This is a genomic window from Desulfovectis peckii (assembly GCF_055391705.1).
In genome coordinates, this window is record NZ_AP042409.1 from 173,014 (window position 1) to 288,356 (window position 115,343).

The following is a 115,343-nucleotide window of genomic DNA, read 5'->3' on the forward strand; positions in this document are numbered from 1 at the left end:
CAAAGGTGTTGGTTTCAATAATATCGGCCCCGGCATTTACATACATCCGATGAATATCGGTGATGGCATCATGTTGTTCAACATTTAGTAATTCCGGGCAGCCGCTGTCAAGCAAACCTTGCTCTTGCAGCAGTGTTCCCATTGCTCCGTCAAAAACCAATATTTGTTTACTGATTTTTTTTAGCAGTTTTTGCACATCCGTCACCTCTGTTTCTATAAGGGCAGTTTACAGCACTGCATTTTTCACACTTGTTTAAAATAGGGTTGTCAATTTTTTCTGCGTTAAAACCGACAATACCAATGATACTTTTTTGCGGTTCCAGCATACAGCTGCTGTTGACGGTGATACCGATTTTTGCCGCGTTTACCGCTGCCGCCAAATCATGCTGGGTTTCTAACGGCAGATCGCCGTAGCCGTTGCAAAAACGCCAAGTTAAATAGGGCAGCCCTTGCCGGCGGGCTAAAACTTGCAGCTTTTCCTGCAGTTGATCGGCTACCTTTTCCACTGCATCACTGCCTACCGCATCTAAAATAGTGGCACCGGCATATTCACCGGCTTGGAAAAGCTCAGTCACCTTTTTTTCCAGCTGCGGGCCGATTGTTGCCGCCAGCAAGCAAACTTTTCTGGAGTGCCGCAAATGGTTAACGATATCTTTTCCCGGCAACACCAAAGATGCTTCCGGTATTTTAACCGATAAATCATCAATGATTACCGTATCAAATATTCGGTAGGTAGTTTGGGGTTCCAGCAGGGTGATGCCCAGAGATATATAATAGTCAATTTTATCTGACATTTGTGGCTTTAATTTAGTTTTGTCGTTTTTGTATCCAAGGTAGCGTAAAACCTCCCGCTTGTCTACAAACATGTCCGTTCACCCTTTAAAATTGAGTAAAATTAACCTTTCCGCAAGTGGGGTGAAAAATCCTGCAATGGCCGGTGTTTTTATTTGCCATAAATAAAGATAGCCGCGACTGTTATATCAGCGGCTATCTTACCGGCAATAAATTGATGCTACTTCATACTTCCATCTGTTTCTGGCACTGATCTGCATTTTCTTTCCTCCCAAAGTATTATTGGTTATTATTTGCCAATAGGGAAAATATATGTAAATGCCGGTTATTAATCCTTATTAAGCAACTTTTAGGTAATAAAAATCAGGAGAACACAATGTCCTCCTGATAAATAAAAATTATTTGCCTGCGGCTTTTAGTACCGCCTGTTGGTGATTGGCATCAATGCTGTTAGTATTGTGGGTGCGGCTGTTTAGAAAATGGATGTCAAACATGCCGTTGAAATTGTTGCCGGGAAGGGTATCAAAGGCATGGGGCATACCGGCCATAGATGCGGCGATTTCCCGCCCGTCGCACTGTACAATGATTGGGCGTACCTGCCAACTCCACTGGCCGCCGAATAAACTCTTCATAATGGCGGTATCATTGGCGGTGAGGGGCTCACAGTCGGCGTGGTTGCCACCGCCAATGCGGTAGGCCTTAAAGGTGATGCCGGTTTCTAAGTCTTTAATTACCGCCGTACTGTGGTGGTTGAACAACCAATTGGCATATTCCCAATCTAGCAGTTCACCGTAACCCGGTTTTTTTGGCGCACTGGGCGCATTAATGTTAACCGCCTGCTTAGAATTTACCGGTATAATTAACGGTTGCCCCGGTGTAAGCATATCGGTTTTCAAACGATTGGTTTTCTTAATTGCTTCGATTGCAGAATTGTACTTTTGAGCAATCAAGCCTAATGACTCGCCGGACTGGACATAATGTAAACTTGTACCGGCGGGTAAATTCCAGCTACCTGTCCCGCTGCCGGGATTGGCATTGTTGTTTTCCTCCGCAGCTTTTTCGGTCTTAGCCGGTACTTTTAGTATTTGTCCGGGATATATATCATAGTTAGTTAAATTATTGATTTGCATTAGCTTGTCCACGGTGGTGTTATAACGCTGAGAAATGAAATACAAACTGTCACCGGGAACAACAGTGTAATTTTGATAATTACCTGCCGGTGGCATCGGTGATTGTGCTGGGATAATCAGCTGCTGCCCCACCCATATTTCGTCACCGGTAAGCTTGCTGAGAGCTTTAAGTGTACTTACCGTTGTGCCGTGGTCGCGAGCAATAAAGTACAGACTGTCCCCCGGTTTTACGGTATAGAGCGTGGTATTATTTTCATTTGTGGGAATAGTTAATATCTGCCCAATTAACAGTTGATCGGATTTTAAATTGTTGATTTCTTTTAACTGACTGATTGTCGTATTAAATTTTTGAGATAACTTCCAAAGGCTGTCACCGGGCTGAACGGTATAATTTACTGCAGCATCGCTTACCGGTGCGCCGATTGTCAAACCCGCAAAAAATAACGACACTAAAGAAATTTTTATGATGTTACGCTTTCTTGCCACGGTTACCTCCTAGATTAAGTTTTATTTGTTTTATTTTCTAGTAGAACTGTGGTTGCAAAATGTTAATGCTAACGACAAAAATACTAAATATCACCCCATTTCTGATAAATATGGTACACATTAGTATTATATACTAATAAAAGGAATAAAGGTAGAAATATATCGAAATTGGTATAATTTTCAATAAAGTGCCCGTTGGTTTTATTCCCACTTTGGATACACTATCAATACACAGCTTTGTCAGCGTGCTTTAAAGGCTGGATTAAAGGGTTTTGCAAATTTTGGATCTTAGGGAGGGAACATCAATGCAAATGGATACAGGGGAACGCTCACTTTTAGCATATTTTCCTTCAAGCAGCAAGGCTGAAGCGGCAGCAAAAGCCTTAAAAGAGCTGGGCATTTCTGAAACTCAAATTGACCGGGTATCTCGTTATGGAGTTGATACCAACGACTATATCAGAAGGCGCATGCCCACCGATTCCACAGTAAGCGATATGGTGGCCTTCTCCGGTAGTGCTGATTCATATGATCCCGATACACGTATTTTAATGATGTCAGATCCCTCTTTAAGCGGTATGGCCAATAGCCCGGGTTATGGCATGGCCGGCGGGAAAGGCTTTTTGTTAACGGTTGTTACCGATGAGGAGCATCTGGATAAAGCTACTGAAATCATTAAAGAAAACGGTGGGACAATTTAATTTTTCTTAAGGGAGTGTGAACTTTGACTGCCAAAAATAAGGATAGTTCTAGCAAATTAAATTACGTTAAACAGCAGGAAGAAGCACCGATTATGACGCCGAGACAGCTGAAAGTTTGGAACTCGGGTTATATCAATGGACTGGATGAAGCAGCAGCGTTACTGGAAATGGCTTTACATGCCGACTTTTTAAAAGATGGGAAGAGTCAATTAAAAGAGCGGTGAAATATTGGATGACACTGCTTAAACTTGTATTTTAAGGTTATTATCAGTAAAATATAATAGGATCTAAATTTAATCCCAATTGGGGGCATTCAATTTGAAAAAGATAGTCAGCGTAAGTCTAGGGTCATCTAAACGCAATCATACCGTGACGGTAGAGCTGTTAGGTGAGCAGTTTGAAATCAGCAGAATAGGAACTGACGGCGATTTTCAAAAGGCAATGGAAACATTGCGTCGTTTAGACGGAAAAGTCAATGCGATAGGTTTAGGCGGTATTGACGTTTATCTTTATGCCGGAAATAAACGTTATGCAATTAAAGACGGTATGCGTTTGCTAAAAACAGTGAAACAGACACCGGTGGTTGATGGCAGCGGCTTAAAAAATACCTTAGAAAGGGAAGCGATAAATTATTTGGCCGCAGAAGGTTATTTAAAACCCGGGGACCGGGTGCTGATGACCAGCGCGCTGGATCGGTTCGGTATGGCGCAAGCTTTAGTGGCGTTAGGTTGCGATGTAACCTTTGGAGATTTAATGTTTGCCGTGGGAGTGCCGTATCCGATTAAGTCAATTTCCCGTTTAGAGAATTTGGCCAATAAATTGCTGCCTATTTTCATTAAATTACCTTTTAAAGTACTTTACCCAACCGGAAGTAAACAAGAGCGGAACAGCAATGCCCGTAAGTATGAAAAGTATTATCAGCAGGCAAAGGTTATTGCCGGTGACTTTCATTTTATTAAAAAATATTTACCGCAGAAACTTAACGGTCAAATTATTATCACCAACACTACCACTGCGGATGATGTAAAACTTCTAGCGGCAAGGGGTATGGGTACGCTGATAACTACCACACCGGTATTTAACGGCCGCTCTTTTGGAACAAATGTCATGGAGGCTGTTTTATTGGCTATTTTAGGTAAAAGGTGGGAAGAAGTTACTCCCGAAGACTATCTAGGACTCTTGAAAAAGCTGGAATTTAAGCCGCAAATCATTCCGCTCAATCCTTTGCAATCATCATATAATGCCGAAATTAAAGCAAATTAAAGGGCTGAAACACGTTAGCCGGTGCTTCCGCCCTTTTTTTGTTTAGAGGCCGGCATCAAAGCCGGCCCACTTTATTTTAAAGTTTCATTTTTTCGTACATTTGCTTGTCTACCCGATTGTCCCAAGGCAAATTGTGATCTTTACGGTATTTGAAAATTGCTTCTTCCATTGCCGGTCCAAATATACCGTCCACTTCTTGATCATAATAGCCGTGGCGTTTTAGATATGCTTGTACCGTTGCTACGTCTGAGCCCCTTTCCCCCTTGCAGATGACCCGGTGGGTGTGTCCGGGAACGCCAAAAGGATTGCCCACGATATAAACCGGGGTATTTACCGGTACCCAAGAGTAAAGTTCTTCAACCTTGCTGTTATGCATTCTGATACAGCCATGACTGGCATAGCTGCCAATGGAACCGGGTTTATTTGTGCCATGAATACCGTACATTCCCCAGCGTACATTGAGTCCCAGCCAGCGGGTGCCAAAACCTGTTCCCCAATTCTTGGCTTTTCTTGTTATCTTCCAAGTGCCGTGGGGGCTGGGAGTTTTCGGCGCTCCTACCGCCACGTGAAATTTGTGGTAGGGTTCACCGTTTTCCAATACGGTTAATGTGCGGTTAACTGTATCGATCACAATGCTAATTTCCCCGCTGGGAGGCGGTTTAACCTCATTGGTTACGGGCAGTTCAAAATGAGAGGCCAGTTTTTCCCAAGTTTCCCTGGCAACAGAACCGGTTGCCGGCATATCTGCGGCCGCTTGAAATTCAGCTACCGCTTCAGCTGTTTTTGGGCCGTAGATGCCATCGATAATGCCTTGGTAATAACCGAGCAGTTTTAATTCCTTTTGCAGCGTTTCGACGTCAGGCCCTGTTATGTAGGGTGTGGTTAAAGTTAATTTTTCTTCATTTTGACAGTCCAGCGGGCAGTAATAAGCATTTTCCGCCTGTGCTGCCAGCGGAAAAAAACATAAACCGACGGCTAGTAGTATTAACCTGATAATCATGTGATCCCTCCAACAATCTAAATTGTTTCTAAGAAAACAGCAAATTATTCACTGAGCAATATTTTTCCATTAAATGTAATATTTTTTATGGACAGGCATATATATTTATTGGAGTTAAATATTTTGGGAGGGATAAAATGCAGATAAAAAAATTTGGCACGGTACTTTTGATATTAATGTTATGTTGTTTTACAGCCTGTGCATCCGGTGAAAAAACTTCAAATGCCGATGTATCAATATCGATTGACGGTTCAGAGGAACCGACTCTTGAGAGTGTTTCAGTGCTGAACGATATGGTGGACAAAACTACCGTTGTGCTGTATTTTGCCGATGAACAGGGAAATTTAGTCGCTCAAAAAAGGGATATTCCCAAGGTTGACGGCATTGCCCGCATGACCGTCAATGAATTAATCAAAGGGCCCGATGCCGCATCCTCATTACTTCCCACCATACCGCCGGAAACAAAATTAAAAGATATCAGTATCAGCGACGGCCTATGTACTGTAGACTTCAACAGGGCATTAAAGGAAAATCATCCCGGCGGCAGTAGCAGTGAACTGGTTACCGTTTATTCAATAGTAAACACATTAACCCAATTCTCAACGGTAGAAAAAGTGCAAATTTTATTGGACGGACAGGTAGTGGAAACGTTAGCAGGGCATGTAGAATTAACTCAACCGCTGGAGCGGAATGACGACATCATTGTAACTGCGGACGCATTAAAATAACAGACAGCCATTTTTTACACCCATTGGAATATAATTGGCGAAAATGGTAAACAAATGAAACAAAATGTTAGGGAATACCGTCTATATAGTATAATTGTGTATAGGACGGTGTTCCATGATTAGAAAGATTTTGACCAAAACAGTAAGACTGTCAATAGCGCTAGCTATTGGCTCTTTTTGTATAGCCTGGCCGCTGGAAACGCCGCTTTTTTCTGACGGGATCAAAACTGCTCAGGCGGCTTCCGGCCAAACGGCAGTAATAAGCGGCAGTTTTGTGAACTTACGGAGCGGCCCGGATACAAGTTATGCCGTTACCGGACAGGTAAAGCAAGGAGACAAGCTACCGGTCTTGGGCAAACAAGGTGACTGGCTAAAAGTGCGCACAAGTAGTGGGCAGCCGGCCTGGGTAGCGGGATGGCTGGTGAAATTAGAAAACGAACCGGCCGGTGATGCTGCAGCATTGGAGCAATATGCAGTAATTACCGCTAACCATGTTAATGTGCGCAGCGGCCCCGGTACCGGATATCAGGCTGTAGGTATGGTTAATGCCGGGGAGCGTTATCCCTTGCTGGCCACTTCCGGCCAATGGCACAAAATTAAATTATCTGATCAAGAAGTTTGGCTAGCCGGTTGGTTAACTAAGATAGAGGAGGCTGCGGCAACTAAACAACCGGCTCAAAATAGCGCCGTGGCGAAAGAACCTGTACCGGCCTGGTTGCCGAAGCTTACACCGGAACAAAATAACGCCGGTGAACAGGGCAATCAGGAAGGTATTGGTGACTCAAAAGCAGATTCTGAGCAAAACAACGGCAGCTTAATCGGACTGGACATTGAGTACATAGGGGATAAAACTGTCGTGACAGTGGATGCTGACAGTGAAATTGACTATAATACTTTTATGTTAACCAACCCCCGACGATTGGTGATTAATTTTAACGGTTTTAATTTAGGACAACTACCGGAAACAACAAAAAATGTAAATTCAGCTTCCGTTACAAACATACGCACCGGACAATTCAGCACCGATCCTCCAATCGCCAGATTAGTGCTGGATTTAAAAGGCCGGGTCAGCTATCGCACAGAAACGGCAAGAAACGGTAAAAGGCTTATTGTGGAAGTATCTGAAATAAAACACAGTGAATATGGTGAATATGTTGAAGATAAAGTAATTTTTATTGATCCCGGTCATGGCGGTAGCGACCCCGGCGCTTCGGGAAGCAGCAGGCAAGTTTGGGAAGAAGAAATTAATTTGGATATAGCCAAAAGATTGGCGGATATTTTAAACAAACAGGGGGCCACGGTGCTGATGAGCAGATTGGCTGACGAAACTGTAGATTTATATGCTCGCTCAGCAATGGCCAATCAGGCAAATGCGGATATTTTTATCAGTATTCACTGCGATGCCAACCTAGATCCCGGTGTTGGCGGGACAACTACTTATTATTATGCGCCGGCAACGAGGGCGGATTTGTTTGAGCAGCAGCCCGATCGTCTGCGTTTGGCGCAAAGTATACAAACCGAGCTGATAAATGAGTTGAATTTAGAAAATAGGGGTATTAGGCAGGCTAATTATGCTGTGTTGAGGGAAACCGGTATGCCCTCGGTTTTGGTGGAAACGGCATTTATTAGCAATCCTAATGAAGAGCAGCTTCTAAGAGACGCTAATTTCCGCCGGCGTGTAGCGGAGGCTATTGCCCGAGGAATTAATGCCTATTTTGCCGATTAACGATAAAGAGCTAAAGCACGACCTACTAGCGGTTCCCAGTGCTTTAGCTTTTTGTTTAGGGATATAAAAAAAGGGCCTGGCTTGTTTGCAGCGACAAAAGCCGATGTAAGTTTGACGGTAACTGAAGCAATAATATTGTAGGGACTGTTGCTAATTACTAAAAAATAGCTATGTTACACCCTTCTGATGGAGGAAGGTTTTTTAAAATTTTTATATAACATACTAATAACAAGTTTTGTTACCTTAGATTGACCACCTTATTATACGTTTTTGATTAATTAATTTAGTTAGTTTTATGTCTTTATTAAAGTGTATGGTATATTTAAAGTACTAACAGCTAATAAATTAAGGGTGTTTGTTTCCTATGGAGGGATAATATGGAACAGAAGAAAAAGATAACCCTGGTATTAGGAGTAATTGGCGCCGATGTACATGCTGTGGGCAATCGCATACTGGAATATGCATTTACAGAAGCAGGGTTTAATGTAGTAAATATCGGCGTAATGGCTTCCCAAGAAGAATTTATTAACGCAGCGATAGAAACTGATGCCGATGCAATTATTGTTTCATCCCTTTATGGTCACGGAGAAATTGACTGCCGGGGTTTACGTGATAAAACCATCGAGGCTGGGTTGGGTGACATCAAACTGTATGTTGGCGGCAATTTAGTTGTCGGCAAGCAAGAATGGAAAGATGTGGAGAAAAGGTTTAAAGATATGGGATTTGACCGGGTTTATCCGCCCAGCACCATGCCGGAAGATGTTATTGCCGATTTAAAAACGGATTTTGGGTTGAAATAGAGGTGAAATCTATGCAGCTAGCCCTGTTAATAGACTTTGGCAGCACCTTTACTAAAGTAACAGCCGTAGATTTAGATACTGAAACAATTGCCGCTACCGCTCGGGCCAGAACCACTGTGGAAAGCAACATTATGGACGGCTTAAACCAAGCAATGGAATACATATATCAGAAGCTGGGTACCGAAAAGCCGGAATTTAAACACAAATTAGCTTGCAGCAGCGCTGCCGGGGGGCTGCGTATAGTGGCGGTCGGTTTAGTAAGGAATTTAACGGTAGAAGCTGCTAAACAAGCGGCGTTAGGCGCGGGTGCCCGGGTTGTGGGCGTTTATGCCAATGAACTGTCAATTAAAGAAATATATGAAATTGAGACCAATAAGCCGGATATAATTTTGCTGGCCGGTGGGACAGACGGAGGCAACAAAGAGGTAATTTTGTTTAATGCCCGACAGCTGGCTGAAAGTAAAGTTGACAGCACCATTATTGTCGCCGGCAATAAATCAGCAGCTGATGAGGTTGAGCAGATACTGGTTAAGGCAGGTAAAGAGGTTTTAACTACTGAAAACGTACTGCCTGAACTGGAGAAGCTAAATGTCATTCCGGCGCGGCGTTTAATCAGAGAAGTATTTTTGAACAAAATTATTGAAGCCAAGGGTTTAAAAAAGGCAGAAGCTTTTATCCAAAGAATTTTAATGCCCACACCGGCAGCGGTTTTAAATGCCGCTCAATTACTGGCCAAGGGGTATAAAGGTGAAGCCGGTTTGGGAGATTTAATTGTCGTGGACATTGGTGGGGCGACTACCGATGTACATTCTTTGGCTGACGGTTTACCTACTAAACCGGGTGTAAATTTCCGGGGCTTGCCACAACCCTATGCCATGCGTACCGTGGAAGGTGATTTGGGCATGCGGGTAAGTGCGGCGGCACTTTATGAAGTAGCTGCTGCTACAGGGGCCTTGGAGAGATATAGCGGTTTATCAACGGAGGTAATTGAACAATATTTAGCGGCCATTGCTGAAAACCTTACTTTGTTGCCCAGTAATGAAGAGCAAATGCGTATAGAAACTGCCATGGCAAAAGTTTGTGCAGAGTTAGCAGTGGAGCGTCACGTCGGTTCGTTAGAGGTGGTTTGGACGCCCTTTGGTGCCAGTTATATTCAGCAGGGCAAGGATTTAACCGAAACAGCTAACGTCATTGGAACGGGAGGCGTAATTGTAGAGCATTCCCATCCGGAAGAAATTCTCAGTGCGGTTACTTTTAGCGAGGAAAACCCCACATTGCTTAAGCCCAAAGAACCGACTTTTTGGTTGGATAAACAATATATTTTGGCGGCCTGCGGCTTGTTAGCCGAAGTAGAGCCCATTAAGGCACTGCGCATAATGAAAAAATATATTATAAAAAACTAGGGGGAGAGAATAAGGTGCAGCTGGCAAATAAAAAGATAGATTTAGAACAATTTATGCAGGAGCGCCAAGAAACTTTGCAAGCCTGGCCAACCGGTCAACAGGTAGATTTAGGCGAAGCGCTGGACTACCATAGACAAATACCTCCTTCCAAAATATTTGCCAATATATTAAGGGAAGCAGACGAACAAGGGCGGACGCTGGCCCAACCACGGGCGGGCGTACCCTTAGTGCAAGATCATATTGATTTATTACAATACCTGCAAGATGAGGGCGAGGCTGACTGCCTGCCCACAACTATAGACAGCTATACCCGACAAAACAGATATAAGGAAGCTGAAAACGGTATTGAAGAAAGCCGCCGGCAAGGTCGTTCAATGCTCAATGGGTTTCCGGCTGTAAACTATGGCGTCAACGGCTGTCGACGGGTGGTAGAGGCAGTAAAAGTGCCGGTGCAAATTAGGCATGGTACACCGGATGCCCGACTGTTGGCTGAAATTACACTGGCCGGGGGCTTTACCAGTTTTGAAGGCGGGGGCATTTCTTATAATATTCCTTACGCGAAGGAAGTACCGCTGGAACGTTCCCTTGCCCATTGGCAGTATGTAGACCGCTTAGTTGGGTACTATCAGGAGCAGGGGATCACAATTAACCGTGAACCTTTTGGCCCCCTTACCGGTACCTTGGTGCCGCCTGCGATATCCCATAGTATCGGCATTTTGGAAGGGCTGTTAGCCGCCGAGCAGGGTGTAAAAAGTATCACACTGGGTTACGGTCAAGTCGGCAACTTAGTTCAAGATGTAGCGGCGTTAATTACCTTAAAAGAATTAGCCAAGGAATATTTAGAAAAATTTGGTTTTTGCGATGTGGAAATAACCACCGTGTTTCATCAATGGATGGGCGGTTTTCCGGCGGATGAAAGCAAAGCCTTTGGCGTAATCGCATGGGGAGCTGCAACCGCTGCCCTGGGTAAAGCAACCAAGGTGATTGTGAAAACGCCCCATGAGGCGCTTGGTGTGCCTACTAAAGAAGCCAATGCCAGGGGAATTAAAGCCACTAAACAAGTTTTAAACATGCTTAGAGATCAAAGCCTGCCGGAAAGCAAAGAACTAAACACCGAAAAGGAAATTATTACCAAAGAAGTGCGCTGCATTCTTGATCGGGTACTGGAGTTTGGTGAAAATAATACTGCTTTGGGAGTAGTGCGTGCCTTTCAGGCCGGGGTGCTGGATGTGCCCTTTGCCCCCAGTAAATTTAATTATGGCAAACTGCTGCCGGCAAGGGATAACAACGGGGCGGTCAGATTGCTGGATTTTGGCAACCTGCCTTTTACTAAAGATATTATTGAATTTCATCAGCAAAAGATTGCTGAAAGAGGGGCAAAGGAAGGCAGACAGCCCAGCTTCCAGATGGTGATTGACGATATTTACGCCATTGGAAAAGGCATGCTGGTTGGCAGGCCGAAAAAATAAAAACATCTATTCTGGCATCTAGATAAATAATTAGGTAGAAGGTGAGCGCATTGAAAATTGTTCAGGCACTGGCATCGCCGGGGCTAACAGGGTTTTATTTTGACGATCAAAAGGCAATCAAAAGGGGAGTCAGTCAAGACGGCTTTGCTTTGCTGGGTAGCCCGGAGACACCGGGATATACCGCGGTGCGTCAGCGGGGCGAGTCGATTAGCATTATGTTTGTTTTAGAAGACGGTTCGCTGGCTTATGGGGACTGTGCTGCAGTACAGTATTCCGGTGCCGGGGGACGTGACCCGCTTTTTTTAGCAGAAGAATTTATTCCGGTCATTGAGCAGGAGATATTTCCCCGCTTGCTAAATCGCGAAATAAGCAGTTTTAAAGCAATAGCCGAAGAGATTGATCAACTTAAAGACAGTAAGGGTGCAACTTATCATACGGCAATTCGTTACGGGGTTACCCAAGCCTTATTGGATGCTGTGGCCAAAAGTCAAAAAATTACCATGGCTGAGGTAGTGGCTAAGGAGTATAATGCTCCCCTTTCCTCAAAGTTTGTGCCGATTTTTGCTCAAACCGGTGATGATCGCTATACAAATGCCGATAAAGCGATCATCAAAGGGGCAGATGTACTGCCCCACGGTTTGATTAATAACGTTCAGGAAAAGCTGGGATGTGACGGGGAAAAGCTACTGGAATACGTAACTTGGCTAAAAAATCGCGTGAAAAAATTAGGCGGTGAAGATTACCGCCCGGTACTGCATATCGATGTCTATGGCACTATTGGTCAGATGTGTGATGATAATATCGATCGGATGGCTGAATATCTCGGGCGGCTGGAAAAGGCCGCTGCGCCCCTTTCCCTGCGCATTGAAGGTCCTATGGATGCCGGCGGCAAGGCAAAGCAGATTGAGGCCCTTTACAATCTGCGCCGGGCGGTAGAAAAAAGAGCTATCAACGTGGCCTTGGTAGCAGATGAATGGTGCAACACGCTGCAGGATATCCGCGAATTTGTTGATGCCGGTGCCGCCCATATGGTGCAGATAAAAACACCGGATTTAGGCGGGATCAATAACACAATTGAAGCGGTGCTTTATACTAAAGCCAGAGGGGTTGGCGCCTATCAGGGGGGAACTTGCAATGAAACAGATCGCTCCGCCCAGGTGTGTGTGCACGTTGCCATGGCCACCCGCCCCGATCAAATGCTGGCTAAACCGGGTATGTCTGTTGATGATGCCATGATGGTCGTTTATAATGAAATGAGCCGCCTGCAGGTTTTGCTTTGCGCGAAAGGTGTATTATAATAAGTGTTAAAACATTAAAGTACAGGGGTTGAATATTATGCAGCTCACTGTTTTAGGGTGTTGGGCACCATATCCGGCTGCCGGGGAGGCATGCTCCGGCTACCTTATTCAGCACGGTGAAACCAGCATTATGCTGGAGGCCGGAAACGGCAGCTTTAGCAAGCTTGGCAAACATATTGATTTTCGGCGTTTAGGGGCGGTAATTATTTCCCATTTGCATCCGGATCATTACATGGATTTGTTTTGCCTGCGCCATGCTATTGCGGGGGCAATTCGAGACGGCAAACGAACTGGGCCGTTAGCCCTTTTTCTGCCTAACCGGCCGGAAGAAGATTATCAGCGTTTGGCTGAATATACCGATGCCTTTGTTGTAAATCCGATTGAAGAACTGCCGGAAATTAATTTAACTAATGAAACTAAGGTTCGGCGAGCACACATCGGTATGCTGGATTTGGCATTTATGCCTACATACCACCCACTGCCGGGTTATGCTGTCAGTATTGACAGCGGTGAAGGGCGATTGGTGTTTTCCAGTGACACGGCAAAAATAAAAGGACTGGTTGATATCGCTAAAGACGCTGATTTGTTTCTTTGCGAGGCCAGCGGTTTAGATAAGGACGAGCAGTTTGTGGAAAAGGGGCATCTCACCGCTCGCCAGGCCGGTGAAGTTGCCAGGGAAGCCGGTGCGCGCCGTTTGGTGATTACCCACTTTTATCCGGAATATGATGTTAACGAACTTGTTGTTCAGGCATCTGAAGGATATGGTAAAACGGTTCTTCCCGCTAAAGAAGGTGCTAAGTTTGAAATTAAGCGATAAAGCTGAAAAGCGGAGGGTAAAATTATGATTGTCAGCCTGGTTCATGAATATTTAATGCAGGCAGTATATTTTGCCCCGCGGGGGCGTCACAGAATAATGGCCCTTGGTGCCAGTCTTGCTGAAAGGTATCTCAGCCCGGAAGACAGATTAATCGGCTTTATTGGAGATGCCGGGGCGGGCAAGTCGCTGTTAATTCGGGGTATGTTTCCCGGGTTAGAATTAACCAATGATGATAACGGGATCAATGTTCGGCCGCTGCCGCTTTTAGAGGATGCCGAGCGGGGCTATTTTCGTACCCATACCTATCATTTGGATATGCGTTTTGAGATGGCCTTTACGCAGCCCTTCAAATTGGCGGAAGCGGTTAGAGCCGCCATTAAGCATGATCGGCGGGTAGTGGTAGAGCACTTTGACTTGCTGTATCCTTACTTACAATATAATGCGGTCATTCTGATCGGCATTGGTGAAGAAGTTATCGTCACCAGACCAAATATGTTTGGTCCCGTACCACAAGAAATAGTGGATATAGTTTTTGAATCTTTAATTTACCGCAAAATGGCTCATAGTGCTGAGGACATAACTAACTGGGTATTACAGGGAATGGGCTTGGATGATCCGGTAGAACACGATGATTTGAAACACGGTTTTGTGTTGGAATTTAGTCAAAAGCCGGACATAGACTTAAGAGAAGTGGAACAGCGGGTAAAGCACATAATTGAGCAAAAAGTGCCTATTCAGTACTATGACGAAGAGCATATCAAAGTCGGCGATCATGTTGTCAAATGTACCGGTCCGCGCTTGCACGTGGCTAATTCAGGGGAAATAGAAAATTTCCGTTTATTAAAAGAGTTTAAATGGGATGAAATAAACAAACTATACATTATAGCCGGTTTAGTAGGAGCGGTGGAAGAAGACGATAATCCAACCAACCCCAACCGGTTTCAACTGATCACCAGGGCCAGCAAGCGTTCCAAGGGCTTAAAATTTAAGTAAAGGGGACTTATTTTGTGCAAAGAATTGATGGCAGAGAAGCAAGTGAAATTCGCCCGGTTAAATTGACCAGAAATTACATCAAACATGCTGAGGGTTCAGTGCTAATTGAAGTGGGCGATACAAAAGTAATCTGTAATGCGACAGTGGATGATAAAGTGCCGCCCTTTTTAAAAGGACAAGGCAAGGGTTGGGTTACCGCTGAATATTCTATGCTGCCTCGGGCGACCAATGTGCGCAATGTCCGCGAGTCTGCTAAAGGAAAGCTTTCCGGACGCACAATGGAAATTCAAAGACTTATTGGACGAGCACTGCGCTCAGTTGTGGATTTGGATGCGTTGGGAGAAAGAACCTTGATATTAGACTGTGATGTCATTCAAGCAGATGGGGGCACGCGCACTTCATCCATTACCGGAGCTTTTGTAGCCATGATTGATGCCCTTAACTATTTGGTAAAGCAGGGTCAGCTCGAGTGTATTCCGGTGAGAGATTTTATTGCCGCAGTCAGTGTAGGACGCCTTAACGGTGAAGTAATTCTTGATTTATGTTATGCCGAAGATTCACTGGCGGAAGTAGACATGAATGTCGTGATGACCGGTTCGGGGCAATTTGTAGAAGTTCAAGGTACCGGCGAAGAAGCTACTTTTTCCCGCCAGGACATGGAGAAGATGTTGGACTATGCTGAAGCAGGGATCAAGGAATTAATAGCTATACAAAAACAGGCCTTAGGTGAAACAGCTGCCCTAATAGGAAAGGTGGAGTCCGGTGTTTAAGCTGGTTTTAGCAAGCAACAACAGCGGCAAGCTTAAAGAGCTGCGTACATTATTATCCCCCTTAAATATTGCGGTCACATCACTTGCAGATTACCCGGGCATGCCGGAAACCGTTGAAGACGGTGATACCTTTGCGGATAATGCGGTAAAAAAAGCCAAAGAAGCGGCTCAATATACAGGGCTTATTGCCTTGGCGGATGATTCCGGATTAGAAGTAGATTATTTAAACGGCAAACCGGGTGTATTATCTGCCAGGTTTGCCGGTGAGCCCAAAGATGACGCCGCTAATAATCAAAAGCTATTAACTTTAATGCAGGGCGTACCAATGGAAAAACGCACCGCCAGGTTTCGCTGTGTGGTAGCAATCTGCACACCCCAAGGGGAAACTTATATCAGTGAAGGCAGCTGTGAGGGATACATTTTAAACGAGCTTCGTGGCACTGGCGGCTTTGGTTATGATCCGCTGTTTTACGTTGCCGAATACAAAAAAACCTTTGCGGAATTAGATCTGGCAACAAAAAACAAAATCAGTCACCGCGGAAAAGCATTAAAAGGTGCGGTGGAAATATTAAAAAAGTTGGTTAACAAATAAGGGTGGGTAAATTGCGAATCGGGATTTTAAGCGATACACACGGCGATTTAACTTTAGCCAGACTGGCTTTAACCAATATGGGGGAAATAGAGCTGTTGCTACATGCCGGTGATCACTATAATGATGCCGGTCAATTGGTAGAAAATAGCAATGTAAAACTATATGCAGTTGTTGGCAACTGTGACTGGCACCAAACCGGTCCGACGGATTTGTTAATTGATGCCGGAGGAAAGAAAATTTGGCTCACCCATGGGCATAAATATCGCGTTAAAGATTCTATGCAAGCACTGATTGAAAAGGCAAAAGAGCAAAAGGCTGATATTGTGGTATTTGGTCATACCCATATACCGACCGTTGAAACCGTTGACGGAATCTTGTTGTTTAACCCCGGCAGCATATCTTTTCCTCGCAGCCGGCAGGGTGCTACATATGGCGTCATAGAAATCAGTAATCAGGAAATAATACCGCAGATTTTTCCGCTGTAAATAAAAAACCTCTTGCTTGAACGCTTAGCTTTGATTTGTTGGTAAAAAATTTATTTGACAAGAAAGCGGATTTAAGTTAAAATAACATTTGTCAAAATTAATAAGCTGTCAGTAAGCGGGTGTAGCTCAATGGTAGAGCACCGGCCTTCCAAGCCGGGTACGTGGGTTCGATTCCCATCACCCGCTCCATTTATTAAAGCAATCATCTAAAAAGATGATTGCTTTTTTGTTTATTATCGTTTATAAAAAAAGTAGCGTTTTCAGAATCTTATGGTATATTATGTTCAGGGGTGAGTGGCATGCTTAAAACATGGTTTTTAGCTATGCGTCCTTGGTCTTTTACCGCTGCGGCGGTGCCGGTAACATTGGGTACGGTAGTGGCTTTATATCAGGGGTATTTTAATCTGTGGTTGTTTATTCTTACCCTGCTAGGGGGAGTGCTGCTACAAGCGGGGACAAACTTAACCAATACTTACGGTGATTACATATCCGGCGTAGATACCGTAGAATCTGCTAAAACCTGCCCGCAATTGGTAAAAAATATTTTAAAGCCCCAACATATGAAAATAGCCGGAATTATTGCCTTTCTTATTGTGGCGGTAATCGGTGTTTACCTGGTTTCATTAAGAGGATGGCCGATTTTAATATTGGGGATAATTGGCATTATTGGCGGCTATACATATACTCTTGGACCGGCACCCTATAAATACCTGGGGTTAGGCTCGATATTAGTTTTTGTTTTGATGGGGCCGTTGATGGTTGTGGGCGCCTATTATGTCCAAACCGGATTTTTTAGCTGGCTGGCTGTTTGGGTTTCTTTGCCGGTAGGTTTTCTTGTTTCGGCCATACTTCATGCCAATGACTTGCGGGATATTGATCATGATTATCAGGCCGGAATTAAAACATTGGCTCTAATTTTAGGCCGAAACAGCAGTTTTATATTATATTATCTGCTAAATACCGCTGCGCTTTTATCCCTGCTGGCATTAGTTATCGCCAAGGCCATACCTGTTACTGCGCTGCTGCTGCTGATACTGCTGCCGGAGATGGCAAAAATATTTAAAAATACAACGGCTTCAAGAAACGGTAACAGTGAATGTTTAGTTATGCTGGAAGCCAATGCCGCTAAATTCCATTTTCAATTTGGCTTTGTGTTTATTTGCAGTTGGCTGCTGGCTTATGTTCTCTAGGGGGTAAAAATGGTCAAGAAAATAAAAAACAATCACGCTTTTATTGCTGTTGTTTTGGCAATTATATTTTGGTACTTTTCTTTTTCCCTTCAGCTGCTGAACTTTTGGCTCTCAATGGCTATGGCGGTTATTGTGCTCAGTACTTTAGCAATACGCTGGGGTGGCTTTCCCTATAAAAGAGAGCACTTTAATAAAAGAACGCTGTTAATTGGCATAGTTTCTGCGATACTGCTGTACTTGATTTTTGTGTTGGGCAACTATTTATCCCAGCTGATGTTTAGTTTTGCCAAGCCGCAGATATCTTCTATTTACCATATCCGTACCCAGGCGGAAGCATTTATTATTGCCCTGGTATTGCTATTTGTCACCAGTCCGGGTGAAGAGATATTTTGGCGCCATTTTATCCAAAGATGGTCCATGCAAACCTTTGGCAGCTATAAAGGTTGGCTGATCGCATCTCTAATATATGCCGGTGTGCATATACCGTCCGGGAATTTTATGCTGGTAATGGCTGCTTTGGTTGCCGGATTGTTTTGGGGTTTTATTTATCTAAAGGAAAAAAACATTTTGGCCGTCACCATTTCCCATGCTTTGTGGACTACCGGAATATTCGTCTTTTTCCCCGTTATGTGATAAGCGGCAGTTAATGCTAAAGGAGCTGAAGTGTTACGGGCTAAAGGTTCGTGATACTTCAGCTCTTTAGTTTTCATGATTGTAACGTTGCTTTTGGGCGCCAAGGATTTACCTGCGCAAACACGTCCGGCCTTTAAGTACATTTTATTGGAAATATTACCTTTGAACGGCGGGGTTTTGCCCCTGCTCGTTTTCGCGAATGCAGCGTTTTTTTACAGGCCGGCACGAAGACCGGCCTTTCTTTTCGCCTATGGGAGCAGAGAAGCATGTCTGCCCGTTTCTACAGACACAGCATTTCAAATAAACAACACTTTCTTTCTTCTAGACTGTTTTATCCCACTGACATATAATATAATGAAATATAGGGCTTGCTAACAAATTGCAAACTGTTTTGAGAGCTTAATTATAACTTAAATACTGAAAAGCACATTTTAACGGCTAATTAATTAACGAAAAGGGGAATTGCGATGGCAAGTATTAATGTAACCGTTAACGGTAGAAAACTGGTATTTGACCAAGGAGTAACGTTAGAAGCTATTGCCGATTCACTTTATCAATCACACACTATAGTACTGGGTATTGTAAATAATGAATTAAGAGAACTAACTTATCAGTTAAATGAAGATGCCGAGGTAAGCTTTGTTGATTTAACTACTACTGACGGTCAAAAGTGCTACAAGCGCAGCTTATCTTTTTTATTTATTAAGGCCGCTCATGACGTCATAAGAGAGGCTAAAATTGAACTGTGCCACACGCTGAGTAAGGGGCAATACTGTATTGTGAAGAACTGCGACGATTTTAACCAACACACGGTGCAAAAAATAAAAAAGAGAATGCTGGAGCTGGTTAAAGAAGATATTCCCTTTATCAAAGAGACCTTGCCGGTAAAGGAAGCCATTAAACTATTTGAAGAAACCGAGCGGTATGACAAAATTCACCTGTTTAAAAATATTGATAAGCAGTATGTAAATATCTATTCCTTAGGTGATTACAAGGATTATTTTTATGGCTATCTGGTGCCGTCAACCGGTTATATAAAATTATTTGATGTCATTCCGGAGGATGACGGTGTAGTGTTGCTGTGCCCTAGGAAAAGTAACCCGAAGGAATTAACCCAGCATATGTACCAACCTAAGCTGCTCAAGGTTTTCCGGGAGACCAAGGAATGGGCCGGGATTATGGGTGTCAATTTGGTTGGCGATTTAAACGAAATTATCGTCAATAATCAATATCCTGAATTGATTCGCACTGTAGAGGCGCTGCACGAAAATAAAATTATTAAAATTGCTGATGAAATTACTTCTCACCCGACCAAAAACAGAGTGATACTGATTGCCGGACCTTCTTCATCAGGTAAAACAACTTTTTCTAAGCGACTGGCAATACAGTTAAGAGTCAATAAATTAAAACCGGTGACCATTTCTTTGGATGATTATTTTGTCAACCGGGAAGACACCCCTTTAGATATTAACGGTGAGTATGATTTTGAGTCTATTTACGCATTGGATTTAAAACTGTTTAATGAGCACTTACAAGCCTTATTAAGAGGAGAAGAAATTGAACTGCCCCACTATAACTTTAAAACGGGCAAGCGGGAATATCGGGGAGAAAAATTAAGAATTACCGACAAACAACCGATTATTTTAGAGGGCATCCACGGCTTAAATGATTTATTAACCTCATCCATTCCAGATAAATATAAATTTAAGATTTATATCAGTCCGTTAACGCAATTGAATTTGGATTATCACAACCGAGTTTCTACAACCGACAGTCGGCTTTTAAGAAGAATAGTTCGGGATTATAAATTTAGAGGTCATCAGGCAAAGGATACCATTAAAATGTGGCCCTCGGTACGCCGCGGAGAAGAAAAGAATATTTTCCCTTATCAAGAGCAGGCAGATGCGATGTTTAACTCTACTTTAATTTACGAACTGGCTGTATTAAAGAAATACGCCGTGCCTTTACTGCAGTCAATCAAAAAAGATGAAGAAGGTTATATTGAAGCCAAGCGATTATTGAGTTTTTTACAGTATTTCAGAGTTATTGAAGATGAATTGGATATTCCGCCAACATCTATCCTCAGAGAGTTTATCGGTGGCAGCCGAATTGTATAAAATTGCATAATAACCGGCCTTTACCTATAAGTGGTAAAGGCCGGTTTTGCTTTTTGGGAAATAATAAATGGTGTTAGCAACAAGGGGGAATGTAAATGGAATGGTTTTCTGCGGAATTTTTTACCGCGTTATTTTCCATCATAATCATTGATCTGGTACTGGCCGGTGATAACGCCATTGTTATTGGCATGGCTGCCCGGAATCTTCCTAAAGAATATCAAAAACAAGTGATCCTTTGGGGTACAGTCGGTGCAATAGGCATTCGTATTTTAGCAACACTGGCAGTGGTAGCACTTTTAAAAATTCCGGGATTAATGTTTGCCGGCGGCTTATTATTAATCTGGATAGCTTATAAGTTGCTAATCGGGGATAAAAAGCGCAATGGTATTCAAGCCGGTGATAACCGACTTGCGGCTATTAAAACAATTATCGTTGCCGATGCGATCATGGGGTTGGATAATGTTTTAGCAATAGCCGGTTCAGCCGGCGGCAACTTTTGGCTGGTAGTAATCGGGTTGCTTATCAGTATACCGCTCGTTGTTTGGGGCAGTACAATCATTATAAGATTAATTGAGCGTTATCCGGTGATTGTCTATATCGGTGCGGCAGTTATTGCCTTCACCGCCGGAAAAATGGTTACCGGTGATCCTATAGTTAAAGGCTACTTTGATTATTGGCCATTACTTAAATATGCAATTATGGCCATAATCATAGCGGGCGTGTTGCTGGCCGGGCGCAAAAAGAACTTGCAGCAGGAAGCGTTAAGTTAGTTTTCGTCAGGAGGCTTGTTCCTTCTGACCTTTTGTTTTTATTAAAGTAACCGCCAGTAATATTGTCGGCAGCAGCCATTCCAATAATAGGCCGATCATGCTAACTTGCCGGCTTAATATGCCGCTTTCTATTACCCCTTTGGGAATGACAGCGATGCAAATTACAATAATCCCCAAGGGTGGCAGCAGGTGCTTGTAGCAGTTAAGCTTAAATAATTTTTTTAAGGCATATAACACCATAAAAAGCTCAGAAGCAATGACGCTAAAAGCATTGGTAATCCAAATAGCCATAAAAGGGGCATCTATCGGATATTCGGCTACTTTAATAAGCGTATAGGTGGGCCACAGTAAACGTGTTACATTATTACAACCGAGAGTGGCAATGGCTAATGCGGTAATGACAATATAAATGACAGTGATTGTTAAAATGGCTAAAGTCACATAGCTTATTGTTTTAGATGTTGTTTTAAGGTGCGGGTAAAGAAAAGCTAAAATAATAAAGCCGGAATAGGAAAAAAAGATGTGTAAAATTCCGTCCAGCCAATTGCCTTCGCCTCTTTCCCATAAGGGCAAAAGGTTTGACAATTGGATGTCCGGGATGACTAAAAAAAATAAAAGGGCAAATCCAAGTAGCTTGATGACCAATAGAATGATATTGGTATATGCAAGTACTTTCAGGCCGTGGTAAACGGCGTAACCGCTGATCGCTACAATGATAATTACAAGCACAATGAGCGGGGTTTCTTCATAAGCGGTAGTGATTGCAATATTGGTTACACCGCGGGCTACCAAGCCGGCTACCAGGGTATAGTAAACGGCAAAAGAAATCCCAATGATACTGCCCAACGGGCGCCCCAGTATTTTTTGGTTAAGGGCAATAAAATTGATGTTAGGAAATTTTCGATAAACAAGCACAATAAGTAAGGCCTGGATCAGTGAGTAGACACCAAATGCCAAGACCAATATCCAACCACCGGGGCCGCCGATATCTACCGCTATTTGAGGCAAAGCTAACAATCCGTTGGCAATTGTGCTGCTGACAATGAGAACATATAGTTCAAAGTTAGAAATAGCAAACATTAGCCGGATACCTCCGCTATTATCTTTTCCCGATAAGGCGGAAGATACCGGCTTAATTTATATTCGCTTATAAAAAAGTAATCAGCCTGGCGGTTTGGGCCACTGCGAAACAAACTATACAGGCAACGCATAGGGGAATAAGTGCTGCCAAGACAGTCCACTTCCAACTACCCGATTCGCGTAAAATAGTCCAGAGGGTAGTGCTGCAGGGGTAGTGCAGCAGAGAGAAGAGCATCATACATAGGGCAGTTAACCAGGTCCAACCGTGTTCTACTACAAATAAGTGGTGCAATGCTGTTAAACTGTTAATTTCAATCATTGTGCTGCTGGCGGTATAACTCATAATTAATATCGGCAAAACAATTTCGTTAGCAGGCAACCCCAATACAAAGGCCATTAAAATAAACCCGTCTAATCCAAGGAGCCGGCCGAAAGGGTTTAAAAAGTTCGCAACGTGATAAAGAATGCTAAAATCCCCGATATATATGTTGGCCATCAGCCAAGTTACCGCCCCGGCGGGTACCGCCATACAAACCGCTCGGCCCAGCACAAAAACGGTGCGATCCAATATTGAACGGATAATGATGCGGCCCACTTGCGGCTTGCGATAGGGTGGCAGTTCTAAGGCAAAGGATGACGGAATGCCTTTTAACAGTGTTTTTGAAAGCAGCCAAGAAACGACTAAAGTAACGATAATGCCAAAGAGCACAATACCGACAACAATGCCGGTGGCAGCAATGGAATTGGCTAAACCGATCACCAGCAAACCGGACAGCATAATTAAAGTGGGAAAACGACCGTTGCATGGCACAAAACTGTTAGTGAGCATGGCGATCAATCTTTCCCGCGGGGACTCTATTATTCTGCAGGACACAATTCCGGCAGCATTGCATCCGAAGCCCATGGCCATGGTTAAAGCCTGCTTGCCCTGTGTACCGGCTTTTTGAAAAAACCGGTCCAGGTTAAATGCCACTCTTGGCAAGTAGCCGATATCTTCGAGCAGTGTGAAGCAGGGGAAAAAAATAGCCATTGGCGGCAGCATGACAGATACCACCCAAGCCATTGAACAATATATACCTTCCACAAAAAAGCCGTTAACCCAGCCGGGAGCATTTAACCAGGTGCATAAATCGGTAAGTTTTTGCTGTACCCAGAACAGTGCTGTCGATAATAATTGCGAAGGGTAGTTTGCCCCGATGACAGTAATCCAGAAAATTATTCCCAACAAAAACAACATTGAAGGAAAGCCAAACAGCCGGGAGGTCAAAATATCATCAAGCTTAGTGTCCCAGTCAAATTTTGGTTTGCCTTTTTGTTTTACCACCCGGTTAGCAATTTCTTCCGCTTGCTGATAAATATTGCTGACAATGGTGTCATTTACTTTTAATGAACTGTTTTTGTTTAATTCCTGTGCTTCTTTTAAAATATCATCCAAACCCGCTGATAAAGTCATGCGGCTCATGCCAATATTTCACCACCAATGCCGGTAAACTCACTGCTGCTTTTCTGCCACTTCTTGATGGCATGAATAATCGTTTCATCCTGTTCTAAAAAGCGCAGGGCCAACCAGCGGCTGTTAAACTCATTGCCAAATAGCCGTTTGATTTTTGGTTCTAAGACAGCGATCTGCCTTTCCAGCTCATCGTTATACCTAACCAAATAAGGGCTGGGGTTAATCTTTCCCAGTGCCACTTGCGTAACGGTGTTAACCAGTTTATCCAGGCCGTAGCCGTCTCTTGCCGCGGTAGCAACTACCGGCACCCCCAGTTCATCCGCTAAGGCATCAATATCGATATTGATGTGTTTTCTTTTGGCTTCATCAATTAAGTTGACACATACTACCACCTTAGAAGTTATTTCCAATATCTGTAAAACCAAGTTGAGATTTCTTTCCAAACAGGTGGCATCAACTACTGCAATTACCGCCGCGGGTTTGCCAAAACATAAATAATCTCTGGCTACTTGTTCTTCTGCCGAGTTTGCTAACAGAGAATAGGTTCCGGGAAGATCTATTAACTTAAATTTCAAACCCTGATCGATATATACTCCTTCCGCCCGTAATACTGTTTTGCCCGGCCAGTTACCGGTGTGCTGGTTTAAACCGGTTAAAGCATTAAATACCGTACTTTTACCGGTGTTGGGGTTACCGGCCAAGGCAATGACATAATTTACCTCACGTGAACATGTTTTTTGCAAACTTTCCTTCGTTGCTCCTGTACCGCAGGCCTGATAGGTTAAACCCATAATGTAATGCTCCCTTCTCTCAACTAATTTTTTAACTATATTAGATGAGGCTAACTTTTATAGTTAAACAGCCCTTGCTGTGAGCTGTTGCCCGTAAGTTTATTTGTTAGCCGAGACTAACTTTACAGTGTCGATACACTATGCTATGTCGGTAAATCATATTTTGCTATTGGAAATAAAGGGCAAGTTTTGCATCGGTTTTACCGGTGGCTAATTCGTTACTTTGTGTGGGCTGAAAAGGGTAGTTTTAGCATAGGGGTATAAAAATTTTAATTTGGCAAAGATTATTTAAAACATAATCTCAGGGAGGATAAGGCATGGCTGCGAAAAGTAATAAAATTGACACGTGCAAGGCTAAAAAGAATGCTCAAAAAAAGACTGAGAAATCCAGTCCCGAGAACAGCTTGAAAAATTACCCCGAAGTAGCCAGTGAATTGGCTCCGAAATAAAAAAAGCCGAGCCGTATACATGGCTCGGCTTTTTGATTATTTAATGTCCATGGGTTCATAAAGGTTTTGCAGCTTATTTAACCATTCTTCTTTATACAAGATGACATTAGGCTGTTCCTTATCCGCTCCTTCCCGAATGTCAATTAATTTTTTTGCTTTTAGGCGTTCTAAAGCATCATTTACTTCAAATTCAGAAAAACCTAGTTTTTTTCCCATTTCCCGAGGCGGATAGATCAACATTCCGTCAGGTGTGGAATGTTCGGCGATAAATATTAGCACGCTGCGTTCTATCTCATCAAGCTTTGAGAGCATAACAGCCTTTAGCAATATTTACACCTCCTAGGATGTTTAAATTATTATTTCCCGGTTGTTAATTAATAACACTTTTTAAAAAGCATATTATTTAGCAAAATATACTGGTCATTATTTATTGACACAAACCAATATTTTTGCTAACATGATGAATGTCAACTTATGAAGCAAATATTTGTCCCAGTAGCTCAGCTGGATAGAGCAACGGACTTCTAATCCGTAGGTCAGGGGTTCGAATCCCTTCTGGGACGCCACTTTAACCCTGTAAGGCTTGCTTACAGGGATTTTACTTTTATTACCCAGCTTAAAAACTTAATTTCGGGGATAAATTTAAGGATAAAAACTTCCGAATAATTATTCGGAGGCTTTTTTGTATTTTGCGGCTGTGCAGGTAAAGCCGGTTGTAACAATTATATAATAAGTTATAATAATTGTATCTCGTCGAATAATCTTACAAAGCGGGGTTATATCCGCTGAGCAAAAAGTGAAATTGAGGGGATGAAGAATGCAATACCGTACACTGGGCAAAACAGGGTTAGAGGTGTCATTAATTGGCTTTGGCGGCATTCCCATTCAAAGGGTGGATTTTGCAACTGCCAAAGAGATTGTAAATAAGGCCCTGGATGTAGGAATTAATTTTTTTGACACTGCCCGGGGTTACACGGACAGTGAAAGAAAACTGGGACAAGTATTGGGCAGCCGGCGCAGTGAAGCAGTGATTGCTACCAAATCAATGGGGCGCACGAAAGAATTAATGGCGGAAGACATTCAAAAAAGTCTGAATGAACTGGCAGTGGACTATATTGATTTGTACCAGCTGCATAACATCAAGACAAAAGAAGAATTAGAAAAGGTACTAGGCCCGGGTGGCGCGCTGGAGGCATTACTGGAGGCTAAAGAGGCGGGGTTGGTTAAGCATATCGGCATTACTTCCCATATTCCGGCAGTTTTAAAAGAAGCCATGGCTTATGAGCAGTTAGAAACCATTCAATTTCCCTTTAATGCCGTAGAGGTCAGTAACGGGGAAGAACTGTTCGGTTTGGCGGAATCAACCCGTAAAGGGGTCATCATTATGAAACCGCTGGCCGGCGGAGCGATCAGACGGGCTGATTTAGCCTTGCGTTTTATTATGGATTACCCGGTAAGTTCGATTATTCCGGGGATGGATTCGGTGGAACAGGTGCTGGCCAATGCCGAGCTGGCGAAAAACTATCAGGGTTTGACAATGGAAGAAAGGAACGAGCTGAAAGCAGAAACGGATAAGTTGGGAACAAGATTTTGCCGCCGCTGTGAATACTGTCAACCCTGTTTGCAGGACATTCAGATACCGCAAGTTTTTTTGCTGGAGGGATATTATAGCCGTTACAACTTAAAAGAGTGGGCCAAAGAAAGGTATAAAGCGCTGGCGGTTCAGGCAAACGAGTGCGTGGAATGCGGCCGGTGTGAAGAAAAGTGTCCTTACAACCTGCCCATTAGGCAGATGCTGAAAGACGCCCACAGTAAGTTGGCCGATTAAATGAAATCAATCGTTAACGATAAAAATTATACGTTAGGAAGGGTTGTATGCTTACCGATTACCACGTTCATATTGAAAGAGGGCAATACACCGTTGACTGGTTGCGGCAGTTTATTCATCAGGCACAAATTAAAGGAGTTAAGGATCTGGGGATATCGGAACATGCCTATAGGTTTAAAGAAACCCGCAGCATGTTTTGGAATGAATGGGTTGAAGCCAGGCAAACGCAAACTATAGAAGACTACTACCGCTTGATGTTAAAAGCGCGGGAGCAGGGAATGAATGTTAAATTCGGCATTGAAATTGATTATTTTCCGGAAAAGGAAAAAGAAATTGCCGAGTTTATTCAGTCCTATCCTTTTGACTATGTAATTGGTTCGGTGCACTGGCTGGAGGATTGGGGCATCGATCTGGTCGAAATGCAAGATGAATGGCAGCGAAGAGATTTGCAAAGTGTTTGGTGCGACTATTTTGCCCGCATCCGACAAATGGCGGAAAGCAAATTATTTGATATTGCCGCCCATCTTGACTTGGTAAAAATTTTTAACTATGTTCCCCATGATCGTGATTTTTTACAAAATCAATATGATTTGACTGCCCGCGTTCTTGCAGACAGCGGAATGTGTATAGAAATCAGTACCGCCGGTTTAAGAAAACCGGTAAAAGAGATTTATCCTCACCCACAGCTGCTTAAAACCTGCTACGATTATGGCGTGCCCATTGTCATCAGCTCCGATGCCCACCGTCCACAGGATGTGGGGGCAGATTTTGACCAAGCGGTGCAGTTGGCAATGGATATAGGTTATGAAGAAGTATGCCTATTTACGCAAAGGAAGGCCCAAAAATGCCGATTGGGCTGATGTGTTTTACCGGGCTTTAAAAGCCCGGTTTTTTAATCTATTAACTGACCTTGGGGATCAAATACTGCAAAGGGTGAAACTAATGAACGCATGCTTACAAAAGCTAAGTCTATTGAGAAAGAACTTAAGTAAATATCAACGTGCGGTAATTGCCTTTTCCGGCGGTGTGGACAGCACGCTGCTTTTGAAAGTTGCCTGTGAAGAGCTGGCAGAGGTGGTAGCGGTAACTGCGGTTTCTGAAACCTTTACGGAAGGGGAACTGGAACTGGCTAAAGCCATGGCGGCAGAACTTAATGTGGAGCATGTTGTGGTTTGCAGCAATGAAATGAATGACGGGAGATTTGTAGCTAACGACTTTGAACGTTGTTATTACTGTAAGAGGATCCGCTTTAGTCAAATTAAGCAGATAGCGGAGGCAAAAGGGATAGATTATATTTTAGACGGCTCAAATATTGACGATTTAAAAGATTTTCGCCCCGGCAGGCGGGCGTTAAAAGAACTTGGTGTGATCTGCCCGCTGGAGGAGAGCGGTCTTTCCAAAAAAGAAATCAGAGAAATCTCTTATCGTCTTGGCTTACCGACATGGAATTTACCGGCAGCCGCCTGTCTGGCGACCCGCATCCCTTACGGTGACCCGATCACTAAAGATAAATTGGCAACCATTAAAGCAGGGGAAGAGTTTTTAAAATCATTAGGTTTTAATCCCTGCCGGCTGCGCCATCATGGTAACATAGCACGCATTGAAGTACTCCCAAATATGTTTAATGCCCTGCTTCAGCAATCTAAAAAAATTAATGATTACTTGGAAAAATTAGGTTTTCATTATATTACATTGGATTTAGCCGGGCTAAATTCCGGCAGCATGAATAAGATGGCTTTTAAATTTTAAAAAGTCAAAAAAAGCTTTTTTATAAATAATTTTTACAAAATATTTTTTTAAAAAACAGGTGATAATAACTTTACAATTTGGGTATGATAAATTTTTTAGCTACCAATCCAGGATATGATAAGGAGGGAAATTCTTATGGCCGCTGACATAGTAATGAAAGAATTTGAGCCTAAGGAACTATTAAAAAAAGTAACCTCTACCGGATTGGTACCTCAAGAATTACGACCCTATGTTAAGCCGGCATTGGCGGAATTTCGCAATGAAATGGCGGCGGAATTGGGAATTTCGGATTACGACTCCATTGATAAAGGAGATTTGCCCAGCAGAGTGAACGGTCAGGTTGGCGGTGGCATGACTAAAAAAATGGTCGCCTTTGCGGAAGCGGTACTCGCCTGGTATTATCGGCACAGAATGCTAAATGCGGGTGAAACCGCGGGCAAATAATTAAGGGGGCAGACTTGATTGCAGTCTGCCCCACAGTTTATGTGGCCAGTAATTGGGTGAGCTTTTTTAAACCTTTACTTTCAATACGGGAGACATAAGAACGTGATATTCCCATCTGATTAGCTATTTTTCGCTGACAAAGGGGTTCATTTCCGTCTAAACCATAACGCTGAATGATCACTCTTCTTTCTTTGGATGGCAGTTTAGAAACGGCAGCTTTTAAGCGGGCTACTTCCTGATTGTGTTGTACTTCTTCATAAACTGCCTCGCTGTCAGTGCCCAAACAATTTTCCCAAGTAAGCTCATTTCCTTCCTTATCACAGCCAATAGGCTGTTCTAAAGAAACCAATACACTGTCTTTTTGTTTGCTTCTTAAACACATTAGAATTTCATTGTGAATACATCTGGATGCGTATGTAGAAAATTTGGCCCGGTTGATATCAAAAGTATGAATGGCTTTAATTAAACCAATGGTGCCAATAGAAATCAGATCGTCATATGTTTCTTCAGTGGTATCTTTATATTTTTTAGCTATGTGTGCCACTAAGCGCAAATTTCTTTCAACCAAAATATCAAATGCTTTTTTGTCACCTGCTTGAAATTTTTTAAAGTAGTAGATCGTTTCTTCGGCAGTGAGAGGCTTTTTAAAACTGTTGTTGACGACATAGGCAATTAAAAATGTCAAACCGTTAACTAATGATAAGCCAAACAAGATTGGGCCCAAACCACCAAACATTTAATCCCTCCCAAGCAAATACTCGGTGCTTTATTCTATGGTTTTGGTGATCAAAAGGTGACAAATTATCTAGTGAATTTTATGGAAAATATAGGCGGCGCCGGTAAAAGTCATCCGGATGACAAAGACTACTATGCAGGAAAAATTAAGTTTGCTATCGAATGACTAAAACAAAAAGGACAGGGGGAGCTGTTTTTTATGGATCGTATTTGGGCACCGTGGCGTTCCGTTTATATTGGCAAAGATCACGGTTCAAATTGTATTTTTTGTGATAAACTAAATGACAGTAAAGATGAAGAAAACTACGTTCTGTTGCGCAAAGAAAAATGCTTTGTGTTGTTAAATCTTTATCCGTATAATAACGGCCATTTGATGGTAGCGCCTAACAGGCATGTTGGCGATTTAACGGAATTAGATCCGGAGGAAACCTTGGAAATATTTCAAACGGTACAAGAAATGATTGGTTTGCTGCGCAAAGCTTTTAATCCGGAAGGTTTTAATATTGGCGTGAACTTAGGTAAGATTGCCGGCGCCGGTGTTCCCGGCCATGTTCATGTTCATATTGTTCCCAGATGGGGCGGCGACACTAATTTTATGCCGGTAATCGGTGAGGTGCGCGTGATATCGGAAGGCCTTGATTTAACCTATCGCAAATTGAAAGAAGCGATGGATAAAGAATAACCGTTAAATTCCTTAAAATATTGCTTGACTTTGATTTCGAGATTTGTTAATATTAGTTTTGCGAGTTCAAGGTATTTATTTGCGAATGTCAATCTGTGGTGGATATAGCTCAGTTGGTTAGAGCGCCAGATTGTGGCTCTGGAGGTCGTGGGTTCGAGTCCCATTATCCACCCCATAAAAATTAACCTTGTATATTGGGGCGTAGCCAAGCGGTAAGGCAGCGGTCTTTGGAACCGCCATTCGTAGGTTCGAATCCTGCCGCCCCAGCCATCTGTTTTGTGAGCCATTAGCTCAGTTGGTAGAGCACCTGACTTTTAATCAGGGTGTCGCTGGTTCGAGTCCAGCATGGCTCACCATTTTTTATATATCCGCTATTGCCGGGCGGACGTGGCGGAACTGGCAGACGCGCTGGACTTAGGATCCAGTGGGTTTCCCGTGTGGGTTCGACTCCCACCGTCCGCACCAAAAGTTTAAGAATAAATCCTTTCGTTAATTTTACGAAGGGATTTTTTTATAGCCTTGACAAATCCTTATAATTAATTCATACTATTTAGAAGTAATTTTTATGCCGGAAACTTAGCCGATAAAAGGTATTTAAGTTATTAAGTTTTAAGATATACAGTCAGTATATTAACCAGGGCTAAAAGCCCTGGTATTTTGTGTTGTGTTTAATTGGCATGGCAGGATATATGTATTAAGGCGTAGAATAAAAACTTGTTATTGCAGATGGTTTTTGGTTACAATAGATAGTAGAATGCTATCTGGTAAATTTATGAAGTAATAATTATCTAATTAAGTTAAGGGGGAGCAAGTAAGTAATGAAAGCAACTGTAGAGAAGCTGGAAAAAAACGAGGTAATGTTAGAAATACAGGTCGAAGAAGAAAAGTTTTCCAAATCAATACATAAAGCTGCTAAAAAAATCTCCAAACAAGTTAACATCCCCGGCTTTCGCAGAGGTAAAGCGCCTAAGGTAATTGTTGAACGTTATGTGGGCAAGGATGTTTTAATTCAGGAAGCGGTAGAGGATATTTTCCCCGGTGCTTATATGGAAGCACTTAAGCAAACCGAAATTTCTCCTATTACTGAGCCTACAATATCAGATATTCAGGCTGAGGAAGGCAAACCGCTGGTGCTTAAGGTTAAACTGGCTGTGAAACCGGAAGTTAAATTAGGTGAATATAAGGGCTTTGAGATTAAGAAACCTTCGACAGAAGTAACCGATGAAGATGTTCAGCGTGAATTGGAAAATATGCAAAACCGTTATGCCCAACTGGTAAGTGTTGAAGACGGTGAAGTTCAAGAAGGAGATACCGCGATTATTGATTTTACCGGTTATAAAGACGGTGAGCCCTTTGAAGGTGGGCAGGCCGAGAACTATTCTTTAGTGATTGGCTCCGGCATGTTTATTCCCGGATTTGAGGAACAATTGATTGGCATGAAGGCGGGAGAAGAAAAGGAAATTAACGTTACTTTCCCGGAAGATTATCATGCTGAAGAATTAGCCGGAAAAGAAGTTGTTTTTAAAGTTAAGGTAAATGAAATTAAACGCAAAAAACTAAGTCCGCTGGACGATGAATTTGCTAAAGATGTCAGTGAATTTGATACTCTTGAGGAATTAAAAGCCGATATTATGAATAAGTTAAAGGAAGCTAAGGAACAACAGGCTAAATCTGCAGTAAGTCGGGAAACAGTGAAAAAAGCAGTAGAAAATGCCGAGGTTGAAATTCCGGACGTAATGATTGAAAGACGTTTGGACGAAATGATTACCAATATGGAAAACAGACTGCGCACTCAAGGTATTTCCCTGGAGCAGTACCTAAAATACACTAATACTGATATAAATGAGTTGCGTGAAAAAATGAGAGACGATGCTGCTGCCGGAGTGCGTCAAGATTTAGTGCTTGAAGCTATTGCCAAAGCAGAGGGGCTGGAGGTTACTGACGAAGAAGTTGATGAAGATATTGCTGCGATGGCACCGCAATTTGGCAAAGAACCGGCAGAATTGAAACTGGCTTTGGAGTCCGTTGGTGACTTGTCTATTATTAAAGAAGATATTCTCAGAAGAAAAACGGTAAATTATCTAACTGAACAAGCTAAAATAGTTAATGAATAAAATTTGCACTATAGAGGCAGTATCAGAATATGATTGAATAGGAACTAGGAGGGGAAAAATAATTGTCATATTTAGTTCCGATTGTAGTTGAGCAAACCAGTCGCGGTGAGCGCTCTTATGACATATATTCCCGACTGCTGAAAGACAGGATTGTATTTATCGGGGGACCGATAGATGACAATGTTGCCAATCTGGTCATTGCCCAACTTCTATTTTTAGAAGCTGAAGATCCGGAAAAAGACATTCACCTCTATATTAATTCACCCGGCGGTATAGTTACTGCCGGAATGGCCATATACGATACGATGCAATATATTAAGCCGGATGTATCAACAATTTGTCTTGGTCAGGCAGCAAGTATGGGTTCATTTTTACTGTCAGCCGGCACACCGGGTAAGCGATTTGCACTGCCCTACTCGCGAATTATGATTCACCAGCCGCTGGGCGGTGTACAGGGGCAGGCTACTGATATAGACATTCATGCCAAAGAGATTCTGCGGATGAAAGATATTTTAAATCAGTTGCTGTCTAAACACACCAAACAGCCGCTGGAGAAAGTTGCCAGAGATACCGAACGTGATTTCTTCATGTCAGCAGAGGAGGCCCGAGAATATGGCCTTATTGATGAGGTGATCACTGTACGGAAGAAATAAAAAAGAGGTGAAACAATGTTTAACGATAAAGGCCAGTTAAAGTGTTCTTTCTGCGGCAAGCTGCAAGATCAGGTTAAAAAGCTTGTAGCCGGGCCAGGCGTTTATATATGTGATGAATGCATTGAGCTCTGTAATGAGATCATCGAAGAAGAGCTCAATGAAGATTTGGGTTTAGATATCGGCGAGATCCCAAAACCGAAGGAAATCAGAGCTATTTTAGAACAATATGTTATTGGCCAAGACGAAGCAAAAAAAGCTTTGGCTGTAGCCGTTTACAATCACTACAAGCGAATTAATTTAGGCGGCAAAATAGATGATGTTGAGCTGCAAAAGAGCAATATCGTGATGCTGGGGCCGACGGGCAGCGGCAAAACCTTGCTTGCGCAAACATTGGCGCGGCTGCTCAATGTCCCCTTTGCTATCGCCGATGCCACTTCACTGACTGAAGCCGGCTATGTCGGTGAGGATGTAGAAAATATTCTTTTAAAATTAATTCAAGCTGCAGATTATGATGTGGAAAAAGCGGAAAAGGGCATTGTGTACATTGATGAAATTGATAAAATTGCCCGCAAGTCGGAAAACCCTTCCATTACCAGGGATGTATCCGGCGAAGGTGTACAGCAGGCTTTGCTGAAAATTCTTGAGGGCACGGTGGCCAGTGTTCCGCCGCAAGGGGGGCGCAAGCATCCACACCAAGAATTTATTCAGCTTGATACTACTAATATTTTGTTTATCTGCGGCGGGGCATTTGACGGTATTGAAAAAATCATCCAAAATCGTATCGGCAAGAAGACCATGGGGTTTGGTGCAGATATAAAAGCCAAAGGAGAACAAAAAATTGGCGATATCCTAAAACATGTACTGCCTGAAGACCTGTTAAAGTACGGTTTGATACCGGAATTTGTCGGTCGGCTGCCGATTATTGTCACTTTGGATGCATTAGACGAAGATGCTTTAGTTAGAATACTTACCGAACCGAAAAACGCCCTTACCAAACAGTATATGAAGTTATTCGAGCTGGACGGTGTTGCCTTGGAATTCCAGCAAGATGCACTGCGGGCAATAGCAAAAGAGGCGTTAAAGCGTGATACCGGTGCCCGAGGGCTGAGAGGGATATTGGAAGACATCATGCTAGACATAATGTATGACATTCCCTCCCGAGAGGATATTTCTAAGGTAATCATAAGCAAAGAATGTATTTACAAAAAGGAGCCGCCGATTATCATTACATCTACCGATAGAAAAAAGAAAAAAGAAGAAACGGCATAGCAAAAATAAATCTTCCCGAAAAATAATTCGGGAAGATTTATTTTTACCTACTGCCATTGCCTTACTTTAAGTAACAGCTAATGGATAATTTATACAAATTAGAGTAATAATACTACCTAACATTTAATAGCAAAAAGTGCAGAAATGCTTAAATTTTAGCAAGGGGGTTATTTTTGTGCAAGAGTTTGGCTTTGGCAGTATTTTTATGTTTGTGCAGTTTTTTTTTGCTGTAGTTATTGGCTTGTACTTTTGGAATTTGTTAAAGACACAGCAAAGCAATAAAAGTGCTGTTGAACGGGAATCAAAAAAAGAAATGGAGAAGTTAAAGCAGCTAAGGGCCATTGCTTTAACGGAACCGCTGGCCGAAAAAACCCGGCCCACAAGTTTTGAGGAAATAATCGGACAGGATGAAGGTTTAAAATCGCTGCGGGCAGCCCTTTGTGGGCCCAATCCCCAACATGTTATAATTTACGGGCCTCCCGGGGTTGGCAAAACCGCTGCTGCCCGCATAGTATTAGAGGAAGCTAAAAAAAATCCTGTTTCACCCTTTAAAGAAAATGCTAAATTTGTGGAGATAGACGCCTGTACTGCCCGGTTTGATGAACGGGGAATTGCCGATCCCTTAATCGGTTCAGTGCATGATCCGATTTATCAAGGAGCGGGGCCGCTGGGCATGGCCGGCATTCCCCAGCCTAAGCCGGGGGCGGTAACCAAAGCGCATGGAGGTCTGCTTTTTATTGATGAGATTGGTGAACTGCATCCGGTACAAATGAATAAGCTATTAAAGGTGCTGGAGGATCGCAAAGTATTTTTGGAAAGTGCCTATTACAGTTCGGAGGATACTAACATTCCGCAGCACATCCATGACATATTTCAGAACGGTCTGCCGGCTGATTTCCGTTTGGTGGGAGCGACTACCCGTACACCCGATGAAATTCCGCCGGCTATCCGTTCTCGCTGCTTAGAGATATTCTTCCGGCCCCTTTCCAGCGAGGAAATAGGTATTATTTCCGCCAATGCAGCTAAAAAAATAGAAATGCCGATGCAGCAAGGTGCGTTGGAGGTTATTAAGCGGTATGCCACCAACGGCCGGGAAGCAGTAAATATAGTACAAATTGCTGCCGGTATTGCCATTACCGAAGGACGTAAAGAAATACTGGTGAGCGATATTGAATGGGTGATCCACAGCGGCCGTTATTCGCCGCGCATGGATAAAAAAGTACCGGATACTCCACAGATCGGTGTAGTCAATGGCTTGGCGGTATACGGGCCGAATCTGGGGACAATTTTAGAAGTGGAAGCCAGTGCCATTCCTGCCGCTAAAGGTCAGGGTAAGTTGACCGTCACCGGCATTGTAGAAGAAGAAGAGGTGGGCGGCAGCGGACGGACAATGCGGCGAAAAAGCATGGCTGTCGGTTCGGTAGATAATGTGCTTACTGTTCTAAGACGAACCATGAATGTTGATTGCCGCGATTATGACATTCACGTTAATTTTCCGGGAGGCGGACCGATTGACGGCCCGTCGGCCGGTGTGACGATAGCGACAGCAGTGTACTCTGCAATTAAAGGGATACCGGTGGATAACAAAGTGGCCATGACCGGTGAAGTGTCAATCCGCGGTTTGGTTAAACCGGTAGGGGGAATAGTGGCCAAAGTAAATGCCGCCCGGCAAGCGGGAGCTAGCAAGGTTTTTATCCCCAAAGAAAACAACCAAAAATTATTTTCTGAAATGAAGGACATAAAAGTTGTTCCGGTAGAGAAATTAGAAGAAGTAATCCAAGGTGCACTGCTGTATCCGGCTATTGAAGAGAAAGCGAGCCGCGTGAATAATCCCGTTGAAGTGTTAACGGCGTCATCGCTGCTCAGTGGAAAAATGATGTCTAAAACATAGATTTTAGCCTATCCCAAGCTAACTACTGCAAATATTAAAATAAATCTTTTTATTGCTTATTAGTATCAGCTATTGCTTTATTTTCTGTTTTAATAATATTTATAGTTATGGCGGGCGGTAGTTTGATATGATAGAATAACTTTACGATTGCAATTAAAAAGCACCAAGTCATTGACATTATTTGCTTAGGGAGGTGCAAGTGATGAAGACTACTGAACAGGTATTACCAATGCTGCCATTAAGGGGTATTTTGGTATTTCCTTATATGGTTATTCATCTTGATGTAGGCAGAGAGAAGTCGGTGCAGGCAATTGAAGAAGCAATGATCCAGGATCGTCTGGTGTTTTTGGCTGCCCAAAAAGATGCTCAAACCGATGAACCTACAGAAGATGATATTTACACTGTCGGCACCATTGCAGAAGTAAAACAACTGTTAAAACTTCCCGGCGGCACCATTAGGGTGTTAGTAGAAGGCATTAGCCGGGCGAAGATTTTAGAGTATTTGGCTTTTGAACCTTACCTGAAGGTAAGACTGGAGCGGTATCATGAGGATTACGAAAAAGATAACGAAATAGAAGCTTTGATGCGCAATTTAGTTTATCAATTTGAACAGTATGTCAAGCTATCAAAGCGCATACCGCCGGAAACGGTTGTTTCCGTGGTTAATATAGAAGAGCCGGGGCGCTTAGCTGATGTTGTGGCTTCTCACTTAACAATGCGTGTTGAAGATAAACAGCGGATAATAGAAGCGATCGAAATAGTACCGAGACTGGAAAAGCTGTGTGCAGTTTTGGCCAAAGAGCTGGAGATTGTGGAACTTGAGCGCAAGATTAATATCCGTGTGCGCAAGCAGATGGAAAAGAACCAAAAAGAATACTACTTGCGCGAACAAATGAAGGCCATACAAAAAGAACTGGGAGATAAAGATGATCGCGCGGCAGAAGCGGAAGAGCTGCGTGAACGCATTGGCAAACTAAAGCTGCCTAAAGAGATTGAAGAAAAGGCCCTTAAAGAGGTGGAGCGCTTAGAAAAAATGCCGCCCATGGCTGCGGAGGCAGCGGTAGTACGCAATTATGTTGAATGGCTTTTATCGCTGCCTTGGACGAAGTCTACCCGCGATCGCTTAGATATTAAGGCGGCTGAGAGGATCTTAGAAGAGGATCATTATGGATTGCGCAAACCCAAAGAAAGAATAATCGAATATTTGGCGGTTCGAAAGCTGGCCAAGAAAATGAAAGGGCCTATTTTATGCCTGGTTGGACCTCCGGGGGTGGGCAAAACTTCGCTGGGTCGCTCAGTGGCCAGGGCATTGGAGCGTAAGTTTGTGCGTCTGTCACTGGGCGGTGTGCGTGATGAAGCGGAAATTCGTGGACACCGTCGTACATATGTAGGTGCCATGCCGGGACGAATCATTCAGGGAATGAAAACTGCCGGCACCAAAAACCCGGTATTTTTACTTGATGAGATCGACAAAATGAGTCATGATTTTCGCGGTGATCCGGCATCGGCGCTTTTAGAAGTACTTGATCCCGAACAAAACAACGCATTCTCTGATCATTACATTGAAGTTCCCTTTGATCTCTCCAATGTAATGTTTATTACTACCGCCAATAATATGTACAGTATCCCCCGACCCCTTTTGGATCGGATGGAGATCATTGAAATTTCAGGTTATACGGAAGAAGAAAAGGTGCAAATTGCTATGCGGCACTTGCTGCCCAAGCAAATTAAAGAACATTCGCTGCCGGAAGGATCGGTGACTATCTCCGAAAATACCATTCGCAAGGTGATTCAAGAGTATACCAGGGAATCCGGTGTGCGCAACTTAGAACGAAACATTGCCACCCTGTGCAGAAAGGCAGCTAAGCAAATTGTAGAAGATAAAGATAAGAAAGTAAGAATTACCCCACAAAACCTGTCAAAATATTTAGGAATTCCCAGATATCGTCACAACATTGCCGAAAAGACCGATGAGGTAGGACTGGTTACCGGTTTGGCCTGGACGGAAGTGGGCGGTGAAACCCTCAACATAGAAGTGACGACTTATAAAGGCAAAGGAAAGCTAACTCTTACCGGTAAGCTTGGCGATGTGATGAAGGAATCGGCGCAAGCAGCCTTTAGTTATGTGCGCAGCCGGGCAGATGAATTGCAGATAGATCCCGCCTTCTTTGAAAATTACGATGTGCACGTGCATGTTCCTGAGGGGGCCATACCTAAAGACGGCCCTTCTGCCGGCATTGCAATGGCTACTGCCTTGGCATCGGCTATTACCGGCCGCAAGGTGAGATGTGACGTTGCAATGACCGGGGAAATTACGCTGCGGGGCAGGGTGCTGCCAATCGGCGGTGTCAAGGAGAAAGTTTTGGCAGCGAGAAGAGCGGGCATTAAAACGGTAATTTTGCCATTGGAAAACAAAAAGAATATGGAAGAAGTGCCGAACAATGTTAAAGGGAAGATGGAATTTAAATTTGTTGAACATATGGACAGCGTATTAGAAATAGCTTTGCTTCCGAAAGAAACCGAACTGCATGCCAAGCCAACTGCCGGAGATGCTTCTGAGCTGCCCTTTCCTCCCACACCGCAGGTAGAAGAAGTGCAACAGGGAGGAACAATAATACCTTCATGAAAATTGTATCTGCCAAGTTTGTAACCAGTGCGGCTAACCCCAAAGGATACCCCGATAGTAATTTGCCGGAAGTGGCTTTTGTCGGTCGCTCTAATGTAGGGAAGTCTTCTTTGATCAATATGCTGGTTAGTCGCCGTTCCCTTGCCCGAACCGGCAACACACCGGGACGCACGCAGTTAATAAACTTTTTTCTGGTTAATGAAAAGTTTTATTTAGTGGATTTGCCCGGTTACGGCTTTGCCCGGGTGCCGCAAAAGGTAAAGGAAAAATGGGGCCAAATGATTGAAGGTTACTTAGCTAAGCGGGACAATTTGCGCGGCGTGGTGATGCTGGTTGACGCCCGTCACGACCCTACCGCTTTAGATCGGCAAATGTATCAATGGCTTTGTTACTATAATCTACCGACTGTAGTGGCCGTTACCAAAACCGATAAATTATCTAAAAGTCAAAATATCCGGCAGCAGCAACGCATCAAAAAAGCATTGGCCATACAAGATCAGCACTTCCTGGTAGCAACATCGGCTAAAACCGGTGCAGCAAGGGAGGAATTGCTGCAAATAATTGAAAATTGGGTTTCGGATTAAAATGTAAAGGGCAGGGGTTTAAATATCCTGCCCTTTGTTATTTTTGCCGCGGGATGGGTGAGATTTTTCTTTAATAGAATTTTTCTGCTTAATCTGGAAAATACTAACCGAGAAATTACTCTGGGAGTGAATTTATGACTACGGTTAGTGCATTGACACTGGACGGCGGGAAAATATCACCGCGTCAGCTGCTGTTTATTCTTATCACTGTCATTATTTCCACCGCTGATATTTTTTTACCCGCCATTGTAGCTCAGCTGTCGGGACGGGATGCTTGGATTTCCGTTTTGCTTGCCACTGTTGAAGCGTTAGTAGTGGCTGCGGTGGCGGTAGCACTGTCTTTACGCTTTCCCAACAAAACCTTTGTGCAAATCAGTCAAATTGTACTTGGCAGGTGGCCGGGTTGGTTTTTGGCCCTGTTTTTTATCGCCGGGTTTTATTTTATCTTTACCGTTAACACCGTTGCTCAGTTAGGGATTATCCTAAGAGCTGCCTTTATGCCTTTTACACCGATTTTGGTTTTTAATGCGGTAATCGTTGCCGTTGCCGCTTATGCCGTTTACCATGGGATTGAAACCATTGCCCGGCTTACCGAACTGTTAATGCCCGTTGGCATCGGTGTGTTGTTATTAGTGGGTTTAATGATTTTACCGGAAGTGAATTTAGAGTATTATCTACCTATTTTGGAAAACGGCGTCAGCCCGGTATTAACCGGCTCACTGAGAATGCTGCCCTTTTTAGGGGAAGTAGTCATTATTATGATGTTGATGCCCTATGTTAACCAACCCCAAAAAGCAGCCGGTATCGTTTTTTTAGCCCTGGTTTTATTGGGATTGCTTTTTTTAGTCGGCGTTTTGGCTATTGGCGTGTTTGGCGCCAGGCAAACAACGACCCTTACCTTTCCCGCATTAGACATGGTTCGCTACATTGAAATAGGTGAATTCTTAGAGCATTTAGATGCCATCGTTATGACCGTTTGGATCAGCGGTATCTATATTAAAATAACAGTGAGCTATTACATCACTTGTATCGGTATTGCCCAGCTGGCTAATTTAAACCGCTATCAGAAGTTAATTGTGCCCATTGGAATAATCATTGCCAGCGCTTCCATTGCTTGGCTTGGAGATATGGCCACTATACTGAAGGGCATAACCTATTCTTGGCCCAGTCAAGGATTGCTCTTTGAATTGATGATACCGTTATTTATGCTGCTGCTTGCCGCAGCCCGCAAGCTAAAGGAAAACGCAGGAAGTAAAAACGCGGCCGGTATACAGAAGAAAAACTAGTGGGCAAAAAGGTATTTAATATACTGCCGGTTAAGGCCGGGCTTGGGTTTTTGTTGGTCTTCCGGTACGTAATGAACTTGCTGGATTGCTTTCCGGGCAAACCGGTCGGTTACCGCCTTGCTGTAAGAAACTTTGTTTACCAATTCACCGGCATTGTCTACTGCCCGGTAAAGGTTATCGTAACTTGCCTTGTTAACCAACGGTTTTTTCGACCACAGGTCTGTTTTTTGATACCTTTCAATTATTGAAACCAGAAGGCGGTGGTCATAATCAGGGAAAAAATTTTTCACTGCGGCCGCTATTTCTTCCGCGCTGTGATCATTCATCCACTGCTGGGCATAGTAAAGGCCGTTTACCAGTTTTTGTACTTCCTCGTGGTGGCTGTCAAGGTAGCTGCGGTCAGTAAGATAAACCGCCCCCGGCATTTCGCCCGCTGCCTTCCCCAGTGCAACTACCGCTTTTCCTAAACCTTCCCTTTCCAATTTGCTGACTTCCGGTTCTTCAACCACAATAAAGCTGCCGGTTCCGGATTTAAAGGTACCTGGGCGCAGATTAAAGGGTAAATTTTCAATGACATTGACATTCCAATTTGGAGAAATTTCATTGGCTCTTAACAGATGCTCTAATATTAAGCTGGTGTCTTCTGTGGGAAAGCCGGAGATAATAGTGCGCCCTTTAACCTCTTCCCATTGAAAGTTGTCGACCAGCTTTTGGCGGGCAAACAAAAATGCTCCGTCACGCTTGGTAATTTCCGCAATTATTGTTGGTATTGGCCCCTTTTTTGGGGGTCCGGTTAAAATTGCCTGCCCCGGACTGCAAATAACCACATCGGCCTTTTTTTCCTCTAACAGGCGGTGTGCTTCCTTACCGGGCTGAACGGCGCTTAACCTGACCTCTATGTTTTGATCGGCAAAAAATCCTAGCTGCATGGCCAGATAATGGGGAATAAACAGCGGTGTTCTCCTTTCTTCTACAATATTGATGACCGGGATTGTTTCAGCTTTTTGATTTTTGTTCAGTATGTATCCGGTGTAAGCCAACCCACTGAGTGCAACCAGCAAAACTAAAGCGAAGATTAGCTTTTTTCTCATTTTTTTGTTTCCCCCTTGCCGGAAATATCCTCATATAATTCTATTAAGTTAAAAAAATTTAATGATAAATTTTGAGGTTGTCCGCATGAATAGCTTTAAGCATGCATATTTATTTATTGATAATTTTTCCGGCAAAGGGGGTAGCACAGCCTAATGAAAAAGTTGACGGTATTAAAATGGAATCCGCCACTGGGGGGAAAAGGCGAAAAATCATTTCAACCGGGAGCGGTTTTGCTCGGTGTTTTGTGGGCAGTCAGCATCAGCATTGCGGTGCTGGTTGTTTTAGGATTATACATCATGATCAGCAGATATCCCGTTTACCATCTTTCATTGGTAATTAGTTTAATGACCCTGCTCACCGTACTGCTGGGCGGGACAGTTTGCGGGGCCACGGCCAATCGTTTCGGATTGTTGCACGGCATTTTAGTGGGCTTAATTTACTCGTCTATATATCTTGCTTTTTTATGCTGGTGGAATATATCCTTATTAAAGCTAAGTTTATTGCTAAATATACTGCCGCTTTTATTGGCCGGCGGTATAGGCGGGGTAATCGGCGTAAATCTTTCCGCCGTCAAAAGAAGAGAAACTTTGAGAATGAAACACTGACCGCCGTCTGACTGCGGTTGACATTGTTGTACAAAATCAGTAATATAATGGGTGTAAAATTATATATGGCCAGTAGCGTTGAAGGGGAGGAGTTGCGCCTTTAGGCCACAGAGAGGGAGGTTCCAGGCTGAAAAACTTCCTGCCGAAACCGCAAACTTGTAGCCCCGGAGCTGTTAGGTTGAACATTCAGTAGACTTAACCGGGTTAGCCCGATACAGCTGTTAAAGGGTCAGCGTGAAAAGTGATCACGCTGAAAGTAAGGTGGTACCGCGAAGCTCTCTTTCGTCCTTGCACACGAAAGGGGGTTTTTTTATTAACTTACCTTAACTACGGCCTGATCTGACCGCCAATATTGACCACTGACAAAAGGAGGATATCAATGTCAACCGAACTGCCAAAAGTATACAATCCCCGAGAAGTGGAAGACAAGTGGTATCAACACTGGGAAGAAAAGAAATATTTTCACGCCGAAGTAGACAAAAAGCGGCAACCTTTTTGTATTGTCATGCCTCCGCCGAACGTTACCGGGCAGCTACATATGGGACATGCCCTCGACAATACGCTGCAGGATATTTTAATTCGCTGGCGGCGGATGCAGGGTTATAATACTTTATGGCTGCCGGGGACCGACCACGCCGGCATTGCCACCCAGGCCCGAGTGGAAGAACAGCTGGCTAAAGAGGGCACGAACAAATATGAACTGGGACGGGAAAAGTTCTTAGAACGAGTATGGGAATGGAAAGAGCAGTATGGCAACCGTATTACCACCCAACTGCGCAAGCTGGGGTCTTCATGTGACTGGGATCGGGAGCGCTTCACAATGGATGAAGGCTGTTCCGATGCGGTAAAAGAAGTGTTTATCCGCCTTTATAACCAGGGATTGATTTATCGCGATTACTATATCACCAATTGGTGTCCCCATTGCAGCACCACTATTTCGGATATTGAAGTGGAGCATAAAGAAATACCCGGTCATTTATACCATATTAAATACCCCTTTAAGGACAATCCTGATGAATATATGGTCATTGCCACTACCCGTCCGGAAACAATGCTGGGAGATGTGGCGGTAGCCGTTCACCCTGAAGATGAGCGCTATCAGCATCTGGTAGGCCGCACTTTGATTTTGCCCTTAGTGGGCCGGGAAATACCGGTGATTGCAGACGCTTATGTTGATCCTGCTTTTGGTACCGGCTGCGTAAAAATTACACCCGCTCACGATCCCAATGACTTTGAAATCGGCAAGCGTCACAAGCTGCCGCAAGTGCAGGTGATTGACAAGGAAGGACGCATGAATGCTCAAGCCGGTGAAAAATATCATGGCCTGGATCGGCATGAATGCCGGAAGCAAATTGTTAAAGATTTGGAAGCAGCCGGTCTTTTATTAAAAATAGATGAACATGCTCACGCGGTAGGCCATTGTTACCGCTGCGACACGATCATTGAGCCGATGTTTTCTAAACAGTGGTTTGTCAAAATGAAGCCGCTGGCTGAGCCGGCTATTGAGGCGGTAAAAAAAGGTAATATCCGCTTTGTACCTGAAAGATTTACCAAGATTTATTTAAACTGGATGGAAAACATTCGGGATTGGTGTATTTCGCGCCAGCTGTGGTGGGGTCATCGCATTCCCGTTTATTACTGCCAGGATTGCGGTGAAATGATTGCCGCCAAAGAAAGGCCGGAAAAGTGCCCCTGCGGCGGAAAGCTGGAGCAGGATCCGGATGTGCTGGATACTTGGTTTTCATCTGCCCTCTGGCCCTTTTCAACACTTGGCTGGCCGAAAAAGACCGCTGAACTGGAGCATTTCTACCCTACTTCGGTATTGGTGACCGGCCGGGATATTATCTTTTTCTGGGTGGCCCGCATGATCTTTTCCGCACTGCATAATATGCAGGAAGTTCCTTTTAAAGAAGTATTTATTCACGGGTTGGTACTGGATGCTCAAGGCCGAAAAATGAGTAAGTCACTGGGCAACGGTGTGGATCCGCTGGAAGTAATTGAAAGCCACGGGGCGGACAGTTTGCGCTTTATGTTGGTTACCGGCAACACGCCGGGTAATGATCTGCGCTTCCACTTTGAACGTTTAGACGGGGCGAGAAACTTTGCCAACAAACTTTGGAACGCTTCCCGCTTTGCCCTGATGAATTTAGAAGACTATGACGAAAATGCGGAAGCGGACAAGCTTACCCTTGCTGATCGCTGGATATTAAGCCGCTATCAAAAAGCGGTGGAAGAAGTGACCTCTTATTTAGAACGCTATGAACTGGGAGAAGCGGCCCGGGTATTGTATGAATTCAGCTGGAGTGAACTGTGCGACTGGTACATTGAGCTGATTAAGCCTAGGCTTTATGGCAAAACCACACCGGAAGATCGAAAAGTAGCCCAACACACCTTGGTGACGGTGCTGCGCGGCACAATGGAACTTCTGCATCCCTTTATGCCCTTTATCACGGAAGAGATTTGGCAGCATTTGCCTCATCAGGGGGAAACTATTATGTTACAGCCCTGGCCGGAATACAATGCCGAGCTGCGCAACTTAGATGCGGAAAACGCTATGGCGCTGTTAATGGATACAATTACGGAAATAAGGCGGATTAGGGGAGAAATGAAAGTTCCGCCCGGTAAAACCGCAGAGGCAATTTTGATTTCCCCGGACAAAAATAACCGTAACTTGCTGATAAAAAACGCTGCTTATGTAGAAGAACTGGCCAACTGTGTAATTAAGGTTGTTGAGCAAATGCCTGATAAGCCGCAGCAAGCGGCAGTCGGCGTTGCCCGCGGTGTGGAGCTAGTGGTACCCTTAAAAGGACTGATTGATTTTGAAAAAGAAATTGCCCGTTTAAACAAAGAACTGAAAAACATTGAAAAAGAGTTAAGCCGGGTTCAGGGTAAGCTAAACAATCAAGGGTTTTTAGCAAAAGCCCCGCAAGAAGTGATTGAAAAAGAACGGGCTAAAGAAAGCGAACTTTTAGAAAAACAGGCTGCCCTGTCCGCACGCTTGAAAATGCTGCAGTAAGGGGTGAGGTAGATGGCTTTAAAGTGGCACACGGAGCTAAAAAAGGAAAGTGAAAAATTTGTGGGTTCAATTAGCATGACATTAAGTGTAGTAGTGGAGAAGGATAATGAAGAAAACCGCTATTATGCACTGACACCGGACCTGCCGGGATGTGCAACCATTGGTGCTACCCCGCAAGAGGCGTTGGAAAACATGCGGCTGACAATTCAAGAATGGCTGATGAAGGAATAACAAAGGGTTAATGATGAACTATCAACAAGCGATTGATTATCTTAAAAACCTAACCAAGTTTGGCGTCAATTTGGGTTTAGGGCGGATTACCGAGCTTCTAAGGCGGCTTGGTAATCCGCATAAGAAATTACAGGTCGTTCATGTGGGAGGCACCAACGGTAAAGGTTCTACCACGGCGATGATTGCTTCCCTTTTGCAGGCAGCCGGATATAAAGTAGGGGTATTTACCTCACCCCATCTGCATCGCTACACTGAACGCTGCCGCATTAACGGGCAGGAAATTGCCGAGGGGGACGTTGCCCATTTAATTACCTATTTGAAGCCACACTTAGACAGCATGGTGAAAGAAGGCCATGAACACCCGACCGAGTTTGAGGTTAGCACCGCAATGGCCTTATTGTATTTCTGTAAACAGCAGGTGGATTATGCCGTGCTGGAAGTGGGCCTTGGCGGAGAGATTGATTCTACCAACGTAGTCCACCCTAAGGTAGCTGTAATTACCAATGTCAGCTGGGATCATATGGAATATCTTGGCCATAGCTTAACTGATATTGCCCGGGTTAAGGCCGGCATTATCAAGCCCGGCGTGCCTGTTGTTACCGCTGCAGAACAACCGGAAGTGCTAAAGGTAATTAAAGAAGTTTGTATGAAACACTCCGCTCCGCTGACAGTGGTGGGGCAGGACGTTACTTGGCAAGATGTTAATATTGATGCCGGTGTTACCGGGCAGTATTTAACCGTTCACGGTCGATTAAATGAATATGCCCATATCCTGCTGCCGTTATTAGGAGAACATCAAAAAATTAATGCCGCAACTGCCGTGGCGGCAGTGGAATGTTTAGGAATCAATCTTACGCCGGATATTGTCCGTCAGGGTTTTAAAAAAGTTGTGTGGCCGGGAAGATTTGAAGTGCTTACCGGTCAGCCGACGATAATACTGGACGGCGCCCACAATGTTGGCGGGGCGAAGGTTTTAATGCAGTCATTAAAGCAGTATTTTCCCGACAGACGCATAGTTATGGTGTTGGGTATGCTGGCGGATAAAGAACGGGAAAAGGTGATAGATATTTTGCTGCCACTGGTGTCTGCGGCAGTGATAACCAAGCCTAACTCACCCCGTGCCGGCGATTGGCGGCAGCTTGCGCATTGGGCGGAAAAATATGCCCTTGTTTTTACCTGTGAGCAAATTGTCGATGCCGTAAAGAAGGGGTTGGAGTTAGCGGGCCCAAAGGATGTGCTTTGTATTACCGGTTCGCTGTATATGTTGGCTGAGGCAAGAGAATATTTGTTGTCTACATAAAATAAACCTCTCCTACCAATAATAAACATGGGTTATTATTTGGAGGGGTTTTTTCTTTTATGGCCAAAGAAACACTGAAAAAATTGTTGGGTCGGATGCCGAAATTTAAGAAAACACTGAGTACAAAAAAACCGGCACAAATTCCGGCTGACCCCATTGAACATACTTTTCAGGCCGCAGAGCTTGCAGATATAAACGTAAGCAGCCGACTGGACATAAACGTCGATGCCCTTCGCACCATCATGGCCGGCAACAGTGATTTTGTACTGCGCCAATTTGCTATCGGTCCGGAGGGCAAGTTGCAGGCGGCTGTTGCTTATCTGGACGGAATGACAGACAGCGATATGCTGCACAAAACGGTTTTAAAGCCGTTAATGAACAATCAAAATACAGCGGTCAACGGCCCGGACGGGAGCGTATCTTTTGATCACATAGTCAACAGCCTGTTAGTGGCGGCTGATTTGCGCATTGTTGAGGATTACAAACAGATCATGTCCGGCCTTTTGTACGGTGATGCCGTCGTACTGGTAGACGGGCACAAAAAGGCCTTGCTGGTGAGCATTAAGGGATTTAATACCAGAGCGGTTTCCGAACCGGTGTCAGAGGGTTTGGTGCGCGGGCCGCGGGAAGGTTTTACCGAAAGCCTGCGCACGAACACGGTGCTGGTGAGAAGGAGGGTGCAGTCTCCGAATTTTATTATTGAGCAAATGACCATTGGCCGGGTTGCGAATACCAACGTCGCCATCGGCTATGTGCGGGGGATAGTGGACCCTAAGTTAGTAGAAGAGGTAAAAAAGCGGCTCAGCCGCATACAAATTGACGGCGTGTTGGAAAGCGGCTACATAGAAGAGTTAATTGAGGATTCTCCCTTGTCTCCCTTTCCGCAAGTGAACAATACCGAGCGGCCGGACCGGGTGGCTCAGGCAGTAATGAGTGGGCGGGTGGCTATTTTTACCGATAATACACCTTATGTATTGATTGTACCGGCAGAGTTTGTATCTTTTATGCAATCCCCGGAGGATTATTACGGGCGTTATATCCTCGGCTGTTTTGTCCGCTGGCTGCGCTACTTTGCATTGCTGGTTTCGCTGCTGTTGCCGTCACTTTATATTGCGGTCACCACCTTCCACCAAGAGATGATTCCCACACCGCTGTTGGTGAGGATTGCCGCCAGCCGGGAAGGAGTGCCCTTTCCGGCCTTAGTGGAAGCTTTATTAATGGAAGTAACTTTTGAACTGTTGAGAGAGGCCGGTTTGCGCCTGCCCCGCCCGGTGGGGCAGGCAGTGAGCATTGTCGGGGCACTGGTAGTAGGTGAAGCCGCGGTGTCCGCCGGGGTAGTTTCCCACCTTATGGTGATTATTGTGGCTACTACCGGGATTGCCTCTTTTGTTAATCCGTCTTTCAACATGGCAATTTCTATGCGCATCCTGCGCTTTCCTTTGATGTTTTTAGCCGGCACATTGGGCTTGTTTGGCGTGATGGCCGGGCTTTTGATGATTTTGGTGCATATGTGCAGTTTGCGCAGTTTTGGCGTGCCTTATATGGCGCCGCTGGCACCCTACCATCGGTCAGGCATGAAAGATGTCTTTATCCGTGCCCCGATTTGGGCCCTGCAGAGACGACCGGCTGAGCTGGCTAAAGCTAATCCCTACCGCATGGGGCCGGATATGAAGCCCGGACCGTGGCAAAATGAGCGCGGCAAGGAGGGGGAAAGGGAAGGAAATGAAGACAGCCAAAGCAATACTGCTTGGGAAGCTGAGATGATGGACAGGGAGTTCAGCCAGCACGAGGGGGAACAGAGGCATGAGCAAGTTGATTGTTCCGGTACACAATCTGATCAACAAAGTAAGACTAAAAGAGAAGGTAAAAAAAGACGTGCCCATCGTACCCATAAAAAGAAATAGGTTGATTTGCGTTTTAATGCTGCTGATTGTTATGTGCACGCAAACTTCATGCTGGGACAAAGTAGAAATCGAACGATTGGCCATTGTAACCACGATTGCTGTAGAACGGGCGGAAGACGGCAATTATCTGGTTGCTTTACAAGTAATTAATCCCCAGGCGTTAGCCGGCGGAAACAGTGCCGGTATGGGGGGAGGTGGCGGCGGCGGGCAGGTAGAAGCTTACCGCAATATTTCCGACAGCGGCAAAACAATATTTGAAGCGGTAAGAAAAATGAATGCCGCCATTCCTCGGGAATTGTATTTTTCCCACAATCAGCTGATAATTATTTCAGATAAAGTGGCCCGGGAAGGCATTGGGAGTATCATAGACTTTTTTGATCGCAACCCGCAAATCCGCCGCAACAACTATGTGTTAATTTGTGAAGAAAGCAATGTGGAATTAAACAGACTGCTTAATATTGATAACCCATTAGAAGTTTCCCTTTCCAATCGCATTGTCGGGATAATCAAAGAACAAGACCGGATTCCGATATACGCTATCACTCAGCTCGGTGACTTTTTGGAACTTTTATCAAAACGCGGTGCAGACGCATATACTGCCGGTGTTACCATTGCTACCAACCCGGCTGCTGTTGAAAGTGTCGGGGGTGGGGGGGATTCCGGCAGATACCAGGAAAAAGGAGAGGAAATTTACCTCCGCCGTACAGCAATATTTGATGAAGACAAAATGGTGGGTTGGCTTGACGAAAATGAATCCCGGGGGCTATTGTGGGTGCGGGAAGGTTTAAACGGCGGTATTTACAATGTGGATATTGACCAGGCGGATGGTGAAATTGCTTTGGAGGTGAGAGAAAACCGCTCGCAACTAAAGCCGTATATTTCCGAGGACGGACGGATAATCATGCAGATTAATATTAAAGCGTCAGCGCGGGTGAATGAGGTACATCCTTACCTTGATTTATCGCAGCCGCAAAACATCACCAAGCTGGAAAAATCTTTGTGTAAAGCGATTAAAAGGGATGTTTTGCAGGCCATAAAAACCGCTCAGCATTATAGTTCCGATGTCTTTGGCTTTGGTGCGGCCATACATCGCCGCTATCCTGAATACTGGAGGCAAATCCACAATCAGTGGGACGAAGTTTACCCGGAAGTAGAAGTAGAAATTAATGTTGAATGTAAGGTGTATGGTACCGGTTTGGTATCAAGACCGCTTAAGCCAATGGAGTGATTAGGAGGAAGTTATGCTTGTTGTCGTGCTTGGCTTGTTTTTTGCCGTCGTAATAACCCTTCAGGTACGGGATATGATTAAGAAAGAACTTTGGCGGGAATTAATAACTTATGGTATATTAATGATATTAGCCGTAGCTCTGAGCATTGGCGTTGCCCTTGACATTAAACTGCCCAACCCGCAGTTGGCGGCGGCTGAAAAGGTGTTTATTCCGATTACCCGCTATTTAGACTCCTTATTAACTAGAATTTAACATTTTGTTAATATAATTTGCTTTTCAGAATGGGGATTTATTATTATAATAGTAAAGGATGACAAGGCTAATAGTATTTGTGAAAAATAATATATAATTATAGTTATATAAAACTAGAAAGTGAGGCCACTTAGGTGAAAGCATTAAAGATACCTGAAGCGACGGTTACCAGGCTGTCGATATATTCGAGGTTTTTAAAACGTTTGGATAAAAAAGGAGTTACCACGGTTTCCTCGGGCGAAATCGCCGAAGGCGTTGGTGTAAGCCCGGCCCAAGTACGTAAGGACTTGGCTTATTTTGGCGAATTTGGCACGAGGGGTGTAGGCTACAACGTTAAGGATTTAATTCGTTATACCGTTAAAATATTAGGATTAACCGAACCATGGAACTTAATCTTGGTTGGTGCCGGTAACATGGGTTCCGCATTGGTTACTTATCGCGAATTTAAAGATCGAGGTTTTAATATTGTTGCAGTTTTTGATAATGATTTAACCAAGATCGGTAAAAATATTGCCGGTGTGAAGGTACAGCCGTTGGAAGAAATGCCTGAGGTAATTAAGGAAAAAAACGTGCGCATAGGAATTATTGCCGTGCCGGCCCGTGCCGCCCAAGAAGTAGCGGATCTGTTTGTTAAAAACGGAATTGCCGGAATATTGAATTTTGCGCCGATAGCTTTGAATGTACCTGAAGGTATAGAAGTGCGCAATGTAGACTTGTCTGTAAAGCTGGAGATATTGACATTTAACCTGACATTGAAAGAAGATAATTAACCATTTGCGGGGTGATAAATTCACCCCGTTAATATTTTCCAAAACAATATTTGATAAAACAAGAAGGGAAAAACAATTTCTTATCTAATAATTTTTGGAGTATAAATTTGTTTTGATTTATTATAACTTGTCTGTATTTGATGGTAGTGATAAACTTACTTTATGACGGTATGCGGAGGCAACTATGGCGAAGATGTTGGGTGGAGCTAAAAGCCCGCTGGTTTTATTACTGCTTTTGCTTGCCGGCGGGGTAGCCGGCAGTGCGGTCGGGGCTGCGGTAGCTCCTACTTTTCCCTTTTTAAAAAATTTTATCGATACCGGTTTACAAACCATTGGCGTTAATTTAGGCTTTTTTAGCTTTAATTTTAGCATTTATCTACAAGTCGGGCCGGTTACTGCCTTCGGTTTGATTTTAGGTTATTTGGCTTACCGGAAACTTTAGGAGGGGGTTTTTCTTTGGCGCTGATTTTAGCTTCTTCTTCACCAAGGCGTCGGGAACTGCTGCAAAACCTTGGGCTTGATTTTGAGGTTGTGATTGAACCCGTTTCAGAAGACATTCCGCAAGGCTTAGAACCGGCCAAGGCTGTTGAGATTTTAGCTGAAAGAAAAGCCCGGGCGGTGGCCAAACAACGGAATGAAGGTTTGGTCATTGGCTCTGATACTATCGTTGTTTATCAGAATAAGATATTAGGTAAACCGCAAAATGAGGCCCATGCCAGGGAAATGCTGATTACATTGCAGGGCAAATGCCATTTTGTGTACAGTGGGTTGGCGGTAATAGACTGTCAAAGCGGTAAGTCTGCCGTTACCCATCAGTGCACAAAAGTTAAGTTTAAGCCTCTCAGTGAAGATGAAATTGATGCCTACATAGCTACCGGCGAGCCTTATGGCAAAGCCGGAGCATATGCCATTCAAGGATTGGGTGCAATTTTTGTAGCGGGTATTGATGGGTGCTACAGTAACGTGGTTGGTTTGCCTTTAGAACGCTTAGCCTACCTACTAAAAAAGTTTAATTATGACGTACTAAAAAAGAGCCGCCTGTCGTGTAGATAGTATGTGTTTGGCGAGGGATGGCGCTTTGAAGTACCTTACTTTGAAAGAATTGCCGGCGGAAATAAGACCTAGGGAGCGGCTTTTGACCAGCGGTGCCGGCTCACTGTCTAATGTTGAACTATTGGCAATTATCATCAGAACGGGAACCAAGAATGCTTCTGCTATAGATTTAGCAGAAAGATTGTTTGCCGAGTTTAAAGATCTCGCCGGTTTAATGCAGGCTTCAATTGAAGAGTTGGCTGCGGTGAAAGGAATTGGACAAGTTAAGGCCGTGCAGATAAAAGCGGCACTGGAACTGGGTAAAAGGTTAATGCTTTTGCCGCCGGCCGAAAGATTAACCATTCGCACACCGGATGATGTTGTCGGACTGGTGATGGACAATATGCGCCATCTTGATCGGGAACACTTTTGCGCCTTGTTATTGAATACCAAAAACCAAGTGCTTTCACTGGAAACAATCAGTATCGGTACACTTAGCTCATCAATGGTTCATCCGCGCGAACTTTTCAAAGCAGCCATCAAAAAGAGTGCCGCTGCTGTGATTATTATTCATAATCACCCAAGCGGCGATCCCACACCCAGTAAAGAAGATATCAGCATTACCAAACGGATTGTTGAAGGCGGCGAAATTTTGGGGATTTCAGTCTTAGATCATTTGATAATTGGAGATAATAAGTTTGTCAGCTTGAAGGCAAAGGGATTTATTTAGAAAGAATTTGACGGAAGGGGCCAAACAATGCGAATTGGTTTTTTATCCAAAGATATGGGTATTGATTTGGGTACCGCCAACTCTTTGGTATACGTAAAAGGAAAAGGTATTGTTTTAAAAGAACCGTCTGTAGTGGCCATTCAAAAAGAAACGGGCCAAATATTGGCGGTGGGCGAAGAAGCCAAACAGATGATTGGGCGTACGCCCGGTAATATTGTGGCCATAAGACCGATGAAAGACGGTGTGATCGCCGATTTCGATACTACCCAAAGCATGATTAAGTATTTTATCAACAAAGCACTGCGTAACCGGACCTTTTTAGTAAAACCGCGGGTAGTGATTAGTGTTCCTTCAGGGGTTACGGCAGTGGAAGAACGTGCTGTGCGCGAGGCGGCGCTACAAGCAGGGGCACGTGAGGCCTATTTAATTGAAGAGCCGATGGCTGCCGCCATCGGAGCCGGTTTGCCGGTGCATGAACCTACCGGCAACATGATTGTGGATATTGGCGGCGGCACCACTGAGGTAGCGGTTATTTCCCTGGGCGGTATTGTCACCAGCCGCTCGATACGGGTAGCGGGAGATGAAATGGATGAGGCAATCATTCAACATGTTAAGCGTGCCTATAACTTAATGATTGGTGAGCGTACCGCTGAGCAAATTAAAATAGAGATTGGTACCGCTTATCCGCTGCAAACAGTGGAGAGTTATGAAATTCGGGGTCGGGACTTGGTCAGCGGTCTACCCAAAACAATAACTGTTACTTCTGAAGAAATATATAAAGCATTATCGGAACCGGTAGCCAGTATTTTGGAGGCAATTAAGGTGACATTGGAAAGAACCCCGCCGGAGTTGGCAGCGGACATTATGGATCGGGGGATTATGATGGCCGGCGGCAGTTCACTGTTGTGCGGTTTAGACCGCTTGATTAGCGAACAAACCGGTATGCCTGTTCATCTGGCAGAAGAACCTTTGGTTGCCGTTGCTTACGGTGCAGGTAAGGTGTTGGAAAACATTGATGTATTAAAACGGGTATTAATACAACCCAAAAAGCTGGCATAGTGAAGGTGTGTTTTGATTGTCCCGTCCTAGAGGTTTAGATTTTAAAAAGTTGATATTGTTAGTGACACTGGTTGTGATTGTAATTTATGTAATTAAATTGACATCACTTGGGCGCGGTCAGTTGACACCGTTGGAAACGGCCATTAAAGACGGTTTGGCGCCGCTGCAAAAAGTTACCATGAGTTTCAGCCACGGCATAAAAAACGGTGTGTCTTATTTTACCTCACTAGGTAGCCTTAAAGAAGAAAATGAAGCTTTAAAAGAAGAAATCAGACAGCTTCGCAACGAGCTTAAACGGGCGGAAGAATATAAACGGCAAAATCAGCAGTTGAAACAAATGCTGAACTATCAAGAGTTTAATATTGATAATTATGAATTAATGAGCGCCTCCGTTATCGGCCGTGATCCCGGAAACTGGTTTGCTACCGTTACCGTTAACCGCGGTGAAGCAGACGGTGTGCAGCCTGACATGACGGTAGTTGTTCCCGAAGGATTGGTTGGCAGAATTGTGGCCGTATCTAAGCATACCGCTGAGGTGCTGCTCATTACCGATCCGCGCAGCGGTGTAGGTGCGATGCTGCAAGCTTCCGGAATGCCGGGCATTATAGAGGGGATTACCAATAGCAGCGGCACCCTGAGAATGGTATATTTGCCTAAAGATGCACCGGTTAGAGCCAAGCAAGTGGTTGTAACTTCAGGTATGGGGGGAATATTCCCTAAAGGACTGAGAATAGGAGAAGTGATTGATGCGGCAAATGATCCTTCCGGTTTGTTTAAAGTGGCTAATGTTAAGCCCTTTGTAGATTTTAGAACACTGGAAGAGGTTTTTATTGTCACTGCGGTATACAAGCCGGAAGTAAATCTTTCATTGGAGGGTACCGATTAATTGCGTGCTGTTTTATTGTTATTGATCTTAGGGGTGGCTTTGGTTTTACAGGCCACCGTCTTTGATTTTATCAGGATATTAGGAGCAAAGCCGGACTTAGTGATGATTATGGCCGTGTTGTATGGCTTTATTTACGGTTCCCGCGAGGGGGCTTATTTTGGCTTCTTAAGTGGCTTGCTGGTTGATTTTTCGGTTGGGCATTATATTGGCTTTAATGCACTGGCCAATATGGGTGCAGCATATGCCGGTGGTCTGGCGGAGGCCAAGTTATATAAAGAAAATTCCCTTATTGCTGCCTTTGTGGTGTTGTTAAGCACTATTGCCGGACAAACCATTTGTTACCTTTTGCTTTTAATAATCGGTATTCAAGTTTCCCCGATTAACGGTTTTTTACAGGTGATTTTTCCGGTGGCTTTGTACAACACAATTTTAACTCCGCTGGTGTATGAGTGGTTTTACCGCTCCAATACCAGAGGTCTTTTGAGAATGCGGGAGATGTAAGGGCGGTAGCTTATGGAACGCAAAACATTTCAAAAAAAATCTCAAATATTTATTGCGATTATTATTGTTGTCTTTTTGATCCTGGTTGGCAGATTGGCTTATTTGCAGGTTTTCCAAGTGGAAAAGTTTAAGACGATGGCTCAGCAAAACCATATGCGTTTAATACCGATTAAGGCGCCGCGGGGAGAAATGTTTGCCCGGGACGGCAAAACAAAGCTGGTTACCAACCAACCGGTGTATACCGTTTCCCTGATGTACCTGGGATTGGAAAATACCCCGCAGGTTGTTCAGCGCTTGGCTGATATTATGGGTATTGACTCTAAAGAAATTCAACAAAAGTTAGACGAACATAAGCTGCGTTTGTATGAGCCGATAGAAATTGCCTCTAACGTGCCGTTAGAGACAGTACTGGAAATTGAACAGCGCCGTTTAGAGCTGCCGGGAGTTATTATTGATGTGGAACCGGTAAGATTTTACCCCCAAGGCGGCTTGGCAGCTCACGTAGTAGGATATGTAGGGGAAATTAACCAAGAAGAGTTAGATAAATTAAGAGATCAGGGCTACCGTCTTGGTGATGAAATCGGCAAAGACGGTTTAGAAGTGGTTTATGAAGAATACCTGCGGGGGGAGGCAGGAGCACGCCAGGTAGAAGTAGATGCCCAGGGACGACCGGTTCGCGACTTGGGAATATCCCAGCCGATCCCGGGAGACAGTTTGGTACTGACTATTGATCATAAAGTGCAACAGGCGGCAGTAAAGGCCTTGGAGGCCCAGCTTGAGCTTTTGCAGAAGAAATATCCCGATGCGAAAGCCGCTGCGGTGGTAGCGCTCGATGTGCACACCGGTGAAATACTGGCGATGGCCAGCTATCCTACATACGACCCGACTGTTTTTACCAAGCCCCTGTCCAATGAAGAGTACAGGGCGCTAAGTGAACAGCGCGCTTTTCTCAATCGAACGGTTTTTGATTATTCCCCCGGCTCAACCATAAAAATGCTGATTGGCGCAGCCGGCTTAGCGGAAGGCATTATTGATCCCAATTATAAGTATGCAGATAAAGGGGCCTATTATATTGACAATCTGCCAATCTATGACTGGAAACCGGGCGGGCACGGTATGGTTGATATATACAAGGCCCTTAAAGAATCGGTTAATGCTTATTTTATTAAATTCGGCATTGATTTGGGGCAGAAAAAAATAGAGCAGTACGCCAGGGAATTTGGCTTTGGTGCCGTTACCGGGGTGGATTTGCCCTATGAACGCAGCGGTATCTTGCCCACACCGGAAGCAAAGTTTAATATTTGGAAAAACTACCTGCCGTTGGAAATAGAAGAAAAAATTGATCAGCTACAGGAAAAGTATGAGAAATTAATGGCTGATGCAAAAACAGAGAGTGAACGCCGCAAATTAAAGCAGCAGCTGATTGCTGAAAGATTTGCGCTGGCAGAAAACCAAACCCAAAAAACCTACATGTACGAATTAGAATGGCATACTTATGATACCGCCTATGTTTCCATCGGTCAGGGTATTGGCAGTTACACTCCGCTGCAGCTTGCCAATTACGTGGCTGCTATTGCTAACGGCGGCACACTGTATCGGCCGCACTTGGTGAAAAAAATTGTCAACCAAGACGGGGAGACGGTTAAAGAGTTTAAACCGGAAGTAATTAATAAAGTTAATATTGCGGATAAGCATCTTGCTGTCTTGCGCGAAGGAATGAGGCGGGTTGTCAACGAACCCGGCGGTACTGCCTATGGTTTATTTAATGACATACCGGTAGAGGTTGCGGCTAAAACAGGAACCGCTGAAGTGGGGGTAAAAGATAACCATGCCTTAATGGTGGCTTACGCTCCGGCAGATAACCCCAAAATTGCCGTTGCCTGTATAGTTGAACACGGTGCCAGTGGCGGTAGTGCTGCCGGACCGATTATTCACGACATTTTAGCCGCATATTTTGGCGGAGAGCTAAAAGAAGGGCAAATAGTCCATACTCTTGAATAAATTTGTCAAAAATCTCCTTGTTATTTTATATTGCATTTAGCAGGATTTGGGTTTAGTGTGTAGAAATGTATATCCAGTAAACGGTAGGAGGTTTTTCAGTTGTTCAGGGATAACAATACTAGCTCTACCGGACAATCTACTGGAACAATGCCGGATTTAGATACCCTGTTTGACGAAAATACTATCCTCGTACCACGCACGCTTCGTTCTGGGCAGAGTATAAAGTATGACGGAAACATTGTAATTTTGGGAGATGTCAATCCCGGTGCGGAAGTAATCGCTACCGGCGATGTCATTGTGATGGGGGCGTTGCGCGGTGTTGTGCATGCCGGTGCATCAGGAGATGTACGGTCCAGTGTGGTAGCTTTTTCGTTACAGCCAACTCAGCTGCGTATCGCCAATCATATTACCAGAGCTCCCGATGATGAGGTAACAACCCACTTTTTTCCGGAAGTAGCCAGTTTAAAAAATGGCGTTGTGACCATAGAAAACTTTCACCCTGAACGGCAATGGAGATAGAGATACATAAGGAGGAACAACTTATGGGAGAAGTTATTGTAGTAACCTCCGGCAAAGGAGGTGTGGGTAAAACCACTACTACAGCAAATATTGGGGCAGGCTTAGCAATGTTGGGGCATAAAGTGGCATTGGTTGACGCTGATATCGGTCTGAGAAATCTCGATGTAGTGTTGGGTTTGGAAAATCGCATTGTCTATGATATTGTTGACGTTGCCAACGGTAACTGCCGTATGCGTCAGGCGATTATTAAAGATAAACGCTTAGAAGGTCTGCATCTGTTGCCGGCAGCACAAACAAAAGACAAAACAGCGGTATCACCGGAGCAAATGAAAGAAATTTGTGCGGAGTTAAAGGAAGATTTTGAGTACGTAATTATTGATTGCCCCGCCGGAATAGAGCAGGGTTTTAAAAATGCCATTGCCGGTGCAGAAAAAGCCATTGTGGTCACCACACCGGAAGTTTCCGCCGTGCGGGATGCGGATCGCATTATCGGCCTTTTGGAAGCGGCTGAGCTTAGAGATCCGAAACTGATTATTAACCGTTTGCGGGTGCGGATGGTTAAAGCCGGAGATATGATGGGTATTGATGACATTATTGAAATACTGGCTGTTGACCTTTTAGGTGTGGTGCCGGATGATGATCAAGTAGTAATCAGTACAAACAAAGGGGAACCGGTAGTATTAGAAGAAAAATCCCTTTCCGGCCAGGCTTATCGCAACATTACCAAGCGGATAAAAGGTGAAAAGGTGCCGCTTTTGAACATGGAAGCGGAAAACGGCTTTCTTAGGGCGCTGCGTAGGCTTATTGGATTGAAGTAGAAGGGGGTGCTTAAGTTTTGTTGGATTTTTTAAACCGTGTATTTGGGAAGAACACCGGCAGCAGCAAAAAGTTGGCCAAAGAGCGATTGCGCCTGGTGTTGGTTCACGATCGGGCTAATGTATCACCCCAACTGCTTCATGCCTTGAAAAAAGATATGATTGAGGTTATTTCAAAATATATGGAAATTGATGAAAATGCACTGGAAGTAAATTTAAGCAGCAGTGATTCACAGGTTGCTTTGGTGGCTAACATTCCGGTGAAAAAAATGAAACGTTCGTTTTAGACAGGTCTTTGCCTTTCTGCAAAACAATCAGGGCATAGAACAAAATGTCCTGATTGTTTTTTGTCTTATTATGAGGTAAGATATATTTTGGCGTCTACTGCTGTAAGGAGGGTGGGCAAATGGTTGTGCGGCGAATAATTAAGAACTTGGATTATGTATTGTTGATTGCCGTATTGCTAATCATCGCCTATGGCTTAATTGCTATTGCCAGTGCCACCCATGTAACTACTCCGATCAAAGTAGCGGAAGGAAGCAAGTTACTCTTCGGTGTAATCAATGTCAATGCTTTGGAATTTGTAGTTAAGCAAATAATATGGGCACTGCTTGGATTAACTCTCATGACGGCGGTTATTTTTATTGACTATCAAGATTGGCCTAATTACACCCGAACACTGTATTTGATAAATATTATCATGCTGTTGGTGGTAATATTTCTTGGCAAAACCGCTCTCGGTGCCCAGCGTTGGATAGCAATCGGCCCCTTTGTTCTGCAACCTTCCGAATTTGCCAAGGTAATCATTATTGTTGCTTTTGCTGATTTTCTGGCTAAACGGGAGGGGCGATTGAGAAATTTGCGAGAACTGCTGCCCGCTTTTGTATTTATCGGCGTTCCCATGCTGTTGATTATGGTGCAGCCGGATTTGGGAACCTCGCTGGTATTTGTAGCGATTATGCTTGGCATGCTGTTTATGGCCGGTGCCAACCCGAAACTTTTGGGCGGACTGATTGGCAGTGGCGGTTTAATCCTTTTTGGCTGGCTTTATGCCTACTTCAAAAATCCGGATAAAGTATGGATGCCGCTACAGGATTATCAGATAAACAGACTGACTATTTTTCTTGATCCTTACAGTGACCCGTTGGGTAACGGTTATCATATCATTCAATCCCAAATTGCCATTGGTTCAGGCGGTTTGTACGGGAAGGGTCTTTTTAACGGCAGTCAAAACCAACTGAACTTTTTACCCGAACAGCATACCGACTTTATTTTTTCCGTTGTGGGGGAAGAACTGGGTTTTGTGGGTACCGTGCTGCTTTTACTTTTGTTTTTTATCGTTATTTATCGCGGTGTCTACATAGCCACACAGGCTAAAGACACCTACGGTACCTTATTGGCTACCGGTGTGGTCTCGATGATGACCTTTCATGTTTTGGTAAACGTGGGTATGACTATCGGCATTATGCCGGTAACCGGTTTGCCGCTGCCTTTATTTAGTTACGGCGGCAGCTCAATGCTGGCCAACATGATCGCCATGGGTATTTTACAAAATATTTATATCCGTAGACAGAAATTAATTTTTTAGCCTTGGAATTTCAATTCCAAGGCATTTTTATTTTTGGGGGTAAATATACTGTATTGACAAGCTGTCCAACCAGAAAATGCATTAAGTATTTAAGGAGGGAAAAGATGTGAAATTTAAGTGGCCGAAGATTAGAAAAAAAAGTTCTGCAATCAACTATCCAACTAACTATCCAACCGGCTACTCGCAGGATTGGGAATCTTATTTTTCCGCCGGTACCAGAAGAAATATCCGTAAAAAAAGTTTCTGGCAAAATTTTTACCGGGTGCTCATTGCATTTGCTATTTTTTTGGTGGCACTAACATTGCGGGAGACGGAACACCCCTTAGGTGTTCAAGCCCGGGAAAGTTTAAAATACGCTTTAACCACTGAATGGGACTATCAACCGGTGCTGGATAAAGCGGTGCAAATTGGTTTGCAAACCGTAAGCATGGAGGTGCCTTTTTTTAATGACCTTCCGGGAACCAGTCCGGTTTTGGCTCCTAAAACCGATACTTATTATGCCTTGCCGGTTTCCGGTACCGTGATAAAAGAATACGGCTGGGTAAAGGAAGGTGCTGACGGCTTAGAACGGTTTAACCCGGGAATTTATATCAGTGCGGAAGCGGGAAGCGAAGTGAAAGCTTCACGCAGCGGCAGAGTGGAGCGGGTAGGACGGGATGAGTCTCTCGGCACTTATGTTTTAATTGAACACAACGGCAATGATTATACCTTGTATGCCGGCTTAAGTGAAGTGTATGTCAGTGAAGATCAGGCCGTGGATGTACAAACAATTATCGGAACGGTGGGGGAAAACAGCGACGGCATAAGTGGCTTGCACTTTGAAATCAGAGAAGATAACAAATTGGTGGATCCGCTTTCCAAACTGGAAGGCTTAACCAATTAGAGGTGAAAACATAAATGAGAGTAGGAAGGGTATGTGGGATTGACCTGCACATTAACGGCTGGTTTTTGTTTCAGTTAAGCCTCTTTTTTATTGCCGGAATTTTGGACAAGGGTTTGATTCTTTTTGCGGCAGTGCTGCTCCATGAGATTGCCCACACCGCTGTAGCAATGCGTTTAGGGGTACGGGTAATAGATATTGAGCTGCTGCCCTTTGGCGGTGTGGCCAGATTAGGCAGTGAATTGGCTTTAAATACCAGAAAGGAAATGGCCGTTGCCGTTGCCGGGCCAATCTGCAACTTAGTAATGATTGGTTTAGCCCTGGGTTTTCGCAGTTACGGACTGTGGGATGATGAACTGGGGCCTTTTTTTTTACAATCTAATTTGATGTTGGCGATTTTTAATATGTTGCCGGCTTTACCCCTTGACGGCGGTCGCGTGCTTAGGGCATACTTGGCCAAATGGATGGGACTTAGACAGGCTACCTATGTATGCACGGCAATGGGGCAGGCCGGGGCGGTGGTGATTATATCTTTTGCTGTCCTTGGTTTGTTGTTAGGTATTACCGGCTTGGATATACTGATACTGGGGCTGTTTCTTTTCTATGGGGCAAGCCGGGAAAAGCGCAGCGCTCCCTATCTTTTTGTCCGGCAGCTAGTGCAGAAAAAAAGCGAACTGGCTGAAAACGCAGTTTTACCGGCGGAAGTGATAGTTTCGCTGGAGGATGTGCCGCTGCGGGAAGTGATTAAGCCTTTTGTACCGCGAAAATTTCATTTGGTGATTCTTTTAAATGAAAATATGCAGTTTCAACGCATCATTAGCGAAACGGAAGTAGTAGATGCTTTAGTGACTTACGGCTGGGATTACCCCCTTGGCAGGGTAGGCAAAAAATAACAGGAATTTTATAATTGTTGTTGAATTCTTTTATGTTAAGATATTTTTAATTGGTAAATAATAGCATAGTGGGGGCAGCTGAATTAACAGGGGAGGTACTATATGATTCAACAAACTTTGGAGAAAATATTGCCACAAGTACAAAAACCGGCACGTTACACCGGCGGGGAATGGAATTCCGTGACCAAGGATTGGGATTCAGTAGCAGTGCGCTTTGCTTTTGCTTTTCCTGACGTATATGAAGTAGGCATGTCCTTTCTGGGTTTGCAGATCCTTTACAGTATTGTAAATGAACGGGATGACGCCCTGATGGAACGAACTTTTGCTCCGTGGGTTGATATGGAAGAAAAAATGAAGGAACATAATCTGCCGCTGTTTACTTTAGAATCCCATCGCCCGGTGAGGGATTTTGATATCTTAGGCTTTACCTTACAGTACGAACTGACTTTTACCAATATTTTAAATATGATTGCTCTGTCCGGACTTCCCTTAAAAAGTGCCGACCGTGATGACAGTATGCCGTTAATTATTGCCGGCGGTCCTTGCGCTTTTAACCCGGAACCCCTTGCTGATTATATTGACTTGTTTGTATTGGGTGAGGGAGAGGAAGTTATTCATGAAATTATCGATGTGTATAAAATTGCCAAACAGCAGGGTTTGAGCCGAAAGCAGTTGCTGGTCAAGCTGGCCGGCATTGAAGGTATTTACGTACCGGCATTCTATGATGTTAAATACCATGAAAACGGGGCAGTTAAAGAAGTGAAGCCCATAATTCCGGAAGCGCCAGCCAAAGTACGTAAGAGATTAATTAGGGACGTGGATAATGTTCCCTTTCCCACGAAACCAATTGTGCCGTCACTGGGTACAGTGCACGATCGGGTAATGCTGGAAGTACAAAGGGGATGTACACGGGGCTGCCGGTTTTGCCAAGCCGGGGTGCTGTACCGCCCGGTGCGGGAGAAAACACCGCAAACATTGCTCAAACAAGCAGAAGAGCTTGTAAGACAAACCGGACACAATGAAATATCACTGACATCCCTTTCTACAGCGGATTATTCCAATGTTCGGCCGCTAATCATGGGTTTACTGGATGCCCATTCCGGAAAAGGGGTTAATGTTTCTTTACCTTCCCTCAGAGTAGATGCCTTTTCCATTGACTTAGCAAAAGAAGTGCAGCGGGTGCGCCGTTCCAGCTTGACCTTTGCCCCTGAGGCCGGAACTCAGCGGTTAAGAGATGTGATCAATAAAGGGGTTACCGAGGAGGATTTAATTAATGCGGTCACTGCTGCCTTTGCCGCCGGCTGGCATGCAGTTAAACTGTATTTTATGATTGGCTTACCTACGGAAACCTACGAGGATTTGGACGGTATCGCCCGCTTGGCCAAACGAGTAGTAGCGATCGGCAAAGAACAAGGGGTTTCCCGGAAACGGTTAAAAGTGACAGTCAGCGTTTCGTCTTTTGTACCGAAAGCACACACTGCCTTTCAATGGGAGCCTCAGGACCACATTGAAGAACTAAAGAAAAAGCAACTTTATTTAAAAGAAAAACTTAAGGATAAACATATTGTCTTTAATTATCACGATCCCAAAACCAGTTTTTTAGAAGCGGCCTTATCAAAGGGCGATCGGCGGATAGGAGCGGCAATTGAACGGGCCTTTCAACGGGGATGCCGATTTGACGGTTGGACAGAGTTATTTAAGTATGAAGAATGGTTAAAAGCCTTTTCAGACGTCGGACTGGATCCCAAATGGTATGCTTACCGGCCTTTAGATTATCAAGATGCACTGCCATGGGATCACATTGACGCCGGGGTAAGTAAAAGGTACTTAATGCTAGAGCATAAAAAGGCATTAAAAGAACAAGTAACCAATGACTGCCGCAATGGAAAATGTCCCGGCTGTGGGTTGTGTCCGAGTATGGATATCAATCCCGTTATTTGCAGGAGTGATGATTGTGCCCAGGTATAAAATTATGTTTTCGGTTTTAGGTTCGGCACGCTTTTTATCTCATCTTGACTTACTTAGGCTGTTTGAACGGGCGTGTCGTCGGGCCGGTTTGCCCATGGCTTATTCCCAGGGGTTTAACCCCCATCCGAAAATAAGCATTGCTTCCCCGCTGGCGGTAAGTATAGCAGGTGAGCGAGAATTTTTAGAAATTGAACTGACTGAGGAACTGAACTTAGAGGATATTATCAAAAACCTAAACAAAAATTTAGTCGGTGGGATAAAAGTTTTAGCGGTGCAGAAGATTGCAGACAGAGAAAAACCTTTAATGTCCCAAATCAGCCGGGCCACTTATTTACTGCAGTGTGACACAACAGACGATGTAGAGCAGGCTGATGTGGATAAAGTGATAAATAAACTGCTGCAACGGTCTGAGATAACAATAGAAAGAAATGTAAAAGGCAGGGTTAAAACGGTGAACATCAGACCGGGAATACTGGCCCTTAACGGAACGGTTAAAAAACGGGGAATTGAAATAGAGGCGGAACTGCGTGCCGGCAGTCAGGGGAGTGTTCGTCTTGATGAGCTGCTTCAGGAATTAAAAAAGGCCGGCCTGGCAATAGATTGTGCTAGCTGCCGCATTTATCGCACCGGCTTATACGGAGAAGAGGGAAATCAACGAAAGGAGTTATGGTAGTAGCCCGTAAATTAGGTGAGGTGCCTCTATCAGTTTAACTCTGGAGAGGATAGTATGTATAAAGAAATTATTGTCAATGTCGGAGAAGAAGAAACCCGCGTCGCAGTTTTGGAAAATAAACTGCTGGTGGAACTATATATTGAACGCTCAAGTAACCAGCGTTTGGTAGGTAATATTTATAAAGGACGGGTAGAGAACGTTCTTCCCGGTATGCAGGCGGCCTTTATCGATATTGGCTTAGAAAAAAATGCTTTTCTTTATGTTGAGGATGCTTTGCCAAGCCGCTGTGCTCACCATCATGCAGAGGCACTTAATATCGGAGATATATTAAAAGAGGGGCAAGAAATTATTGTCCAAATTATCAAAGATCCGATTGGCGGTAAAGGCCCGCGGGTCACTACCAATGTGACCCTGCCCGGTAGGTATTTGGTATTAATGCCAACCGTAGACTATATCGGTATATCCCGCAGGATAGAAGCGGAAGAAGAGCGGGAAAGGCTGAAGGAAATTGCCGAGCGCTTAAAACCTCCGGAAATGGGGTTAATAGTGCGCACGGTGGCGGAAGGAATGGAAGAAGAAGAAGTCAAAAAGGATGTCAAGTTGTTAACTCGGCTGTGGGCTAAAATTCAAAACAAATCAAATGGCGGGCCGGTGCCTAACTTACTGCACCGGGATTTGGAGCTGGTACAACGAATTTTGCGGGACGCTTTCAGTGAGGATATTGATCGCTTAATTATTGATTCCCGGTATGAATATGAAAAAGTATTGGAATTGCTGGATATCATTGATCCGAAACTGAAAGTAAAAGTGCATCATCATTACCGTGGAAATTTATTTGAAGAGCTGGGTATCGAGACGGAGTTAAAAAAGTTATTAAAGCGCCGGGTATGGTTGAAATGCGGAGCGTATTTGGTTATTGACCAAACAGAGGCGTTGACGGTGATTGATGTCAATACCGGCAAGTATGTGGGCAGCACGAATTTAGAAGATACGGTACTAAAAACCAATCTTGATGCCGCGACAGAAATTGCCCGGCAGTTAAGGCTGCGCAATATCGGAGGCATTATCATTGTTGATTTTATTGATATGCCTAAGGAAGAACATCAGCAGTATGTGCTGCAAAAATTAGAGGAGGAACTGAAAAAAGATAAAACCAAAACAAATATTTTGGGAATGACTCAACTGGGATTGCTGGAAATGACCCGCAAAAAAGTGCGCCCCAGTTTGAATGATGTATTGCAAAAGCCCTGCCCTTATTGTGAAGGCCGGGGGAAGGTGCTATCTGAAGAATCGGTAAGTATCGACTTGAAAAATAAAATTTACGAGGTAGCCAGCACCACGGCCGCCGACACTATTTTAGTGGAAGCACACCCGCTGGTAGCAGCCCGCATTATTGGCAGTGGCGGAAGGGGTTTAAAAGAAATAGAACAGCGTATTGGCAAGAACCTGTACATTCGCGGTTCCGCCAATCTCCATATTGAAGAAACCGACATTAAGCCTTTATATGGACAAGAGGAACCGGAAGTAATTTCTCCCCCGGTTAAGACCGGGGAGATCTTAGAGGTGCGAGTGGAAGAACCACATGTGACCAATAGCAATGACGGCATTGCCCGGCTCAACGGCTATATTTTGGACATCGAAGCGGCAGGAGCGTTGGTGGGTGAAAATGTACTGGTAGAAGTGGGCAAGACCTACCGCACTTATGCTAAGGCCAAACTGATTACGGCGGGTTAGATGATCATTAAAGGGATACAGAGTTGGTTTTTCCTTAAAAATACACAACTAATTCAGATGACGCTTTGTTCTTGACAATAAGTGCTTCTGTGATAAAATATTGAGGTGCAAGTGTTTTTTATCCACCGCACGGAATGGGTTGCAAACGGCTTATTTAGCCTACCTTTATCCGGCGAGTCCTGTTAAGGGGAGGTGTATTGAATGTACGCAATTATCGAAACCGGTGGTAAGCAGTTTCGGGTACAGGAAGGCGATACTTTATATGTAGAGAAGTTGCCTGTTGAGCCCGGCGAAACGGTAGCTATTGACAAAGTGCTGATGGTAAAAAAAGAGGGCGATGTTAAAATTGGCACACCGGTAGTAGAAGGGGCTAAAGTGACTTTGAAAGTAGTGCGCCATGGAAAAGGTCGCAAGATTATTGTCTTTAAGTATAAGCCGAAGAAAAACTACCGTCGTAAAAAAGGTCATCGTCAGCCTTTTTCCGAAGTAGTAGTAGAAAAGATTGAAGCATAAATTTGGTATAACCTCTACTGTAAGAAGGAGGTGGGTTTAATGGCTCATAAAAAAGGGGTAGGCAGTTCACGGAACGGCCGTGATTCCGAAGCCAAACGACTAGGTGTGAAGCGTTTCGATGGACAAAGAGTCACCGCCGGCAGTATTTTAGTTCGCCAGCGCGGTACTAAAATTCACCCGGGTGTTAACGTAGGCAAGGGTGGAGACGATACATTGTTTGCCAAAATAGACGGTATTGTTAAATTTGAGCGAAAAGGCAAAAACAAAAAACAAGTGAGCATTTATCCGGTTGACAGTGCGGCTGCTCAATAATTCGGTAAACAAACCGATCTCGCAAGGGATCGGTTTTATTTATAACTGCCTGCAGGGAATCATAACCAATAAGTTGAATGTTTTTAAAAAAGTCTTTTTTGAGAGGATGATCGCGTTGCGCCTAACCGAATTATTAGAAGTAATTCAGGTGAACAGGCACGATTTTTTAAACCACTTACAGGTAATATCCGGTTTGTTGCAATTAAATAAAATTGATCAGTTGCAGGAATATATTAATAAAACAACCCAAGATATTGGAAAATTAAGTGTCGTTACCAGGTTGAAAATCCCCGAGCTAAAGGCGGTATTGCTGATAGCGGTTAATAACGCCCATAAACATCAGGTGGAATTAATATTTGATATTAATACAAATATGGCAGGCTGCAATTTTTCAGGGGAAATTATCGCCTTGGCCGTGGAAGAATGCATTAATAAGGCGTTGGCAGAGCTTTCACCGCCCTCTGTTCAAGATCGGCGCTTGCTTTTTAGCATTGTAGAAGATGATGATAAATATAACTTTATATTTGGCTTTCCCGGCTTGTCGTTTGATACAGTGACTGATTTGGAAAGCAAATTGGCATACTGCCACAGTTTAACCGGTCAAGGGCTTCTGGTTGGGACGGCGGTAACAGACAAAGGTGCTGATATTTATTTACAACTGCCGCGTGGAGTGCGGTCTACAAGTTTGTGATTGTGTACATAATATAAAAGTATATCTTTAGGTAACGAATAAGGTGATAATTTATGTTTTACGATAAGGCAAAAATTTATGTCAAGGGTGGCGACGGCGGAAACGGATGTGTGGCCATGCGCCGTGAAAAATATGTACCGGAAGGGGGGCCGTGGGGCGGTGACGGCGGTCGTGGCGGCAATGTGATTTTTGTTGGCGATGAAGGATTAAATACACTGGTAGATTTCCGCTACAAAAGTCACTTTAAGGCTAAACGGGGCCAGCACGGTATGGGCAAAGGTATGCATGGCCGTGCCGGTGAAGATTTAATGCTTAAAGTTCCCGTGGGAACGATAGTGCGGGATGCGGAAACCGGTGAACTGATTGCTGATATAGTACGGCCGGGCCAGCAGGTAGTGGTTGCCAAGGGCGGCCGTGGCGGTCGGGGTAATATGCGTTTTGCAACGGCCCGCAACAAAGCGCCCACCATAGCGGAAAAAGGAGAGCCCGGCGAGGAAAGATGGCTGAGCTTAGAGCTAAAGCTGATTGCCGATGTGGGTCTGGTTGGTTTCCCCAATGCCGGCAAGTCGACAATTATTTCCCGGGTGTCGGCAGCCAAGCCTAAAATTGCGAATTATCCTTTTACCACTTTGGTTCCTAATTTAGGAGTGGTTAGGCTGTCTGAAGAGGAAAGTTTCGTGATGGCTGATATACCGGGCTTAATTGAAGGTGCTCATGCCGGTGTGGGTTTGGGACATGAATTCTTGCGCCATGTTGAACGCACCAGAGTGCTGGTACATGTTATTGATACGGCGGGAACGGAAGGCCGCGACCCGGTGCAGGATTTTAAAGTAATCAACAAAGAACTAAGGGAGTATAACCTCAAATTAACCCAAAGGCCGATGATAATTGCGGCTAATAAAATGGACTTGCCGGCGGCCAAAGGGAACTTGGAAAAACTGCAACAGGAATTGGGCAGCCGGTATGAAATTTTTCCGGTGTCAGCGGCAACCGGTGCCGGCTTAGATAAACTGATGTGGAGAATTAGTCAGCTACTGAAGGAAATTCCTAAAGAAACGGAACCGTATGCTACGGAAGAAGAAAAAATCATCCGCTATGAGCCGGAGCCGAGATTTACCGTGAATAAAGAAAACGGCGTTTTCACGGTAAGCGGTAAAGAGATTGAGCGGCATGTGGCGATGACTGATTTAAACAATGATCAGGCTGTAGAGAGGTTAAACAGAATTATGGATAAAATGGGTATTTATCAAGCCTTAAGAGATGCCGGCGCTACCGGCGGAGATACAGTGCGCATTAAAGATTTTGAGTTTGAATTTCTCGAATAACGCTAAAAACCAAGGCTGTCGCAACGGGCGACAGCCTTAGTTTTTAATCAAGATCTTTGCCTTGCGAAAACTTTGCTTCACTTTCATAACTAAGTTCAAAATCAACATCTTTTTCCAATGCCTCATGCAGCACGTCTGCGTGCAAATGGGAATAATAAAAACCGTAATTAACCGCCTTATCTTTAAAAGAGATGGCAAAACGGTCACCTGTTTTCCACATACGACAGGGCAGCTGAAACTTTTTTGATAATGACAGCGCTAACGGAAGCGCCCTTTCAAAATTTTCCTGATCTAAGTTAAAAGTAGGATACAAGTAGCTACGCACAAAAAATACTCCCTTCAGTTTGATTTGATACTTAACTACAATTCAACGATAATTGAACATGCCCTTTTTGTAAGTAATGGTACCCCTTAAAAAAGTTTGAACGGTATTGATTATTTTACTTGATTGGAGGATAATGTCTTTGGTTGTCTGATCAGAGTTAAGACGGTGATGCTGATGAAGTCTTTGGCAATTATGGGCGGAACTTTTGACCCTATTCATTACGGGCATTTAGTGGCAGCGGAACATGTGCGACATCAATTTCAATGTGAAAAGGTGTTGTTTGTTCCTGCGGCCAGGCCGCCCCATAAGGAAAATAAAAAAATATCACCGGTTGAACATCGACTGGCGATGACTCGTTTAGCCGTGCAATCTAACCCTTACTTTGAGGTATCAACGATTGAGATTGAACGTCCCGGATTGTCTTATACCATAGATACCGTAAAAACTTTAAAAGAAATTTACCGTCCGGAAACAATATACTTTATTACCGGTGCAGATGCCGTTTTAGAAATTATTACCTGGAAAAGTGTAGAGGAATTGCTGTCCCTTTGTTTTTTTGTGGCTGCTACTCGACCGGGTTACGATCTCACTAATTTAAAAGAAAAGCTTAAAATGCTGCCTCAAAAGTATCTGAACAAAATTTTACCTACTTATATTCCTGCATTAGCCATTTCCAGTACGGATATCCGGCGCAGAGTTGCCGAAAAGGCTCCCATTAAATACCTGCTTCCGGAATCGGTTGAACAATATATTTTTGCTCACCGCCTTTACCTGTAATTGATGGAAAATTATGCTCTGCGATGTTTGAATTACGGCATTTGATAATGCAAATAATATGCTTAACATTAAAACAAACCATTGCAGTTAAGGAAAAGAGGTGACCAAAAAGTGGTGCGCACTTTGTACGTAGGTAATTTGCCGTGGGCAGTTAGGGCTGATCGGTTAACCGAAGCATTTGAACCGTACGGTGAAGTTATTTCCAGCCGCGTAATTATGGATCGGGAAACAGGCAGATCCAAAGGGTTTGGATTTGTGGAAGTTAATGATGAGGATGCTGACAGGATGATTGCCGCCCTAAACGGCACAGAACTAGACGGTCGCATAATTACTGTAAACGAAGCCAAACCCCGGGAATAACATGGCACAGTCTCCTACCTTCGGGTAGGAGGTTTTTTTCGTTTAATGACAAAGTTATAAAAATAAACTTGTCCGTTAAGAGGAGAGGGAAGATGAAGCACATTGAAGGGATCATTGACAGGTTGAGACAAAACATGAGCACAGACCGGTTTAAACATACTCTCGGGGTGGTAAACACCGCTGTTGAATTGGCTGAACAATTCGGTGTTGATCCCAAAAAAGCCCGGCTGGCTGCGCTGCTGCATGACTGTGCCCGTGATTATTCTGAAGGGCAGCTGCTGGAAGCGGCAAACAGTTATGGCCTGGAAGTTGACTTTATCCAAAAAGAGCTGCCTTTAATGCTTCATGGGCCGGTGGGAGCGGTGCTGGCAAAAGAGGAATATAACGTAACGGATGGGCAAATTTTACGGGCCATTGAGATTCATACTACCGGCTGTAAGGAAATCAACGATTTAGATAAAGTAATAATGACAGCAGACTTTATTGAGCCGGGACGCAGGTATCCCGAGGCAAAGTACGTGCGCGAACAAATCTACCGCCAGGGGATGGACTTAAACCGGGCGGTTCTTAGCATTCTTGAATTTAAAATTAAAAGTGTGTTAAAATGCAAGTGGTTACTTCATCCGCAGTTGGTAGAATGTCGAAATCGGCTATTGCTAGAGACCGCTGGTAATCGTAAGCATTTTTAGGAACTGTTAGCAATCGGTTATAGTATAATTAAAGTAAATATATTTTATAGGGGGAATGGATTTGACTCTTAGCATCCAACAAATTGTGGATGTAGCCTGCCATGCCGCAGAAGAAAAAAAGGCCTACGACATAAAGGTGTTAAATCTTAGCGAGATATCTACTGTTTGTGATTATTTCATTATTTGCAGCGGTCGGTCCGGGCAGCAAGTAAAAGCGATTGCCGAAAACATACAGGAAAAACTGTGGGAGCGGGGAGTGCAACCTAAAGGCAGAGAAGGCTTGCGGGAAGGTAATTGGATATTATTAGATTACGAGGACGTTGTGGTGCATATCTTTAAACAAGAAGAAAGGGAATTTTATAATTTAGAGCGCCTATGGCGTGATGCCGAGGTGGTAGATGTTTCCCCGCTGCCGGAAGCAGAGCATTCATAATTTAAAAAAACAGTGTTTTTTGGCCTTGACATTTTTCGCAATGTCGTTTATAATAACACTCGTCATATCAATATCGTGATTTCAATGATGAGGAGTAGTAAATGGCGTAGCTCTGTAGAGAGCCGTTGGTTGGTGAAAAACGGTGAGCGTAACCATTGAACTCGCCTCGGAGATGTATAGGGGATATGTACTCTATACCGGTGGTGACCGTTATACACATTGAGTGGATAATACGTGGGGGTATAGCTCAGCTGGGAGAGCGCTTGAATGGCATTCAAGAGGCCAGCGGTTCGAGCCCGCTTACCTCCACCATTATTATTCCATTAGGGTGGTACCGCGGGAAGTAACTTCTCGTCCCTTGTCTGGGATGAGAAGTTTTTTATTTATACATAACACAGGATCCCATAAAAAGTTGCAGACATAACCCGGTAATCGCCAAAAAGAACGTCATGCCAAAAAAATATTACAGAATATTCTGAATAGGATGTTAGGAGGGGGAGTATGCAAAAAACTGACAAAATCACGGTGGGACGTCTTCTTCAGCAAACAGCAGAAAGGTTTCCAAACAATGACTGCTTAGTTTATGCTGATCGGGATTTACGTTACACCTATGAGGAATTTTATAAACTTTGCCGTAAAGTGGCACGGGGTTTAATGGCCATGGGCATAAAAAAGGGAGAACATATTGCCGTTTGGACAACTAATGTTCCGGAATGGCCGATGCTGCAGTTTGCCGTCGGAATGATGGGAGCGGTTTTAGTAACGGTAAACACTGACTATAAGACATTTGAATTAGAGTATCTGCTTAAGCATTCTGACAGTACAACTTTGTTTATGATTGACGGTACAAAAAGATCTAACTATATTGAAATGATTTATGAATTGTGTCCGGAGTTAAAAGATTCCGCTCCCGGTCAATTAACCAGCCAACGTCTACCCTACTTAAAAAATGTCATTTATATCGGAGATACCGAGTACCCGGGCATGTTTAGATGGCCGGATCTCTTGACCAAAGCGGAAGAAGTTAGCGAGCGGGAACTGGATGAACGGATGAACAGCCTGGATCCCGATGAAGTAACGATTATGCAATATACTTCGGGAACCACCGGCTTTCCCAAAGGGGTAATGCTTTCTCACCATAACGTGGTTGCCAATGCGCAAAGTGTGGCCCAGTGCCTGAATTTTTCCAGCAAAGATCGTTTGTGCATTCCGGTGCCCTTTTTCCACTGCTTTGGCAGTGTGTTGGGAACATTGACCTGTGTGGTAAGAGGAACGACAATGGTTATACCGGCAGAGTCTTACAATCCGTATCGGGTACTGGAAGCGGTGGAAAAGGAACGTTGTACCGCCCTGCACGGTGTTCCGACCATGTTTATTATCGAACTGGAATGTTTGGAAAAAGAAAACTATGATCTTTCTTCTTTGCGCACCGGAATTATGGCCGGTTCGCCCTGTCCCGTCGAAGTTATGCGCGCGGTTATTGACCGCATGAACATGAAGGAAATTGTGATTACCTACGGACAGACGGAAGCTTCTCCCGGTATTACGATGACCCGTACGGACGACCCTGTAGAGAAAAGAGTAAATACCGTCGGCCGGGTACTGCCGGGTGTGGAAATGAAAATTGTTGATCCGGCAACCGGTGATGAACTGCCGCCCGGAAAGCATGGGGAAATCTGTGCCCGGGGCTACAACGTAATGAAAGGTTATTACAATGACCCGCAAGCCACGGCCTTAGCCATTGATGAAGACGGTTGGCTGCATACCGGTGACATCGGTATGGTAGACGAAGACGGGTATTTGTATATCACCGGCAGGTTGAAAGACATGATTATTCGCGGTGGAGAAAATATTTATCCCCGGGAAATCGAAGAATTTTTATATACAAACCCCAAAGTTCAGGATGTACAAGTGGTTGGCGTGCCCAGTGCCAAATACGGTGAGGAAGTAATGGCTTTCGTCAAGGTAAAGGAAGGCTGCAAGTTAACCGCCGAAGAATTAAAGGAATTTTGCGAAGGTAAAATTGCCCACTACAAAATACCGCAATATTTTGTGTTTGTAGACAATTATCCCACCACTGCCAGCGGTAAAGTACAGAAATACAGACTGCGGCAAAAAGCCATTGAAATGATGGAACTGCAAGATTTAACCGATGATACCGTTGACGGCTTAGCAAAAAACGCTTAAAGTTGAGCTAAATGGCAAATTGTGATAAAATAACCACGAATTAAGCAGAAGGAATTTGCAGTTGGCGAATTCCTTTTGCTAATTATAGATATTTGATTACTTGGAAACCTTACTTTATCTAGGAGGAGAAACAGTGCAAGAACGGTATGATTTTAAGGATATCGAACCCAAGTGGCAGCAAAAGTGGGAACAGGATAAAATTTACCGGGTAGAAGATTATTCCGAACGCCCGAAATTTTATTGTTTAGAAATGTTCCCCTATCCGTCGGGGAAACTGCATATGGGACATGTGCGCAACTATTCCATTGGCGATGTCATTGCCCGCTTTAAAACAATGCAAGGATATAATGTGCTGCATCCCATGGGGTGGGATGCATTTGGCTTACCGGCGGAAAATGCGGCCATAAAAAACAACACCCATCCTGCAAAGTGGACAATTGACAACATTAACGCTATGAAAGCGCAGTTAAAACAACTGGGGCTTAGTTATGACTGGGAACGGGAAGTTGCCACCTGTTATCCGGAATATTATCGTTGGAACCAATGGATTTTCTTACAATTGTATAAACAAGGCAAATGCTATAAAAAGACAGCGTCCGTTAACTGGTGCTCATCCTGCGGCACGGTACTGGCTAACGAGCAGGTGGTTGAGGGTGCATGTGAACGATGCAGTACGCCGGTGCAGCAAAAGGAACTGGAACAATGGTTCTTTAAAATTACAGATTATGCCGAAAAATTACTGGACGACTTAAAACTGCTCCCCGGTTGGCCGGAAAAAGTTAAGACGATGCAGAAAAACTGGATTGGGCGCAGTGAAGGGGCAGAATTGACTTTTAAAGTATCAGGTATGGAGGAAGAGATCACCGTATTTACCACCCGTCCGGATACTATTTTCGGTGTTACCTATATGGTGCTGGCGCCGGAGCATCCGTTGGTGGAGAGGCTGATTGCCGGAACGGAAAGCGAAAGGGAAGTAACTGAGTTCGTGCGCCGGGTGCGCAATATGACTGTGCGTGATCGGACGGTAATGTCAGAAAAAGAAGGTGTGTTTACCGGAGCCTACTGCGTCAACCCGATCAACGGTGAGCATGTGCCGATTCTTGTTGGCAACTATGTTTTGCTGGAGTACGGTACCGGTGCGGTAATGGGGGTTCCCGCCCATGACCAAAGAGACTTTGAATTTGCTACCAAGTATAAGCTGCCGATTAAACGGGTTATTCAGCCGGAAGGCGCTAGCGGCAATGAGGAAGAATTAAAAGAAGCTTATACCGGAGACGGTGTGCTGATTAATTCCGGACAATTTAACGGTATGCCCAACCGCCGGGCAATGGTTGAGATTACAAAACTGTTAGAAGAAAGAGGTCAGGGCAAAGCTACCGTGACCTATCGACTGAGAGACTGGTTGATTTCCCGGCAGCGTTACTGGGGTACCCCAATTCCCATTATTTATTGCCCGGAATGCGGTGTTGTTCCCGTTCCGGAAGAACAACTGCCGGTGTTGCTGCCCACGGATATAGAATTTAAGTCTACGGGTAAGAACCCTTTACTTGACTGCCCGGAATTTATTAATACCACTTGCCCCAAATGCGGCGGCAATGCCAAGCGGGAAACCGATACCATGGATACCTTTGTTGATTCCAGTTGGTATTTCTTGCGCTATACCAGTCCTAAAGAAACTGCCGGGCCATGGGATAAGCAAAAAGCTAATAACTGGATGTCGGTGGATCAGTACATCGGCGGTGTTGAGCATGCCATTTTACACCTGCTGTATTCACGCTTCTTTACCAAGTTTTTTTACGACCTGGGTTTAACGGATAAAAAAGAACCCTTTGAAAACCTCCTTACTCAAGGCATGGTGCTGAAAGACGGGGCCAAAATGTCCAAATCTAAAGGCAATGTGGTCAGTCCGGAGGATATTGTGGCTAAATACGGAGCAGATACTGCGCGCCTGTTTATTTTGTTTGCCGCTCCTCCGGAACGGGATTTGGAATGGAGCGACCGCGCGGTGGAAGGCTGCCATCGTTTTCTAAATCGGGTATGGCGGCTGTACAATAGTTTGCTGGATGAAGTTAAAGATGCTGATGGGCATGCAAATACTAAACTGGTGGGTGTGCATAAGGAACTGCGCCGCATCACTCACCAATCCATTAAGAAGGTCACCGAAGATATTGAGGAGCGCTTTAACTTCAATACCGCTATCAGTGCCATCATGGAATTGACAAATGCCATTTACACCTATAAAGATAAAGTTCCCGCTGCTGAGTACAATAAGGGGGTTCTTAAAGAAGCACTGGAAACCCTGGTACTGCTGCTGGCGCCCTTTGCCCCGCATATCACGGAAGAGTTATGGCAGGGAATGGGTAAATCCGGCAGTATTCATCAACAAGCTTGGCCTCGATATGATGAGGCGGCATTGGTTGAAGATGAGATTGTTATTGTTGTACAAATAAACGGCAAGGTGCGTGAGCGGGTAACGGTAGCAGCAAACATTACAGCAGATGAAATGAAAGAATATGTGCTGGGATTGCCTAAGGTGCAGGAGTTAATTAGCGGCAAAGAGCTTGTCAAAGTGATTTCTGTGCCCGGCAAACTGGTAAATATAGTGTTAAAAAAATAATATATAGTGACCGTTTCCTTTCCCACCTTTAATGGATATAATATCGAGGGTGGGAAAGGGCTTTTTTATTTAGTATTTAGGAGGATTGGCTTTGGAAAGTGTAATTTTTGGTTATCTGTTTATATTTGTCGCCAGAGTGCTGGATATGTCGTTGGATGTACTCAGAATTTTGATGCTTACCAGAGACAAAAAATTTACGGCGGCGGTAATCGGCTTTATAGAAGTAACAATTTTTATTGTCGCGTTAAATGAAGTGATATCTAACGGGTTATCCGATCCCTATAAGGTAATTGCCTATGCCGGCGGCTTTGCCACCGGAAACTATGTGGGCGCAATTATTGAGAATTTATTGGCAGTGGGTTACTTATCTATGCAGGTTTTTCCCCCGCGGGATGAAGTTGACGAAGTAATTAACCGGCTGCGCGCCGAAGGTTTCGGGGTAACCAGTGTAGTCGGTTCCGGCAGAAACGGCCCGCGAACCGTTCTGTATCTCATTTTAAAGCGCCGCGATCTGAAAAAGGTTGTCAAACTTCTCGATGAGATAGATAAAAATATCTTTTACAATATCAGCGATGCCCGCAGCATTCGCGGCGGGGTGTTTCCCGGCAGAATGCGGACAGGAAAATAATGCCCTTATTTTTGGCAATGAAAGGAATATTTTAAAGGAAAAAACCGGTCGGCCTCGAATATCAATTTATCATGTTCCGGAAGGGGCTAATCACTGATGTTTCAAATTAGTCGCCGCGAACAGTTGATTATATTGATTTTGTTGGCCGTCCTTGTTTTTTGGTGCGGCTACCGCTACGCTGAATATAAACTTGCCGACAGCGAACAGCCGCTGCTTGTTCAGCCGGAGAATGAACCAGCCGAATCTAAAAAATTAACAGTACACGTCACCGGGGCGGTAGATAAGCCCGGCGTTTATCATCTGGAGGGAGATGCCCGGATCATTGACGCCGTCGAACTGGCGGTGCCTAAAGCCGATGCGGACTTAAACAGAATAAACCTGGCCGCTCCCCTCACTGACGGGGAGCAAATTATCGTACCGGTGAAAACCGATCAGCCCAATTTGCTGCCCCAATCGGCTGAGAATATGCAAGTTTTTTATGAAGGAAAAATTAATATTAATACAGCCGGGATAGATGAATTAGATCAACTCCCCGGTATCGGCCCGGCCTTGGCCGAGCGCATTATTGAATACCGGGAAGCGAACGGCGGTTTTAAATCGATAGAGGAGATCAAGAATGTACCCGGTATTGGCGATAAAAAATTTGCAGATATTAAGGATAAGATATCAATATATTAGTTTTTTTGCATATGCTTAATTTACAAGGTTTAATTAAGGTGGTGAAGGCATGGATCTTTCGTTGCTTGCCGATTTGTTGTCTATCCATGCTCAACAAATTAGCCTGACTGATTATCGGCGCGATCGTAACGATGGCGTCATCGACGTTTTTCCGATTATGTTTGCGCAGGTATTGGCATCGGCATCTGCATCTCAAGAAGCTAATGGAACCAATGACGGCAACAAGGAATTAAACAGCGATCTTTCTCAGTTTGCGCTGATGGCGGCAGTGATGGCCGGAGGAACACCGGGCAGAACTTACAGAGTGAATAGCCAACCTGCTGTCAGTGTCAATCAGGCTGTTGCTGCTTATAACAAATTTAAAGGGCAGCTGGGCGGCAATTATGATGCCTTAATTAACAGGTTGGCCGCTGAAGCCGGTGTAGATCCGGCATTGGTTAAAGCGGTAGTTAAATGCGAATCTAACTTTAACCCCCATGCCGTTTCCCGAGCCGGGGCAGTCGGCTTAATGCAATTAATGCCTAAAACGGCGGCCAGCTTAGGAGTTGTCAATCCCTTTGATCCGGTACAAAACTTAAGGGGCGGCATTAAATATTTAAAAAATATGTTAAACCGTTATCAAGGCAATGAGGCGCTGGCCCTGGCCGCTTATAATGCCGGCCCGGGTGCGGTAGATAAATACAAGGGCATACCGCCTTACGCTGAAACTCAAAACTATGTGAAAAGGGTTTTGGCAACACGCAAAGAATATTTAGCATAACCCGAGAAACCCTCGGGTTTTATTTTTTGGAGGGGCAGGCCAGTGTCCAGACCGCTGTTGGAATTCTGCTTGCTGTTCATTGCCGGCGTGTATTTAGGTTCATTTCTGCCTTTGCCGGTTGAGCTGCCGATTTCTTTAGCGGCCGTGCTGCTGTTATTATCGGCATGGTGTTATCTAACTGATAAATATTATACCCAGCGGGTAATGGCTTTGACTTTATTGGTCATAGGACTGGCGGCAATCGGTTTACATAATGCAAATAGCGGCACGATGCTCACGCAGTATGAGGGAGAAACGGTAATCCTTTGCGGGGAGCTGGTTGCCGAACCGGACGTCAGGCAGGATAAGGTCTTTTATCTTTTAGAGGCACGGCAAATTCAAGTCAAAGAGAAAAGCTCAGAGGCTTACGGGTTGGTACGCTTAACCCTTTACCATACCGAGAATACATATACCTATGGCGACCTAATTCAGGTCAAGGGCAAAATATCCACGGTTGATTCCCCCGGCAACCCCGGTCAGTTTGACTATCGCCGGTATTTAGAGCGTCGCGGTATCCGGGTGGTGATGCAGGTTTGGCAGGAGCAGGATATTCAAAAAATCGGTATTGGCCACCGGCCCGGGTGGAAACAACTCGCCTTTGCTGCCAAAGAACGGCTGCAGGCAGTTATTGACAGCACCCTTGCCGAAGAACAAGCGGCACTGGTAAAGGGCATGTTATTCGGCACTAGGGGGATGATTTCCCAGCAGGTAAATACAGATTTTCAAATTACCAGCTTAGTTCATGTTTTATCGGTATCCGGTTTTCATGTGGGCTTGGTTTTGGCCGGTTTTTTAGCTTTAGCGAGGCTTTTGCGCCTGCCCCTGCCTTGGGAAGCCCCGTTAGGTACTTTGGTATTGTTTTTTTATGCCGTGATGACCGGCATGGGGCCGCCGATAATCAGGGCCACTGTTATGGGGGTGATCGCCCTGTGGGCCAGACGGCTGGGCAGGGAACGGGATTGGCCTACTGCCATGGCCCTGGCGGCAGCGGTGATTTTGTTGTATGACCCATGGGCGCTGTGGGAGCCGGGCTTCCAGCTTTCCTTTGTGGTCACGGCAGCCTTGCTGCATCTTACCCCGATGGTGGAAAAAATGCTTCCGCCATGGCCGCGGGGGCTGCGCTTAACGACGGCAATTGTGCTGGTGGCGGAGTTAACGGCCGCCCCGCTGGTCTGCTATCACTATAATATGGTTTCATTGGTCGGTACACTGACCAACATTTTGGCAACCCCGCTGATTTCCGCAGTGATGTTACTGAGTGGTATGGCGGTGATTGCCGGTGTGTTCTTTTTGCCCCTGGCGGCAATTATCAATGTCAGTACCGGGGCCCTTGTTGATTTGCTGCTGTGGTTGGTACATTCCATGGCCTCTTTACCTCACGCTGCCATTTTTCTGCCCACCCCTCCCTGGCCGCTGCTTATTTGTTATTATTTGTTTTTGGCTTTACTGCCGAGAATAATTTATTCCAAGGAATTTTTAAAAGCAGCCAAGTCTAAGCTGCCGGTTGTCGCTGCCGCTTTTTTGCTTTTAATTTCATTTTGGCTTTTTGCTGACCGTCAGCCGACATTAACGGTACACTTTATTGACGTGGGCCAAGGGGATGCCGCTTTACTGCAAACACCGGGCGGAAAAAATATGCTCATTGATACCGGCGGGTGGAGCGGTGAATTTCAAAAGGGCAGCGGTGCCGGAAGCCAAGTGGTGCTTCCCTACTTGCAGCGTTTAGGGGTGAACACACTGGATGTGCTGCTGCTAAGTCATCCCCATGAAGATCATGCCGGCGGGGCGATGGCTATAATTCAAAGATTGCCGGTTAAATTGGCGGTAGTCAGTCCGCTAAAGGTAAATCACTTAAACGACAATGAACCGTTGGATGAAGGCTATTTACAAATTCTGGCCGAACTCAAAGGGCGGGGTGTGAGAACGGAAGAGGCTTATGCCGGTCAAACTTTAAAACTGGATGATCAACTGGAGATAGAAATACTTTCCCCCGCCGACTTGCCGGATAATTTAAATAACCGTTCCCTGGTGCTAAAGGTTACTTATCGTAAGTGCAGCTTTTTGTTTACCGGCGACATCGAAAAAGAACAGCAGCAGGCATTGGCGGAAAAGAAAGTAAATTTAAAATCAGAGGTGTTAAAGGTGCCTCATCACGGCAGCGGCGACTTTGCTGCCGATTTTCTAAAAGAGGTAGACCCGTCGGTGGCGGTAATTTCAGTGGGCAAAAATAATCCCTTTGGCCACCCGGCAGATACACTGATAGAATTTTTAGAACAGATGGATGTTTATATTTATCGCACCGATCTACATGGGGCGGTGATTGTGACCACCGATGGAAGGTCGGTTTGGGTTGACACCGGCAGAGAAAGTAAAAGATAATAAAATGCAGAATAAGCTATAGGAGATCAATGCGCATGCAGTATTATGAAAAATTGTTAAACAGCCTGAAAAGAGGAGTTATTTCCCCGGTATATTTATTTTTTGGCGAGGAAGTTTATTTGCGGGAACAGATGATCAAGGAATTTAAAAAAGCGCTGTTTCCGCAAGGCGGGGATTTTAATATCGATATATTGGACGGCGAAACCGTTGAGCCCGCTGAAGTGGTGCAGATGGCCGGCACACCGCCCTTTATGGCTGAACGGCGGCTGGTGCTGGTTAAAAACCCACCCTGGTTTTCCAATGTCAGGGGCAAGGGCAAGCAACCGGAAAGTAATATGAATGAGCTGTACGATTACCTTGCCGACCCCCTGACTACAACCTGTTTAATTTTTAATGTAAACAGTGCCGTTGATCGCCGTAAAAAGATTTTTAAAGCGGTGGAAAAGGCCGGCCAGGCGGTGGAGTTTAGCAAGCTAAAGCCTGCTGAACTGGGCAAATGGTTAGATATACAAGTGCGCAAACATGGCAAAAAGATTGACCGGTCTGCCCGTGAGCTGTTAATTTCCGCCAGCACCATGGGTTTAACCGGCTTGCTTCCGGAATGGCAAAAGCTAATTGCCTATGTTGGCAACAGGCGGGAGATTTCTGAAGAAGATGTAAAAAGCGTGGTGTGTCGTTCTGTAGAGTACCGCATTTTTGACCTGATGGATGCCGTGGGCAGCCGTCAATATGCTCAAGCCTTAAACGGCATTAGAGAACTGTTAGCCAATAATGAGAAACCGCCGCTGATTATTACCATGCTTGCCTGGCAATTTCGCCTGATGCTGCAGGTAAAAGAGCTGTCTAAGGGCCCGCTGACTGCAACTCAAATGGCCGGTATGATCAATGAAAAACCCTTTTCGGTGAAAAAGGCTTTGAAATTATCCCAAAACTTCAGTCGAGGGCAGTTAATTGATGTGCTAACCCAATTGGCTCAACTGGATGCCGATATAAAAACCGGTCGCCAAGAGTTTTATCCCGGCATAGAAGCATTGCTGCTAAGTTTGGCCTGCCAACAGGCAAGATAAGCTTTAACTGCAGGATTTTTTAGGTAAACAAAAAAAACACCCCTTAGGGTGTTTTCTTCTTTCTTTTATTTAAAGATAAAAGCGCTCATTAACCTGCCATGCGGTTAAAACGCTTGGTTAAGCGAGACTTTTTACGGGCTGCTTTGTTTTTATGTATCACGCCTTTGGTTACGGCCTTGTCAAGAGCTCTCAAAGCTCTGCGCAAAGCTAACCGGGCATCATCCACGTTAGCTGAAGCCACAGCCTCTTCAAACCGACGGATATAAGTACGCAATGTTGATTTGATATGTGCGTTACGCAACGTACGTTTGCGAGTAATTCTTACTCGTTTTGCCGCGGATTTAGTGTTAGGCAATCCCATTCACCTCCCCAACGTGCTCAATTTTACCACGTGGCAAAGAAAAAAGCAAGAACTTTGGGTATATCATTCCCGAATATGGTCAATTATAAGTATAGATTTTTAAGGGGGGTGACAAAGTTGCTTGGTTTGATTGTTAGGTTTGTGGTTTCGGCCTTAGTTTTAATGGCAGTAAGTTGGCTGGCACCCGGTTTTGTAGTTCGCGGAGGATTTGTCGGAGCACTTATAGCTGCTGTTGTCATTGCGGTATTGGGTTATATTGCTGAAAGTTTGCTGGGTGAAAACATATCACCTCAGCGCCGCGGTGTAGTCGGCTTTATTACTGCTGCCGTTGTCATTTACTTAGCTCAATTTATTATTCCCAACTTGTTAAGTGTCAGTATTATCGGAGCACTGATTTCCGCCCTGATTATCGGGCTGATTGATGCGGTAGTACCGACAGCGGTACGTTAGCGTTGAGGAATTTATAAGCCCCTGCTTTAATTTTGCAGGGGTTTATAATTTTCAGGCAAAAAAGCTTCATCCCGGCATATTAATTAATTTAGGACAAAGCAAAAGGCTGGGATGAAAGATGAATTATACGCGAACAGTACGCTATTATCGCCGTCAATTAATTATGAAAAAGGTGCGTGCTTATTTATACCGCATATTGGCGGTGGTTTTGCTGATTGCACTGTGTTGTCATCCCTATCGCCCGCTTATTGCCGGAAAAATTTATCAAGCTGCCGGCAAGCTTTTCCGTTATACGCTGAACCTAGTCAACCATCCGGCAGTAATAATTAATCAAGCTATGCCGGCTGTGAGCTGGACAACTTTAGAAAATGAAAAACCGGTAGATGGGGAATCATTATTTGCGGCGGCGGACAATTTAGTGGCGTGGAAAGGGAATTGGGCAAAAAAAATTTTAGCCGGGCAAATACCGCTGCTTAAAGAAATTCCGCCGTTGGCAGAAACCCCAGTAAATACCAAACCGCCGGAGAAAACAGAGAAATCTTCAACGCCGGCTACCGCTACCGTGTTAACTGGACCTCCCTTAGTGGCGATTTATAATACCCATACCGGAGAAACATATGCTTTAACGGACGGTGTAGAGCGGTTGAACGGCAAAAGGGGGGCGGTAGTTAAAGTGGCGGCGGAACTGCAAAAGCAGCTGGAACAAAAACACGGCATTAAAGTAGTGCGTTCAGATACCATCCATGATCAAAATTACAATACTTCGTATATAGAATCTGAAAAAACCGTTCAGACATTAATAAAGGAACATCAAGAATTAAAATTTATTTTTGACGTTCATCGGGATGCAGAACGGCCGCGCAAAGACTGTATTGTGGAAATTAACGGGCGCACGGCTGCCAAAGTGTTGATTGTCGTCGGTTCAGATGCGCGCATGCCTTTTCCTAATTGGCAGAAAAACTTGGCTAATGCCCGCATGCTGACAGATAAAATGGATGAAATGTATCCCGGCCTTTCGCTGGGTGTGCGGGTAAAGGAAGGCCGGTACAATCAACACTATCACACCGGCGCGCTGTTGATTGAAGTGGGGGCGGTAGCAAACAGCACTGAAGAAGCGCTGTACACCGCCAAGTTGCTGGGGGATGTAATTGCCGCCTGTATAAAAGAAAGTAGCAGCACTTCTTAACATTTCATATCCACAAAATGGTAAAAAGGCATATTATGTTTACAAAAAGCACATCCTTAATAAAGGAGGTGCTTTTTATGCTTTTCAACAGATATGTGGTTACCTTTATTGCGGCTTTGATAATTATTTTTGCCGGCGTGAATATGTCTTTGCAAAATTTTAATCAAGATATCGGCCGGGAAGCAGCAGTAAAAGCATTCTCATTAAAGAGCAATCAACCTGAAGGATGGCAAATAAATTTATTGGGCTATGAAAAAGAAATTAAGCGCAAACAACTGGAAGAAGGCTTACTGCAGCCGGTAGGCGATGTATATCGTAACACTTCCCAATTGATTGTTCAAAAAGGTAGCATGATTTTAGCCGCAGCACAACAATGGGGGCAGAAGAGGCTTGATGAAGGATGCCGTTGGGTCAGTAATAAGCTGTGTGATTTAAAGGAGAAATAATTCGTTAGCGTAAAATTACTTTGGGAAAAACCACAAAATAAAAGAAAAGAGTATCTCCTCTGTGATATCATGAATTTGCCAAGAAACACAACAACCACAGAAAAGGAGATACTCTTATGGAATCAATTATACAGGAAATAGTACAAAAAATCATTGGTAGTTTTGAAAAAGAGCTAGAAAACCTAATAAGAGAAGGAAAAGATATATCCGAGTTCATTCTCGCTATTAAGAAGACGTTGGATGAAGTTGGAGTAACCTTAGTTGCTGAAGCCTTGGAAACAGTAGATCAGGTATATAAAAACAGCAAAGAACGTAAACGGTGCTGGACAGTAAAAGAAAAAGCAGCTAAAAAGACTCTTGCTACAATATTTGGCGAAGTCAGGTATAAAAGAACATATTACAGGAACAAAAATACAGGTGAATATAGCTACTTGTCGGATGAGGCAGTGGGCATATCAGCCCATGACAAGCTAGACGCTTCGCTGAAGGCAAAACTGATAGAAGAAGCAGTATATATGCCTTACAGCAAAAGCGGAGAAAAAGTTTCTGAAGCAGTAACTCTAACATCACAGACAGTAATGAACAGTATACGTGAGCTTGGGCGTGTCGAAAATAATTTAGTAGAGATTAAACAAGCTAAAAAGACTGTAAAGGTACTCTACATAGAAGCAGATGAAGATCATGTGGCGCTTCAGAACGGAGGTTATATAGAGCCAAAGCTTGTATATGTGCATGAGGGCAGAAAAAGGATTGGTAAAGATCGCTGGAAACTATTGAATGCAAGATATTTTAGTGGTGTTTATACAAACACTGATGAATTATGGGTAGAAGTTTTAGACTATATAGATAAGGCTTATGACATGGATGCTATAGAAAAGATATACCTATCAGGGGATGGGGCACCTTGGATAAAGAATGGACTAGGCTGGATAAAGGGAAGCATCTATGTGTTGGACCGTTACCACTTATCAAAGTATGTAACACAAGCTACAGCACATATGAGCTACACCACACCAATTATGTGGGATTATATAAATGCGGGAGACAAGGATAGCGTAAAAGAGTTATTTAAGGCAATCATTTGTGCAACCGAACCGGAAACAAAGAGAAGGGCGGTGCAGGAAGCAAGAAGGTACATACTGGGCAACTGGGAAGGTATAATGCGGCAATATGATGCGGATTATGTTGGCTGCAGTGCAGAAGGCCATGTTAGCCATATTTTGTCGTCTAGGTTAAGTTCAAGGCCCTTGGCTTGGAGTAAAACAGGTGTAGACCAGATGGCCAGATTAAGAGTTTTTGTAGCAAATGGTGGTAATGTATATGAATTGTTTATAAAAAGAAAGAAAACAGCCATAAATGAAGCAAGGAAGGTAAAAATAGACCAAGAAATTATCAGAAAACGAAAGCTTGCCGGATCGCACGAAACCATCGGTAACATAACTATTTTGAATATTGGTAAAAGAACTGGTACTTCCCAGTTACTTAAGTCAATAAGTTACGCTTAAGGCTGGAAGGTAAACAGAGGAATACTTTTTTCTTTAAAAAACCCATAGTATCTTGACGCTATCAAATAATTCTGCAGCATTGAAGGCAAATAGAGATAATGCTATAATTAAAAAGTTAGCCTTAATAATTGTGCTTGATCCAGCTGAAGGAGGAAGTCTTGATGTCAGTTAGTCAAGACAATATACGCAATTTTTGTATTATAGCCCATATTGACCACGGTAAATCCACGTTAGCTGATCGCATATTAGAGTCTACCGGTTTGCTGACCGAACGGGAAATGGAAGAACAAGTGCTGGATGCCATGGAGTTGGAAAAGGAACGCGGGATTACCATTAAACTGAAGGCGGTGCGCTTGGTTTATAAAGCAAAGAACGGCCAGGAGTATATTTTTAATATTATTGATACACCGGGACACGTAGACTTTAATTACGAAGTTTCTCGCAGTTTGGCTGCCTGTGAAGGGGCCCTTTTGGTTGTCGATGCATCACAGGGAATTGAGGCCCAGACTTTGGCCAATGTTTACCTGGCATTGGAACATGATTTGGAAATCATACCGGTAATTAATAAGATTGATTTGCCCAGTGCTGAGCCGGAAAGGGTGAAACAAGAAATTGAAGAGGTTATCGGCTTGGATGCTTCCGATGCCGTGCTGGCATCTGCCAAAACCGGCTTTGGCGTAGATGAAATTTTAGAACAAATTGTCCACAAGATACCGCCCCCTTCCGGGGACAGTACTAAGCCCCTTAAGGCATTGATCTTTGACTCCCATTATGACCCTTACCGCGGTGTAATTGCTTATTTTAGGGTAGTAGAAGGTACCGTCAAAAAAGGAATGCAAATTCGCATGATGGCTACCGGTGCGGAATTTGAAGTTACGGAAGTAGGTGTTTTTCGTCCCGAACTTACTCCCATAGACCAGCTTAAAGCCGGTGAGGTAGGATATTTGGCAGCCAGCATAAAAAATGTTAAGGACTGCCAAGTCGGTGACACCATTACCGATCTCAACAACCCGGCAGATAAGCCATTACCCGGCTATCGCAAAGCCACCCCGATGGTTTACTGCGGCTTGTATCCGGTAGATACCGTAGACTACAATAACTTGCGGGACGCTTTGGATAAACTTAGTTTAAATGACGCCTCCCTTGTTTATGAGCCGGAGACTTCTGACGCGTTGGGATTTGGCTTTCGCTGCGGTTTTTTAGGCCTGCTGCATATGGAGATCATCCAAGAACGCTTAGAGCGGGAATACAAGTTAAGCATTATTACCACCGCCCCCAGCGTTGTTTACCATGTTTACACCACTGACGGTGAAATGCAGGAGATAGAAAACCCCTCAAAAATGCCGGATGCCGGAAAAATAGATCATGTAGAAGAGCCCTTTGTTAAGGCCACAATCGTGGTGCCAAAAGAATTTGTCGGTTCAGTGATGGAATTATGTATGGAACGGCGGGGTATACCCGATAACATGGAATATCTGGGTATTAACCGGGTAATGCTCACTTATAAGCTTCCCTTAGCCGAAATTATCTTTGACTTTTTTGATCAGTTAAAAACCCGTACCAGAGGTTATGCGTCGCTAGATTATGAAATGGCCGGGTATCAAGAAACGGAATTAGTAAAATTAGACATTTTGGTGAACAATGAACCTGTAGATGCCCTGTCCTGCATTATGCACAAAGACAAGGCCTATCATCGGGGACGGGCGCTGGTGGAAAAACTGCGCGGGCTCATACCGCGGCAGCAATTTGAAATACCTATCCAGGCGGCAATCGGCAACCGGATTATTGCGCGGGAAAACGTAAAAGCATTGCGCAAAGACGTGCTGGCTAAATGCTACGGCGGTGACGTTACCCGTAAGCGCAAGCTGTTGGAAAAACAAAAAGCGGGTAAAAAACGCATGAAGCAGGTGGGCAGTGTAGAAGTTCCTCAAGAAGCATTTATGGCAGTATTAAACATAGGAAAGGACAAATAATTAGAACAGCTAAATGTGCATGCGGCAGCGTGCACATTTTTGTCTGTCTGTAACAGTTGTTGTTTTGTTTTAAAATTAGTTAGAAAGGAAAAAATAACTTAAAGGGGATTTATTAAGTGGACCCTGTGGGATTATATATTCACGTGCCTTTTTGTGTGCGCAAATGCAAATACTGTGATTTTGTTTCCTACCCCTATCGGGAAGAAATGGCGGCAGACTATCTTAAGGCGCTGGAATTAGAGATGCAGCACTATGCCGGTGTGCTGTCGCCTGAACATAAGCGGTTTGCTACCGTCTATGTTGGGGGAGGAACCCCCACCGTATTAACCACGGCACAGTTAGACAGGTTACTGATGTTCACACAAAAATATTTTTGCCGCGCTAAAGATGCGGAAGTAACTGTGGAAGCAAATCCCGGTACAGTTGATCGGGAGAAGTTAAAACTACTCAAAGAAATGGGTGTAAACCGCATAAGTTTTGGGGTGCAGGCCTGCCAGCAGCGTTTGTTAAACATACTGGGGCGAGCGCACAATTTTAAGCAAGCCGTGCAGGCAGTGGAACAAGCCCGGCACGTTGGCTTTAACAATATTAATTTAGATATGATTTTTGGCATTCCCACCCAAAGGTTGGCGGAATGGACAGTTTCTTTAAATTTGTTGTTGGAAATGCAGCCTGAACACCTGTCCTGCTACAGTTTGCAGCTGGAAGAAGGCACGCCCCTGGCCAAAGATGTGGAACGGGGTGTGCTAAAGGGCTGCCCCGATGAACTGGATTTGGCCATGTATCAAAAGGCAATTAAATACTTGACACGGCATGGTTATACGCACTATGAAATATCTAACTTCGCCCGGCCCGGTTTTCAATCCCGGCATAACTTAATCTATTGGCATAACGGCAACTATCTTGGCTTAGGCCCGGCAGCCCACTCCCACTTTAACGGGGAAAGGTGGGCAAATACCGGTTCATTGGCTGAGTATGCCGGCAGCTTGGCGAAAAAAGAGTTGCCGGTAACGGAACGCTTTAAGTTGACAAAAAAAGAAGTGATGTCAGAAACGGTCTTTATGGGCTTAAGACTGCTGGACGGGTTGAATTTGAGCGAGTTTCGCCGCCGGTTTAAGCAAGATGTGCTGGATATCTGGCCGGAGCAAATAACCAAATTATGCAGTCAGGGTTTGCTTAAGTTGACCGATGGCCGCTTAAAATTAACTGATAAAGGCTTGCCGCTGGCAAACATTGTTTTTATGGAATTTGTTTAGCTTAAAAGGCGGTAGTTCATCTGCTTGACAAAACCCTACTGTAGTGCTATGTTTAATTGTAGTAACTTAGCACTCAACTGCATAGAGTGCTAACAGGAGGTGGCACCGGCATGGAAATGGATGAGCGCAAGAAGAAAGTATTGTTGGCTATCATAAAAGATTATATTTCTACTGCTGAACCGGTAGGCTCCCGAACCATTTCGCGCAAATATAATCTAGGGGTCAGTCCGGCTACCATTAGGAATGAAATGGCTGACTTGGAAGAATTGGGTTATATTGAACAGCCGCATACTTCGGCCGGACGCGTACCTTCACACTTAGGTTACCGTTATTATGTAGATTATCTGATGGAGCCCCTTGAGCTAAACAAAGAAGAACTGGAGCTGATTAATCGCAGTTACGAAAACAAGGTCAGAGAAATCGGCAAGATCATTACCAAAACCGGAAAGCTGTTATCTCGTTTGACCAACTATACCTCTATTGTGATGGCTCCTCAAATGGGTACTTCAGCAATTAGGCATATTCATTTGGTTTCAATGTCGCCGGACCAGGCAATGCTGATTGTGGTGATGAATAACGGTACAGTGCAACATCATCTCATAGATGTTGATGAAAATATTACCGCAAATGATCTGCTGCAGATTGCAACGGTGTTAAATGCTAAATTATCCGGTCTAACGGTGCCGCAAATTAGGTTGACGATATTAAAGGAACTTTACCAAGAACTGTCCAGCTACAAAGATTTATTGAATACTGCCTTTGAGCTGTTACATCATCAGATGCACGACAGCGCAGAGAGTAAAATATACTTGGGTGGGGTATATAATATCCTTAATCAGCCTGAGTTTCACAATATTGAAAAGGTAAAAACTTTATTATCACTGTTAGAGCAAGAAAAACTGCTGCACGAAATTCTCACTGATCATCAAGAATCCGGCTTAACGGTACGCATCGGTGTAGAGAACAATTGTGAAGAAATGAAGGATTGTACGATGGTGACAGCTACCTATCAATTAGATGATCAGGTGCGGGGAACTGTTGGCATACTGGGACCTACTCGCATGGAATACGCCAAAGTAATCACCATTGTGCAATACTTGGCTGAACGACTGAGTAATGCCCTGGAAAAATATAAGTAGTTGGTAAATTGCTTGAGGAGGAGCGAATAATTGAGCTTAAAACAACAAGCCAGTAAGGGTTCAGAAGTTGATGAAAGACTGGCGGCTTTGATTACCAATTCCAATGCAGTGCGAGCAATTGCTTCCGCGGTGGAAGGCACACTGGGCCCTAAAGGGCTGGATACCATGCTGGTAGACCGTTTTGGTGAAGTAGTGGTGACTAACGACGGCGTAACCATTCTCACCATGATGGAGGCTAATCACCCTGCTGCAAAAATGGTGGTAAATATAGCCAAATCACAACAAGAGGAAATCGGTGACGGAACAACAACCGCCACTATCATGGCCGGAGCGTTGGTTGCTACCGGTGTTGAGCAAGTGGCTAAAGGTGTCCCGGTGGCCAGAGTGATAGAAGGTCTGAAGATAGGACTTAAGCGGGCCCAACAAATGATTAAAGAGGCATCCAAGCCGGTTAACGGCTTGGATGATCCGCTGATTCGCCGGGTAGCGTTGGTTGCCGGGCGGGAGCATGAAGATATTGCGGATTTAGTAGTTGAAGCTGCAAGGTTAATTGGGCAGGAAAAACTGCAAGACAAAAGTTTTAAACTTTCTGACACTATTATTTCGCAAGAGGGCGCGGAAAATCAAGTGTTTATGGGCGTCATCATCAATAAAGAGCGCATGAATAAACAAATGCCTAAAGAATTGGAAAAAGTTAAGGTATTGGTGATTGATGACGCGTTGGAGCCGGAAGAAATTGAAGAAGAAGCTTTAAGCACGGAAAGCGGTTTTGCCCGTTATTTGGAGCTACAAAAGGATTTTCGTAGTAACCTACAAAAGATTATCGATTTGGGTGTTGGACTGGTGCTGGTAGACCGCGGTGTTGACGATGCTGCTGAAGAATTGCTAACCGATGCCGGCATTATTGTTGTGCAGAGGGTAGCAAACAAAGAGCTGCGCAAGGCGGCAGAACACTGCGGCGCTCGCATGATAAAACGCACCGGGCTGCGGAAAGCTCCCGATGATTTAGCTAAATATTTAGGTTATGCGGAAAAGGTTGTCAGTGAAGAAAAATTAGAGCAGCTATGGCTTGTCGGCGGCGGCGGTAAGCCGATGGCTACCGTATTGGTAGGGGCGGCAACAGAAGAAGTGGTCGGTGAGCGGGAACGGATTGCTAAAGATGCCGCTGCTGCCGTGCAAGCTGCCGTGCGCGGTGGGGTAGTCCCCGGTGGCGGTTCGCTGGAATTGGCAGTGGCCCGGGAGATAGAAAAGCTGCGGGATGAAATCAGAGGGATGGCTGCTTACGGCTTGGACTGTGTGGCCAATGCCCTTAGGCGTCCAATTTCCCAAATTGTGGCCAACGCCGGCTTTAATCCGCTGGAAAAAATTGGAGATGTAAATGCTGCTCAGGTAAAGAACAACAAATATTCACTGGCAGTGGATTGCGATACCGGTGAAGTGGCAGATATGGAACAGCTCGGCGTGGTAGATCCCACATTGGTAAAATTGTACGCGTTGAAAGCAGCCGGTGAAATAGCAGAAGCAATATTAAGGATAGATACAATTATCAAAATGCGTGATGAAAAAACATCATCACAGGAAGGTGAAGGCGATATATAAGAGGTGGGGGGATAAATTTGGCTAAGGATGATTTGCAGAAAGAACCGGAGCAAAATAAAGAGTCAGAAGCTAATGAAGAATTAAATAGGCAAGCTGCTGAAGAAGGGCGGCCGGAAGAAAAGCAGCCTGAGGAAGGGCAACAGAATGAATCGACCGATAAAATAATTGAAGAACTACAGCAAAAACTGGCTGAAAAAACCAAGGAAGCGGAAGATTATTATAACCGTCTGTTGAGAACACAGGCAGATTTTGATAATTACCGTCGACGTACTCGTCAAGAACGTGAAGAATTGATAAAATTTGCCAGTGAGGATCTAATCACTGAGCTTCTGCCGGTGCTGGATAACTTTGACCGGGCGCTGGCAGCGGCGGAAAGCACAGATAACGAGTTTGTATCCGGTGTGCAGATGATTTACCGCCAGCTCAAAGAGATTTTAGCAAAAGAAGGACTGGCGGAAATTCCGGCAGTAGGAGAAGAATTTGATCCCAATAAACACGAGGCAGTAATGCAAGTAGAAAGTGATGAACATGAGGAAAATATTATTGTAGAAGAACTGCGCAAGGGATATGCTCTAAAGGACAAAGTAATTCGCCCATCTATGGTCAAAGTAGCGAAGTAATATTTTTCACAGATACATAAATTCGGAGGTTGATATTGATATGGGAAAGGTAATCGGTATAGATTTAGGTACAACTAACTCCTGTGTTGCCGTAATGGAGGGCGGTGAACCGGTAGTTATTCCCAATGCAGAAGGAGCGCGTACTACCCCGTCGGTAGTGGCCTTTTCTAAAACCGGTGAGCGCCTGGTCGGTGAAGTAGCTAAAAGGCAGGCTATAACTAACCCTGAACGCACGGTGATTTCTATTAAACGCCATATGGGCACCAATTATAAAGTGGAAATTGATGGAAAACAATTTACGCCCCAGGAAATTTCGGCGATGATTTTGCAAAAGCTAAAAGCTGACGCCGAGGCATATTTGGGAGAAAAGGTAGAAAAAGCGGTAATTACCGTACCGGCGTATTTTACAGACTCTCAGCGTCAGGCTACCAAAGACGCGGGCAGGATTGCCGGCCTGGAGGTGCTGCGCATTATTAACGAACCTACCGCGGCTTCCCTGGCCTATGGTTTAGATAAAGAATCTGACCAAACTATTTTGGTTTTTGACCTTGGCGGCGGAACCTTTGACGTATCAATTCTGGAGTTAGGTGACGGTGTATTTGAAGTAAAGGCAACCAGCGGTAACAACCGACTGGGTGGCGATGACTTTGACCAGCGCATTATTGATTGGATGATTGCCGAGTTTAAAAATCAAACGGGTATAGATTTAAGAAATGACCGCATGGCTATGCAGCGGTTAAAAGAAGCGGCCGAAAAGGCGAAAATCGAGCTGTCCAACGTGATGACCACCAACATTAATCTGCCCTTTATCACTGCCGGTGAAGACGGCCCGAAACACTTGGATTTAACCCTCAATCGGGCGAAGTTTGAAGAACTTACTGCGGATCTGGTGGAAAAAACCATGGGTCCCACCCGGCAGGCAATGGCTGATGCCGGCTTAGAACCCAAAGATATCGACAAAGTTCTGCTGGTTGGCGGCTCTACCCGTATTCCGGCAGTACAAGAAGCAATTAAAAAATATTTGGGCAAAGAACCTTATAAAGGCATCAATCCTGATGAGTGTGTGGCTATCGGTGCGGCAATCCAAGCCGGCGTGTTGTCGGGTGAGGTAAAAGACGTGCTGTTGTTAGACGTTACCCCGCTGTCATTGGGTATTGAAACCCTCGGCGGTGTGTTCACCCGTCTAATTGAACGCAATACCACTATTCCGACTTCAAAGAGCCAAATCTTTTCCACCGCTGCGGATAACCAGACTTCCGTAGAAATTCACGTGCTGCAGGGTGAACGTCAAATGGCAGCCGACAATAAAACTTTAGGTCGGTTTACCCTTACCGGAATTCCTCCGGCACCGCGCGGAGTACCGCAAATCGAAGTTAAATTTGACATCGATGCAAACGGGATTGTTAACGTATCCGCTAAAGATTTGTCTACCGGTAAGGCCCAAAGCATTACCATTACCAATTCCGGCGGTTTGTCGGAAGAGGAAATTGAAAGAATGGTCCGGGATGCAGAAAAGTATGCCGAAGAGGACAAAAAGCGCAAAGAAATGGTTGAAGCGCGTAACAATGCTGACAGCATGATTTATCAAGCGGAAAAAACCATTAAAGAGTTTGAAGGTAAAGCGGATAAAGCAATGATTGACAAAGTGAAAAGTGCCATTGAAGATCTGCGTTCAGTGATGAACGGCGACGATGTTGAGTTGATCAAACAAAAAACCGAAGCGCTACAACAGCCGCTGCACGAATTAGCGGCAGCGATGTATCAGCAAACTGCCCAAGCAAATGGGCAGGCAGATGCCCAGTCCGGCGCTAAGCAGGATGACAATGTTGTCGATGCGGATTATGAAGTAAAAGACGATAACAAGTAAGCCAATTACCGCATATTGATGATATAATAATATCTTGATCGACACGCAGGGGAGGCCAGAATTTCCTCCCCTGCCTTTGTAATGACCTTGCCTAAAGGTGGTGACGCTATTGGCTAAGCGTGATTATTATGAAGTTCTGGGCGTTTCCAGAGATGCTTCACCGGAAGAAATAAAAAAAGCATACCGAAAACTGGCCAGAAAATATCACCCGGATGCCAACCCGGACAACAAAAAAGAAGCTGAGGAAAAATTTAAAGAAGTGGCAGAAGCCTATGCCGTATTAAGTGACCCTGAAAAGCGGGCAAAATATGATCGCTTTGGCCATGCCGGAACTGACGGTCAAGGCTTTGGTGATTTTGGCTTCGGCGGTTTTGGTGACTTTGGCGATTTTGGCAGTATCAATGATATTTTTGATATCTTCTTTGGCGGCGGTTCTTCGCGCCGCAGCACCGGGCCGCAAAAGGGTGCCGATTTAAGGCTGAATATGGAGCTTTCTTTTAAGGAAGCGGCCTTTGGCGTGGAAAGAAGTATAAAAGTGCCCCGCATGGAAGCATGTGAAACTTGCGGCGGGAACGGTGCGGCACCCGGCACATCCCCCAAAACCTGCGGTGTGTGTCACGGCACCGGACAAATGCGCCAGTCCGTTAACACGCCTTTTGGGCGCATTATGCAGTCCCGCACTTGTACTAACTGCCACGGGGAAGGCACCGTTATTGACCAGCCTTGCCCCACCTGTCATGGCAGCGGTCGGGTAAAACGCAGCCGTACCATTAATGTTAAAATACCGGCCGGTGTGGACAACGGTACCCGTATCCGCCTGAGCGGTGAAGGCGAATTGGGAACTCACGGCGGCCCGCCGGGGGATCTGTATGTATATATTTCAGTACGCCCGCACAAGATATTTAAGCGAGAAGGAAACGACGTTTATTGCGAAATACCGATTAGCTTTGCTCAGGCAGCGTTAGGGGATGAAATCACCGTTCCTACGCTAGATGGCAATGAAACCGTGAAAATACCTGAAGGAACCCAAAGCGGCGATGTGTTTCGGATTAGGGGTAAGGGAATACCCTATCTCAACGGAGCGGGCAGAGGCGATCAGCATGTGAGAGTGAAAGTTGTCACTCCGACCAAGTTAACTGAAAAACAAAAAGAACTATTACGAGAATTTGCTAGGTTATCAGGAGAAAAAATACCTAAGGGTGCCGATAAAGGCTTTTTTAAGAAAGTAAAGGATGCCTTTGTAGGTTAAGGAGGCAAGTATCTTGAAATATCAGGAGGTTGCGGTACACACCCCTTTATGGGGGGTGGAACTCATTTCCATGATATTTACGGAATTGGGTAGTGGCGGGGTAGCCATTGATGACCCCGCTCTTTTTTATAAATATGCTGAATCAGGGAAATGGGATTACTGGATAGCGCCTGTTAAGACAGATCCTGAGCAAATGCCGGTGGTTAAAGGCTATTTTCCGGCAGACAGTGCAGCGGAAAAGATTGAGCAGCTAAGAGAAAAAATCGGCAAATTGGATTTGGCCGATGAAGTAAAAATTTATATACGCGAAGTTCAGGAAGAGGATTGGGCTACCGCCTGGCAGGCTTATTACAAGCCAATAAAAGTAGGAAAGCGTTTTCTGGTTAAGCCTACTTGGGAAAATGCGGTATCCGAAACCAAGCGCATTGTGTTAGAATTAGATCCCGGAATGGCTTTTGGCTGCGGCAATCACCCCACTACTACCATGTGCTTGGAACTGATGGAAGATTTAATTTCCGGCGGTGAAGAGGTGTGTGATGTGGGTACCGGTACCGGGATATTAGCGATAGCCGCAGCTAAATTGGGGGCGGCAAAAGTTTTCGCCGTAGATTTAGATGAAGTGGCGGTAAAAACAGCTAAAAATAATGCCCGGCTTAACGGTGTGGACGATAAGCTGAATGTTGTGCACGGCAATTTGCTTGATTGCTATCAGGGCACACCGGACTTAATTACCGCCAACATTATAGCCGATGTAATCATTGATTTGGCTCCCGATGCCCAAAGGCTACTGAAACAAGGTGGGCGGTTTATCGCATCAGGAATCATTAAGGATCGGGCGGAGGAAGTACTGTCTGTGCTAAGGGCAAATAATTTTGCCTTAAAAGATACCAGAGAACAAGGGGAATGGGTAGCCTACCTATTGCGGAAAGAGTAGGAGGGTTTTTGTGTCACATTTTTTTGTCGATCCGGCGGATATCAAGAGAGGACAAGCATTGATTACCGGACCGGATGTAAAGCACATACAAAAAGTGTTGCGCTTAGGCATAGGAGATACCGTGACACTGTTTGACGGTCAGGGCAATAAATATCAGGCAAATATTGCCGACTATAGCCGGGAAGCGGTTTATTTAAAGATTATCAAAAAAGAAGTGGCCGAAGGGGAGCCACCGATTAACGTGACTGTTGTTCAGTGTTTGCCCAAAGGGGATAAAATGGATTTGGTAATTCAAAAAGGCACGGAATTAGGGGTCAGTCGATTTATTCCCTTAAAATGCAGCCGTTCGGTAGTAAAACTGGATAGCAAAAAGGGATTAGAGCGGCAAAAACGCTGGCAAAAAATAGCTTTGGCAGCGGCCAAACAATGTCGCCGCCCGATGGTGCCGGAAGTAACCGCCCCGATGGATTGGCCGGATGTGCTGGCGAATGTCCCTCCGGATGCCTTGTTGCTGATCCCCTGGGAGGGCGAAACATCAACATCTATCAGAGATGTACTGTCTCAAAAATACCAGGATGTTTATATCGTGATCGGGCCGGAGGGCGGTTTTGAACCCCACGAAATTGATGCCGCCCGCCGGTATAAAGCCAAAACGGTGTCATTGGGCCCGCGCATACTGCGTACCGAAACAACGGGCCTGGCCTTAATAAGTATTATTATGTATTTACATGGAGATTTGGGCTAGGTTGACGGTGGGTTTTTTAGGGAGGGATAGTATGTCCCAAAAGACAGTAGCCATTTATACACTGGGCTGCAAAGTTAATCAAACTGAATCCGCAGCCATTGCCGAAATGTTTAAAGGGCGCGGCTATACTATTACGGATTTTAATCAGGCGGCCGATGTTTATATCATAAATACTTGTACCGTTACTCATCTCGGCGATCGAAAAAGCCGGCAGATGATTAGAAGGGCGGCCAAAACTAACCCCAATGCCGTCATTGTCGTTACCGGTTGTTATGCCCAAACATCTCCCGGTGAGGTTTTGGAAATCCCCGGTGTAGATTTGGTTGTCGGCACGGGAGATAAAAACAGGATTGTTGAATTAGTGGAAAAAAGTGCGGAAAAGATGCCGCAACCTGTCAATGCAGTGACGGACATTTTTGCCCAACAAGAATTTAAAGAGCTGCCTACTGCGGCGGAAAACGGTAAAACCCGGGCCTTTATCAAGGTGCAGGAGGGCTGTAACAATTACTGTGCTTACTGCATCATTCCCTACGCCCGCGGTCCGCTGAGGAGCCGTCGGCCGGAAAGCATTATTGCGGAAATTAAAAAGCTGGTGGAAAGGGGTTTTAAAGAGGTTGTGCTTACCGGTATTCACACCGGAGCATATGGTTTGGACTTTAACGACGGCACGGATTTAGCGACCCTGGTGGAGAAAATTTTAACCGTTCCTGATCTTGCTCGCCTGCGCTTAAGTTCGGTAGAGCCCAATGATATTACTCCGGAGTTAATAGATATTGCCGCTAAATCTAAAGTTTTTTGCCGTCATCTGCACATTCCGCTGCAAAGCGGCGATGACACGGTATTAAAAAACATGCGCCGCCGCTATACAACCCAGCAATTTGCTCAGCTAATAAAAGATATTAGAGAGAAAATACCTGATATTGCGATCACCACTGACGTGATCGTCGGTTTTCCGGGGGAAACCGACCAAATGTTTGAAAATACATATCAATTTTGTCAAGATATTGCTTTTGCCGGCATGCACGTATTTAAATATTCCCCGCGCAAAGGTACGGCAGCGGCGGATTTCCCTAACCAAGTACCGGCGCCCAAAAAAGAAGAGCGTAGTAAAAGGTTAGTTGCCTTAGCTAAAAAAATGGCTCAAAATTATGGCCAAAAGTTTGTCGGGCAGAATGTAGAGGTATTGGTGGAACAACCGGTGGCCGACAAACCGGGTTTTTGGGAGGGGCTGACCGATACCTACTTGCGGGTTGAATTTGCTGCCGACGGTGATCTGCACGGTAAATTTGTTTTAGTGCAGTTAACGGCGTATCGGGATGAACGGCTGTGCGGCAAAATGCTTTTACAGTAGCAGGATTTAACATTTATTCGTTGAATACGTATAAGGAAATCTATAATTTTAAAAAATAGCCTAATAAACAGCTTGCTTTCGGGAGGAGGTGCAATATTGTCTGACTGCCTTTTTTGTAAGATTATTAACAAAGAAATTCCGTCTGAAGTAGTATATGAAGATGAAAAAGTTTTAGCTTTTAAAGATATTAACCCGGTAGCACCGCATCATATATTAATCATCCCGAAAAAACATATTGCCACAACATTTGACCTCCAGGCAGAAGATGCAGCCTTAATAGGGCACATGGTTATAACGGCACAAAAAATAGCCAAAGACTTAGGCTTGGGGGAAAATGGCTTTCGCTTAGTAAACAACTGCCTGAAAGATGGGGGACAAACGGTATTTCACATTCATTTTCACCTCTTGGGCGGAAGATACTTTGACTGGCCGCCGGGTTAAACCAAAGCATTGACTTAGCTTACTATAATGTAGTATAATAACCAAGTGCTTTGTAAAAAGAAGGATGATTTTTTGTGTTTAAGGTTAACTCTCTGATTCACAGCCAGTCGGAGGGAGGGAAAACAAGTGGCGGAAATTAGAGTTGGAAAAAATGAAACTCTGGACAGTGCCCTCCGGCGCTTTAAACGGTCTTGCCAAAGAGCTGGGGTGTTAGCTGAAGCACGTAAACGGGAAGTTTACGAAAAACCCAGTGTTCGGCGCAAGAAAAAATCTGAGGCTGCCCGCAGAGCTGCAGCCCGTAAACGTCGTTAATAAAATCAGGATCTCACAATGCCTGGCAGCTAAAGTGTTTTGCCGGGCATTTTTTATCTAAAAAACCAAAGGGTGATCACATGGGTTATGGGGAACTTACCTTATGGATAGCGATATTGGTCATGGTACTTGGCGTATTGCTGATGCTGTTGGAAATCTTCGTTTTTCCCGGTTTCGGCATGGCCGGTTTTGCCGGCTTAATAATGCTGGGCTATGGGATATTTTTGCTGTCTACCGATGTTTTGCAGTCCCTTCAATCCCTGCTCATGGGTTTGCTTCTCACTTTAGGCTTTTTTGCTTGGGCGGTACGACTGGGTTATAAGCGCAAAATTTGGCATCGCTTGGCCTTAAAAGAGCGGCAGAGCAGCGAAGAAGGGTATTCCGTCGCCCGTTCGGAGTTAAAAGGGCTGGTGGGCAAAAAAGGGACGGCAGTTACCAAGCTCAGACCTTCCGGTACGGTGGAAATAGACGGCATGAGAATTGATGTTGTCAGTGAAGGTGATTACATAACTGCGGGAACTGAGATAATAGTAGTAAAGGTAGACGGAACGCGGGTGATAGTAAGACCTGTTGATAATCACTAAAAGGGGGTTTTGTTTTGTTTGAGATTGTTTCGCTACTGATTTTTCTGGTTTTAATTATCACGGTAATTACCGCTATATTCAGTTTTATCCCGGTGGGATTGTGGATATCCGCACTGGCTGCCGGAGTGCGCATTGGTTTGATGACCTTAATCGGCATGCGGCTGAGAAGGGTGCCGCCGGACAAAATTATAAACCCGCTGGTAAAAGCGGACAAAGCCGGTCTTAACTTAACGGTCAATCAGCTTGAAGCTCACTACTTGGCCGGCGGTAACGTAGACAATGTAGTAAATGCCTTGATTGCCGCAGAAAGGGCGGCCATTAACCTTTCTTTTGAACAGGCTGCGGCCATTGATTTGGCCGGACGGGATGTCTTTGATGCGGTGCAGATGAGTGTTAACCCCAGGGTGTTGGAAACACCCTGGATTTCTGCCGTGGCTAAGGACGGCATTGAAGTGAAAGTAATGGCTCGGGTAACGGTGCGGGCAAACATTAGCCGTCTGGTCGGCGGTGCGGGAGAAGACACCGTGCTGGCCAGAGTGGGTGAAGGCTGTGTGAGCACGGTGGGCAGTATGGACAACCATAAAGAGGTTTTGGAAAACCCGGATGCCATTTCGCAAACGGTATTAAGTAAAGGGTTGGATGCCGGCACTGCTTTTGAGATCTTATCCATTGATATTGCCGACGTTGATGTGGGCCGCAACATCGGTGCCCAGCTGCAGACTGAGCAGGCGGAGGCAGATAAGCAAATTGCCCAGGCTAAAGCGGAAGAACGCCGGGCAATGGCGGTGGCCAAAGAGCAGGAAATGCGGGCGCAAGTGGAAGAAATGCGGGCTAAGGTGGTAGCGGCGGAAGCGGAAGTACCGCTGGCATTGGCAGAAGCGCTGCGTAGCGGTAATTTGGGCGTGATGGATTATTATAATATGCAGAACATTATTGCCGACACCGAGATGCGCGATAACTTTGCCCAATTTGGCCGGGATAAGGCAATCGGCTCCAAAAGCGACCGCGGCCCTGAACGGAAAACGGATTAATGGGAGCAAAGTTGATGAACGGCGAAAGATTTGATTGGGACATTTTGCTGGAAAAAGATCCGGAGCATCCGCCGGTAAAAAGACAGCGGCAAGAAGAAGTACCTAAAGCAGAGCAGGAACTTACGCCGCTCTTTGAGGAGCCAAGCAGGCCCTCGGCCCCGGCGGCAGTAAAAAGAAAAGCGGCTACCGTATCTGAAGAAGATGCGATGTATCAACCGGCACCGAAAAACATGGAGAAAACTAAGGAGCAGGCGTCCAAGCCCCAAAAAGAATATAAAGGGAGCAATGGCCGGCCCCAATTTTTAAATTCCCACACTTTAGTTGACGCCTTTATTCTTTCTGAATTGCTAACGCCCCGGGGGCGATGGTATCGGCGGCGGAGAAGATAAACTAAATATTAGTAATTATTACCCCTCCTTGGACATAAATTTAATCCGAGGAGGGGATTTTTTATGGCCTGGAGTGATCTGACCAAACAACTGAAACGCAAATTTTCCGACTTTCTGGAAATTCCCAGTGACGTCATGCTGGACTTGCCTAAAATTGTGCTGGTGGGAAATTTACAGGTATTTATTGAAAATCACCGGGGCATAGTGGAGTACACTTCTGATGTGGTGAGGGTTATTGTCGGTGAGGGGGAAATTGGCATTGCCGGGCAGGGCCTATCAATTAGGAATATTACCGGTGATGAAATTATCGTTGAGGGTAAAATTAAAAGTTTACAGTTTAAATAAATAATTAATCAGCGAAAGGAGGAAAAGTAAATTGTTTTTGTTTAGATTAATGGCTTACATATTTGGACATGTATCCCTGCTGGTACAGGGGGAAGCCTTGGAAAAATTTCTCAATATGGCCGCCGGCAGGGGAATTTACTTATGGGATATTACCAGAGTAGGTAAAGATAAGATGCTGGTTAAAGTCAGGCTTTCCGGGGTAAAACCCCTGCGGCATATTGCCCGCAGTACCAAAAGCAGGTTTAAAATCAAATCCCGGGAAGGAATGCCCTTTGTCGTTCAGCGGATGAAAAAGCGCAAAATGCTGGTCATTGGTGCCGTTTTGTTTCTGCTTGTGTTGTACATGCTTTCTTCTTTTATTTGGTTTATCGATATTGAAGGCAATAAAAATATCAGCGATGAAAAGATTTTATCTATTGCCCGCCAAGCAGGCCTGGCCCGGGGGGCGTTAATTTGGCAGGTAGATCCGCCGGCGGTAGAACAAGCCCTAAAGGACAAACTGCCGACGATTTCCTGGGTTTGTGTAACGATCGAGGGAACGCGGGCGAAAGTGGAAATAGTGGAGAAAAAAATGCCCGCCGGTACTGGTGAGCATGAAGCGGCCCATATTGTGGCCAAAAAAGCCGGGTTGGTTAAGGAAATATTAGTGCTGTCAGGGCAACCGGCAGTAAAAGAGGGGGATACCGTGGTACCGGGGCAAATTTTGATTTCCGGGGAAATAATTCCGGAAGTGACTGAGGAACCCCAAACAGATGACAGTTTAGGGGAGGGGCCCAAACCCATTGCCTTGCCGCGCTATGTGCATGCCAAAGGAATGGTGCGGGCAAGAGTGTGGTATGAAGGATACGGAGAATCCCAACTGGTTGAAAAAGGCAAAAGGCTTACCGGCAGAGAGCTTGAGCAGGTTCGTATGAAAATTGGCGGTAAGGAAATAATTTTAAAAGGACCGAAGGAAATAAAATTTGCCGACTACCAAGTGAAACAAGAGAGCAAAAGCCTGCCCACATGGAGGAATATTACCGTGCCTGTCGAATTGGTTAATGTGAAATACCTGGAATTAGCCAACTATACAGAAAAGCGCACCCGCGCGGAAGCCAGAGAGCTTGCTGAACAAAAGGCCTTGGCGGCGATTAAATCTCAAATGCCGGAAGATGCCAAAATAATGGAACAGCGGGTTGAACGCATTGAAACCGGACAGCAGGAAAATCTGGTAAGAGTGAAAGTATTTATAGAAACACTGGAAGAGATTGGAACAGTAAAACCGTTTCAACCATAATCATAATTAGCAGAACTGCAGTATAGGGGGATTACTTATTTTGGAACAACTTACGGAAGCCAGGATTACCCTTGACAACATCCGCTTTGCCGCTGAAATTTTCGGCCATCACGATCAAAATCTGGATCAAATTGAGAAAATGATGGATGTGAAAGTGGTTGTTCGAGGGGATGAACTGGTAATCTCCGGAGCGGAGGAATCAGTGCGGGAGGCCGAACAAGTAATTAAGCAATTAAAGGACTATTCCGCAGCGAATAATCACATAACGATGCTGGATATTAACTATGCTTTAAAGATGGTGCGCTCCGGCAGCGGGGAAACCCTTGCTGATTTGGCCCGGGATGTAGTGGTGGTGACAAATCGGGGCAAGCAAATCAAACCGAAAACCCATGGGCAAAAACAATATATAGATGCTATTAGAAAAAAAGATATTGTTTTTGGCATCGGCCCTGCCGGTACCGGTAAGACTTACCTGGCTGTGGCCCTTGCCATTGCTGCTTTAAGAAATAAAAAAGTATCAAGGCTGATATTAACTAGGCCGGCGGTGGAAGCAGGGGAGAAATTGGGCTTTTTGCCCGGGGATTTACAGGAAAAGGTTAATCCGTATTTAAGGCCGATCTATGACAGTCTATACGATATCTTAGGCGTAGATACCACGGAAAAATATTTGGAACGGCATATTATTGAAATTGCGCCCCTTGCCTATATGCGGGGCAGAACACTGGAAGATTCGTTTATTATTTTGGATGAAGCGCAAAATACCACACCGGAGCAAATGAAAATGTTTCTTACCCGGTTAGGATTTGGCTCAAAGGCAGTGGTAACCGGTGACATTACGCAAGTGGATCTGCCGCCCGGCCAAAAATCGGGATTAATTGATGCCATTAAAAAGTTAAGTGATATAGAAGGCTTGGTGTTTCACTACATGACCGGGGCGGATATTGTACGCCACCCGCTGGTAGCAGAAATCATTAAAGCTTATGACCTGGCCGAGCAGGCGAAGGCTGATAGGAAGTGAAGTGATGATTCCTTTAGGCAAAATCGGCCGTACTCTTTGGCAAGGTTTGTCTGTGCTAATTAAACATCACTGGGTACGCCGTGGAAGTGCAGCATTATTTTTTATCTTCATTTTTACTTTATTGCTTGCGATAGAATTTTTTCCCAGTAGGGTTGATTTAGAAGTTGGCGATGTTGCTCCGTATGATATTAAAGCGCCACGCACTGTTGAATATATCGATCCGATAAAAACAGCTGAACTGAGAAAACAGGCGGCAGAAGAGGTGGCTGAGGTTTATACTACCGACCCATCGGTAGCCCTGGCTGTAGAAAGGGAGATTGCTGATTTAACGGAAGAAATTAACGCCGTTCAGACTAATAATGGGCTCTCGGCGGAAGAAAAAATTCAGAAGTTAAAAGCCGTAATTCACTTTGAACTGCCGGAAAGGGTTTACGGTGACTTAGCGGTAAGTGCACCTAATGAGGTGCAGCAAGTAAGTGAAAGGGTTACTAAACTGATTGTTGACCGGCTCAATCAAGGTATTACCGAAGAACAGGTTAGTAGTGCCGTATCCCAAGTAGTAAGCGATATTACCAAACTGGGTTACAGTCAAAGTTATCAAATTTATGCCATTGGGTTGGCAGAGAACTTTACCCGGGCAAATAAGTTCTACAATCACAAGCAAACGGAAGCCAACCGCCAGGCAGCCATGGAAGCGGTAGAACCGGTAAAAGTAACAATCAAGGCCCAGCAAACGGTAGTTAAAGGCGGGGATATTGTCACCCAGCAGGACATCCAAGAACTGCAGGCTTTAGGGCTGCTGCATTCCGAAAGACAGTGGCTTAATCTGCTGGGCACGGCATTATTGGTGACCGCGCTAATGGGAGCGGTATTGTTTTATTTGCGCCAGCAAAATCCGGAAATTTACCATAACATTAAGCAGCTGTATCTGCTGGGCATCATTGCCGTCATTGTTTTAGTAGTATCTAAAACGCTGGTGGCCATTGAGGTTTCCCGCTGGCCGCAGTTTGGCGAGATGTTTGGTTATATGGCACCGGTAGCTGCTGCCGGCATGCTTACCGCGATTTTGTTGGAATCCCGTTTGGCGGTATTGGTAGTGGCAGTGGTAAGTTTGTTTGTCGGCATGTTAACGGGAAACCAGCTAAATTTCAGTGTTGTCGGCTTTTTGGGCGGCATTACCGGCGTTTTCAGTGTGTCCAAGCTTAGTCAGCGTGGCGATTTGGTGCGTACCGGCTTATATATCAGTGCGGCGGTCACCTTGTCCGTCATTGTTATCGGCATGATTGAAGATACACCGCTGCAGCTGCTGCTGCTTTCAGGATTGCTCTTAGGGTTAATTAACGGATTGCTGTCTTCAATCTTGACAAACGGGGCATTGCCGTACTTAGAATCTACTTTTGGTATTACATCATCGGTTAAACTGTTAGAGCTGTCTAACCCCAGCAACCCGCTGCTGCGCCAACTTTTAACCGATGCACCGGGCACTTATCATCACAGCATTATTACCGGTAACTTGGCGGAAGCGGCTGCTGAAGCGGTAGGGGGCAATCACCTGTTGGTACGTGTCGGTGCGCTGTATCATGATGTGGGTAAAATAAAAAGGCCCTATTTCTTTATCGAAAACCAGCTTTCTAATGAAAACCCCCATGACAAAATTGCTCCCACTCTTTCCACCTTGATTTTGACGTCGCATGTTAAAGACGGGGTTGATTTAGCAAGGGAACACAAACTGCCGCAGCAAATTATCGACATTATTGAGCAGCATCACGGAACCAGTTTGGTTAAGTTCTTTTATCACAAAGCAATGGAAGGGGAGCGGGCGGAAACCATTGATGAGGGGGAATTTCGCTACGAAGGACCTAAGCCGCAAACCAAAGAGGCGGCCATTGTCATGTTGGCTGATTCGGTAGAGGCTGCCGTGCGCTCAATGAACAACCCCACTCCCGGTCAAGTAGAAGGCTTGGTAAGAAAATTAATTAAAGAAAAATTGATGGAAGGCCAACTGGATGAGTGCGATTTAACCCTTAAAGATTTAGATGTGATTGGCAATGCTTTCTTAAGGGTGTTGTCGGGCGTGTACCACTCTCGCATTGAATACCCCGACATGGAGCAGGAGATGGAAAGGAGAAAAAAACGCCGTGCCGGTATACGTAACAAATCTCAAAAGCAATGATCCCCCTTCCCGGCAGTGGCAGGATACCATTGTTAAAGTAATTCAAAAAGCATTGGCAGTGCATGGGCGGGCAGGGGATGAAGTCAGCGTGATATTGGTGGATGATCAGTATATCCGCGAGTTAAATCGTGATTACCGCGGTGTTGACCGTCCCACCGACGTGCTTTCCTTTGCCTTGGATGAAGGGGAGGAAATGCCTGACGTGGCGGAAGAAAATCACCTGCTCGGCGATATTTATATTTCCCTTGATACCGCCAAACGGCAGGCTGAGGAATACGGTCATAGCTTGGAGCGGGAAATTGCTTTTTTGGCACTGCACGGGGTACTGCACCTTTTAGGCTACGATCACATGGAAGAAACGGAAACAAAAGCAATGCGCGAACAGGAAAAACGTATTCTGGAGGAACTAAATATAAGCAGGTAGGTTTTCATGAAATGGTTTAAAAAAAATTTTTACTGGGCGGTAAGCGGCATAATTTTCGCCTTAAAGACCCAAGCCAATATGCGCTTTCATTTAGCGGCCACAGTAGCGGTGATTGCGCTGGGCTTGTGGCTCAAGCTCACTGCCGGCCAATGGCTGGCAGTTTTATTTGCCATTTCCTTGGTTTGGCTGGCAGAACTTTTAAATACTGCCGTTGAAACGGTGGTAAACCTTGTGACCGAGGATTATCACCCCTTGGCCAAAGCGGCCAAAGATGTAGCTGCCGGGGCGGTGCTGATTGCCGCAGTTAATTCATTGCTTGTTGCCGCTATAGTTTTTCTACCCAAATTGCTGGCCCTAATACGGTGATTTTTTCGTTTAGTTAACCGATGAAGGGTTTTTCGTTACGTTTAGCGTTTATGCTGTGGGGGAATGATCAATGAATGGGAGCGGAGAAAAACTGATTGACCTGGGGGGCACGGCTATTCCCGTGCAAAAACTGATTAACGTCGCTAAGGCTGCCATGCAGCGAGCTTATGCACCTTATTCAAATTTTCCGGTGGGAGCGGCTTTAATTACCAAGGACGGCCGCATATACAGCGGTTGTAATGTAGAAAATGCTTCCTACGGTTTGACCTGCTGTGCTGAACGGGTAGCAATATTTAAAGCCGTTGCCGACGGTGTTACAGATTTTCAGGCGCTGGCCGTTATCGGTGATACCAAGACGCCCTGCAGTCCCTGTGGGGCATGCCGGCAGGTAATGGCGGAATTTGCTCCTGATATGGAAGTGTATATCGCCAATAATGCAGGTGATTATATAAAAACAAATGTGAGGGAACTTTTGCCCGCTCGCTTTGATCAGGAAATTTTGGGTGACGGGTAATCAAGGAGGGAGAACATGGCCTACAAATCAGGTTTTGTAACCGTTGTTGGCCGCACCAATGTAGGTAAATCTACGTTATTAAATAAACTGGTGGGTCAAAAAGTGGCAATTATGTCGGATAAGGCGCAGACCACCAGACACAAAATTCATTCCGTACTGACATTAAACGACGCACAAGTGGTGTTTTTGGACACACCGGGCATTCATAAACCTAAACATCGACTTGGTGAACACTTAGTTGAATTAGCCCTTGGCACATTAAAAGAAGTAGATATTGTAATTTTTCAAACGGAAGCAACCCACCCTCCGGGCCGCGGAGACCTTTACATATTGGAACAAATGCAGGGGTTAAAAACACCGGTAATTTTGGTGCTGAATAAAATTGACTTAATACCTAAAACAGAATTGCTGCCGCGGATTCAGCAGTACAGTGAAGTTTACGATTTTGCCGAAATTGTGCCCCTTTCGGCCTTAACCGGTGAAAACACCGAGCGGCTGGTAGAAGTACTGTTGAAATATCTGCCGGAAGGCCCGCAGTATTACCCGCCGGGAGTAGTTACCGACCGACCGGAAACTTTTATTATGGCGGAAATAATTCGCGAAAAGGTACTGCACCTTACCAGTGAAGAAATACCCCATTCCGTAACAGTTGTTATCGACGAACTGGAAAAAAGATCAGATAATTTGGTAGCCGTCTTTGCCAGCATTTATACTGAAAGGGAGTCACAAAAGGCGATTCTCATCGGCAAGGGCGGAGCAATGCTGAAGAAAATCGGTACACTGGCCAGAAAAGAAATTGAAAATTTACTGGGCAGTAAAGTTTACTTAGAGTTATGGGTAAAAGTAAAAAAAGACTGGCGCAACCGGCCGGATCAATTCCGCAGATTTGGCTACACTGAGGATTGATGTTTATCCAATCAGCAATTTTATATTGACATCTTTGGGTGAAGCTGTTAACCTACCCATGGAAGACTTTTTAAAAAAGCCTTTGCTTATAAAAGGCTTTTATTTTATTGCCAAAGGCGGTGTTGTGTTAATGGACGCGGACCCGTGCAGGTTCGAAAACAAATTATTACAACTAAATACGAGGCGTCTACACTTGCCGCTTAAACGCTACATAAATATGTAATTAAACTTGTTTGTCTGGCAGCAGTGTGGGCGTCTCATCAGAGAGGAGTGAGCCCACATGCGACCGGAATTTCGAGACACCAGAAAACAAGTTTTGGATTGTCTCTCTGAAAACTCTGCCGCCAAACTAAGCCGGTGCCTAGAGGGAATTCATGCGGCGGATATTGCAGAGTTTTTTCCTGAACTGCCGCTGCCCCAGCGCATAAAGGTGCTGCGGGTGCTTGAACACAGCAAGGCAGCAGAGATATTATTTAGCCTTGACCGGGAAGAATTACCCCAGTTATTAGCCGGCCTGGGCCCAAAGCGCACGGCGGAAATTTTAGGCAAAATGTTTACCGATGATGCTGCCGACCTGCTAGGCGATTTGCCGGAAGATCAAAAAAATAAGCTGTTGGGACTAATGAAAGCGGCAGAGGCGGAGGATATCCGCGATCTGTTGAGCTATGAAAAAGACACAGCCGGCGGTCTGATGGCTATCGAATATGTGGACGTGCGCAAAGACATGACCATCAATCAAGCCATTGAAAGGTTGCGCAAAATTGCTCCTGATGCGGAAACTGTCTACTATGTGTACGTGACTAATGATGACGAGCAGCTTGTTGGGGTAATTTCACTGCGGGAGTTAATTATTGCCCCACCCGATGAGCTGATTGAAAACATCATGCAAACCAACGTAACCAGTGTGAACGTCCGCACCGACCAGGAAGAGGTAGCCCGCTTGATGTCCAAATACGATTTTCTGGCCGTGCCGGTGGTAAATGACGACATGCTTTTATTGGGCATTATCACCTTTGACGACGTGATGGACGTCATTGAAGAAGAAGCAAATGAAGACGTTATGCGCTTGACGGCCAGCATGGAAGCAGAAGGCCAAGACATGGAAAGCAGCTTTTGGGTCAGGGCGGGCAGAAGGCTACCTTGGCTAATTGGCTTATTATTTGGCGAATTAATTGCCGGCAATGTGATCAACGGTTTTTCAGCGACTTTAGAACACATGACTGCGCTGGCCTTTTTTATTACTGCGATGGCCGGCGGGCCGGGCAACGCCGCTACCCAGTCATTGGCTGTGGTAGTAAGAGGTCTGGCCACCGGAGAAATTAATAAAAACAAGATTTTCAGCGTAGTGTGGAAAGAAACGCAAGTTGGCTTGCTGATTGGCTTTGTTTGCGGTTCGGTATTGTCGATGATGGCGTACTTATGGCAGTCATCACCTACCTTGGGCCTGGTTGTGGGATTGTCCATGACCCTTTCGATCATTGCTGCCACTGCTTTAGGCAGCTTGGTACCGGTGCTCATTAGCCGCATCGGGGTGGATCCGGCCCTGGCTTCCGGACCCTTTATCGCTACCCTGATGGACATTACCAGTATGGTGATTTACTTTGGCATGGCCACCTTGTTTTTGTTGTAAAAAATTGTAAAATTAACCCTGCCTTTTTGGCAGGGTTTTTTCATGGCTTTCGGGACTTAGCGGAGGATAAGTTGTTTTAACTTAAAGCAAAAGCCGGTATTTTGCTGTCAAAAAGAGGTAAATTAACAGGTAAAAACAGGATAAAAATTTTTACTTCTATTACAGGTTTTTACATAAATGTTAGCTTTTGTTTTATATAATGCTGGTAAAAAGTAAAATGTGGGAGGCAATGAAGTGCGCTTCTAATTTGGGCACCTGAAGCGCACGGAGTGAGTGGTGCAACCGACCCGTTCTGTAAAAAGAGCGGGTTTTTGTGTTTTATTGGCCATAGAAAGGGGGTGGATTATTGAGGGGTTATCGTTCTAAAGTGTTAATGACCGGGCTTGTGTTTATGGCGGTGCTTTTTTTCGGTATTTTATTGATATCTTCCAGTTTTGCCACTGACGAAAAGTTACCTACCGCAACGGCAACGATTGCCAGAGACGGTAATATTGTAGAGGGAAATATTTTTAACAGCGGCAGTTTATGGTATCCCGGATATCGGGAAGAAGGCATTTTACGGCTGATAAATAATCGTGGCGAAACAATAAAAATTGCCAAATTAGGTATGAATGCAGAACTGTCTAAAGGGGGCCAAAAACTTTCTGTCGTTGAAGGTGCCGGAAAACAATACCTAACAAGCATGGAACTGGTGATAAGCTATAACGATCCGCTAAAAGGTGTGGTAAACGGTGAACTTTTTAGCGGCACTTTTGACGACTTAATTAATGGGGCTGAACTGGCTTCACCGATTAAGCTGTCAAAAGACGGCTATGTGGACTTAAAGTATTTACCCTGATAAGATAAACCGAATAACATGCTCACTCGGGCAGAAACCTTTGCCATTATCTGCAGGTTGGCGGGCTATCATGACGAACATACCGGAGACGACGATTTAGGAGACCTAACCTATTGATAAAAATTCATACCGTAAAAAAATGTGAAAATTTGTAAACATAACAAAAAGTATTACTAATAATCTAACAAATAATTGCATTTTAACTTACAAATTTTTACACACGAAGACCCAGGTGTTGTTATATAATTAGGCAAAATACTAAACTCATATTGGTGAAGGAAACAATGAAGCGCGTTCTTTATTTGGGCACCTGGGACGTGCAGAGTTAGTGGTGCAACCGGCCTTTGTATTGAGGCCGGTTTTTTGTATTTATCAACGCTCTTAGGGCGAGGAAATAGAATTTTAATATTAATTTTTTATCGAGTAGGTTTATTGCCTGCTCTTTTTTGGTTTGCTGGGGCGTGATAGCTCAGGGGTTGAGTCCGCTTACCGACGGTACGAAAGTAGTATTTAAATAACGACTTAAAAGCACCGTGAATTACCCGGATAATTTACCGATAACTACACTTTGGCATGCTTACAGCATAAAAGGCGGCCATTAAAATTATAAACAGCAAAGATAAAATTGACTAAGCCGGCTGAAAGATAAGCTCATTTAAATTATTTAACCCTTTTAACAGCGGTTAAAGCCGGCTGTTTAAGGGGTTATTTTTATTTAAAGGTTATTATTGTCAACGGAGAAAATTATTTATAAATGTAGAATAGTAATACGCATAAAATCTTGAGGAGTGTTACTTACCATGCGTATTGCGCTAAATAAAAGTTTTAAAATACCGTTGATGTTTCTGGCGCTTGTTTTCACCGGACTAATGGCCTATTTAATATATATTCAGGTTGGGCAGCCGGTTTATCAAGAGGAGAAAGTTGCCCTCTACAATTACCAAAATGCCGGTACCGCTAACTACCAAGTGCTGCTAAAACCTAACATGCTTTACAGCCAACCAAGCATGGGGGAAGGAGAAACCTATATCACCGCCACCGTTGATCAAATCCGGGCTTCCTTTAATTATCAATTTACCGGTGAGCGGCCGGAAAACATTATAAGGAGACTATGAGATCGTGGCGGTAATGGAAGGATACACCGGCAGGCAGGAAAAGGAGCAAACAAAGACCATTTGGAAGAAGGAAACTGTTTATTTGCCGAAAACAAGCTTTAATATGCAGGGTCAAGAGTTTTCCGTCAGTAAAAATGTTTCCGTTAAACTGGAAGATTATAATAACTTTATCAGTGCATTGGCAGAAAGCACCAAGATCAATACTCAATCAAGATTGTCCGTGATCATGCGTGTGAACCTTAAGGCAGAAACCGAACACGGCGTGATTGAAGAAAAAGCGGCACCCGCAATAATCATTCCCCTGGGGACAAGCTATTTTGAAATAGCCAAAAATGAAATTAACCAGCCCGGTGCGTTGGAGAAAACGCAAAAAGTCCGGCAGCCGATAAATAAAAGCAAAGTGGCCGCTTATGGCGTTGGCTTGGCCGGAGGTATCATTGCTTTAATTTACTTAATTTTCTTTACCAATGCAACCCAAAAGGATCTCTATGCCAAGCAGCTGGATCAAATCTTTAAAAAGCACGGCAGCCGGCTGGTTGCTTTAGAAAGGGATGCCGGCATGGCACATGATGATTTCTATAAGGTTTACTCTTTTGAAGACTTAGTGAGAATTTCCGATGAGCTTGGCCAGCCGATTATGTACAAATTTAGTGAGGATTATAAAGACATCTCAAAGTTTTACGTTACCGTCGAGCAAAATACATATCTTTTTGACTTAAAAGAGTACGTTAACCGGCAGCTAAAAGAGCAAAAGCAGAAAAAAGTTAAGCCGAAGGCCAAAAACGAAGCGGTACAAGCAGCACAGCCAGCCACAACTTGGCAGTCAAATGAAGGGCAAACCAAAGATATTTAAAAGCAGGGTAACCCCCTGCTTTTATTCATGTGGTTTATGCGATTAGTTTTAATCTACTACTTTAGTACCGTTAATTATTATCCAATCGTACCGGCGGAAATGTTTCTATCGTAGCAAGTATAAAGCCCTAAAGAAGGTTAAAATTAGAATAACAAATTTACAATATATGTAAATTTAAAAGCGAGGGCTTTCCCTATGTATGTAAAAAAATGTATACAATGCGGCGGAAATTCATACAGCGCGGTAAAAGAGAACCGCTGGTTGTGTCCTTACTGCAATTCCGATCTTACCGCTGAGCCTGCACAAATTGCCGGTAAAAAACCTGAAAGCGCAAAATCACCCCCTTTCCGGCCGCCGCCAGATAACAAACATGCTAAATAAATATTACCCGTTGCTCGCCCAAGGCGGTGGGATAGGCGGGCGTATCTAACTTTGCCGTAAGCCGGGACGGAATATAACGCCACTTAAAGTGGCGTTTTGTCATGTGTGAGTACGTGCCGCGCTTTTTTTCGCGTATATCTAGCAGGATCCGGGAAGAAAATATTAAAATATGTAAATACAGAAGGGGGAATGAAATATATGGATATCATTCTTTCGCGGCGCAGTATTCGCCAATACACTTCTCAGCCGGTATCCGATGAGCTGATCAAAGAAATTTTAACAGCGGCCATGGCCGCCCCGTCTGCCGGCAATGAGCAGCCTTGGCATTTTATAGTAATTAAAGAGCGGGCAATTCTCGATGAAATACCCAAATTTCATCAATACGCTCAGATGGTAAAAAAAGCGTCAGTTGCCGTTTTGGTTTGCGGTGATCCGGGCTTGGAAAGATATAAAGGTTATTGGGTACAGGATTGTTCAGCTGCTACCGAAAATATGTTGCTGGCTGCCCATGCCAAAGGTTTGGGTGCGGTATGGTGTGGGGTTTATCCCACTGAAGAGCGGGTAATAGCTTTTCGCAGGCTGTTGGGGATACCGGAAGAAATTATCCCGTTCTCACTGGTTCCGCTGGGCTATCCGGCGGAGAAAAAAGAGCCGGCCAACCGCTATAACGAAGAACGGGTTCACTATAATAAGTGGTAATCATTAGCACCATGCTCACATAGTTAAAGAGGCGCTTTAACCGCGCCCCTTTAACTATGAAAAATAGCGTTCTAATAGGCCTTTTAATCCCCGGGCATGTCTGGCTTCATCTTTGGCCGCTTCATCAAAGAAATCATGGGCTTCATCAATATTTTCTTGTTTTGCTTTTACAGCGGATTCCCGTTTCATCTGATTGGATTTTTGTTCGCCTTTAATGGCATTTTGCAGGTTTTCTTTAGTGCTGGCGGAAATTTCTCCGTTTAGTTCGGCAAAGCGGGCGGCATGCATGGCTTCTTCCCAAGCCACTCTAATTAAATATTCACCTATTTCCGGATAACCTTCCCTTTGTGCTTGCCGGGCTGCGGCCAGATACCAGCCCACTTCCCAGTTTTCACCGTTAAAGTTCTCTTTAACGTCTTGTTCCACTGCAGTGCCTTTGGTAACACCCAACTTAATTTCCGTTGCAAAGTTTAACTCCATTGGTTATAACCTCCCGTTATTGTTTTCAATGGTATTTTTCCCGCAGGGAAAGAAATTATAATGCAAGGAAACAAATCGGTTTTGTTGAATATTTTTTATAGCATTTCAAACTTAATGAGGTGCGAAATTGAGGGCATATAAGGTAGAAGCGATTATTTTGCGGGCGAAAACAATGCGCGAGGCAGATAAGATCATTACAATTTTTTCCCGGGAGCGGGGCAAACAGCGGGTAGTGGCTCATGGGGTGAGCAAAGCAAAAAGCCGCAAGCGCGGTGCGGTACAGCCCTTGTGTCATTCTCAGCTGCTTTTATATAAAGGGAAAGAGTTGGATTCCGTTACGCAAGCGGAAAGCATCACTTATTTTGACCACTTGCGCCAAAATTTAGAGAAGCTCGCCTGGGCTTCTTATCTTTGTGAACTGGTAGATGGGTTAAATGCAGAAAACGAACCCAATGAACCCCTTTTTATTTTGCTGTTAACCGGTTTAAAGTGGCTTAATCAACCGGAAACGGATTTAGCGGCGGCCGAAATATTGGTCAGCGGGTTTGAAATAAAAATGCTGGGCTTGTTGGGTTACTTGCCGGAGCTAAACTGTTGTGTTAATTGCGGTGCGGCAATTAGCGGTAAAATAAGTT

The 115,343-nt window shown here is 44.6% G+C and carries 116 protein-coding genes, 8 tRNA genes, 2 riboswitches and 1 other annotated feature (2 of these 127 only partly in view); of the genes, 111 read left to right on the plus strand and 13 right to left on the minus strand.

Annotated elements, in window-relative coordinates:
- The 3 genes from ACZ5NG_RS00825 to ACZ5NG_RS00835 form a co-directional block, all read right to left on the minus strand.
- Positions 1 to 142: the 5' portion of a homocysteine S-methyltransferase family protein gene (locus ACZ5NG_RS00825; RefSeq protein WP_464253086.1), read on the minus strand. 2,198 nt of this gene lie to the left of the window's left edge; 142 of the gene's 2,340 nt are visible here — the first part of the coding sequence; the start codon lies at positions 140 to 142; its stop codon lies off the left edge, out of view.
- Positions 143 to 167: 25 nt separating this feature from the next.
- The gene (locus ACZ5NG_RS00830; RefSeq protein WP_464252140.1) at positions 168 to 866 is read right to left on the minus strand and encodes a hypothetical protein; all 699 of its coding nucleotides are present in this window, start codon (positions 864 to 866) and stop codon (positions 168 to 170) included.
- A gap of 324 nt (positions 867 to 1,190) precedes the next feature.
- The gene (locus ACZ5NG_RS00835) at positions 1,191 to 2,408 is read right to left on the minus strand and encodes a LysM peptidoglycan-binding domain-containing protein (protein ID WP_464252141.1); all 1,218 of its coding nucleotides are present in this window, start codon (positions 2,406 to 2,408) and stop codon (positions 1,191 to 1,193) included.
- Positions 2,409 to 2,713: 305 nt separating this feature from the next.
- Between ACZ5NG_RS00835 and ACZ5NG_RS00840 the strand changes: the two genes are divergently transcribed.
- From ACZ5NG_RS00840 to ACZ5NG_RS00850, 3 genes are all read left to right on the plus strand, one after another.
- Positions 2,714 to 3,106, plus strand: a complete 393-nt coding sequence (locus ACZ5NG_RS00840; RefSeq protein WP_464252142.1) for a hypothetical protein — start codon at positions 2,714 to 2,716, stop codon at positions 3,104 to 3,106.
- Between the two features lie 23 nt (positions 3,107 to 3,129).
- Positions 3,130 to 3,330, plus strand: coding sequence for a hypothetical protein (locus ACZ5NG_RS00845; RefSeq protein ID WP_464252143.1), 201 nt, complete (start codon positions 3,130 to 3,132; stop codon positions 3,328 to 3,330).
- A gap of 94 nt (positions 3,331 to 3,424) precedes the next feature.
- Positions 3,425 to 4,369: a quinate 5-dehydrogenase gene (locus ACZ5NG_RS00850; protein ID WP_464252144.1), complete on the plus strand. Its 945-nt coding sequence runs from the start codon at positions 3,425 to 3,427 to the stop codon at positions 4,367 to 4,369.
- 76 nt (positions 4,370 to 4,445) lie between these two features.
- On the opposite strand, the gene ACZ5NG_RS00855 is transcribed toward ACZ5NG_RS00850, so the two are convergent.
- Positions 4,446 to 5,369 (minus strand): L,D-transpeptidase family protein, encoded by a 924-nt coding sequence (locus tag ACZ5NG_RS00855; protein ID WP_464252145.1) that lies wholly within the window; start codon positions 5,367 to 5,369, stop codon positions 4,446 to 4,448.
- A gap of 137 nt (positions 5,370 to 5,506) precedes the next feature.
- Here ACZ5NG_RS00855 and ACZ5NG_RS00860 point away from each other — a divergent pair, with 137 nt between their 5' ends.
- The 16 genes from ACZ5NG_RS00860 (at position 5,507) to ACZ5NG_RS00935 (ending at position 21,160) form a co-directional block, all read left to right on the plus strand.
- Positions 5,507 to 6,097 (plus strand): GerMN domain-containing protein, encoded by a 591-nt coding sequence (locus tag ACZ5NG_RS00860; protein WP_464252146.1) that lies wholly within the window; start codon positions 5,507 to 5,509, stop codon positions 6,095 to 6,097.
- A 115-nt stretch (positions 6,098 to 6,212) separates the two neighbouring features.
- Positions 6,213 to 7,823, plus strand: coding sequence for an N-acetylmuramoyl-L-alanine amidase (locus ACZ5NG_RS00865; RefSeq protein ID WP_464252147.1), 1,611 nt, complete (start codon positions 6,213 to 6,215; stop codon positions 7,821 to 7,823).
- A gap of 377 nt (positions 7,824 to 8,200) precedes the next feature.
- Positions 8,201 to 8,623 (plus strand): methylaspartate mutase subunit S, encoded by a 423-nt coding sequence (gene glmS / locus ACZ5NG_RS00870; protein ID WP_464252148.1) that lies wholly within the window; start codon positions 8,201 to 8,203, stop codon positions 8,621 to 8,623.
- Between the two features lie 11 nt (positions 8,624 to 8,634).
- Positions 8,635 to 10,026 (plus strand): methylaspartate mutase accessory protein GlmL, encoded by a 1,392-nt coding sequence (gene glmL, locus ACZ5NG_RS00875; RefSeq protein WP_464252149.1) that lies wholly within the window; start codon positions 8,635 to 8,637, stop codon positions 10,024 to 10,026.
- A 14-nt stretch (positions 10,027 to 10,040) separates the two neighbouring features.
- On the plus strand, positions 10,041 to 11,495 hold the full coding sequence (locus ACZ5NG_RS00880) for a methylaspartate mutase subunit E (protein ID WP_464252150.1): 1,455 nt from the start codon (positions 10,041 to 10,043) through the stop codon (positions 11,493 to 11,495).
- Between the two features lie 50 nt (positions 11,496 to 11,545).
- A complete protein-coding gene (locus ACZ5NG_RS00885; protein ID WP_464252151.1) occupies positions 11,546 to 12,793 on the plus strand; it encodes a methylaspartate ammonia-lyase in 1,248 nt (415 codons plus the stop codon).
- A 37-nt stretch (positions 12,794 to 12,830) separates the two neighbouring features.
- Positions 12,831 to 13,610, plus strand: coding sequence for an MBL fold metallo-hydrolase (locus tag ACZ5NG_RS00890; protein WP_464252152.1), 780 nt, complete (start codon positions 12,831 to 12,833; stop codon positions 13,608 to 13,610).
- A gap of 24 nt (positions 13,611 to 13,634) precedes the next feature.
- A complete protein-coding gene (locus tag ACZ5NG_RS00895; protein ID WP_464252153.1) occupies positions 13,635 to 14,603 on the plus strand; it encodes an alanine-tRNA synthetase second additional domain-containing protein in 969 nt (322 codons plus the stop codon).
- Between the two features lie 14 nt (positions 14,604 to 14,617).
- Entirely contained in the window at positions 14,618 to 15,373 is a 756-nt protein-coding gene (gene rph, locus ACZ5NG_RS00900; protein WP_464252154.1) for a ribonuclease PH, read from the plus strand.
- Entirely contained in the window at positions 15,366 to 15,965 is a 600-nt protein-coding gene (locus ACZ5NG_RS00905; RefSeq protein ID WP_464252155.1) for an XTP/dITP diphosphatase, read from the plus strand. The genes rph and ACZ5NG_RS00905 overlap by 8 nt, the downstream gene beginning before the upstream one ends.
- Positions 15,966 to 15,976: 11 nt before the next feature.
- The gene (locus ACZ5NG_RS00910) at positions 15,977 to 16,450 is read left to right on the plus strand and encodes a metallophosphoesterase (protein WP_464252156.1); all 474 of its coding nucleotides are present in this window, start codon (positions 15,977 to 15,979) and stop codon (positions 16,448 to 16,450) included.
- 115 nt (positions 16,451 to 16,565) lie between these two features.
- Positions 16,566 to 16,639 (plus strand) — tRNA-Gly (locus tag ACZ5NG_RS00915).
- A 110-nt stretch (positions 16,640 to 16,749) separates the two neighbouring features.
- On the plus strand, positions 16,750 to 17,640 hold the full coding sequence (gene menA, locus ACZ5NG_RS00920; RefSeq protein ID WP_464252157.1) for a 1,4-dihydroxy-2-naphthoate octaprenyltransferase: 891 nt from the start codon (positions 16,750 to 16,752) through the stop codon (positions 17,638 to 17,640).
- A 9-nt stretch (positions 17,641 to 17,649) separates the two neighbouring features.
- Positions 17,650 to 18,273 carry a lysostaphin resistance A-like protein gene (locus tag ACZ5NG_RS00925; RefSeq protein ID WP_464252158.1) on the plus strand — a complete coding sequence of 208 codons (624 nt, stop codon included), beginning with the start codon at positions 17,650 to 17,652 and terminating at the stop codon, positions 18,271 to 18,273.
- Positions 18,274 to 18,740: 467 nt separating this feature from the next.
- The gene (locus ACZ5NG_RS00930) at positions 18,741 to 20,390 is read left to right on the plus strand and encodes a uridine kinase family protein (protein ID WP_464252159.1); all 1,650 of its coding nucleotides are present in this window, start codon (positions 18,741 to 18,743) and stop codon (positions 20,388 to 20,390) included.
- A gap of 95 nt (positions 20,391 to 20,485) precedes the next feature.
- Positions 20,486 to 21,160 (plus strand): TerC family protein, encoded by a 675-nt coding sequence (locus ACZ5NG_RS00935; RefSeq protein WP_464252160.1) that lies wholly within the window; start codon positions 20,486 to 20,488, stop codon positions 21,158 to 21,160.
- A gap of 6 nt (positions 21,161 to 21,166) precedes the next feature.
- Here ACZ5NG_RS00935 and ACZ5NG_RS00940 read toward each other — a convergent pair whose 3' ends face one another.
- The 3 genes from ACZ5NG_RS00940 to ACZ5NG_RS00950 form a co-directional block, all read right to left on the minus strand.
- Complete coding sequence (locus ACZ5NG_RS00940; protein ID WP_464252161.1) at positions 21,167 to 22,240, minus strand: GerAB/ArcD/ProY family transporter; 1,074 nt, start codon at positions 22,238 to 22,240, stop codon at positions 21,167 to 21,169.
- 67 nt (positions 22,241 to 22,307) lie between these two features.
- Positions 22,308 to 23,702 (minus strand): nucleoside recognition domain-containing protein, encoded by a 1,395-nt coding sequence (locus tag ACZ5NG_RS00945; protein WP_464252162.1) that lies wholly within the window; start codon positions 23,700 to 23,702, stop codon positions 22,308 to 22,310.
- A complete protein-coding gene (locus ACZ5NG_RS00950) occupies positions 23,699 to 24,484 on the minus strand; it encodes a FeoB small GTPase domain-containing protein (RefSeq protein ID WP_464252163.1) in 786 nt (261 codons plus the stop codon). Before ACZ5NG_RS00950 ends, ACZ5NG_RS00945 begins: the two co-directional genes overlap by 4 nt.
- A gap of 317 nt (positions 24,485 to 24,801) precedes the next feature.
- Here ACZ5NG_RS00950 and ACZ5NG_RS00955 point away from each other — a divergent pair, with 317 nt between their 5' ends.
- Complete coding sequence (locus ACZ5NG_RS00955) at positions 24,802 to 24,933, plus strand: hypothetical protein (protein WP_464252164.1); 132 nt, start codon at positions 24,802 to 24,804, stop codon at positions 24,931 to 24,933.
- 36 nt (positions 24,934 to 24,969) lie between these two features.
- Here ACZ5NG_RS00955 and ACZ5NG_RS00960 read toward each other — a convergent pair whose 3' ends face one another.
- Positions 24,970 to 25,260: a MarR family transcriptional regulator gene (locus ACZ5NG_RS00960; RefSeq protein ID WP_464252165.1), complete on the minus strand. Its 291-nt coding sequence runs from the start codon at positions 25,258 to 25,260 to the stop codon at positions 24,970 to 24,972.
- Between the two features lie 162 nt (positions 25,261 to 25,422).
- Between ACZ5NG_RS00960 and ACZ5NG_RS00965 the strand changes: the two genes are divergently transcribed.
- The 5 genes from ACZ5NG_RS00965 (at position 25,423) to ACZ5NG_RS00985 (ending at position 28,954) form a co-directional block, all read left to right on the plus strand.
- Positions 25,423 to 25,499: transfer RNA gene (locus ACZ5NG_RS00965), tRNA-Arg, on the plus strand.
- Between the two features lie 251 nt (positions 25,500 to 25,750).
- Positions 25,751 to 26,761, plus strand: coding sequence for an aldo/keto reductase (locus ACZ5NG_RS00970; RefSeq protein ID WP_464252166.1), 1,011 nt, complete (start codon positions 25,751 to 25,753; stop codon positions 26,759 to 26,761).
- A gap of 47 nt (positions 26,762 to 26,808) precedes the next feature.
- Positions 26,809 to 27,621 (plus strand): histidinol-phosphatase, encoded by an 813-nt coding sequence (locus ACZ5NG_RS00975; protein ID WP_464252167.1) that lies wholly within the window; start codon positions 26,809 to 26,811, stop codon positions 27,619 to 27,621.
- A gap of 82 nt (positions 27,622 to 27,703) precedes the next feature.
- Positions 27,704 to 28,510: an ATP-dependent sacrificial sulfur transferase LarE gene (larE, locus tag ACZ5NG_RS00980; RefSeq protein WP_464252168.1), complete on the plus strand. Its 807-nt coding sequence runs from the start codon at positions 27,704 to 27,706 to the stop codon at positions 28,508 to 28,510.
- A 135-nt stretch (positions 28,511 to 28,645) separates the two neighbouring features.
- The gene (locus ACZ5NG_RS00985) at positions 28,646 to 28,954 is read left to right on the plus strand and encodes a small, acid-soluble spore protein, alpha/beta type (RefSeq protein WP_464252169.1); all 309 of its coding nucleotides are present in this window, start codon (positions 28,646 to 28,648) and stop codon (positions 28,952 to 28,954) included.
- A 37-nt stretch (positions 28,955 to 28,991) separates the two neighbouring features.
- On the opposite strand, the gene sigK is transcribed toward ACZ5NG_RS00985, so the two are convergent.
- The gene (gene sigK / locus ACZ5NG_RS00990; protein WP_464252170.1) at positions 28,992 to 29,690 is read right to left on the minus strand and encodes an RNA polymerase sporulation sigma factor SigK; all 699 of its coding nucleotides are present in this window, start codon (positions 29,688 to 29,690) and stop codon (positions 28,992 to 28,994) included.
- A 198-nt stretch (positions 29,691 to 29,888) separates the two neighbouring features.
- Here sigK and ACZ5NG_RS00995 point away from each other — a divergent pair, with 198 nt between their 5' ends.
- The 12 genes from ACZ5NG_RS00995 (at position 29,889) to ACZ5NG_RS01050 (ending at position 40,794) form a co-directional block, all read left to right on the plus strand.
- On the plus strand, positions 29,889 to 30,371 hold the full coding sequence (locus tag ACZ5NG_RS00995; RefSeq protein WP_464252171.1) for an HIT family protein: 483 nt from the start codon (positions 29,889 to 29,891) through the stop codon (positions 30,369 to 30,371).
- A 98-nt stretch (positions 30,372 to 30,469) separates the two neighbouring features.
- A tRNA-His gene (locus tag ACZ5NG_RS01000) sits at positions 30,470 to 30,546 on the plus strand.
- 20 nt (positions 30,547 to 30,566) lie between these two features.
- Positions 30,567 to 30,641 (plus strand) — tRNA-Gln (locus ACZ5NG_RS01005).
- Positions 30,642 to 30,651: 10 nt separating this feature from the next.
- Positions 30,652 to 30,727, plus strand: a tRNA-Lys gene (locus ACZ5NG_RS01010).
- Positions 30,728 to 30,752: 25 nt separating this feature from the next.
- Positions 30,753 to 30,836: transfer RNA gene (locus ACZ5NG_RS01015), tRNA-Leu, on the plus strand.
- Positions 30,837 to 31,189: 353 nt separating this feature from the next.
- Positions 31,190 to 32,485, plus strand: coding sequence for a trigger factor (gene tig / locus ACZ5NG_RS01020; protein ID WP_464252172.1), 1,296 nt, complete (start codon positions 31,190 to 31,192; stop codon positions 32,483 to 32,485).
- Between the two features lie 62 nt (positions 32,486 to 32,547).
- Entirely contained in the window at positions 32,548 to 33,138 is a 591-nt protein-coding gene (gene clpP / locus ACZ5NG_RS01025; protein WP_464252173.1) for an ATP-dependent Clp endopeptidase proteolytic subunit ClpP, read from the plus strand.
- A 15-nt stretch (positions 33,139 to 33,153) separates the two neighbouring features.
- Positions 33,154 to 34,407, plus strand: coding sequence for an ATP-dependent Clp protease ATP-binding subunit ClpX (gene clpX / locus ACZ5NG_RS01030; protein ID WP_464252174.1), 1,254 nt, complete (start codon positions 33,154 to 33,156; stop codon positions 34,405 to 34,407).
- Positions 34,408 to 34,612: 205 nt separating this feature from the next.
- A complete protein-coding gene (lonB, locus tag ACZ5NG_RS01035; protein WP_464253087.1) occupies positions 34,613 to 36,298 on the plus strand; it encodes an ATP-dependent protease LonB in 1,686 nt (561 codons plus the stop codon).
- Between the two features lie 202 nt (positions 36,299 to 36,500).
- A complete protein-coding gene (gene lon, locus ACZ5NG_RS01040) occupies positions 36,501 to 38,924 on the plus strand; it encodes an endopeptidase La (RefSeq protein WP_464252175.1) in 2,424 nt (807 codons plus the stop codon).
- Positions 38,921 to 39,508 (plus strand): ribosome biogenesis GTP-binding protein YihA/YsxC, encoded by a 588-nt coding sequence (gene yihA / locus ACZ5NG_RS01045; RefSeq protein WP_464252176.1) that lies wholly within the window; start codon positions 38,921 to 38,923, stop codon positions 39,506 to 39,508. Before lon ends, yihA begins: the two co-directional genes overlap by 4 nt.
- A gap of 134 nt (positions 39,509 to 39,642) precedes the next feature.
- A complete protein-coding gene (locus ACZ5NG_RS01050; RefSeq protein ID WP_464252177.1) occupies positions 39,643 to 40,794 on the plus strand; it encodes a GerAB/ArcD/ProY family transporter in 1,152 nt (383 codons plus the stop codon).
- Here the strand turns inward: ACZ5NG_RS01050 and ACZ5NG_RS01055 are convergent.
- Complete coding sequence (locus tag ACZ5NG_RS01055; RefSeq protein WP_464252178.1) at positions 40,791 to 41,885, minus strand: ABC transporter substrate-binding protein; 1,095 nt, start codon at positions 41,883 to 41,885, stop codon at positions 40,791 to 40,793. The genes ACZ5NG_RS01050 and ACZ5NG_RS01055 overlap by 4 nt on opposite strands.
- Positions 41,886 to 42,038: 153 nt before the next feature.
- Between ACZ5NG_RS01055 and ACZ5NG_RS01060 the strand changes: the two genes are divergently transcribed.
- The 28 genes from ACZ5NG_RS01060 to obgE all read left to right on the plus strand — a co-directional run bounded on the left by ACZ5NG_RS01060 (position 42,039) and on the right by obgE (position 69,313).
- The gene (locus ACZ5NG_RS01060; RefSeq protein ID WP_464252179.1) at positions 42,039 to 42,491 is read left to right on the plus strand and encodes a TIGR04086 family membrane protein; all 453 of its coding nucleotides are present in this window, start codon (positions 42,039 to 42,041) and stop codon (positions 42,489 to 42,491) included.
- A gap of 69 nt (positions 42,492 to 42,560) precedes the next feature.
- Positions 42,561 to 42,784, plus strand: a binding site (T-box leader).
- Positions 42,785 to 42,870: 86 nt separating this feature from the next.
- Positions 42,871 to 45,507: a valine--tRNA ligase gene (locus ACZ5NG_RS01065; protein ID WP_464252180.1), complete on the plus strand. Its 2,637-nt coding sequence runs from the start codon at positions 42,871 to 42,873 to the stop codon at positions 45,505 to 45,507.
- Between the two features lie 12 nt (positions 45,508 to 45,519).
- A complete protein-coding gene (locus tag ACZ5NG_RS01070) occupies positions 45,520 to 45,738 on the plus strand; it encodes a type II toxin-antitoxin system HicB family antitoxin (RefSeq protein WP_464252181.1) in 219 nt (72 codons plus the stop codon).
- Between the two features lie 10 nt (positions 45,739 to 45,748).
- Positions 45,749 to 47,038, plus strand: coding sequence for a bifunctional folylpolyglutamate synthase/dihydrofolate synthase (locus ACZ5NG_RS01075; RefSeq protein ID WP_464252182.1), 1,290 nt, complete (start codon positions 45,749 to 45,751; stop codon positions 47,036 to 47,038).
- Between the two features lie 59 nt (positions 47,039 to 47,097).
- Positions 47,098 to 48,942 (plus strand): spore germination protein, encoded by a 1,845-nt coding sequence (locus ACZ5NG_RS01080; protein WP_464252183.1) that lies wholly within the window; start codon positions 47,098 to 47,100, stop codon positions 48,940 to 48,942.
- Entirely contained in the window at positions 48,842 to 50,170 is a 1,329-nt protein-coding gene (locus ACZ5NG_RS01085) for a Ger(x)C family spore germination protein (RefSeq protein WP_464252184.1), read from the plus strand. Before ACZ5NG_RS01080 ends, ACZ5NG_RS01085 begins: the two co-directional genes overlap by 101 nt.
- 13 nt (positions 50,171 to 50,183) lie before the next feature.
- The gene (locus tag ACZ5NG_RS01090) at positions 50,184 to 50,423 is read left to right on the plus strand and encodes a hypothetical protein (RefSeq protein ID WP_464252185.1); all 240 of its coding nucleotides are present in this window, start codon (positions 50,184 to 50,186) and stop codon (positions 50,421 to 50,423) included.
- 134 nt (positions 50,424 to 50,557) lie between these two features.
- A complete protein-coding gene (locus ACZ5NG_RS01095; protein ID WP_464252186.1) occupies positions 50,558 to 51,193 on the plus strand; it encodes a redox-sensing transcriptional repressor Rex in 636 nt (211 codons plus the stop codon).
- A 184-nt stretch (positions 51,194 to 51,377) separates the two neighbouring features.
- Positions 51,378 to 51,635, plus strand: coding sequence for a DUF4321 domain-containing protein (locus ACZ5NG_RS01100; RefSeq protein WP_464252187.1), 258 nt, complete (start codon positions 51,378 to 51,380; stop codon positions 51,633 to 51,635).
- Positions 51,636 to 51,649: 14 nt separating this feature from the next.
- Positions 51,650 to 52,246: a Maf family protein gene (locus tag ACZ5NG_RS01105; protein WP_464252188.1), complete on the plus strand. Its 597-nt coding sequence runs from the start codon at positions 51,650 to 51,652 to the stop codon at positions 52,244 to 52,246.
- A gap of 1 nt (position 52,247) precedes the next feature.
- Complete coding sequence (radC, locus tag ACZ5NG_RS01110) at positions 52,248 to 52,955, plus strand: RadC family protein (RefSeq protein ID WP_464252189.1); 708 nt, start codon at positions 52,248 to 52,250, stop codon at positions 52,953 to 52,955.
- Between the two features lie 27 nt (positions 52,956 to 52,982).
- The gene (locus ACZ5NG_RS01115) at positions 52,983 to 54,014 is read left to right on the plus strand and encodes a rod shape-determining protein (protein ID WP_464252190.1); all 1,032 of its coding nucleotides are present in this window, start codon (positions 52,983 to 52,985) and stop codon (positions 54,012 to 54,014) included.
- A 16-nt stretch (positions 54,015 to 54,030) separates the two neighbouring features.
- Positions 54,031 to 54,900 carry a rod shape-determining protein MreC gene (gene mreC / locus ACZ5NG_RS01120; protein ID WP_464252191.1) on the plus strand — a complete coding sequence of 290 codons (870 nt, stop codon included), beginning with the start codon at positions 54,031 to 54,033 and terminating at the stop codon, positions 54,898 to 54,900.
- Positions 54,901 to 55,401 carry a rod shape-determining protein MreD gene (gene mreD, locus ACZ5NG_RS01125; protein WP_464252192.1) on the plus strand — a complete coding sequence of 167 codons (501 nt, stop codon included), beginning with the start codon at positions 54,901 to 54,903 and terminating at the stop codon, positions 55,399 to 55,401. It abuts the gene before it with no gap.
- Positions 55,402 to 55,413: 12 nt separating this feature from the next.
- Positions 55,414 to 57,402, plus strand: coding sequence for a penicillin-binding protein 2 (locus ACZ5NG_RS01130; RefSeq protein WP_464252193.1), 1,989 nt, complete (start codon positions 55,414 to 55,416; stop codon positions 57,400 to 57,402).
- Positions 57,403 to 57,549: 147 nt separating this feature from the next.
- A complete protein-coding gene (gene minC / locus ACZ5NG_RS01135) occupies positions 57,550 to 57,921 on the plus strand; it encodes a septum site-determining protein MinC (protein ID WP_464253088.1) in 372 nt (123 codons plus the stop codon).
- Between the two features lie 23 nt (positions 57,922 to 57,944).
- Positions 57,945 to 58,739: a septum site-determining protein MinD gene (gene minD / locus ACZ5NG_RS01140; protein ID WP_464252194.1), complete on the plus strand. Its 795-nt coding sequence runs from the start codon at positions 57,945 to 57,947 to the stop codon at positions 58,737 to 58,739.
- 17 nt (positions 58,740 to 58,756) lie between these two features.
- Positions 58,757 to 59,023, plus strand: a complete 267-nt coding sequence (gene minE, locus ACZ5NG_RS01145; protein WP_464252195.1) for a cell division topological specificity factor MinE — start codon at positions 58,757 to 58,759, stop codon at positions 59,021 to 59,023.
- A gap of 119 nt (positions 59,024 to 59,142) precedes the next feature.
- Positions 59,143 to 60,324 carry a rod shape-determining protein RodA gene (gene rodA / locus ACZ5NG_RS01150; RefSeq protein ID WP_464252196.1) on the plus strand — a complete coding sequence of 394 codons (1,182 nt, stop codon included), beginning with the start codon at positions 59,143 to 59,145 and terminating at the stop codon, positions 60,322 to 60,324.
- 106 nt (positions 60,325 to 60,430) lie between these two features.
- Positions 60,431 to 61,207, plus strand: coding sequence for a peptidoglycan DD-metalloendopeptidase family protein (locus ACZ5NG_RS01155; protein ID WP_464252197.1), 777 nt, complete (start codon positions 60,431 to 60,433; stop codon positions 61,205 to 61,207).
- 14 nt (positions 61,208 to 61,221) lie between these two features.
- Entirely contained in the window at positions 61,222 to 62,097 is an 876-nt protein-coding gene (locus ACZ5NG_RS01160) for a M50 family metallopeptidase (RefSeq protein ID WP_464252198.1), read from the plus strand.
- Between the two features lie 102 nt (positions 62,098 to 62,199).
- Positions 62,200 to 64,065, plus strand: a complete 1,866-nt coding sequence (locus tag ACZ5NG_RS01165) for a TIGR03960 family B12-binding radical SAM protein (protein ID WP_464252199.1) — start codon at positions 62,200 to 62,202, stop codon at positions 64,063 to 64,065.
- Positions 64,052 to 64,738 (plus strand): TIGR03936 family radical SAM-associated protein, encoded by a 687-nt coding sequence (locus ACZ5NG_RS01170; protein ID WP_464252200.1) that lies wholly within the window; start codon positions 64,052 to 64,054, stop codon positions 64,736 to 64,738. Before ACZ5NG_RS01165 ends, ACZ5NG_RS01170 begins: the two co-directional genes overlap by 14 nt.
- Before the next feature lie 54 nt (positions 64,739 to 64,792).
- The gene (locus ACZ5NG_RS01175; protein ID WP_464252201.1) at positions 64,793 to 66,472 is read left to right on the plus strand and encodes an Rne/Rng family ribonuclease; all 1,680 of its coding nucleotides are present in this window, start codon (positions 64,793 to 64,795) and stop codon (positions 66,470 to 66,472) included.
- Positions 66,473 to 66,673: 201 nt separating this feature from the next.
- Positions 66,674 to 66,985, plus strand: coding sequence for a 50S ribosomal protein L21 (gene rplU, locus ACZ5NG_RS01180; RefSeq protein ID WP_464252202.1), 312 nt, complete (start codon positions 66,674 to 66,676; stop codon positions 66,983 to 66,985).
- A 39-nt stretch (positions 66,986 to 67,024) separates the two neighbouring features.
- On the plus strand, positions 67,025 to 67,297 hold the full coding sequence (gene rpmA, locus ACZ5NG_RS01185; RefSeq protein WP_464252203.1) for a 50S ribosomal protein L27: 273 nt from the start codon (positions 67,025 to 67,027) through the stop codon (positions 67,295 to 67,297).
- 106 nt (positions 67,298 to 67,403) lie between these two features.
- The gene (locus tag ACZ5NG_RS01190) at positions 67,404 to 67,988 is read left to right on the plus strand and encodes a Spo0B domain-containing protein (protein WP_464252204.1); all 585 of its coding nucleotides are present in this window, start codon (positions 67,404 to 67,406) and stop codon (positions 67,986 to 67,988) included.
- Between the two features lie 53 nt (positions 67,989 to 68,041).
- A complete protein-coding gene (gene obgE / locus ACZ5NG_RS01195) occupies positions 68,042 to 69,313 on the plus strand; it encodes a GTPase ObgE (protein ID WP_464252205.1) in 1,272 nt (423 codons plus the stop codon).
- Between the two features lie 43 nt (positions 69,314 to 69,356).
- Here obgE and ACZ5NG_RS01200 read toward each other — a convergent pair whose 3' ends face one another.
- The gene (locus ACZ5NG_RS01200; RefSeq protein ID WP_464252206.1) at positions 69,357 to 69,638 is read right to left on the minus strand and encodes a hypothetical protein; all 282 of its coding nucleotides are present in this window, start codon (positions 69,636 to 69,638) and stop codon (positions 69,357 to 69,359) included.
- A gap of 174 nt (positions 69,639 to 69,812) precedes the next feature.
- Between ACZ5NG_RS01200 and nadD the strand changes: the two genes are divergently transcribed.
- The 13 genes from nadD (at position 69,813) to holA (ending at position 82,252) form a co-directional block, all read left to right on the plus strand.
- Positions 69,813 to 70,415, plus strand: a complete 603-nt coding sequence (gene nadD, locus ACZ5NG_RS01205; RefSeq protein WP_464252207.1) for a nicotinate-nucleotide adenylyltransferase — start codon at positions 69,813 to 69,815, stop codon at positions 70,413 to 70,415.
- A 114-nt stretch (positions 70,416 to 70,529) separates the two neighbouring features.
- The gene (locus ACZ5NG_RS01210; protein WP_464252208.1) at positions 70,530 to 70,775 is read left to right on the plus strand and encodes an RNA recognition motif domain-containing protein; all 246 of its coding nucleotides are present in this window, start codon (positions 70,530 to 70,532) and stop codon (positions 70,773 to 70,775) included.
- Between the two features lie 92 nt (positions 70,776 to 70,867).
- Entirely contained in the window at positions 70,868 to 71,464 is a 597-nt protein-coding gene (gene yqeK, locus ACZ5NG_RS01215) for a bis(5'-nucleosyl)-tetraphosphatase (symmetrical) YqeK (protein ID WP_464252209.1), read from the plus strand.
- A 61-nt stretch (positions 71,465 to 71,525) separates the two neighbouring features.
- Positions 71,526 to 71,897, plus strand: coding sequence for a ribosome silencing factor (gene rsfS / locus ACZ5NG_RS01220; protein WP_464252210.1), 372 nt, complete (start codon positions 71,526 to 71,528; stop codon positions 71,895 to 71,897).
- 236 nt (positions 71,898 to 72,133) lie between these two features.
- Positions 72,134 to 72,209, plus strand: a tRNA-Ala gene (locus ACZ5NG_RS01225).
- A gap of 189 nt (positions 72,210 to 72,398) precedes the next feature.
- Entirely contained in the window at positions 72,399 to 74,084 is a 1,686-nt protein-coding gene (locus ACZ5NG_RS01230; protein WP_464252211.1) for an AMP-binding protein, read from the plus strand.
- Positions 74,085 to 74,217: 133 nt separating this feature from the next.
- Positions 74,218 to 76,701, plus strand: coding sequence for a leucine--tRNA ligase (gene leuS / locus ACZ5NG_RS01235; protein ID WP_464252212.1), 2,484 nt, complete (start codon positions 74,218 to 74,220; stop codon positions 76,699 to 76,701).
- 91 nt (positions 76,702 to 76,792) lie between these two features.
- Positions 76,793 to 77,329 (plus strand): DUF2179 domain-containing protein, encoded by a 537-nt coding sequence (locus ACZ5NG_RS01240; RefSeq protein ID WP_464252213.1) that lies wholly within the window; start codon positions 76,793 to 76,795, stop codon positions 77,327 to 77,329.
- Between the two features lie 96 nt (positions 77,330 to 77,425).
- Entirely contained in the window at positions 77,426 to 78,007 is a 582-nt protein-coding gene (locus ACZ5NG_RS01245) for a ComEA family DNA-binding protein (protein WP_464252214.1), read from the plus strand.
- A gap of 49 nt (positions 78,008 to 78,056) precedes the next feature.
- Positions 78,057 to 78,767, plus strand: a complete 711-nt coding sequence (locus ACZ5NG_RS01250; RefSeq protein ID WP_464252215.1) for a lytic transglycosylase domain-containing protein — start codon at positions 78,057 to 78,059, stop codon at positions 78,765 to 78,767.
- Between the two features lie 42 nt (positions 78,768 to 78,809).
- Complete coding sequence (locus ACZ5NG_RS01255) at positions 78,810 to 81,185, plus strand: DNA internalization-related competence protein ComEC/Rec2 (protein ID WP_464252216.1); 2,376 nt, start codon at positions 78,810 to 78,812, stop codon at positions 81,183 to 81,185.
- A 218-nt stretch (positions 81,186 to 81,403) separates the two neighbouring features.
- Positions 81,404 to 81,485: transfer RNA gene (locus ACZ5NG_RS01260), tRNA-OTHER, on the plus strand.
- Positions 81,455 to 82,252 (plus strand): DNA polymerase III subunit delta, encoded by a 798-nt coding sequence (gene holA, locus ACZ5NG_RS01265; protein ID WP_464252217.1) that lies wholly within the window; start codon positions 81,455 to 81,457, stop codon positions 82,250 to 82,252. The genes ACZ5NG_RS01260 and holA overlap by 31 nt, the downstream gene beginning before the upstream one ends.
- 88 nt (positions 82,253 to 82,340) lie before the next feature.
- Here the strand turns inward: holA and rpsT are convergent, their stop codons facing one another.
- On the minus strand, positions 82,341 to 82,607 hold the full coding sequence (gene rpsT / locus ACZ5NG_RS01270; protein WP_464252218.1) for a 30S ribosomal protein S20: 267 nt from the start codon (positions 82,605 to 82,607) through the stop codon (positions 82,341 to 82,343).
- A gap of 81 nt (positions 82,608 to 82,688) precedes the next feature.
- Between rpsT and ACZ5NG_RS01275 the strand changes: the two genes are divergently transcribed.
- From ACZ5NG_RS01275 to ACZ5NG_RS01430, 32 genes are all read left to right on the plus strand, one after another.
- On the plus strand, positions 82,689 to 83,063 hold the full coding sequence (locus tag ACZ5NG_RS01275; RefSeq protein WP_464253089.1) for a phage holin family protein: 375 nt from the start codon (positions 82,689 to 82,691) through the stop codon (positions 83,061 to 83,063).
- A gap of 118 nt (positions 83,064 to 83,181) precedes the next feature.
- Entirely contained in the window at positions 83,182 to 84,249 is a 1,068-nt protein-coding gene (spoIIP, locus tag ACZ5NG_RS01280; RefSeq protein WP_464252219.1) for a stage II sporulation protein P, read from the plus strand.
- Positions 84,250 to 84,326: 77 nt separating this feature from the next.
- The gene (locus ACZ5NG_RS01285) at positions 84,327 to 84,695 is read left to right on the plus strand and encodes a hypothetical protein (protein WP_464252220.1); all 369 of its coding nucleotides are present in this window, start codon (positions 84,327 to 84,329) and stop codon (positions 84,693 to 84,695) included.
- 116 nt (positions 84,696 to 84,811) lie between these two features.
- Positions 84,812 to 86,200 (plus strand): ISLre2 family transposase, encoded by a 1,389-nt coding sequence (locus ACZ5NG_RS01290; RefSeq protein WP_464251171.1) that lies wholly within the window; start codon positions 84,812 to 84,814, stop codon positions 86,198 to 86,200.
- A gap of 161 nt (positions 86,201 to 86,361) precedes the next feature.
- Positions 86,362 to 88,173 (plus strand): translation elongation factor 4, encoded by a 1,812-nt coding sequence (gene lepA, locus ACZ5NG_RS01295; protein ID WP_464252221.1) that lies wholly within the window; start codon positions 86,362 to 86,364, stop codon positions 88,171 to 88,173.
- Between the two features lie 116 nt (positions 88,174 to 88,289).
- The gene (gene hemW / locus ACZ5NG_RS01300; protein ID WP_464252222.1) at positions 88,290 to 89,429 is read left to right on the plus strand and encodes a radical SAM family heme chaperone HemW; all 1,140 of its coding nucleotides are present in this window, start codon (positions 88,290 to 88,292) and stop codon (positions 89,427 to 89,429) included.
- 110 nt (positions 89,430 to 89,539) lie between these two features.
- Complete coding sequence (hrcA, locus tag ACZ5NG_RS01305; protein ID WP_464252223.1) at positions 89,540 to 90,568, plus strand: heat-inducible transcriptional repressor HrcA; 1,029 nt, start codon at positions 89,540 to 89,542, stop codon at positions 90,566 to 90,568.
- A 30-nt stretch (positions 90,569 to 90,598) separates the two neighbouring features.
- Positions 90,599 to 92,167, plus strand: coding sequence for a TCP-1/cpn60 chaperonin family protein (locus tag ACZ5NG_RS01310; RefSeq protein WP_464252224.1), 1,569 nt, complete (start codon positions 90,599 to 90,601; stop codon positions 92,165 to 92,167).
- 17 nt (positions 92,168 to 92,184) lie between these two features.
- Entirely contained in the window at positions 92,185 to 92,787 is a 603-nt protein-coding gene (gene grpE, locus ACZ5NG_RS01315; RefSeq protein WP_464252225.1) for a nucleotide exchange factor GrpE, read from the plus strand.
- Between the two features lie 40 nt (positions 92,788 to 92,827).
- Positions 92,828 to 94,654, plus strand: coding sequence for a molecular chaperone DnaK (gene dnaK, locus ACZ5NG_RS01320; RefSeq protein ID WP_464252226.1), 1,827 nt, complete (start codon positions 92,828 to 92,830; stop codon positions 94,652 to 94,654).
- A 109-nt stretch (positions 94,655 to 94,763) separates the two neighbouring features.
- A complete protein-coding gene (gene dnaJ / locus ACZ5NG_RS01325) occupies positions 94,764 to 95,903 on the plus strand; it encodes a molecular chaperone DnaJ (protein ID WP_464252227.1) in 1,140 nt (379 codons plus the stop codon).
- 13 nt (positions 95,904 to 95,916) lie between these two features.
- Positions 95,917 to 96,837, plus strand: coding sequence for a 50S ribosomal protein L11 methyltransferase (gene prmA / locus ACZ5NG_RS01330; protein WP_464252228.1), 921 nt, complete (start codon positions 95,917 to 95,919; stop codon positions 96,835 to 96,837).
- Between the two features lie 10 nt (positions 96,838 to 96,847).
- A complete protein-coding gene (locus tag ACZ5NG_RS01335) occupies positions 96,848 to 97,582 on the plus strand; it encodes a 16S rRNA (uracil(1498)-N(3))-methyltransferase (protein WP_464252229.1) in 735 nt (244 codons plus the stop codon).
- A 31-nt stretch (positions 97,583 to 97,613) separates the two neighbouring features.
- The gene (mtaB, locus tag ACZ5NG_RS01340) at positions 97,614 to 98,933 is read left to right on the plus strand and encodes a tRNA (N(6)-L-threonylcarbamoyladenosine(37)-C(2))-methylthiotransferase MtaB (RefSeq protein ID WP_464252230.1); all 1,320 of its coding nucleotides are present in this window, start codon (positions 97,614 to 97,616) and stop codon (positions 98,931 to 98,933) included.
- A gap of 96 nt (positions 98,934 to 99,029) precedes the next feature.
- A complete protein-coding gene (locus ACZ5NG_RS01345) occupies positions 99,030 to 99,374 on the plus strand; it encodes a histidine triad nucleotide-binding protein (protein ID WP_464252231.1) in 345 nt (114 codons plus the stop codon).
- 126 nt (positions 99,375 to 99,500) lie between these two features.
- Positions 99,501 to 99,686 carry a 30S ribosomal protein S21 gene (rpsU, locus tag ACZ5NG_RS01350; protein ID WP_464252232.1) on the plus strand — a complete coding sequence of 62 codons (186 nt, stop codon included), beginning with the start codon at positions 99,501 to 99,503 and terminating at the stop codon, positions 99,684 to 99,686.
- Between the two features lie 80 nt (positions 99,687 to 99,766).
- The gene (locus ACZ5NG_RS01355) at positions 99,767 to 100,270 is read left to right on the plus strand and encodes an NfeD family protein (RefSeq protein WP_464252233.1); all 504 of its coding nucleotides are present in this window, start codon (positions 99,767 to 99,769) and stop codon (positions 100,268 to 100,270) included.
- 14 nt (positions 100,271 to 100,284) lie between these two features.
- A complete protein-coding gene (floA, locus tag ACZ5NG_RS01360) occupies positions 100,285 to 101,301 on the plus strand; it encodes a flotillin-like protein FloA (RefSeq protein ID WP_464252234.1) in 1,017 nt (338 codons plus the stop codon).
- Between the two features lie 14 nt (positions 101,302 to 101,315).
- Positions 101,316 to 101,690, plus strand: coding sequence for a hypothetical protein (locus tag ACZ5NG_RS01365; protein ID WP_464252235.1), 375 nt, complete (start codon positions 101,316 to 101,318; stop codon positions 101,688 to 101,690).
- A gap of 63 nt (positions 101,691 to 101,753) precedes the next feature.
- Complete coding sequence (gene yqfC / locus ACZ5NG_RS01370) at positions 101,754 to 102,035, plus strand: sporulation protein YqfC (protein ID WP_464252236.1); 282 nt, start codon at positions 101,754 to 101,756, stop codon at positions 102,033 to 102,035.
- A 31-nt stretch (positions 102,036 to 102,066) separates the two neighbouring features.
- On the plus strand, positions 102,067 to 103,311 hold the full coding sequence (gene yqfD / locus ACZ5NG_RS01375) for a sporulation protein YqfD (protein WP_464252237.1): 1,245 nt from the start codon (positions 102,067 to 102,069) through the stop codon (positions 103,309 to 103,311).
- A gap of 40 nt (positions 103,312 to 103,351) precedes the next feature.
- On the plus strand, positions 103,352 to 104,329 hold the full coding sequence (locus ACZ5NG_RS01380; protein ID WP_464252238.1) for a PhoH family protein: 978 nt from the start codon (positions 103,352 to 103,354) through the stop codon (positions 104,327 to 104,329).
- Positions 104,330 to 104,333: 4 nt separating this feature from the next.
- Positions 104,334 to 106,502, plus strand: coding sequence for an HD family phosphohydrolase (locus ACZ5NG_RS01385; protein ID WP_464252239.1), 2,169 nt, complete (start codon positions 104,334 to 104,336; stop codon positions 106,500 to 106,502).
- On the plus strand, positions 106,468 to 106,926 hold the full coding sequence (gene ybeY / locus ACZ5NG_RS01390; protein ID WP_464252240.1) for an rRNA maturation RNase YbeY: 459 nt from the start codon (positions 106,468 to 106,470) through the stop codon (positions 106,924 to 106,926). The genes ACZ5NG_RS01385 and ybeY overlap by 35 nt, the downstream gene beginning before the upstream one ends.
- Positions 106,927 to 106,932: 6 nt before the next feature.
- Positions 106,933 to 107,292, plus strand: coding sequence for a diacylglycerol kinase family protein (locus ACZ5NG_RS01395; RefSeq protein WP_464252241.1), 360 nt, complete (start codon positions 106,933 to 106,935; stop codon positions 107,290 to 107,292).
- Positions 107,293 to 107,362: 70 nt separating this feature from the next.
- Complete coding sequence (gene cdd, locus ACZ5NG_RS01400; protein ID WP_464252242.1) at positions 107,363 to 107,806, plus strand: cytidine deaminase; 444 nt, start codon at positions 107,363 to 107,365, stop codon at positions 107,804 to 107,806.
- A gap of 15 nt (positions 107,807 to 107,821) precedes the next feature.
- Entirely contained in the window at positions 107,822 to 108,712 is an 891-nt protein-coding gene (gene era, locus ACZ5NG_RS01405) for a GTPase Era (protein WP_464252243.1), read from the plus strand.
- A 280-nt stretch (positions 108,713 to 108,992) separates the two neighbouring features.
- Positions 108,993 to 110,342 (plus strand): magnesium transporter, encoded by a 1,350-nt coding sequence (gene mgtE / locus ACZ5NG_RS01410; RefSeq protein WP_464252244.1) that lies wholly within the window; start codon positions 108,993 to 108,995, stop codon positions 110,340 to 110,342.
- A gap of 213 nt (positions 110,343 to 110,555) precedes the next feature.
- Positions 110,556 to 110,639: riboswitch (cyclic di-GMP riboswitch) on the plus strand.
- A 49-nt stretch (positions 110,640 to 110,688) separates the two neighbouring features.
- Positions 110,689 to 111,180: a hypothetical protein gene (locus ACZ5NG_RS01415; RefSeq protein ID WP_464252245.1), complete on the plus strand. Its 492-nt coding sequence runs from the start codon at positions 110,689 to 110,691 to the stop codon at positions 111,178 to 111,180.
- A 268-nt stretch (positions 111,181 to 111,448) separates the two neighbouring features.
- Positions 111,449 to 111,532: riboswitch (cyclic di-GMP riboswitch) on the plus strand.
- Positions 111,533 to 111,980: 448 nt separating this feature from the next.
- Positions 111,981 to 112,295 (plus strand): hypothetical protein, encoded by a 315-nt coding sequence (locus ACZ5NG_RS01420; protein ID WP_464252246.1) that lies wholly within the window; start codon positions 111,981 to 111,983, stop codon positions 112,293 to 112,295.
- A gap of 13 nt (positions 112,296 to 112,308) precedes the next feature.
- Positions 112,309 to 113,148 carry a DUF5305 domain-containing protein gene (locus ACZ5NG_RS01425; protein WP_464253090.1) on the plus strand — a complete coding sequence of 280 codons (840 nt, stop codon included), beginning with the start codon at positions 112,309 to 112,311 and terminating at the stop codon, positions 113,146 to 113,148.
- A 579-nt stretch (positions 113,149 to 113,727) separates the two neighbouring features.
- Positions 113,728 to 114,228: a nitroreductase family protein gene (locus tag ACZ5NG_RS01430; RefSeq protein WP_464252247.1), complete on the plus strand. Its 501-nt coding sequence runs from the start codon at positions 113,728 to 113,730 to the stop codon at positions 114,226 to 114,228.
- 54 nt (positions 114,229 to 114,282) lie between these two features.
- Here the strand turns inward: ACZ5NG_RS01430 and ACZ5NG_RS01435 are convergent, their stop codons facing one another.
- Positions 114,283 to 114,708 carry a ferritin-like domain-containing protein gene (locus ACZ5NG_RS01435; RefSeq protein ID WP_464252248.1) on the minus strand — a complete coding sequence of 142 codons (426 nt, stop codon included), beginning with the start codon at positions 114,706 to 114,708 and terminating at the stop codon, positions 114,283 to 114,285.
- Between the two features lie 127 nt (positions 114,709 to 114,835).
- Between ACZ5NG_RS01435 and recO the strand changes: the two genes are divergently transcribed.
- Positions 114,836 to 115,343, plus strand: partial view of a DNA repair protein RecO gene (gene recO / locus ACZ5NG_RS01440; RefSeq protein ID WP_464252249.1) — the 5' portion only. Its footprint extends 272 nt past the window's final position; the window shows 508 of its 780 coding nt (coding positions 1–508); its start codon is at positions 114,836 to 114,838; its stop codon lies off the right edge, out of view.

Bases quoted from the DNA above. Each gene is read 5' to 3' on its own strand.
- ACZ5NG_RS00830 (WP_464252140.1), bottom strand. From the start codon at position 866: ATGTTTGTAGACAAGCGGGAGGTTTTACGCTACCTTGGATACAAAAAC.
- ACZ5NG_RS00840 (WP_464252142.1), top strand. From the start codon at position 2,714: ATGCAAATGGATACAGGGGAACGCTCACTTTTAGCATATTTTCCTTCA.
- ACZ5NG_RS00855 (WP_464252145.1), bottom strand. From the start codon at position 5,369: ATGATTATCAGGTTAATACTACTAGCCGTCGGTTTATGTTTTTTTCCG.
- ACZ5NG_RS00860 (WP_464252146.1), top strand. From the start codon at position 5,507: ATGCAGATAAAAAAATTTGGCACGGTACTTTTGATATTAATGTTATGT.
- ACZ5NG_RS00865 (WP_464252147.1), top strand. From the start codon at position 6,213: ATGATTAGAAAGATTTTGACCAAAACAGTAAGACTGTCAATAGCGCTA.
- glmS (WP_464252148.1), top strand. From the start codon at position 8,201: ATGGAACAGAAGAAAAAGATAACCCTGGTATTAGGAGTAATTGGCGCC.
- glmL (WP_464252149.1), top strand. From the start codon at position 8,635: ATGCAGCTAGCCCTGTTAATAGACTTTGGCAGCACCTTTACTAAAGTA.
- ACZ5NG_RS00890 (WP_464252152.1), top strand. From the start codon at position 12,831: ATGCAGCTCACTGTTTTAGGGTGTTGGGCACCATATCCGGCTGCCGGG.
- ACZ5NG_RS00895 (WP_464252153.1), top strand. From the start codon at position 13,635: ATGATTGTCAGCCTGGTTCATGAATATTTAATGCAGGCAGTATATTTT.
- menA (WP_464252157.1), top strand. From the start codon at position 16,750: ATGCTTAAAACATGGTTTTTAGCTATGCGTCCTTGGTCTTTTACCGCT.
- ACZ5NG_RS00925 (WP_464252158.1), top strand. From the start codon at position 17,650: ATGGTCAAGAAAATAAAAAACAATCACGCTTTTATTGCTGTTGTTTTG.
- ACZ5NG_RS00930 (WP_464252159.1), top strand. From the start codon at position 18,741: ATGGCAAGTATTAATGTAACCGTTAACGGTAGAAAACTGGTATTTGAC.
- ACZ5NG_RS00935 (WP_464252160.1), top strand. From the start codon at position 20,486: ATGGAATGGTTTTCTGCGGAATTTTTTACCGCGTTATTTTCCATCATA.
- ACZ5NG_RS00940 (WP_464252161.1), bottom strand. From the start codon at position 22,240: ATGTTTGCTATTTCTAACTTTGAACTATATGTTCTCATTGTCAGCAGC.
- ACZ5NG_RS00945 (WP_464252162.1), bottom strand. From the start codon at position 23,702: ATGAGCCGCATGACTTTATCAGCGGGTTTGGATGATATTTTAAAAGAA.
- ACZ5NG_RS00950 (WP_464252163.1), bottom strand. From the start codon at position 24,484: ATGGGTTTAACCTATCAGGCCTGCGGTACAGGAGCAACGAAGGAAAGT.
- ACZ5NG_RS00955 (WP_464252164.1), top strand. From the start codon at position 24,802: ATGGCTGCGAAAAGTAATAAAATTGACACGTGCAAGGCTAAAAAGAAT.
- ACZ5NG_RS00970 (WP_464252166.1), top strand. From the start codon at position 25,751: ATGCAATACCGTACACTGGGCAAAACAGGGTTAGAGGTGTCATTAATT.
- ACZ5NG_RS00975 (WP_464252167.1), top strand. From the start codon at position 26,809: ATGCTTACCGATTACCACGTTCATATTGAAAGAGGGCAATACACCGTT.
- larE (WP_464252168.1), top strand. From the start codon at position 27,704: ATGAACGCATGCTTACAAAAGCTAAGTCTATTGAGAAAGAACTTAAGT.
- ACZ5NG_RS00985 (WP_464252169.1), top strand. From the start codon at position 28,646: ATGGCCGCTGACATAGTAATGAAAGAATTTGAGCCTAAGGAACTATTA.
- sigK (WP_464252170.1), bottom strand. From the start codon at position 29,690: ATGTTTGGTGGTTTGGGCCCAATCTTGTTTGGCTTATCATTAGTTAAC.
- ACZ5NG_RS00995 (WP_464252171.1), top strand. From the start codon at position 29,889: ATGGATCGTATTTGGGCACCGTGGCGTTCCGTTTATATTGGCAAAGAT.
- tig (WP_464252172.1), top strand. From the start codon at position 31,190: ATGAAAGCAACTGTAGAGAAGCTGGAAAAAAACGAGGTAATGTTAGAA.
- clpX (WP_464252174.1), top strand. From the start codon at position 33,154: ATGTTTAACGATAAAGGCCAGTTAAAGTGTTCTTTCTGCGGCAAGCTG.
- lonB (WP_464253087.1), top strand. From the start codon at position 34,613: ATGTTTGTGCAGTTTTTTTTTGCTGTAGTTATTGGCTTGTACTTTTGG.
- lon (WP_464252175.1), top strand. From the start codon at position 36,501: ATGAAGACTACTGAACAGGTATTACCAATGCTGCCATTAAGGGGTATT.
- yihA (WP_464252176.1), top strand. From the start codon at position 38,921: ATGAAAATTGTATCTGCCAAGTTTGTAACCAGTGCGGCTAACCCCAAA.
- ACZ5NG_RS01050 (WP_464252177.1), top strand. From the start codon at position 39,643: ATGACTACGGTTAGTGCATTGACACTGGACGGCGGGAAAATATCACCG.
- ACZ5NG_RS01055 (WP_464252178.1), bottom strand. From the start codon at position 41,885: ATGAGAAAAAAGCTAATCTTCGCTTTAGTTTTGCTGGTTGCACTCAGT.
- ACZ5NG_RS01060 (WP_464252179.1), top strand. From the start codon at position 42,039: ATGAAAAAGTTGACGGTATTAAAATGGAATCCGCCACTGGGGGGAAAA.
- ACZ5NG_RS01065 (WP_464252180.1), top strand. From the start codon at position 42,871: ATGTCAACCGAACTGCCAAAAGTATACAATCCCCGAGAAGTGGAAGAC.
- ACZ5NG_RS01070 (WP_464252181.1), top strand. From the start codon at position 45,520: ATGGCTTTAAAGTGGCACACGGAGCTAAAAAAGGAAAGTGAAAAATTT.
- ACZ5NG_RS01075 (WP_464252182.1), top strand. From the start codon at position 45,749: ATGATGAACTATCAACAAGCGATTGATTATCTTAAAAACCTAACCAAG.
- ACZ5NG_RS01080 (WP_464252183.1), top strand. From the start codon at position 47,098: ATGGCCAAAGAAACACTGAAAAAATTGTTGGGTCGGATGCCGAAATTT.
- ACZ5NG_RS01085 (WP_464252184.1), top strand. From the start codon at position 48,842: ATGAGCAAGTTGATTGTTCCGGTACACAATCTGATCAACAAAGTAAGA.
- ACZ5NG_RS01090 (WP_464252185.1), top strand. From the start codon at position 50,184: ATGCTTGTTGTCGTGCTTGGCTTGTTTTTTGCCGTCGTAATAACCCTT.
- ACZ5NG_RS01100 (WP_464252187.1), top strand. From the start codon at position 51,378: ATGGCGAAGATGTTGGGTGGAGCTAAAAGCCCGCTGGTTTTATTACTG.
- radC (WP_464252189.1), top strand. From the start codon at position 52,248: ATGTGTTTGGCGAGGGATGGCGCTTTGAAGTACCTTACTTTGAAAGAA.
- ACZ5NG_RS01115 (WP_464252190.1), top strand. From the start codon at position 52,983: ATGCGAATTGGTTTTTTATCCAAAGATATGGGTATTGATTTGGGTACC.
- ACZ5NG_RS01130 (WP_464252193.1), top strand. From the start codon at position 55,414: ATGGAACGCAAAACATTTCAAAAAAAATCTCAAATATTTATTGCGATT.
- minC (WP_464253088.1), top strand. From the start codon at position 57,550: ATGCCGGATTTAGATACCCTGTTTGACGAAAATACTATCCTCGTACCA.
- minD (WP_464252194.1), top strand. From the start codon at position 57,945: ATGGGAGAAGTTATTGTAGTAACCTCCGGCAAAGGAGGTGTGGGTAAA.
- rodA (WP_464252196.1), top strand. From the start codon at position 59,143: ATGGTTGTGCGGCGAATAATTAAGAACTTGGATTATGTATTGTTGATT.
- ACZ5NG_RS01160 (WP_464252198.1), top strand. From the start codon at position 61,222: ATGAGAGTAGGAAGGGTATGTGGGATTGACCTGCACATTAACGGCTGG.
- ACZ5NG_RS01165 (WP_464252199.1), top strand. From the start codon at position 62,200: ATGATTCAACAAACTTTGGAGAAAATATTGCCACAAGTACAAAAACCG.
- ACZ5NG_RS01175 (WP_464252201.1), top strand. From the start codon at position 64,793: ATGTATAAAGAAATTATTGTCAATGTCGGAGAAGAAGAAACCCGCGTC.
- rplU (WP_464252202.1), top strand. From the start codon at position 66,674: ATGTACGCAATTATCGAAACCGGTGGTAAGCAGTTTCGGGTACAGGAA.
- rpmA (WP_464252203.1), top strand. From the start codon at position 67,025: ATGGCTCATAAAAAAGGGGTAGGCAGTTCACGGAACGGCCGTGATTCC.
- ACZ5NG_RS01190 (WP_464252204.1), top strand. From the start codon at position 67,404: ATGATCGCGTTGCGCCTAACCGAATTATTAGAAGTAATTCAGGTGAAC.
- obgE (WP_464252205.1), top strand. From the start codon at position 68,042: ATGTTTTACGATAAGGCAAAAATTTATGTCAAGGGTGGCGACGGCGGA.
- nadD (WP_464252207.1), top strand. From the start codon at position 69,813: ATGAAGTCTTTGGCAATTATGGGCGGAACTTTTGACCCTATTCATTAC.
- yqeK (WP_464252209.1), top strand. From the start codon at position 70,868: ATGAAGCACATTGAAGGGATCATTGACAGGTTGAGACAAAACATGAGC.
- ACZ5NG_RS01230 (WP_464252211.1), top strand. From the start codon at position 72,399: ATGCAAAAAACTGACAAAATCACGGTGGGACGTCTTCTTCAGCAAACA.
- ACZ5NG_RS01245 (WP_464252214.1), top strand. From the start codon at position 77,426: ATGTTTCAAATTAGTCGCCGCGAACAGTTGATTATATTGATTTTGTTG.
- ACZ5NG_RS01250 (WP_464252215.1), top strand. From the start codon at position 78,057: ATGGATCTTTCGTTGCTTGCCGATTTGTTGTCTATCCATGCTCAACAA.
- ACZ5NG_RS01275 (WP_464253089.1), top strand. From the start codon at position 82,689: ATGGTCAATTATAAGTATAGATTTTTAAGGGGGGTGACAAAGTTGCTT.
- spoIIP (WP_464252219.1), top strand. From the start codon at position 83,182: ATGAATTATACGCGAACAGTACGCTATTATCGCCGTCAATTAATTATG.
- ACZ5NG_RS01285 (WP_464252220.1), top strand. From the start codon at position 84,327: ATGCTTTTCAACAGATATGTGGTTACCTTTATTGCGGCTTTGATAATT.
- ACZ5NG_RS01290 (WP_464251171.1), top strand. From the start codon at position 84,812: ATGGAATCAATTATACAGGAAATAGTACAAAAAATCATTGGTAGTTTT.
- lepA (WP_464252221.1), top strand. From the start codon at position 86,362: ATGTCAGTTAGTCAAGACAATATACGCAATTTTTGTATTATAGCCCAT.
- hrcA (WP_464252223.1), top strand. From the start codon at position 89,540: ATGGAAATGGATGAGCGCAAGAAGAAAGTATTGTTGGCTATCATAAAA.
- dnaK (WP_464252226.1), top strand. From the start codon at position 92,828: ATGGGAAAGGTAATCGGTATAGATTTAGGTACAACTAACTCCTGTGTT.
- mtaB (WP_464252230.1), top strand. From the start codon at position 97,614: ATGTCCCAAAAGACAGTAGCCATTTATACACTGGGCTGCAAAGTTAAT.
- ACZ5NG_RS01355 (WP_464252233.1), top strand. From the start codon at position 99,767: ATGGGTTATGGGGAACTTACCTTATGGATAGCGATATTGGTCATGGTA.
- ACZ5NG_RS01365 (WP_464252235.1), top strand. From the start codon at position 101,316: ATGAACGGCGAAAGATTTGATTGGGACATTTTGCTGGAAAAAGATCCG.
- yqfC (WP_464252236.1), top strand. From the start codon at position 101,754: ATGGCCTGGAGTGATCTGACCAAACAACTGAAACGCAAATTTTCCGAC.
- ACZ5NG_RS01385 (WP_464252239.1), top strand. From the start codon at position 104,334: ATGATTCCTTTAGGCAAAATCGGCCGTACTCTTTGGCAAGGTTTGTCT.
- ACZ5NG_RS01395 (WP_464252241.1), top strand. From the start codon at position 106,933: ATGAAATGGTTTAAAAAAAATTTTTACTGGGCGGTAAGCGGCATAATT.
- cdd (WP_464252242.1), top strand. From the start codon at position 107,363: ATGAATGGGAGCGGAGAAAAACTGATTGACCTGGGGGGCACGGCTATT.
- era (WP_464252243.1), top strand. From the start codon at position 107,822: ATGGCCTACAAATCAGGTTTTGTAACCGTTGTTGGCCGCACCAATGTA.
- mgtE (WP_464252244.1), top strand. From the start codon at position 108,993: ATGCGACCGGAATTTCGAGACACCAGAAAACAAGTTTTGGATTGTCTC.
- ACZ5NG_RS01420 (WP_464252246.1), top strand. From the start codon at position 111,981: ATGCGTATTGCGCTAAATAAAAGTTTTAAAATACCGTTGATGTTTCTG.
- ACZ5NG_RS01425 (WP_464253090.1), top strand. From the start codon at position 112,309: ATGGAAGGATACACCGGCAGGCAGGAAAAGGAGCAAACAAAGACCATT.
- ACZ5NG_RS01430 (WP_464252247.1), top strand. From the start codon at position 113,728: ATGGATATCATTCTTTCGCGGCGCAGTATTCGCCAATACACTTCTCAG.
- ACZ5NG_RS01435 (WP_464252248.1), bottom strand. From the start codon at position 114,708: ATGGAGTTAAACTTTGCAACGGAAATTAAGTTGGGTGTTACCAAAGGC.